Consider the following 111219-nt stretch of genomic DNA (forward strand, 5'->3'; position numbering starts at 1 on the left):
CTGACGGATGTCGCCGGTCGCGTCGTCTCGGATCTGCCGACCGGCACACAGAAGCGCGTCGAGCTCGCCCGCGCGCTTGCCGGCCGACCCAGACTTCTGCTTCTGGACGAGCCGGCCGGCGGCCTGACGCACAGCGAGGTCGACGAGCTGGGCGAACTGATCCGCCGCATCCGCGACCAGCGCGGCGTCACCGTGCTGCTGGTCGAGCATCACATGGGCCTCGTCATGGCGATTTCCGACACCGTGGTCGCCCTCGACTTCGGCCGCAAGATCGCGGAGGGCTCGCCGGCCGAAGTCCAGAACGATCCGGAAGTGATCCGCGCCTACCTGGGGAGCAGCCACCGATGAGCCAGCCGCTGCTCAAGGTCCGGGGCCTCGAGGCCTGGTACGGACGGCTTCAGGCCCTGTTCGGACTTGATTTCGACGTGCCTGAAAACGGTGTCGTCACGCTGCTCGGCGCCAACGGCGCGGGCAAGACCACGACGCTCAGGGCGCTGTCCGGGATGATCCCGACCGCCGGCGAGATTGTCTTCGCCGGCAATCAGATCGGCGGAACGGTGACGGAAGACATCGTCCGCCTCGGCATCGCCCACGTGCCCGAGGGGCGCGGCACCTTCGCCGCGATGACGGTGGAGGAGAACCTGCAGCTCGGCGCCATGACCCGCCGCGACACCGCCGCCATCGCCCAGGACATCGAACGCACCTACACCTATTTCCCGCGCCTTGCCGAACGCCGCCGACAGCAGGCGGGCACCCTGTCGGGCGGCGAGCAGCAGATGCTGGCGATCAGCCGTGCGCTGATGCTGCGTCCGCGCCTGATGCTGCTCGACGAACCCTCCTTCGGGCTCGCGCCGCTGATCGTCGAGGAGCTCTTCGGGATTCTCTCCGACCTCAAGGAGAAGGAAGGATTGTCGATGTTGCTGGTCGAGCAGAACGCGGCCATGGCCCTCGAGATCGCCGACGAAGCCTATCTGATCGAAACCGGCCGCATGATCATGTCCGGCCCCGCCCGGGAGATCGGCAGCGACGAGAACGTTCGCCGCGCCTATCTCGGCTACTGACGGGAAACGGGTATGGAGCTTTTCCTGCATCAGGTACTGGCCGGTCTCGCCACCGGGGGCATCTACGCCTGCATGGCCCTGGCCATCGTCATGATCTACCAGGCAATCCACCATCTCAACTTCGCCCAGGGCGAGATGGCGATGTTCTCGACCTTCGTCGCCTGGCAGCTCATCGAGTGGGGGGTGCCCTACTGGGGCGCCTTCTTCTTGACGATCGGCCTGTCCTTCGTCGCCGGCGTCGTCATCGAGCGCACCGTGTTCAAGCCGTTACACCGCGCGCCGGTGCTCGCCCACATCGTCGCCTTCATCGCGCTGTTCGCGATCTTCAATTCGCTGGCCGGTTTCATCTGGGACTTCACCATCAAGTCCTTCCCGACACCGTTCGGCCAGCAGTCGCTGTTCGGCGGCGGACTGATCGGCGCGCACGACGCCGGCATGATCGCCGTCACGCTGGTGCTGCTGGTGCTCCTGTTCCTGTTCTTCCGCAACACCCGCGTCGGGCTTGCCATGCGGGCGGCCGCCACCAATCCCGAGTCCGCCCGCCTCGTCGGCGTCCGCGTCGGCTGGATGATCGCGCTCGGCTGGGGCATGGCCGCTGCGATCGGCGCGGTGGCCGGCATGATGATCGCGCCCGTCGTCTTCCTCGAGCCCAACATGATGCTGTCGATCCTGATCTACGGCTTCGCCGGCGCCGTCGTCGGCGGCCTGACGAGCCCGGGCGGTGCGGTGATCGGCGGTTTCGCCGTAGGCATCATCGAGAACCTGGCCGGCACCTTCATTCCCGTGGTCGGGCCGGAACTGAAACTGACGATCGCGCTCACGCTGATCGTCACCGTGCTGATGTTCAAGCCGACAGGGCTGTTCGGCGCCCGTGTCGTGACGAGGGTATGATGGCGATGGAACGCACCATGGCGTCCGACCGACCGGCGAAATCGCAAGGCGCCGGCGCGCCCGCGACCCGCACCGGCATCCCGCTGGGATGGCAGCGCGCCGCCCTTGCCGTGGGCCTGATCGTCGCCGTGGTCCTGCCCTTCGTCGTGAAGAACTTCACGATCTTCCAGTTCACCACGGTGATGATCTACGCGATCGCCATACTGGGCCTCAGCCTCCTGACCGGCTTCAACGGCCAGTTCTCGCTCGGCCACTCCACCTTCGTGGCGATCGGCGCCTATACGACGGCGATCCTGATGGAATTCGCCGGCATGGGCTTCTACTGGACGCTGCCGATCGCCGCGCTCGTCTGCTTCGTTTTCGGATTCCTGTTCGGCCTGCCGGCTCTGAGGCTGGAAAGCATATACCTTGCGCTCGCCACCTTCGCGCTCGCCGTCGCCACGCCGCAGCTGCTCAAGCTCACGCCGCTCGAACCCTGGACCGGCGGGGTCCAGGGCCTGCTCGTCTTCAAGCCGGAGGCGCCCTTCGGTCTGCCGCTCAATTCGGACCAGTGGATGTACTTCGTCACGCTGGCGGTCGGCCTTGGGCTGGCGGTCTGCGCCGTCAACCTGGTCAACAGCCGGTCGGGCCGCGCCATGAAGGCGATCCGCGACAACCCGATCGCGGCCCGCGCCATGGGCATCAACATCGCCCTCTACAAGACGACGACCTTCGGCGTCAGCGCGGCCTATGCCGGCATCGCCGGATCGTTGTCGGCGGTGGTGGTGCAGTTCGTCGCGCCCGACAGCTTCACCTTCACGCTGGCCATCGGCCTGTTCGTCGGTCTCGTCATCGGCGGCGTGGGAACCATCACCGGCGCGCTGTTCGGCGGGCTGTTCCTGGTTTTCGTGCCGAATATCGCCGAGGAGGTCTCCAAGGGCCTCGCCGGCGCGGTCTACGGCGTGATCCTGCTCCTGGTGATCTACCTGATGCCGACCGGTGCGGTCGGCCTCATTCGTACTGCCGTCCTGAAACTCGCAACACGGCGTCGCTGAAGACGCCGGCAATCTGGGAGGAAAGCAATGAGAATTCGCAGCTACGTCACCTTGACGGGACTCGCGGGCGCGCTCGCGCTCGCCGCCGGTCCTGCCGGCGCGCAGCAATACGACCCCGGCGCGACCGACACGACCATCAAGATCGGCAATATCAATCCCTATAGCGGCCCGGCGTCCGCCTACGGCACGATCGGCAAGACCCTGGCCGCCTATTTCGACAAGGTGAACAAGGAAGGCGGCATCAACGGCCGCCAGATCGAGTTCATTTCCTATGACGACGGCTACAGCCCGCCCAAGGCGGTCGAGCAGGCGCGGAAGCTCGTCGAGAGCGACGAGGTGCTGCTCATCTTCCAGAGCCTCGGCACGCCGTCGAATTCGGCGATCCACAAATACATGAACGTCAAGAAGGTGCCCCAGCTCTTCGTCGCCACCGGCGCCACCAAGTGGGGCGATCCGGAGAACTTCCCCTGGACCATGGGCTGGCAGCCCAACTACCAGAGCGAAGGCCGCATCTACGCGACCTACATCAAGGAAAACCATCCCGACGCCAAGATCGCCGTGCTGTTCCAGAACGACGACTACGGCAAGGACCTGCTGAAGGGACTGACGGACGGGCTCGGCGACAAGGCGTCGATGATTGTCGCCGAAGTACCCTACGAGACGTCGGACCCGACCATCGACTCGCAGATGATCAAGCTTAAGGACTCCGGCGCCGACGTGCTGGTGACCATCGCCACACCGAAGTTCGCCGCGCAGTCGATCCGCAAGGTCGCCGAACTCGACTGGCAACCGGTCCACATCGTCAACAACGTCTCGCAGTCGGTCGGCGGCGTGCTGAAGCCGGCCGGCCTGGACAACGCCACCGGTGTCCTGTCGACGGGCTACCTGAAGGACCCGACCGACCCGCAATGGAAGGACGACCCGGCCTATGCCGACTGGTCCGCGTTCATGGACGAGTATTATCCCGACGGCGACAAGACCTCGAGCTTCACCGTCTACGGCTACACCGTCGGGCAGACGCTCAAGCAGGTTCTCGAGCAAGCCGGCGACGACCTGACCCGCGCCAATGTCATGAAGCAGGCTGCCAGCCTGCGCGGGCTGGAACTGCCGATGGCCCTGCCCGGCATCATCGTCAACACCTCCGAGACGGACTTCTTCCCGATCGAGCAGATGCAGATGATGAAGTTCAACGGCGAGCGCTGGGAGATGTTCGGTCCCGTGATCTCCGGCGAGGTTCGGAGTTAATCCGGGCGGAACGACGCACGCGTTTTCGGCGCCGGGCCGCACGGCCCGGCGCTTTTCTTCCGAAAGGGCCGAAGCGGCACCCTGACGCGGACATCGCCATTCGTCCGCCGCGGGCTATGATGCCCCCTCGATAGCAGCGGGTGCGAAAGGAACACCATGACGGCCGGACATTCTCACGCCGGACATCCGCACGCCGGACATCCTCACGAAAGCGTCTTCACGCTGGAGGCCACCCAGCTCAAGTTCGGCGAAGGCGCCGTCGATGAGCTCGGGTGGGAAATCGGCCGCCTGGGCCTGAAGCGCGTCATGCTGGTCGCCGATCCGGTATTGCGGGATTTCGGGGTCACCGGGCGCGTGATCAGTCAGATCGAAGCCGCCGGCGCCAGCGCGGTCGTCTACGAAGACATCGCCGTGGAGCCGACCATCGACAGCTTCGATCGTGCAGCGACGTTCGCGAAGGGCGCGGATGTCGACGGCTTCATCGGCCTCGGCGGCGGCTCGACCATCGATACCGCCAAGGTCGCCAATCTGATCAAGGTCCATGGCGGCGAGATCATGGACTACGTCAATCCGCCGATCGGGGCCGGGCGCAAGCCGGCGTCGCCGCTACTGCCACTGATCGCCATTCCCACCACATCCGGATCGGGCTCGGAGGCGACGACGGTCGCCATCCTCGATATCCCGGATCTCAAGGTGAAGACCGGCATCTCGCACCGCTTCATGCGCCCCACCCTCGCCGTCGTCGATCCGGTGCTCGCCCGCACGACGCCCGGCGCGGTGACGGCATCCGCCGGCCTCGACGTCGTCTGCCACGCGGCGGAAAGCTACATCTCGAAGCCGTTCGACAGCCGCGACAAGCCGGCCGATCCCGGCGAACGGCCGCCCTATCAGGGCTCGAACCCGATCGCCGACATCTGGTCGATGAAGGCGCTGGAGTTCGGAGGCCGGTTCCTGGCCCGCGCCGTCAATGACGGCGACGATCTGGAAGCGCGCGGCACGATGATGCTGGGTGCGACCATGGCCGGCATCGGCTTCGGCACCGCCGGCGTCCACATCCCGCACTCGTGCGCCTACCCGATCGCCGGTCTCAAGCATCAGTACACGCCGCCCGGCTACCGCACCAACCATGCGTTCGTGCCGCACGGCTTCTCGGTGATCGTCACCGCGCCGGCCGCGTTCCGCTTCACCTATGATTCCGCTCCCGAGAAGCACATCAGGGCGGCCGAGCTCCTGACCGGCGCGCCCGTCGCCGATCCGGGGCCCGAAAGCCTGCCGGATGCCCTGATCGCGCTGATGCGGCAGGTCGGCGCGCCGAGCGGCATCGCCGAACTCGGCTACGGCGAGGACGACATTCCCGCCATCATCGACGGCGCCCTGAAGCAGCAGCGGCTGCTCGTGCTCGCGCCGAAGGCGCCGGACCGCAGCGACCTGGAAACGATCCTGCGCCAGTCTCTCAAAAACTGGTGAGGCGCAGTGGCGGCACGGTCGTCCGCCTCACCCTGGGCCGCGATGCCGCGCGCACACGATGATTTGAACCATCGCCGCCGCGACGACGGCTTGCGGCGGTATCGGACCGCCCCCAACGTCACTAGTGTACGGGAAAACCGATGGATCAATTCGCAAGGCCGCGCTGGACAACCGCGAGGACGGGAAACATGGGACATCAGATTGACCGCAGGACAGTGCTTACGGGACTCGGCGCGCTGGCTGTCACGAGCCTTCATCCCTGGCCGGCCGCGGCGGCCCCGACCATTCATGTGGTCAAGACGAGCGGCTGCGGCTGTTGTATCGCCTGGATCGACTATCTGCGCGAGAACGGGTTCGAGGTCACATCCGAGGACATGCCCAACGGAGCGCTCGTGAAGCGCAAGATGGACCTGGGCATCTCGAGCGACATGGCGTCCTGCCATACGGCTGAGGCCGACGGCTACGCCATCGAAGGCCATGTGCCGGCTGCCGACATCAAGCGGCTTCTGGCGGAACGACCGGACGCGGTCGGGCTGGCGGTGCCCGGCATGCCCTATGGCTCTCCGGGGATGGGTCCGGAAACGGAGCGGGAAGCCTACACCGTCTTTCTGATCCGCAAGGACGGGACGACCGAGGCGTTCGCGTCTTACCCCGCCGCGTGAGGAATCCGGCCGCATGAGAAATCCGGACGGGCCGATCCCGCTCGCATCCGGCAGCCTCAGCGTTCAAGGCCAAGTCCGTCGACCTGTGGCGGCGGTCCCATTGATTGCGCTTGAGGCTGCTACCGGGCCGGCGCTGGGGCGCAGCAGCCGAAGCGCGTTCGCGACCACTAGCAGCGAGGCCCCGACATCGGCGGCGATCGCGCCCCACAGCGTGGCGAAGCCGCTGAAGGTAAGCACGACAAAGACCACCTTGATGGCGAGGGAAAAGCCGATGTTCTGACGGATCACCGCAAGCGTGTGCTTCGAGTGGCGAACGAGCCACGGCAGCTTGCTCAGATCATCCGTCATGAGCGCGATGTCGGCGGTCTCGATCGCCGCGTCCGACCCCGCCGCCCCCATCGCGACCCCGAAACTCGCCCGCGCCATGGCCGGCGCGTCGTTGACGCCGTCACCGACCATCGCGACCACGCCATGCCGCTCGACGAGCGCCTCGACGGCGGCGACCTTGTCCTCGGGCAGCAGCTCGGCGCGCACCTCGCCGATACGCACCTCCCTGGCGATGGCTTCCGCCGTGATACGGTTGTCTCCGGTGAGCATCACCAGATGCGCGACGCCGTCAGCCCGCAGCGCGTCCAGCGCGGCGGCCGCGTCCGGCCGCACGGTATCGGCAATCGCCACCAGACCACAGACATGACGGGCGTTGCCGATCGCCACGACGGTCTTGCCATCCCGCTCCAGCGCCTCGATTTCGTTGCGCACCTGCGCGCTTTCGTGGCCGCGTTCGACGAGATAGCGAAACGAACCGAGCCAGTAGGGCTCGCCGTTGAAAACGCCGGTCAGCCCCTTGCCTTTTTCGACCTGCACCTGCGTCGCGGGCGCCGGATCGATGCCCTTTTCCGCGGCCCGGCGCATGATCGCGCGCGCCAGCGGATGTCCGCTATGCGCCTCCAGCGCGGCCGCCCGTTCGAGCAGTTCCGCCTCCGTGTGATCGTTCAGCGGCAGCACGGCGACGACGACCGGATCGCCCCGCGTGATGGTGCCGGTCTTGTCGAAGGCGAGCGCCTTCAATCGCGCCGGAAGCTCGATGAACACCCCACCCTTCACCAGCACGCCGTTGCGGGCCGACGCCGCCAGGGCGGCAACGATGCTGACGGGTGTGGAGATGACGAGCGCGCACGGACAGGCGATGACGAGGAGAACCAGCGCGCGATAGAACCAGTCGGCCCAGACCGCCCCGAAGGCGAGTGGCGGCACGACGGCGACGAGGATCGCTAGGACGATGATCGCCGGGGTGTAGACGCGGGCGAACCGCTCCACCCACTGCTCGGCCCGCGAGCGCTTGCTGTGGGCGTCCTCGACCATCCGGATGATACGCGCCAGCGTCGTGTCCCCGGCCACCTTGGTACTCATGACCTCGAGCACGCCATCGCCATTGATCGTGCCGGCGAATACGTCGGCGTCCACGTCCTTCTCGACGGGAACGCTCTCGCCCGTGATCGGCGCCTGATTGACACTGCTCGATCCCGCCAGTATCCGGCCGTCGAGCGGCAGGCGCTCGCCCGGCTTCACGATGAAGACCGAGCCGACGGCCACCTCGCCGGCCGGGACGTCCCTCTCGGTGCCATCGTCCGCGCGGATGCGTGCCGTCGGCGGCGCGAGGTCGAGCAGCGCCGAGATCGCGCGGCGCGCACGCCCCACGCTCCAGCTTTCCAGGGTGAGCGACAGGGCGAACAGGAAGGCCACCGTCGCCGCCTCGAACCAGTCGTCGAGCGCGATGGCGCCGGCGACCGCGATCACCATCAGCAGGTTGATGTCGGGACGCAGGCTCTTGGCCGCGAACCAGGCCTTGGGCACGACGAAGCGCGCGCCGAAGCCGATGGCAAAGGCAAAGGCCAGGACTTCGGCAAGCGGCATTCCCTGCCCGCCGTGACCGCCGAAGAGACGGAGCGCCTCGGCGAAACCGCCGGCATGCCACAGGTGCAAACCCAGTCCCGCAAAAACGCCCAGCCCGCTCAGGCCCGTGAACACCATCTGCTGGCGACGATGCCGCTCTTCGGTGGCAGACGCCGGCCGCCCCGGCCGCCATTCCTCCGCGGTCATTCCGGTGCGCGCCACGGCACGGCGTATCGCATCGGCATCCGCCGCCGTCGCGTCATCGAGCACGGTCATGCGGCCGTTGAGCACGTCGAATGCCAGCTTGTCGTCGCCGCCGACGAGCGGACCGATTTCCCGCTTGAGGATGGCCACCTCCTCGGCGCAGTCGAGCCCGGACACCTTGAACGCCAATCGGCCCGGGCTTGGCCGGATATCGCCCTCGGACACAATCACCGCAGACGGCGTCCCGCACCCGCCGCAGCAGCCGCCGCCCTGCGCGTCCCGGTTCTGATTGTGATCGATTGTAGAATCCATTGCGGCTGTCCTGGTCGAGTACGGATGGCCCGGCGGCACCGTCCGTTTGCGGTTACTCCTCGGAGGTTCCGACCCAAGATAGGACCTCTAGCCTTTGGAGGTTCAAGGGGTCTCTGACTTTTTCGGATCGGCCCGGTCGACCGGGAACCGCCAGCGGTTTCATCGACGCCCGGCGCTCAGCGACAATCGGCCTCTTGCGCGCGAACGCCGATGCTCCAATCTGACAAGTGCGTTCAGCCGCACGGCTCCCACGTCCTGAACGACGGACAGGGCCGCCGCACGTGAATGGCGATTGCAGGTCTACGGTCGGATGAGGGTTGCATGAAGTTACTTAAGTTGACTTTGGCGGCGGCGGTTCTGGCCGTCGGCGCCGTGCGCGTTTTGGCCGGGCCTTTCGAAGACGGGATCGCCGCGATGGACCGGGCCGATATGAGTGCTGCGCGGGGGTATCTGGAGGAAGCCGCCAAGGGCGGGCACGCGGAAGCACAGTACCAGCTCGCCCTTTTGCTCATGAGGGGACAGGGCGGCAAACGCGATCTGGAAGGCGCCAGGATCTGGCTCGAGAAGGCCGCCCAGGGCGGCCACGCCAACGCACAGTATCAATTGGGCGAGCTCTTGCTCTGGCAGGCGGACGACGAGACCAGCGCTGCCGCCGCCGCGAAGGCATTCGAACGGGCCGCCCGGCTGAACCATGCAAGAGCCGCCTACGAACTGGCGGTTCTCTACGCGAGCGGCAAAGGCGTCGCGACGGACAACGCCAAGGCGTTCGAATTCTACCGGAAGGCGGCGGAAGGCGGCGTCCTGGAGGCCGAGCACATCGTCGGCTCGATGCTTGTTGCCGGACGCGACGTCGATCGGGACGTGGTCGCCGGGGGCGCCTGGCTGAAACTTGCGCAGAACGGCGGCGACCCGGAAGCGGGAGACGAATGGCTGGCACTGCTGCCGACGCTGACGAGGCAGCAGCGCGACGCGCTTCAGTCTATCCTGGACAATCATTCCGACCGGAACTACGTGATCGGCGCGGATCACACGCACGGCCCCGTGAGTTCGGTCAACTAGCGATCGACGGGTCGGCGCCCTATCTCGATGGAGAAAAGCCCGCGGCCGTCGCATGACATTCGCGGGTCGGCTTCACCACCGGACCGCTTGAGGACATTCTGTGAGCACGGCGCGTCGAGACAAATTGACGATCGGCGACTTGGCACGCGAGACCGGCTGCAAGGTCCAGACGATCCGCTATTACGAGCAGATCGGATTGATACCGGAACCGGACCGCTCGGCCGGCAACCACCGGCTTTACGAACCGGCGCATCGCGACCGGCTGGCCTTTGTCCGGCATGCCCGGGAACTGGGTTTCTCCCTCGATGCCATCCGTCAGTTGCTCGGCCTGGTGGATCATCCCACCCAGCCATGCGAAGGCGCGGATGCGATCGCGCGGGCGCAACTCGAACAGATTGAGGAGCGCATTGCGCGCCTCGATTCCCTGAAACGCGAACTTCGCCGCATGATCGAGCAATGCGAGGGTGGGAACATCGCGCACTGCCGGGTGATCGAGGTGCTGGCCGACCACTCCAAATGCCTGGACGACGACCACGCCGATCCGGTCGCTCTCCAACCATGAACGCCGTCCCGCTCCCGCCCGGGACTGTCGCTATTTCTGCTTGGCGTAATTCGCGTTCAGTTCATCGTGCCGCTTCCTGATGGCATCCGGCCATTGCGCCTTGAGATAGGACAGCACCGCGACGATCTGCTCATCGCTCAGGGTGCCATCGTAGACAGGCATTTTAGTTTGGTAGTTGTCCAAACCCGACGCTTTCGCCACGCCGAACTTCGTGATGGCGAACAGCAATTCGTCGGGATGGTGCCAGGTATGGCCGGTCTCGTCGTGGGGTGGGGCGGGCAGGAAGCCGTCGGCGTCGCGGCTGCGCCAGTTCGCATCGCCCTTCAGGTCGGTGCCATGGCACGACGCGCAATACGTGCCATAGATCGCCTCCCCGCTCGCAACGACCTGTGCGTCGTCCGGTCGGAACAAAGCCCCCGGCTTGTCACCATCCTGCCAGCCCAGAAACACCGCTCCGGCCGCGACCGCCGCCGCGACGGCTATCGCCGCCAGCTTGCCGAACATCACGTCACCAGGATCCGCGATCCGATCGGAACGCGGTCGTAGAGGTCGATGATGTCCTGGTTGAGCAACCGGACGCAGCCGCTGGAAACCGCCTTGCCGATGCTCCACTCCTCGCTGGTGCCGTGCAATCGGTAGAGCGTGTCGCGCGTTCCCTGGAAGATGTAGAGGGCCCGGGCGCCAAGCGGGTTCTTGAGGCCCGGCTCCATGCCGCCGTTGGCGGCACTGTAGGGCTCAAGCTCCGGCTGCCGCGCGATCATGTCGTTCGGTGGCGTCCATTTGGGCCATGCCCGTTTCCACGCGATACGGGCACGGCCGGACCATTCGAAGCCCTCGCGACCGATACCGACACCGTATCGCATGGCCTTGCCGTTCTCCTGGACCAGGTAGAGATAGAAGTTCTTCGTATCGACGATGACGGTGCCAACCGTTTCCGTCGTCTCGTAGTCGACCTGTCGCCGCAGATACTTCTCCGGCACCGCGGTTAGGTCGACGGCGGGCAGAGGGAACTGCTCGTCCGGCGCCGGCCCGTACATGCGCGCATAGGGGCTGATCGTGGCTGGCGAGTCGAGTTCGGCCTGCTCCACCGTGTTGGTGCACCCGGCCAGCGCCACCCCCGCGAGGCCTGCCGTACCGACAACGAATGCGCGTCGGGACAGGCCCCGCTTCGAACTGTTCTGCTGCATCACCGGCCCGCCTCGTAGAACACCGCGGGCGCAACGTCGGCGTCGCCGGTATAGGAGTAGACCGTGTAGTCGGCGTCCTCGTCGTCGCCCATTCCCAGCGACCCCATCGGCATACCGGGAACCGCGATTCCGATCACCTTCGGCCGCTCGCTCAACAACTTGTCGATCGCCTCCAAGGGCACATGGCCCTCGAGCACGTAACCGTCGAGCGTGGCTGTGTGGCAGGCCTCCAGCGCTTCGGGAACACGCGCCTGGCTCTTGATCGGATCCAGATCCTCCAGATTGCGAGCGTCTACGCTGTAGCCCTCGGCCGCGAGCGCCTCCGTCCAGACTTCGCAGCAGCTACACCAGGGTGTCTTGAAAACGATGACCTTCTGTCCCTCGGCGGCGCGCGCCTCTGCCTGGACAGTCGCAGTCACTGCGAGCACCAATGCGGTCATGGTGGAAAGTACGAGCTTGTTCATTTCGGATTTCCTTTCGATGGGGGATGCCGCGTCCGGGTGACGGAGGCGGCGAAACGGCATGGGGAACCCGGCCCTGGCGGGCCAGGGGATTGTTCTCGGAGCGGCGAAACGGCGGTCTCGCGCGCGGTGATAGGTCGCCGTCACAGCACGACCACCTGCGTTCCCACCGGCACGCGCTCGTAGAGGTCGATCACGTGATCGTTGAGCATGCGTATGCAGCCGTTCGATACCGATCGGCCGATCGACGAAGGCTCGTTCGTGCCGTGGATGCGATAGAGCGTGTCGCGTCCGCCCCGATAGAGGTACAGGGCGCGTGCGCCGAGCGGATTGTTCCGTCCGCCGGGCACGCCGTTGGCGTAGCGCGCGTATTTCTCCGGGTTGCGCCGCACCATGTTTCTGGTCGGGCGCCAGCTCGGCCATTCGGCCTTCCTGCCGACGACTGCCGCTCCCTTCAGAGACAGCCCCGCCCGACCGACGCCGACGCCGTAGCGCCGTGCGGTGTCGTCCTCCAGCGACAGGTAGAGAAACCGGTTGGAGATATCGACCACGATCGTCCCGGAACCATAGCCCGGGTATCGAACCGTCTGCGGTGCGAACCGCGGGTCGAGTTGAAACGACCCGGCGGTGTGAGCGCTGGCGGCAAACGGACCGGCGAGAATACCGGTGCAGATGCCGCCGGCAACGAAGCAACGACGCGAAAGCACAACGTCCTCCGATACGGATTGGACTGACAGAAACGCCGTTCGCAAACGGCGTCGCTCATGTGTCAATCAACCGATCGGGGGGCGGAAGAAGCTGTCGGTCAGCGAAGGGGTGGCCATTTCGACGTCGGCGCGCATTGCGCCGGATTCCGATCGCAGGAAGACGACGCCGAACCGGGGCAAGGGGCCGGCGCAGTCCGCGTGACAGTGCGAGAGGCCATGACTGATGGTGTCGCCGTCCCGGTCGCAACACGCCCCTGCCAGCAGAGCAAGAACGGATGTGCCGTCGCGGTCGGGAAGGTCCGTGGACGCGGCGGCCGCATCCTGCGTATCCGCAAGCTCAGCCGACGCGTGCGTCTGATGGTCTGATGCCACAGACAACTGCATTGCGGCCCCGTTGAGAACCGAGCCGAACAACAGCGCTCCAGCTATCAGTGCTATCAGAAAACGGCGCATGGAACTCCGGTACTGCTTTGGAACCCGTTTTGCAATACGTACCGCGATACGTGCGGCGATACGTGCCGCACTTTGGGCGATGCCGTATCGCCCGTGCCTGGTCGCGGCGTCATGTGTTGCCGGCTCGAACCCGGTGAGACGATCAGCAATCCAAATATCCGTGTGGGTCTGGCGGCGGCCGCCTGACGTTCCAATCGGACAGGTCCTTTCGGAACGCCAGGCGGTTTCGCCCCCCAACGAACGGGATTAATCCTCGAGCACGCGCCGGCGCTCTTCGTATTCCTCCTTGTCTATCTCGCCGCGTGCGTAACGCTGCTTGAGGATGTCGAGCGGAGCCTTGCCCGATGGCTGAGCCTGCTGCGGGACATGGCCGGAACCGCCCCCGATCCAGCGCACCAGCAGGACGATGACGGCAACGATCGCCGCGATGAGGGCAAGCATGAACAGCGGTCCGAAGATCCAGCCGAATCCGCCGCCAAATCCCATGTGCGATCCAGAGTGGCCGTAATACCCCATGCCGCCCTGCGCCCAGACGGGTCCCATGGCACCGAAAACCGCCGAAAACACGCCCATCAGGCATGCGGTAAGAATGGCTCTGCGGCTCATCTCACTGCCCCGCAGGCTGCATCCAGCCGGTTCGCCGGTCGATCTCTAACGTCTGTACCAGCGAGCCTTCTTTGGTCACGATGGTGGCTTCGACCGTGTCGTCGTCCGTTTCCTCGACGGTGCCGACCTTGAGGTTCGGATTGCGCGACCAGTCCAGCCGTCGCTCCATCATCTGACGGACGTCTTCGGCGGACAATGCCTCGGGCAGCGGCCGCAGCACGCCTGGGCCCCACCCCATCATGCCCTGGCCCATCATGCCCTGGCCCATCATTCCGGGGCCCATCATTCCGGGGCCCATCATTCCGGGGCCCATTCCGCCCCCACCCATCATTCCGCCCCCCATCATGCCGGGGCCCATTCCACCTTGGCCGTTGCCGCCGCCCATCATGCCGGGGCCCATGCCGCCCCCACCCATCATGCCGCCCCCCATCATGCCGGGGCCCATTCCACCTTGGCCGTTGCCGCCGCCCATCATGCCGTGCCCCCTCATGTTGCGGTTCCAGCCGCGCCGCTTCCGATCGCTGTAGGGGCAATCGTCACGGCTATGCCAGCGTTGCTGGCCTGCCTGGCCGCCCCTCATCATGCCGGGCCCCATTCCATGCCCTCCCCAGGATGATCCCTGCTGCGGGCCGTGCGCAAACCCGGCGGTCGGCGCGAACAGCACGGCGCCTCCGACGCCCGTCGTTAGGGCGAGCGCGGCTATCGCGGTCATCAGTCGTTTCATGGCTGAACTCCTTGTTGCTGCGTATTGAAGATGCCGCCGCACCGTTTTCGCACGCCACCCGGCGCGAACCCTCTCGGCGCACATGCGCTTTCCATTTCGACTTCGTCCGCCCGCCCCGATCCACCGTTGGCGGAATCGCGCCAGACCGGTCGGTTCGGGACCGATCTTCCGAAGCGGATCGCGCGTGTCGCGCATTGGCGAATACGCGCGACCGACCCCCTGACCGGGATGGCGTTGAACGGGATGGCGTTGGCGGCACCTGCGTATGAGTCTTTCATCAATCCACTCCCAACCCGTCGGGTAGACGCGCTGGACCGCTGTCAGAAGGCGGAACCGGACGGCGAAGGCAGTTGTTCAGTAGGCGGCAAGCCGAACAAGACAGACGCCGTCGCGCAGACAGTCGGTCAGGATATTCCGGGTGGACGCTCCGACGCGGCAACCGGAACCGGCATCCAGTTCCTGTCAGCCAGGAGCCCGTGCCGGTGACGGGACTGACGCCGCACGACAGGAAGATCCGGCGCAATCATGGCACCGGTCTGGCAAATGGACGAACAGCAGTTCCCGTCGTCGCCGACACGTCCCCCGGCGCGCATGCGATCGCAGCCGCCGGTCTCCTGGAACGCCGCTTTGCGGTTCGCGTCCGGCGTCATGGCTTCGGCATCGACGTCGGCGGCATCGGCAAGTCCGCATGGACCGGCCAGCGGCGAGGCCAATTTTGCGCCCCCCGCCATCGCCGAATTGGCGACGACGCCCGACGCAATCGCGACCGCCAGGATCAGCACATATGCCAGAGCACGTGACATATCGAAACCTTTGCACCAATTGGCAACACCGGCAAGCCAATTGCAATTATACGGCACACATCTTCGCGAGGCCGCCGCTTCTTCGTCGGAACCCCGCGATCAGCGCGCACGCAGAAACATCCTCTCGCCGGCGAAGACCAGCACCATCCCGGCGGCGGCCGCATAGATTACCAGCACGTCCGTCATCGCCTTGACGACGAGAAGCGCCACAAGGACCACGGCATCCAGGGCGATGGCGGCGGCGAGAACGAAACCGTTGGCGCCGATTTCCTTGCGCAGATGACGAAAGACGCCCCAGTGGATGGCGATGTCCATGACGATGTAGAAGATCGCGCCGAGCGTGGCGATGCGCCCGAGATCGAAGAATACCGTCAGCATCATCGCCGCGACGATCGTATAGACCAGCGTGTGCTTCTGGATGCTGCCCGGCATGCCGAAATGGCTGTGCGGCACGAGTTTCATCTCGGTGAGCATCGCCAGCATGCGCGAGACCGCGAAGACGCTGGCGATAACGCCCGAGACCGTCGCAACGATCGCGAACAGCACGGTGAACCAGAGACCGTAGTCGCCGAAGGCAGGGCGCGCGGCCTGCGCCAGCGCATAGTCCCGCGCGGCGACGATCTCGTCGATGGTCAGATTGGCGCCGACCGCCAGAGCCACGAGGACGTAGATCACCACGCAGATACCGATGGAGATCACGATGGCGCGGCCCACGTTCCGGTGCGGCTCCACGATCTCGCCGCCACTGTTGGTGATCGTCGTAAACCCCTTGTAGGCAAGGATCCCGAGAGCCACGGCACCGAGAAAACCGGCGGGCCCGGACTCCGCCGGCGTCACCCCGACGCTCTTGAAGGAGAGCCCGGACACCCAGAGTCCCGCCACCGCGAACGCCGCCACGCCACCGATCTTCAGGAAGGCCATGAAGAACGAAAGCGTCTGGATGACGCGGTTGCTCGAGATATTGACCAGGAAAGCGAAGGCCAGCAGGCCGACACCGAGTGCCGGCACCAGCCAGTCGATGCCGCCCGCATCGAACAGCTGCAGCGTGTAGGTGCCGAAGGTCCGGGCCACCAGGCTCTCGTTGATGACCATGGAGAAATACATGAGCAGCGCGCAGGCGCCGGTGATCATCGACTTGCCGTAGGCCTTTTCCAAAAACATCGCGATCCCGCCGGCGGAGGGATAGGCGTTCGCCAGTTTGACGTAGGAGTAGGCGCTGAAACCGGTGACGATCGCCGCCGCGACGAACGCGAGCGGGAACAATTCGCCCGCCAGCTCGGCGATCTGACCGGTCAGCGCGAAGATCCCGGCGCCGATCATGACGCCGGTTCCCATCGCCACGGCGCCGGTCAGGGTCAGGCTACCGCTTTCGTAGCGCGGCTTTCTGCGATCATCTGGTGTCGAAGGCATGGGTCTAGGTGGCGAACTCTCTGGCCATCGGATCCAATCCCTTTCTCGGTCTTGTCCGGCAGCGGAGTCGCCACCTGCCTATCCGAGCGGCCGTTCCGATTGATCGGCCGCTCGGGAGGAAACGCCGGCGCGGTCACATGGCTCCGCAATCCCTGCCGATGAGCTGGTCCGCGATCGCTTTTTGATCGTCGGTCAGGACCGAATAGAGTTTCTCGGTCGCCGGCTGGACGGCCTTCATCGACTCGAGCATGGCCTCCACGCCGCTGATGCGGGTGGCCATACGTTCGGGCGCTGTTCCTTTCTGCATCGCCTCCGGCATCTTTTCGCGCATGTCACGCATCGCTTCGACGCGGCCCCTGACGGCCTCGGCGTAACCGTTCCAGGCGTCGGCCTGCGCGTCGGTGATGCCGAGTCCAGATTTGAGATAGGCGAGACGACCATCGACCATGGCAGCCATCCCGCGCTGGCCTCCCATCATACCGGGGCCTCCCATCATACCGGGACCGCCCATGCCCATCTGTCCCGAGGCCATCGCGCCCTGGCCCGTCGCGCCCTGGCCCATCTGTCCCGAGCCCATCTGTCCCGAGCCCATCTGTCCCGAGCCCATCTGTCCCGAGCCCATCATACCCTGGCCCATCATGCCCTGGCCCATCATCCCCGATGACATCATATTCTGGCCCATCATGCATCCGCCGCCCATCATGCCCATCATCGGTCCGCCCTGGCCGGGCATTTGGGCGAAGGACGGGGCGAACGCAGTCACGTTCAGCGCGAGCGCGAGCGCGGCAGTCGCGAAAACTTTGGTCATAGTGGACTTCCTTTTCTTGTTGGCGGTACCGGACAACGAGGATGGCCGCCTGTTGCCCCCCAGCGGTAGAGGCGTCGCACGTGTTTAGGGCCGGAGAACCGCAAATTCCTTGATTGAGGTTAGAAGTGCCGCGTGGGATGCATCCTCCCCGGCACCGCGACCTGTCGCAGCCGGCGCGCCGGCCTTCGCCATCAGCCCCACCGATTGGCGAAGACGTTGAACAGCGGACCGAAGACGAACGCCACGAACCAGCCATATGCGAACGTCTCGACAAGGCCGAGGAAGAAGCTCGGCCATGTTAGCCAGGTAAAGCCCGGCAGGAGTCTGAGCCATGTCTGATACATGGCCATGCCAGGGAACAGCAGATCGAAACCGACGCAAAGCACGTAGGTAATCGCCAGGAACAGCCCGAGGCTCATACCAAGCGCCATGACCGGGATGCGCGGGGTGGATGCCAGGCGGAGCGGCGTTCCCGCATCGCCACGGACGGGCGATGGCGACGTTTCACCCATCGGACTGCTCCACGAGGTTCGGCTCTTGCGCGGCGTCGGCGTCGAGATAGCTGTCGGGCGCGGCCTCGAAGCGCTCACGGCATTCGCGCGAGCAGAAATAGTAGACCGTGCCATCATGGATCGACGACTTCGCCGCCGCGGTACGGATCACCCGACCGCAGACGGGATCGACATCCGATTCCGGCGGTATCCAGCGCAGTGCGTCTTTGGCATCCGGAGGTTTCCCCGTGCGCGCGCCACGGCCGCCGTGTCCCATGACATGGACACCGCAGCCGAGCCGCATCATGACGAATATCAGCGCGGCCCAGAACAGGAAGTAGACCAACGCGTCCATTTCGGCGCCTCCGTTTTGGTGCGTGGCGACCGGCCGGACGACGCGGCCATGCCACGATGCCATGCGTACCTGTGCGATTGCCTACAAAGGCACAGGCGGCGACCTCCCGGATATGACGGAAGTTAAACACTCCGCGGGAAGCGACACCGGTCTGGCGTCCCGGTCGGAGAATTGCCGCACGGCTCCGGCGGACGGCCGATCGTCCTGCGTCGTCATGCGGCGGCCCGCGTCGCCCTTACGAGCTGCGGATGCGGGCCGGCGCGCGTGCCGTCGCCGTCCTCTTGAGTCCTGACCCACGGCGCCAGCAGATGCGGGTCTATCTTGGCCACCTGCACCAGTTTGTCGGGATCCAGTATCCGGAGCCTGCGGTATTGGAACTCGACGATGCCATCCCGCTTCAGCTCCCGCAGAACCCGGTTGACGTGGACACCGGTCAGGCCGGTCGCGTCGCCGATCAGCTCCTGGGTCAGCGGCATGCGCAATTCCTCGATGAGATGGCCCGGCCATTGCGACCTGTAGCGGATGAAGAGTTCCAGGAGGAGCTGCGACACGCGTTCGCGCGCCGAATGCCGGCCGATGCTCGTCAAATGGCCGAACGACAGGCTCCGGTCGCGGGACATCAGCGACGCAAGCCGCATCGCGATTTCGGGGCACTCCCGAACGAGCCGGACGAGGTTGTCCCGCGGAATGAAGCAGAAGGTCGCGTCCATCAGCGCCTGAACACCATAGGTGGTCGTCGCCCTGCTGTCCGGCTGGAACCCGATGACGGCTCCGGGAAGCCCGAAATGGAGGATCTGCCGGCGTCCGTCGTCAAGCAATGTGTAGAGGGCCACCCACCCTTCGACCAGATTGTAGATACCGTCGAAAGTCTCACCGGCGCCGAAGACGTCTTCACCGGCCTTCAGGCGCTTGTCTGCCGCCCGGAACCGCGCCGGCAACGGCAATACGTTCGCGCGATACAGCGCGCAAAGCCCATCGACGCGCGCCGCGCAGGCATCACAGTCGACGGGAATGGATATAGATCTCTTGATGGAGCTCGTCATAGACGTGTTCCCCGTATTCGAGGTTGTGCATGGGACCAGATGGTTCTGCAGCTGACGAGACCGCGTCCATGGCGGAGCGCGAGCGAGAGGTCACTCGGAAATGGCCGCTCACGCGGCGACGCCATGACGTACTCTGACTTGAAAGACCTGCGGCCGATCAGCGCTTCAGGCCAGTGGGCGAGGCACCGGAGGGTCTTGATCCAGCACGATGGAACGCGGGTCGCGCTCTTTCGTTTGCGGCGCAAGCGCCGAAGATCTGTCGAATGGAAACTTTGTCTGCGCGGGAGCCGCGGCGAACGTTTGGGAGCATGTCAATTGCGGACAATGCGTCGACGGCGCGGCACGATCCGGCAGCCACGGTCCACCGGCCACCGGCGCCATGCTCGTCGCGGCCATGATTATCGATACGACAGCCGGTCCCGCCCGCTCACGCGGCGCTTCGGGAGCCGAGGCCCCGTAAGCCACGACGGCGGCAACCAACAGTCCGACAAGAAACCGCAGCATCGACACGTTCGCCTTGGATCGAACAACTCATCCCGTGCGGGATACCTCGGAAATTAGGAGCAATCGCGGCAAAGTCAATCGAGGTGGATCAACGGGTTATGTCAAGGACGAAGCAGGTGCGGCTGTGCCATACGGCTCATCGCGGCGGTCGGCCGAACCCGGTGATCCGCGTTCGGCCGAGAAGTCTTCGATCGGATCCCAGATCTGAACCATCAAACCGTGGACCAATTGATCGGCCCCCGACGTGTTCGCCTGCCACGGGGTGACGCGGTCGCGCGTGCGAGGGGAACACCGCGGAGCCGATGAGGAAACCGGGCCGGCCCCTATTGCTTCGCTTTGGCGTACTCTTCCTTGAAGGCGTCCACCAACGCCTGGCCGTCCGGCGTGGCGCTCACCCAGTCGGACACAATCGGCTCGATCGCCTCGTGCCAGCGATCCCGCTCCTCCCGAGGAAGTTCGATGAAAGTGTATTCGCTGTTTTGCGAGCCGAGCGTCGCATAGTTCTCACTCTCGAACTTGGTGTATGCGGCACCGATCTGACGCGACGACTCCTCGCCGACAAACGTGTCCACGATCTCCTTCGCCTTGGGCGAAAGGCTTTCATAGAACGCCTTGTTCATGAAGATCACCGAGGGCAGCATGCCGAAGTAGACGTTGTTTACCTGCTTCGTCATCAGCTCACCGAACTTGTAGTACAGCAGCGTCGTGCCATTGGCCAAAATGGCATCGACGACGCCGGAACTCAGTGCCTGGTAGGTGTCGGAAAACGGGATCGCGATGGACGACCCGCCCAGTGCCTCCACAGCGTCCGCGCTGATCTTGTCGAGCACGCGCACCTTCTTGCCGGCAAGCTGGTCGAGCGAGGTGATCGGCTCCTTCGACACCAGCACCGCGGGCGGCAGCGCGACGATGTTCATGATCTTGACGCTGTCGAACTCGTCCGCCAGCAGGCCCCGCTCGTACAACCGCCAGAACGCGATCGACCCGGCTTCGGTGTCGTTGTCCACCAGTCCCGGCAGCATCGAGACGGTGCTGCGCGGAAACGGCACGCCGGTATTGGGCAGAATGGCGAACCCCATGTCCGCCACCCCGCTGACGACGCGGTCCCAGACATTCGTCGTGACCGCGAAGGGCGGCTCCTGCGGCACCACCACGAACTCGCCCTTTCCCGCCTCGTTCAGCGCGTCGATCCACGGCTGGTAGACCGCCTTCATCATCACGCTGCCATTGGGCATCGTCGTGGCGAATTTGATGACCGTCTCCGCCGGTGCCGCCGAGGCCAGGCCGAGCGTCGTCGCCGCCAGAGCGAGAGCCCCGGCCGAAGTGCGACGCAAAGCGCGCCAGGTGAACGTGCTGGAGCCCAGTAATGACATGCTTTCTCTCCCTTTAGACGGCGGCCCGTGCCGCCGGTTCAGCTCAAAACCGCCAACGCGATGCGCCGGATAGATCCCATCTGGCGGGCGCCTGACCGGTCGGATTGCCCGCGCTAGCCGAAGGCCGACGCGAGGCCCAGTTTCGCCGCCGCCTCCTCGATCTCGGCCTGATCCGCGATCTGGAAAACCTGTTTGCCGCGACGGGCGCCATCGCAATGCCGGTCGATGGCCAGCCTGAAGTCGTCGAGCCCGTGCAGGTGCGCGGGCGGTGGAAGCGAGAACGGTTGTTCGGTAAGGGCAGCAAGCGCCTGGCGATGATGATGGGCGTCCGCCGCCGGCATGGTCGAGAAATACCGGTAGCCATAAGCCTGAAGGCTCAGGAACTTGGACATCATCAAGGGATTGTTGAGGCCGAGATCCCGGCCGGTCAGCGTCCCGTAGGTAATGATCTTTCCATACGGGGCCAGCGCGCGCGCGAGCATCCCGAGCGCCGGCCCTCCCACGCAATCGACGATGACGTCCGGCGCCCGACCGCCCGTCGCACTCATCACCCGATCCAGGACTGCGTCGGCCTGGCCTGGCGCTTCAAGGCCCTCATCCGACAGCTCGAGAACCGCGTCATACCCCGGCGGCCTGCCCTCCGGTGACAGCCTGCGCGCCGTGCCGATGACACGAAGTCCGGACCGGGCGGCGAGTTGCGCGACGCAGCGCGCCACGTTCGCGTAGGCGGCCGTGAGCACGATGGTCCCGCCGGGGCCGAGATTGGCCAGGCGCAGGAGGTCCCATGCCGTCAGCGGATTGCCGATCTGCGCCGCTATGTGCAGCGGCAGCCCCTTTGGAACGGGGATCAGGGCCGCTTCGGGCACGGACGTGAAGTCCGCCCAACTGCCCGGATGGCTGAACGACACGACCGTTCCCGGTGCGATCCGCGTGGCCGCGCCACCTTCGACCACCACGCCGACGCCGGTGATCCCGGCAATCTGCCCCGGCAGGCGCGGCACGCGCGGTTCCGGATATCGCCCTCCGATGAACAGGAAATCGGACCAGTTCACCGGCGCCAGGAGCATCTTGACGACCACCTCGTGACGGCCGGGAGTAACGGCGGGAATATCGCGCAGCGCAACCACGTCGAACTTGTCGGCCTCGGAGCCGATCGCATCAAAGATCAGAGCTTTCATGATCGAAACTCCCCGGGCCGGCGCGTTTCAGTAGGCGTCGGCAGCCGGTGCCTGCCAGGCGGTCAGCGGATGGTACGTCCTGTCGAAGTAGATCAGTGCCTGCGCGGTTCCGGCCAGATGCGCATCCGCGACCTCGCAGAAGAACACGCAATGCGTTCCCACGTTGCGCGCGGCCGTCACCTTGCAGTCCAGCGCCACGGACGCACCGTGAAGAACAGGTGAGCCCGTCACCAGGCTGGTCCACTGCCCCATCGCCGCGAACCGGTCTTCCACCGACAGTTTCGGATCGGAGAACCGCCGGGACAGCGGCTCGTGGTCTGCCGCCAGGACGTTGACGCAGAGAACCCGGTTCGCGCGGATCGTGCGATAGCTGGTCGAGCTTCGATTGATGCAGACGAGTACCGTGGGCGGATCGTCGGTCACGCTGCAGACGGCGGACGCGATCATGCCGTAGCGCCCGGCCGGCCCGTCGGTGGTGATCAGGTTCACCGAGGCGCCGAGGCGCGACATCGCTGTGCGGAAAGCGGTTCGATCGATGCTCATGATGTTCGCCTCCTCACGTGCGGCCAGATGACGGGATGGATGGCGTCAGCCCTTGCGGGGCGGGAAGTAGAGCGGATCGGCGGGCACGGTTCCCAGCATCATCGCGCCGATGATCGAATAGCTCATCGGCGAGGCGACCAGATGCTGGTTGGCCGTGTGCACATCGCGGAAGCACCGGTCGAGGGTGCTGGGCACCTTGACCGCCGTGGTGCCCGCCGCATTGAAGACGAGATCGACGGCCTCGACCGCGGCCCGGTGGCAATGCGTGATCGTCAGACGGAAGCGCGCCGCGTCCTCAAGCGACAGGGACTTCTGTGTTTCCAGGGACGCGTAGAGGTCTCGAAGCGTCTCGAGGGCATAGCTCCTGGCCGCGCCGACGGCGGCCTCTGCCCTTGCCAGCGCGTCAACGGCGAAGGGCTGGCGTTCCAGTTGCCCCCACGGCGTCTTCTTGGTCCGGCACAGTTCCTTGAACGTGTCGATCGCGGACCGGGCGATGCCCAGCACCACCGCAGAGTGATTGAAGAAGAAGATGTTCGGGAAGGCATAGAGTGCGCTCGGGCGGCGCGGCGGCGACGAGTAGAAATTGAACGTCCGCTCGGCGGCGACGTACTTCGAGCGGACCTCGAAATCGTGACTGCCGGTGCCGCGCAGCCCCGTCGCGTTCCAGGTGTCGTGGATCTCGATGTCCGAGGTCGGCAGGAAAGCAGCGATCGCGCGCGGCTGGCCGGCGTCGTCCAGGACGACCTTCCCGTCCTGTCGCACGAGGGCGCCGACCACGAACCACTTCGAGTGCCGAATGCCGCTGCCGAACGACCACCGCCCCGAGATGACGTAGCCGCCGTCGGCGACCTCTGCCGTCCCGATCGGCGTCGGCACGCCGCCGGTTGCAGCATCCATGCTCTCCGGCGTGGGGAACATCGACCGCGCCTCGTCCTGGTCCAGATAGGCGGTGAAGTATCCCCCGTTGGCGCCGATATAGGCGCACCAACCGGTGGATCCGTCGGCTTGCGAGATCGCCTCGATTACCTCGAACTGATGGGCCGGCGTCATCTCGGGCCCTCCCCAGCTACGGGGAAACGACATCCGGAACACGCCGGCCTGCGAAAGCGCCTCGACGATATGCGCAGGCACGCCCCGACTGGCGTCGATCTCGTCTGCCGCCGCCCGGATGGCACCGCCGAGCGCGCGCGCCGACTCCAGGATCTGCAGGCGGTCTTCGGTCCAGATTTCCGCCTCGGACCCCGGTTTCGGAGCGGCAGCATGCATCGTCATTGACAACCTCCTGCGATCTCGACGCGACGGCTACGCTAGAAACCGGCGGGTCGCCGGTCAAGAATTATTTTAGAGATATAATAATTGGTCGGAGACCGTACCGCACAATCCGCAGCGCCACCACTCCGCGCCCCGGACCGGCGTTTGGGCAACGACGATGGAAGCGAAACCCGATAGGGGGCGACAGCTGCGCACCGCCCCCTCGTCAAGCGCGGTGACGAGCCCGTGGCACCTGCCCGCACGGTGAAGCAGCAGGCACCTCAAGGCGATCAGCACACTGTTTTTTGTACTATTTTCCGCCGATATGCCACGACCCGTTCAAACCCAGCTCCGGGAACGACGACGATCATGGCACCCGACATAACCGCCTGGGGCGACACATGGTCGATCGCCGGGGCCCGGTCGCCCGCCAGCGGCCCCTTTACTCAGTTGGCCGTCGTTTGACGCCAGCGCGCCGATATGATTTAGCTCTGAAGCAATATAATTCAGACCTAAAGCATATTGCTTTCAACCGGCGATGTCGCGGCTGATGCGGAGCGGACATAGGGCCGAGGAAACGGAGTGGCCGCTGCAATGGACGGACTGAGCCTCGATGCGTTGAAGCAAATGGTGCAGGACCGCCTCGCCTCGGTTTCCGACGGACAGGCCCTGTCGGATCTGGATGCGGCCCTGGTCAGGTTCGCGCTGGCCAGTTCGCCGTTTGCCTTGCACCCCCAGCTTTCGCGCAGCACCGCGCGGACCGCTCTGCAAGCCGGCGCGACTCCCGCACAATTGCACACTGCCGTCGTGCTCGTCTCCGGTGTCGGCGTCCACGCGCTGATGGAAGGCTCGCGCCTTGTCGACGCGGTTTGCCACGGACCGGAGGCCGACGCGCCCCTGTCCCGGGCACAACAGGAGATCTGGGACAGGCATGTCGGTGATCGCCGCATCTGGAAACAGCTCGACGCGCAGGTTCCCGGGTTCCTGAAATCCCTGCTCCGGCAGTCGCCGCGCGCCTTCGAAAGCTTCTTCCCGTCCATGGCCGTGGCATGGCAGGAAGAGGCGCTCACTCCGGTGCAGATCGAGATGATCTGCATCGCGCTCGATGCGATGCCGGCGCAGCGATACGGCCCCGGCTTACGCCTACATCTGGACGCTGCGGTGGGCCTTGGCGCCGGTCGCCGCCAGTTGCTGCAGGTTCTGGACATTGCCGCCGCCGCCCTCCCCCATCCCGGAATCCCGTGACGGTACGGATCGCCGCCTGACCACTGCAAAGCCGTAAGCGCGCCAGACCAAGACCGCGTCGATCATCTGCGTCGGGTAAAACCGCGTCGGCATGACGCCGTTGTATCATGGCACGCGGCCTAAGCCCGTTCCGCGAACAGGGACCGAAGATGGAGCAACGCAGCCGGAAGCGCTTGGTCTTGGCGCCCCGGTGTCGGCGCTAATGTCCGGCCGCCAGTTCCTTCAAGAGTTCACTTCCGGCCGGAATGTCCCCGTCCGCCGGACTGACACGTGCCGTATCTTTTTATCTCGGCGACAGGGATGCTCCATCAAAACATCGGGCAAAACAGTTCCAGCCTCACACCCGGCGAACCGCGTGGAAGCCCGCCGTCTGCGCATAGCCGCGCACCAGTGCCTGCCGATCGGCCTCCGACAACACGTCATCGATATTCTCGAAGCCGGCAGGTGCGCGTTTCTCGACCTCATCGATGACGCGCTCCGGCCCACCACCCCGGTTCAGCGCCACGACTTCGGCCGTCGCCGGCAGGCGCTGCTGCTCGTACTGCCAGAGTGCGGCACGGGGATGTTCCGCGGACTTAAGACAATCGGCGAGGCACCGAGCGTCGAGAATCGCCTGGCTCGCTCCGTTCGAACCGACCGGATACATCGGATGTGCAGCATCCCCCAGCAGCGTGACGTATCCGAAACTCCAGCGAGGCAACGGGTCGCGGTCGGCCATCGGATATTCGAAAATCTGGGGCGTGGCTCGAACCAGGCTCTCGATGTCGAAGTTGGGAACGGTGAAACGCCGTGCATACGGCAACACCCGGGCATGCGCTGCCGGACGCGACCAACTATCGGGCGGCGGCGGCGAGGTTTGGGGGTCCTTCAGTCGAATGTTCACCACCCAGTTCATCAACTGACGGCCATCGTGCGACGGTGCAATCGGATAGAGCACGAACTTGCCGCTAAAGCCCCCGGCAATGGCCATGGTGCGGCCATCCTGCCAAACCGGCCATTCCGTCGCGCCGCGCCACATCACCACGCCATTCCAGGACGGAAGCCCTTCGCTGGGGTAGAAGCTTCGTCGCCCGACCGAGTGGATCCCGTCGGCGCAGATGAGAACGCTCGCACGCGCCGTCTCTCCCTCGCCCCCGCCCGCGCTGTCCGTGAAATGCGCGGTGACGCCAGCCTCATCCTGGATAAAACCGCTGAGCCGCCGGCCTGTGTGAACGGAATCCGGTCCAAGTCGCTCCAGAACAGCCTTGTAGAGCAACGCCTGCAAGCGGCCACGATGGATCGAAAATTGTGGGACGTCGTGGCCGGCATCGGTTCCGCGAACCTCGCGCCAGACCTCCTGCCCGGCGCGCGTCAGATAGCGCAATTCACGGGTTCGCACGCCGACTTCGTCGAGCGCCGCGAGAAGCCCCAAGCCGTCCAATTCACGGATCGCGTGCGGCAGTATATTGATGCCGACGCCGATCTCGCGCACGGTTTCCGCAGCTTCGTAAAGGCATGCTTTGATGCCGCGCTGATGCAGCATCAAGGCGGTGGTGAGACCACCGATGCCAGCGCCCGCGATGAGAACTGTCATACTCACGCCTCCTCGGACGGCGGCAGGAAATCGACCTCGTGTTCGGCCGACACAGCCATCACATCCGCCGGATTGGCGTTCGGGCCGAGATTGTGTAGCGCCCAAAACAGATCGTAGAGACGCCGTTCGGGCGACACCCAGAACAGGCACTTGTTGGTGACTGTTTCGCTCTTGTTGTAGATCCCGTGCGCCTGTCCCATCGGCAGCCGTACGACATCGCCCGGCAAGGCAGCCACATCCTCGCCATCGAGCCAGAGATCGAAACGCCCTTCCAGGACATAGAGGAATTCGTCCTGCGTCGGATGAATATGCGGCGGTACGAAGGTGCCCGGCGGCAGGGTCGCGTGCCACGAAAACGACGTGCCGGAGCGATGTTTCGGCACGTAGATCTGCCCAAGCACGCTCCAGATCACATCGTCGATCCCCGTCCCCGAGGACGTAATACCCGCTGCCATCGTCATCATCTCTGTCTCCTCACCACTGCCGCAGATACGCGGCGCTTGCACCGCGCCTTCAAACCTGCAGATACCGCTCTCGAATTTCAGGCTTTGCCAGAAGCTCGACCGTTCGACCGGTCCATTTCACCTCCCCCTTCTCGATCACCACATGGCGATCGGCGAGCCGGGCGAGCGCGTCGACATTCTTGTCGATCACCAGGATCGCCTCGCCCTCGGCTTTGAGCCTGGCAAGACAAGCCCAGATCTCCTCACGGATCAGGGGCGCAAGTCCCTCGGTTGCTTCGTCGAGCACAACAAGACGCGGATTGGTCATCAGCGCCCGGCCGATCGCGAGCATCTGCTGCTCTCCGCCCGACAACTGGTTGCCCATGTTGCTGCGCCGTTCTTGCAGACGCGGGAACAGTCCATAGACGCGATCGAGCGACCAACGCCCTGTACGCCCCCCACGCGAGGTCGCTACGAGGTTTTCCTCGACCGTAAGATTGGGAAATATCTGGCGCCCTTCGGGCACCAGCCCGAGCCCGGCCGCGGCGATATGATGCGGAGCGGCGCCCGTCATATCGCGCCCCGCAACAATGACGCGTCCGCCGCGTGGCGGCAGAAGGCCGAAGATCGACTTGATGGTCGTGGTCTTACCCATGCCGTTACGGCCCAGAAGCGTAACCACCTCTCCAGTCTGCACTTCGAAGGAGATATCGAAGAGCACCCGACTGGTTCCGTACGCGTTTTGTAGCTTCTCGAGGATCAGCATCCGACGGCCCCTCCCGTTTCCTCCGCGCCGAGATAAGCGGAGCGGACCTGGGGATCGGCCCGGATCTCATCTGGCCTGCCGGTCGCAATCAGTGCGCCGTAAACGAGGACCGAAACACGGTCGGCCAGCGAGAACACCGCCTGCATGTCATGCTCGATCAAAAGGATCGTTTGCTGCCCCTTGAGCCTCCGCATCAAGCTCAGCAGGATATCCGCCTCCTCGCGCCCCGACCCGGCAAACGGCTCGTCGAGCAAGAGCAGGCGAGGCTGCGAAGCCAACGCAATGGCGAATTCAAGCTGGCGATGCTCGCCATGCGAAAGGTGGCTGGCCCGCTCCTGCGCGCGGTGATCGAGGCCGACCCGGACCAGACATTCCAACGCGACGGCGTTCAGTTCCCTCTCGCAGGCCGCATCGGCGAAGAAACGCAGACTCGATCCGGACCGCGCTTGCACGGCAAGCGCCACATTCTCCAGCACCGAAAAGCCCTCGAGCACGCGCGTAATCTGGAAGGAGCGGGAAATGCCGAGCCGTGCGCGTCCGGCCATGTCGAGCCGGGTGATATCGCGCCCGTCGAATATCACCTTGCCGGCATCGGGCATCAGCTGGCCGGAAAGTTGGGATACGACGGTCGTCTTTCCGGCCCCATTCGGTCCGATGATGGCGTGGACCTCGCCCATTTCGATATCGAGGTCGATCCCATCGGTGACTTGCAGGGCACCGAAGGATTTGCGCAGCCCCTGAATGGAAAGAAGCGCGCTCATGGCCGCCCCTCCCTCTCGCCGCGCCCCACAAGACGTTGGGCGAGCCCGGCAAGACCGGAAGGCGAGAACAGCACGACGGCCAGCAGCACGACGCCGAGGCCGAGCAGCCAATGGCTGGAGAACGTCGACAGCCCCTCTTCAAGAAGCAACACGACGATGGCGCCGGCGACACCCCCGAGCAAGGTCCCCATGCCGCCGAGAACCACCATCACGAGCAATTCGCCGGAGCGATGCCAGGACATATAGGCCGGCGACACGAATTCCGTCTGGTTGGCCAGCAGAACGCCCGCGATCGCCGCAATGCAGCTTGCGATCACGAAGCCGAGAAGCTGGTAGCCGAACGGCCGAAAACCGATCGCTTGCATCCGCAGCCGGTCTTCTCGCGTACCGGTCAGCACACGACCGAAACGCGAAGAAACAAGGCGCAAACTGAACAGATAGACGAGCCCGAGCAACGCCAACGCGACGTAGTAGAAGGCAACGTCGTTTTCCAACAGTGAGCTGCCGAAGATCGTCGAACGGCCGGACAACGCCACGCCGTCGTCGCCGCCATAGGCCGACAAAGACACGAAGAAGAAATAGGCCATCTGGCCGAAGGCCAGCGTTATCATGATGAAGTAGACCGCCCGCGTGCGCAGAGCGATGGCGCCGGTAACGGCAGCGAAGCTTCCTGCGAGAACGATGGCGCCCAGCATCTGAAGGCCGAGATCGGTGATGCCGTGGCGCGACAGGACCGCGACCGCGTAGGCCCCGAACCCGATATTCGCTGCATGTCCAAGGGTGACGAGCCCGCCGTAGCCCATGACGAGATCGAGCGAAATCGCGGCAATGGCGAAGATGAGAATGCGCGAAAAGGTCAGGGTGAGGTACGGGTCGCCGGCCAGCGTTACGACAGCCGGCGTGACCGCCAGCAGCGCGAAGATTATCCATGCCGCGCCCGTGCGCGATGCGAGACGCCCCCTCGACACCGACAGGGGAGTGGCGACGCTCATGCACTCCTCCCGAAAAGACCGGTCGGGCGCACGGTGAGCACAAGCGCCATCAGAAGATAGACGAGCATGGGGGCCAGCATCCGACCGGTTGTCGAGGCCGCCGACGGGGTCAGCACCCATTGCAGGAGAACCGGACCGAAAGACCGGCCGAGCGTATCGACGACGCCAACCAGCAACGCGGCGAGAAACGCCCCGCGAATCGAGCCGATCCCCCCGATCACGATGACCACGAAGGCCAAGATGAGCATGCTTTCGCCCATACCCGGGTGAACTGACAGGACCGGTGCCACGATTGCTCCGGCGAAGCCGGCAAGCATCGCACCGAGCGCAAAGACCACCGTGAACAGCCGCTTGATGTTGAATCCGAGCGCCGACACCATCGCGCTGTTGGAAGCGCCAGCACGCAGCAACATCCCGGCTCGCGTCCGGTTGATCAGGGTGGCAAGTCCGATCGCGATGGCGAAGCCGACAAGGATGATCGCGATGCGATAGACCGGATATTGGATCATTCCGAAGAGCGGAACCGAGCCGGACAAGGCGTCCGGCATCGGCACCGATAGGGGCGAAGCGCCCCAAATCAGCCGCACGCTTTCATTGACGATCATGACCAGCCCGAAGGTTGCGAGCACCTGGTCAAGATGCGAGCGATGATAAAGGCGGCTGAAGAGCGTCACCTCCAGGACAAGACCGAACAGCAGCGCCGCCGGCATCGCCAGCATCAGGCCAATCCAGAAATTTCCGGTGACAGCTACCAGGGTCGCCGCCAAATAGGCGCCGACCATGTAGAGGGCTCCATGGGCGATATTGATGAAATCCATGATGCCGAAGATCAGCGTCAGGCCGGCCGCCACCAGGAAGAGGAGCACGCCCAATTGGATGCCATTCAGCAACTGCAGGAAAAACAGGCTGGTCATGAGGTCGCCTTGCTCTGCGGAGGTGATCCGAGCCCGCGTTACTGCATGGAGCACTCGCTCACGTAGCGATCTTGATAGTCATCGAAGATCCGCTCGACGATGGATGTATGGAAGCGTCCGTCCTCGCGCTGAACCACGCCGGTCAGGTAGAAATCCTGAATCGGGTAGTGGTTCTCGCCGAAGCTGAAACTCCCACGCAGGCTTTCGAAGTCCGCCTTGCGCAAAGCCTCGCGCAAGCCGTCCCGATCGGACAAGTCGCCCCCGACAGAGCGGATCGCGGAATCGATCAGCAACGCCGCGTCGTAGGCCTGCATCGCGTAGGTTCCGGGGATCGCGCCGAAACGCTCCTCATAGGCCCGCACAAATTGCCGAGACGCGTCATTGTCCATATCCGGCGCCCAATTCGCCCCGGCCAGCATGCCCTTCGCCGAACTCTTCTGCGCGTCCAGCGTGCTTTCGTCCACGGTGAAGGCCGAAAGGAACGGAATCTCCTTGAGGCCGGCCTGCTCGTACTGGCGAACGAGATTGACCCCCATGCCGCCCGGCATGAAGGCGAAGACCGCCTCCGGTCGCAAGGCCGCGACCTGGGCCAATTCGGCCGAGAAGTCGAAATGCCCCATCGGCGTGAACAGCTCGTTCATCACCGTGCCACGGTAGCTGTTCTTGAACCCTGCCAGCGCATCACGACCAGCCTGGTAATTTGGCGCCATCAGGATGACGGACTTATAGCCCTCTCGCTCGGCATAGGCGCCCATGACCTCATGCACCTGATCGTTCTGGTAGGAGGTTACGAAGAAGTCGGGATGGCATTCGCTGCCGGCATAGTTGGAGGTTCCTGCATTCGGGCTGACGAGAAACGCCCCGCCCTCCGTCACCGGCCGAAAGATCGCCTGAAGAATGTTGGAGAAGATGGGGCCGACGACGAAGTCAACGCCCTCGCGCTCCACCAGTTCGCGCGCCCGACCGGCCGCGATATCGGGCTTCTGCTCGTCATCGACCACGGTGAGCGCGACATCCAGGCCGCCAAGCCCCCCCAATTCGTCGACGGCGAGTTGAAACCCGTTGCGCCCCTGCTCCCCGAGCGCCGCGGCCGGCCCCGAGAGGGTAAATATAAGGCCAACTTTCACCTCCTCCGCGGAGGCCAACGCCGGTACGGAAAAGGCGGTCCCGGCCACAAGCAGTGCCGGTGCGATACGTTTTGCGAAAGTCATGCTTTCCTCCTCTTGATGTCGTTTTGTCTTCGCCCCTTAGCAGCGCTCAGCTGGCCCTCCGGACTCAGCGCTGATGGTGGGCATGCGGCGGCCCATCCGGAGTCCGAAAACCCCGTTCAGGCGTGGTCCTGCGTCTTATCGGCGAATGCCATCGGGCACGCCCCGTAGTTGCCGGGCCGTTCGTATCGACGGAAACGGAACTGGCGTCTCTTCTCTTACGCCCCCGCTCGCCGGGGGCTCCCGGTCGTGTCGCGAGATTTCGTCCCTCTCACCTTCCGCGACCAAGAACGTGCCCGATCGCGCCGGGCCTGGCGTCAGTGGCGAAAGGGGAAAGTCTTCGGGCGCGCTGCGCGCATTACGCCGGCGGCAGGAAGTCGACCTCATGCAACGCTGAGATGCGCGCAAGCTCCTCTGGATCGGTCAGACCGTCCAATTCGCCGAACAGGGCATAGAGCTTTCGCGACGGTGCGACACCGAACACGACGTTCGCGACCGCGCCGGACCGGTTGTAGATGGCATGAACGATCCCCATCGGCATGCGGACCGTGTCGCCTGGTCCGGCCTTGTGGACGTCATCCCCACACTCGACCTCGAGCTGGCCGTCCATGACGCAGATCCACTCATCCTGGGTGGGGTGAATATGCGGCGGCACAAAGGTACCGCTGGGAATATGCGCGTGCCAGATCATGGCATTCTCGGTGTGCAGCTTTGGTGTGTAGGTCTGCCCTACGACCGTCCAAGAGACCCCGTCGATACCCTCGTCAGCGCGCGTGATTCCAACCGTTTCCGACATCCTCTTGCTCCCATTGGGCTTCTGTTATTCTGAGCTTTGTTTTCTTTGCCCTAGGGTAACGTCGCGCTTCGTGGGCGACTGTCCAGAATGCGCAAAATTCAGCGCGACCGGTCGAGAACGGCGCAACGTCGCGCTTGGGGCCTGACCGAAGGCCCGGCGGTAATCGATGGAAAAACGCCCAAGATGCGAAAAGCCCACGTCAAACGCGATGTCGCCGACGAGCGTTCCTTCTGGCGCCGTCTGCAAATGATAATGCGCAAGCCGCAACCGCTCGTCGCGCAGATACTGGGTAGGAGTGCAGCCAAGATGATTGCGAAAAGCGAGCTGCAGCGCGCGAATGCTGCATCCTGCCGCCTTGCTGATCCGCGACAGAGTGAGAGGTTCCACCAGGTTCGCGTGTATGAAGGCCCGCGCCCGACGAACATGTCGGGAGGGTGCCTCTTGCATGGCGCCCTCCTCGAAGAAATGCTGGATGACGCTGGGCTGGCATATCAGGAACCGGGCGATCAGCTGTTCTTCGAGAACCGCCTGGTGGCGGTTCCCCTCGCCCCACCGGTCAGCGCCCCGCTCCGCCGCCATCATGCAGGAGCGCAGCGCGCGCGCCCAGCCCGCGACCTCCGGACGGGTTCCGTCGATGGCGGGTGAAAAGACGATCGGCCGTTCGAGACGGTGGCCGATCAGATCCTCGGCAACCATCTGCAACGCCTTTCGGCCGACCTGAACGATCAGTTTCTCGCACCCCGCCTGCCATTCAAGCCGACTACGCAGCGAGGGATTCAGGATAACCGCCTGGCTTTCGTGAGAAAGTACCTCGTGTCCGCCATTGACCACCAGCGCCTTGCCGCGCAACGGAAACTGGATGAGGTAGAAATCGTCGAGATCGCCCGGATCGATCCGCACCTCCGCGCCATAGCGCAGATAGTTCAAGGACAGGGCGCGGCCACTCGCCTTGTTGTGCACGGTATCGAAGCCCCGCATCGCTCCGATGCCTTCCAGCCTGTGCGGGCAGAAACTGCGGGAGACATTGGCCCGTGCCTCGTCAAGATCGCGCGTTCGAAACAGCCGGTGGGCGCGTAGCGGCTCCCCACGCCCGTCAGGCTCGCCCAAGTTTGTCATGCCCCCGACCACGCTCCGATACTAGTCACGGTCAAAACAAGCGGAGAAGACGCAGCGCATAAGCTGCCGGACAAAGATGTTGCCCGATAGGCGCGCGGTTCCGGTCTCGAGCCGAGATGGTGCGCAAAAATGCCCCTAGGATACAAGTGGTGCAAACAAGAGCCGGAAGCACTTGGTCTTGGCGCCCCGGTGTCGACGCTAATTTCCGGCCGCCAGTTCCTTCAAGCGATCCTTTCCGGCATGAATGTCCTCTTCCGCCGGACTGATCCCTGCCGCAAGCAGGCGTCTGGCGATCATGTGATCCGCCGCACGATTGAGTGAATCGACCGCCACAAGACGCGGCCCTGTGAAGTGCCAGACCGAAAACTCAGCGACCTCCGGCTCGCCGGATAGCACCCATCGATCCGCTCCGATGGACAGACCAGCTATCTGCAGCTTGGTATCGCCCAGGTCCGACCAGAACCAGGGCACCTCCGAATAGGGAGCGGGCCGCCCCACGATGGTGCGCGCTGCATGACGCGCCTGGTCATTCGCGTTCTGCACCGACTCCAGTCGGACTGAGCGCTGGGCGTGCGCATGGTGATACCGGGCCACGTCGCCTATCGCCAGGATGTGGGGATCCGAACTGCGCAAGGCCTCGTCCACGACGATGCCGTCGTCGGTGCGAAGGCCTGCCACCGCTCCCAGTTCGCTGTTCGGCACGACGCCCGTCCCGAGGATGACGAGATCGACATGCAAGCGCGTTCCGTCCGACAGGCGTATGTTGCGGACATGACCGCTGTCGCCCTCCATCGCCGACACGTGACAACGCGTGCGCACATCGAGACTTGAAGCGTTCGCCCGAGCCATAAGGCAAGAAGACACGGACGGCGCGACGGAACGCCCGAGCACACGGTCGCTCATCTCGAACACCGTCACGGCCCGACCCAGCGCTGAAAGCGTGTGAGCGATCTCCATGCCGATGAAGCCTCCACCGATCACGGCAACCGCGTTGGCGTCCACCAGGGCCTCGCGAATGACGCCGGCGTCCGCGAAACACCGCAGCGGCAGAACCCCTTGGAGATCCACGCCCGGAAGCGGCGGCACGCGCGGCCGCGCGCCGGTGGCAAGAACAAGATGGCCAAAGGGAATTGTCCTGCCATCGCTCAACCGGACGCGGCTTTCCGGGCGTTCGATCGCATCGACGCGCACGCCGAGTTCAAGGTCGATGGTCTTGTCGCGATAGAAGGCCGCTGGCCGCAGCATCTGGGCGGCAGGCTCCGCGGCCTTCAAAAACGTCTTCGACAGCGGGGGCTTGTGGTAGGGCAGCTCATTCTCGTCGCTTACGAGCACGACCCGCCCGTCATAGCCCTCCTGTCGAAGGCTCGCCGCGAGCTGCGAGGCTCCGTGCCCGCCTCCCACGATGACAACGCCGGCACTCATTTGCGTCTAGGCTTGCGACTGCGCTTCCAGGATAACGACCGAGCAAGCGGCCTCATCGAAGCCGATAACACCCCCGCCGTTTTCCGCAAGCGCGACGCGGGCTTCGGGGGCCTGCCTGGGGCCGGCCTCCCGCCTGAGCTGCAGCGCAAGTTCGTAAATCATCGACAGGCCTGTCGCCCCGACAGGATGCCCTTTCGAAACGAGCCCGCCCGACAGGTTGATTGGCAGGCGGCCGCCCAGCGCGGAGTGCCCTTCCTCCACGAAGGCACCGCCCTTCCCTTCCTCGGCAAATCCCAGCATCTCCGACTGGTAGATTTCGCAGAACGAAGTGGCGTCGTGCACCTCGGCGACGTCGATGTCCGATGGCTTGAGGCCTGACATCGCATAGGCCTTTTCGGCTGCGATCCTTGATAGTCCCGGCTCCGACGGACTGCGATATTTGCCGCCGGTCAAAACACTCGCCGCGATGCGGATCGCCCTTTTCTGCACGTCAGGCGGCAGCTGACGCAGATACTCCTCCGAGCACACCAGGGCCGCCGCAGCGCCATCTCCAACAGGCGAGCACATCGCCCGCGTGATCGGAAACGAGATCGGGCGATCGTTGAGCGCGTCCTCGACGGACACCTCGAATTGATATTGCGCCTTCGGATTCAGCGAGCCCTGCTGATGGTTCTTGGAGGCCGCGACCGCGATTTGCCGCTGCGTCGTCCCGTAGCGCTTCATATGCCACGCCGCCTGCATGGCATAGGTGTCCATGAAGACCGTGCCAGAGCCGGCTGAAAACGGTTTTCCGGCCTCATCACCACGTCGGGTGTAGTAGCTTTGCCACTCCTCGGTGTCGAACTGGTCGATACCGCCCTCGAAGATCTCTTTGGTCTTCTCGGGGTCATCTGGAAAAAAGGTCTTTTCGACGCCAATGGCCAAGGACAGGTCCGCCTGGCCGGAGGCGATATCCTTGAACGCGCCGTTGAGCGCCATCGATCCGGTGGCGCAGCCGCCCTCCACGTTGATCATCCCCACGCGCTCGGGGAACCGACCATCGCGCACGAGCGGTGTGAAGCACACTTGGCCGCGAATGTTGCGCTGGCCGAATGTTCCCATCCCGCAATTGCCGAACCACGCGAAATCGATGTCTCGTCCGCTTTCCATGCCCGCGTCGGCCAACACGTCCTCATAGGCTTCCCGCGTCAGGTCCTTGAATGAGTCCTGCGGCCGCTTGCCGAATGTCGTGCATGCGGTTCCGATTATGAAGACATTGCGCAATTCACACATCCCTCAGCGACGAAGCCGAGCCACGCTACCACCCTTCCCCGGCCCACTCAACAAAAAACAAACGACTGTTTGGCATATGCCGTACGAAGGCTTGACGTTTCAGCAAACAGTTGTTTGTTTAGCGGCTTCGCAGCGTCTACGCTGATCGCGTTCGGGGAGGAAACCATGAAGCTACACATAATGGCACTCACTGCTTGTCTGGCGTACACGGCGGCAACAGCGAACGCGCAGGAGTATCCGGATCTTGACCTTCGCCTCGCGCATCCGCTGCCGGAAACGTGGCCCGGTGTGGAATGGGACAAGTGGTGGGCCGAGCAGGTCACCGAGCGCAGCGGCGGCAAAATCAAGATCGAGATCTTCTGGGCGGGCCAGATCGGCGGCATAACGGAAATCAAATCTCTGGTATCGAGCGGCGCGATCGACCTCGGCGTCTTTGCGCAGGCCGTTCATGCCGAGGAGATTCCGCTGACGGCCTCGTCGGCTGGGCTGCTCAATCGCGTTTCGGCAAATCCCGCGACCGCGAACACACTGGCTGGCAAGATGTATTCCTCGGAGCCTGTCCAGGAAGAGTTGGCGGCGAATGGGCTTCAGATCCTCAAATGGACGGTTCCCTCGCCCTACACCCTCCAGTGCAACAAGGCGATAAACACCACGGCCGATCTTCGCGGGCTGAAGGTACGCGCGGTCGGCGGCGCCTATGTGCCGATCTGGATGGAGAGCTACGGCATGGTCCCCACGATGGTCCAGGCACCGGAAGTGCGCGAAGGTCTCCTGCGGGGCACGCTGGACTGCAACTTTGGCCCGATCGAGATGGCGACGTTCGCCAATCTGGAAGACTCCGCACCGTACTGGTCCGACATCAACACCGGCAGCTTCACGACCTTCCAGCTCTATGCGAACCGCAACAGTTGGGAAGCTTGGCCGGAATCGGTCCGCACCCTCATGACCGACGTCGCGCAAGAGGCGATGGAACGCGATCAGGACGCACTGGAGCAGGTTTCGCAGAAGGCCGTGGACGACTACACGGCCGCTGGCGGCAAGTTGATCGAGCTTTCCGACATGGACGCCTTTGAAGCGGCATCGCCGGACATGATCGCTGTTTGGGAAGAGCGGATGACAGCCACCGGTCACGGCGATGCGGTCGGCCAGCTCATCGGCTTCCAGCGCGAGGCGGCCCAATCGTTCGATCGGGACTGATCCGCCAGTGCGAACCCGTATGGCCGCCGCCCGACAGCCAACATCCACCGGCAACGTGCAGAATCGCAAATGTTGGAAAAGCTGACTGTCGGTCTCAGCGCACTCGCGCTTGCCCTTGTCATGATTGTCGGGGTCGCGGACATCGTCCTCGGCGAACTCTTCGGCTATCACCTGGCGTTCAAGGTCGATATGTCCGGAACGATGACGGCGGCGGCCATCTTTCTCACATGGCCACTGGTGCAGCGGAACAACGAGCACATCGCCGTCGATCTGTTCCAGGCTTGGCGTCCGCGCGGGTTTAAGAAGGTCGAGCGCATCCTCGTGGCCGTCACCGGAGCGATCTTCTTCGGCCTGCTGTTCTACGGCGCGGCAAGCCTCGCTCGTGACAGCATTGCCATCATGGAGCGCTCGGCGGCAACCCTCGGCTACCCGATCTGGCCGGCCAAGCTTGCCTGCGCCTTCGGCGCGCTGCTCGCCTTGCTCGTCACCATACGCCAGTCCTTCACTGCACTGTTCGGCAAGGCACCAACGGCCGCCGGGAAAAGCGACGCATGAGCGGCCTCGAAAGCGGTCTCCTCGCATTCGGCGTCCTGCTGATGCTTCTCTTTGCCGGCGTGCCCGTGGCCTTCGCCATGGCAGTCGTAGCGGCTGCCGGTATCTGGCTTACCATCGGCACAACCTTCCTGCTGACGACCTTCACGACCACGCCCTATGCCGTGACGGCCGACTACACCTTTGTCGTCGTGCCGATGTTCGTGCTGATGGGCGGCATTGCGGGACGTGCCGGCTTCATCAGCGATCTCTACACGGCCGCGCACATGATGCTGAATCGGCTCAAGGGCAGCCTGCTGATGGCGACGATTGTGGCACAGGCGGGCTTCGCGGCGGCCTCTGGCTCCACCGTCGTGGCGTCGAGCGTTTTCACGCGCATGGCTTTGCCGGAGATGCTGCGCTTTGGCTACAAAGGTGGGGTGGCAGGAGGTTGCATCGCAGCGGCCGGCACGCTCGCGGGCCTGATCCCGCCGTCGATCGCGATGGTGCTGTTCGCGATGCTGACGACCCAGCCTGTCGGCGAACTGCTGATCGCGGGTCTCATTCCCGGTGTCATCACCGCGCTTGCCTACATGATCGGCCTTTGGGTTTGCCTGTCCATATGGCCCGACTGGGCGCCGGCCGCGACGCTGAAGGTGACCTGGCGCGAGCGTGGGCGGGCGCTATCCCGCGTCTGGAGCATCGTTCTTCTGATGGCCGCCGTGATGGGCGGAATCTATGCTGGCTATTATCCGCCGTCGGCCGCCGGCGCGGTCGGAGCTGCCGGCGCGCTCACGATCGCGGTCGTCATGCGGCGCATCCGGCCCGGACAATTCTGGGAGGCGCTCGTCGAGGCGGCGCGCATATCCGCCGTCATCTTCGCAATCGTAATTGCCGGCCTCATTTTCAGTCGGTTCCTGGTGATCAGCGGCTTCATAGGGGAGCTGCGCACCGTCGTCATCGCCATGGACGTGAGCCCGCTGGGCTTCATGCTGGTGACGATCCTGCTGTTCCTCGTCCTCGGCATGTTCATCGATTCCGTATCGCTGCTGGTGATCGCCGTGCCGTTCCTCTATCCGATCTCGCAGGCACTCGACATAAACCCGTTCTGGTATGCGGTGCTCGTGGTGAAGCTGATCGAAATCGCAGCAATCACGCCGCCGGTGGGTCTCAACCTGTTTGCCGTTCTCGCGGCAGCGGACGGCCGCCTCAAGGCGATCGAGCTTTTCCGCGGCGTCGTCCCGTTCGTCATAATTGAAAGTCTCGTGCTGGCTCTCCTGATCACGGTTCCCGCACTGTCGACCTGGTTGCCCTCGAAGATGTGAGGAGATTTCGATGACCACGCTGTTGGACCAGCCATTCGTGAACATCAGCGACATGATCGCCCAGCATGGGCGTTTCAAGCGGTCGCGACCGGCGGTCGTCTGCGGAGGGGAAACCCGCACATGGGGCGCGTTCGACGCCAATGTCAGCCGTGTGGCAAACCGGCTTATCGCCGATGGCATCGGCAAGGCCGATCGCGTCGCTGTGCTGATGGAAAACTCCATCGAGATGCTCGAGGTCATGTTCGGGGCTGTGCGCGCCGGCGCCTGCGTGGTCCCGCTATCCGGCCTTCTCACCGCAGACCAGCTTGCCGGCCTGGTCATCGACAGCCGCGCCTCCATGGTGTTCGCATCAGCCGGCTTTGCCGAACGCGTAGACGCCGTTCGCGGGCGTCTATCCAACGTTGCCCCTTCACGCTTCGTCTCGATAGGGTTCGAAGGCGACAGCTGGACCGCGCTTACCAGTTACACCGCCGATGCATCGACGGCGTTTCCAGGCATCCGTCACGAGCCGGGCGACGACTTCAACGTGATCTATTCGTCCGGCACGACAGGCATTCCCAAGGGGATCGTGCAGACCCATTCGGCACGGCTCCATTTCGCGTTTTCCAATGCAATAGACCTTGGCATCGGCTCGACCAGCCGGACGCTTACGACCACGTCGCTCTATTCCAACGGCACCTGGATCGTGATGCTGCCGACGCTCTTTGCCGGCGGCACGTTGCACGTGATGTCCGGTTTCAGCCCCTCGGAATTCCTTCGGATCGTGGAGCGAGAACGCATCACGCACAGCTTCATGGTTCCATCGCAGTTCATCTCGATACTGGATGAGCCGAGCCTTGACGCAACCGATACATCCAGCCTGCAGACGGTCCTGTGTGCGGGGTCGCCCTTGCGCCGGGATATCAAGCGAAAGGTCTTGGCGCGTCTCACGCCGGGCCTTTACGAGTTGTACGGTTTTTCGGAGGGCTTCGCGGCAATCCTCAAGCCCCACGAGCACGCCCACAAATTCGAGACCGTCGGCACGCCGGTCATCGGCTTCGACGTGAGGATCATCGACGACAACGGCGTGGAATGCCCGCCCGGCACGCCTGGCGAGATCGTCGGCTACGGGGCGGGAATGCTATGCGAGTACAACGCCCAGCCCCAGCTCACAGCGGACCTGATTTGGCGCGACGGGCACGACCGCACCTATATCCGGTCGGGAGACGTCGGCGTGCTCGATGAGGACGGCTATCTTACCATTCTCGACCGCAAGAAGGACATGATCATATCCGGCGGCTTCAACGTCTTTCCAACCGACGTCGAGGCGATCGTGGGCGAGCATCCTGACGTCTCGGACGTTACGGTGATCGGAATTCCGCACGAGAAATGGGGTGAAACATGCCTCGCCCTGGTGGTTCCGAAGACCGGCGCAAGCGCCAACGAAGAGGCAATCCGCGAATGGGCCAACGAACGCCTGGCTCGCTACCAGCGGCTGGCCTCGGTCGAGTTCCGCGATGACTTCCCGCGCAACGCGCTGGGAAAGGTGCTGAAGCGGCAACTTCGCGCCCCCTACTGGCAAGACGCCGAAGCGGAGCAGCATCATGCGCCTTGAGGGCCAGGCGGCCTTCGTCACCGGAGGTGGATCCGGGCTCGGCGCCGCCGTATGCCGCCGGTTTGCACGAGAGGGCGCACGCGTAGCCGTAGTCGATCGGGATCCAGCCCTGGCGGCCGCCATCGCCGACGAGATTGGCGGGCTTGCGATCGAAGCGGACGTCGCCGATGCCGCGCAGATGGAGCAGGCTTTCGCCGCAGCCACGTCGCTCGGACCTCTACGCGCCTGCGTGGCTTGCGCCGGCGTCGGTCCGTCGAGGAAAATCCTCTCGCGCGAGCGCAAGCCGATGCCGCTCTCGGATTTTCAGCGCGTCATAGACATCAACCTCAACGGAACCTTCAACACCCTGCGGCTGGGCGCGGCCGCCATGGCGGACCTGGAAGCGATGGAGGATGGCGAACGCGGCGTTGTCGTGATGACGGCTTCGATCGCGGGCCATGAAGGCCAGGTCGGCCAAGCGGCCTATGCCGCATCCAAGGCCGGCGTTATGGGACTTGCGCTTCCGGCCGCCCGCGAACTCGCGCGCCATGGCATCCGCGTTGCCGCCGTGGCACCGGGCGTTTTTTCAACCCCCATGTTCGAGACGGTGGAGCCGGCAATGCGCCAATCGATCGTCAACGGGATACCGTGGCCCAAGCGCGGTGGAGATCCCGAAGAGTTCGCGGACATGGTGGCCTTCATCGTGGCCAATCGGATCGTCAACGGCACGACGTTCCGGCTGGACGGTGCCGTTCGTCTCGCTTGATCCGATCGTTATTCTGCATGGTATGGCATGGTCGCGACGAGGGATCCGTGTCCCCGGCAATCCTCCCGCCATTGCCGCAAAGCCGGCCGGCTGTCCAGAAAATCACGCTCGCGAAACCGGAACACCGCGTAATCGACGGCGACCGCCGTCGCGATCGAGGCTATGTTGAGCTGGTCATCGAGCCTCGGCGGCAATGTGGCATTCAGTTGATCGAACGCCGAACCGACCGTGCGAAACCGCTTCCGGCCCAACGGATTGGCATCGAAATCCGGCGCCGACTTTCTGGTGATGATGATGGCGGCCATGACATCGACGGCACCAAGGGCGATGCCGGCGAGAGACATCATCCGCCTGTAATCCGATGCCGGATAGAGCGTCGGATCCGGTCGGATCGTCTCCAGGTAGTGCAGGATGATGGATGTTTCCGCCAGGCCCGTCCCGTCATCAAGCAGCAGGGCTGGTACCCTCTCATGCAAGTTGGCGCCGACGAAGTTGGGCCTGTTGCCCCATGGATCGATGATGTCTTCGCGGATCCGGTCGTCCAGGCCCTTTTCGAGAATGGCGATGCGCACGATCCGGGCGTAGGGCGATGTCGTGTTGATGAAGAGTTTCACGGCGCCCGCCCTATCGGGCCATCAGCGATGGAAGCCAGGTGGCAAGCGACGGAACGAAGGCCAGCGCGACCAGCGCCAACACCTGAAGCCCGATATAGGGCATCGCGCCGCGCCAGATCTGCATCGTCGATACGGAGGCCGGAGCCGCACTGCGCAGATAAAAGAGCGCGAAACCGAAGGGAGGCGTCAAGAACGAGGTCTGCAGGTTCATCGCGATCATCACGCTGAGCCAGACCGGATCGGCCCCCATGACGATCAGGATGGGGCAGAGGATCGGGACCAGGATGAAGATGATCTCGAGGAAATCGAGAAAGAACCCGAGGACGAATATCAGCGCCATCGTGAACAGCATCGCGCCGAGCAATCCGCCCGGCAACTGCTCCAGGAAGTGCTTGATCGTTTCCTCGCCGCCAAGCCCGCGGAAAACCAGGGTGAAGAGCGTCGCGCCCACCAGGACCGTGAATATCATCGCGGTGATGCGTCCGGACGAGAATGTGACCTCCATGAGCGCGCCCGAACGCCAGGTGACGATCAGGCTCGCGACGATGGCGGCTGCCGTTATCAGCAGCAGGACAGCGGCGACGATAATCGCGCCCTTTTCGTAGGCGCTCATCTCAAGACGGCCGATACGCATATCGAACGCCGAAAGCATCAGAACGACGGCGAAAGCGGAAACCAGGCCGGCAGCGAGCAGATGGCGCAAGCCGGGTGCCTGCTTCCACGCGGCAAGCAGCAGCGCACCGACCGCACCGATACCCGAAGCCTCGGTGGGTGTGGCGACGCCGCCGAGAATGGAACCGAGAACGGCGACGATCAGAAACAGCGGCGCGACAACGGCACGCAGAAGAAGCTGGAGGTCCGATTCACGGGCCGCGCCCGAGCCTTCCGCCGCAGCTTCTCGCCTGGGAATGGGCGGTGCCTTTTCCGGATGACGGTAAGTGATCCACAACTGGTACACCAGATAGAGCCCGACCAGCCCGAGCCCCGGCAGCAGCGCCCCGGCAAACAGATCCGAAACGCCCACCGTGCGGCCCGTGGTGTTGCCGCTGGCCAGATTGGCCTGCTGATTGGCCAGCGTCATGAAGTCCCCGAGAAAGATCAATACGATCGACGGGGGGATGATCTGGCCCAGCGTTCCGGTCGCGCAGATCGCACCGCATGCGACGGGCGCGCTGTAGCCGTGCTTGAGCATGACAGGCAGCGCAAGCAGGCCCATCGTGACGACCGTGGCGCCAATAATGCCCGTCGAAGCTGCCATCAGGGCCCCCACTACGGTCGTCGCAACGAGCAGACCGCCTGGTCGCTGTCCAAACAGCCGCGCCATTACCGTCAACATGTCCTCGGCCAGACGGAACCGTTCCAGCACCAGCCCCATGAAAATGAAGAGCGGCGCCGCGACCAGCACGCTGTTTGTCAGGATGGCCCAGACACGTTGCGGGACGAAGTTTAGCTGCGCCCAGCGGAACACCTCGAGTTCGCTGCCCAACCAGGCAAAGGCGAGCGCGGATCCCGCAAGCGTGAAAGCCACGGGGAAACCGAACATCATCAGGGCGATCGTGCTGACGAAAAGGATGAGATCGAGATGCGCTGCGACGAAGTTCATTCTGATGGGTGCCGCCCGGATAGCCGCACGACGGCACGAAGAAAGAAAGCCAGGCCGGCGATGGCCAGCAGTGCGATGAAGACCAGCATCATTGTCTTGAGAAGCCACAGAAACGGCAGGCCCGAAATCTCCATCGAGCGCTCCCCGATCGCCCAGGCGCGCCCGACATAGGGCAAAGTCCGGTCCCACATGACCCACAGGAACGGCACCAGGAGCAGGAGGCACCCGAGCACGTCAATGAGGCCCTGGCGCCTGGGACGCGCGGCCGCATAGAGGATGTCGACCCTCACGTGCTCGTCACGCACCATCGTCCAACCGGCAACGCCTGCCATGACGATCACGAAGCAGTAGAGCACCGCCTCGTAAAGCCAAACCGATCCATAACCGAAGACATAGCGCAGCACGGCGTTGGCGAAGACGAGCAGAAGCAACGGTATGATTGCCAATGCCGCCAGCTTTCCGGACCAGATCGCGATACGCGATGCAATCGATATGACGAAACTCATTGCATGGTCCCATGGAACATGCGCCAACCTCCGCGATGGCCCGTGACGGGGTGGGTTGCGCCATGCAACACACCTCGTCACATGCGTCTGGGTCACATGGGTCTGGCCTGCGTCGCCGTCTGTTCAGCTTTCGCCGGTCCAGTCCCCCATCATTGGGTCAGTGGCATCAGGGGCTGCGAAGGCTAGAGCGCCGCCAACTGCCTGGCACGCGCCTGATAGAATGGGACCTCGGTCTTGACCGAATATTCCAGAGCCTTTGGGAAATAGGCCATGTAGCTGTCGTAGACTTCCTTGCCGCGCTCGTCGACGGTCGCCAGCTCCGCGACGACCTCGGCCGAGGTGGTCGCCAGAGCGTCGATGACGTCTTCCGGGAACGAACGAACATCCACGTTGTGGTCCTCGATCAATGTCCGGAAGAACTCTGCATTGTAGTAGGCCCACTCACCGGTATTGATTGCGTTGGTCGCTTCGATGGCGCGGTGCACCGCTGCCTGATGCTGTGGTGACAGGCTATCCCAAACGTCGGCGTTCAGCCCGATTTCGCCAGCCGAGTTCACTTCCTGCCATCCTGGCGCATAGTAGAACTTTGTGTACTGATGTAACCCGTTGACGCTGTCCAACCAGGGCCCCTGCAACTCCGTCGCATCGATCGTCCCCGCTTGGAGGGCGGGGAAAATTTCCTGCACCGGGATCAGCACGGCGTTGGCCCCCAGGCGCCGCATCACCTCGCCGCCAAGGCCCGGCAATCGAATCGTGAGGCCACGGAAGTCGTCGAGGTTGTTCACTTCCTTGTTGAACCAGCCCGCCATCTGCAGGCCGGTCTGACCAGCCGTGAAGGGCAGGATATTGAATAGGTCGCGGAAGTGCTTCTGCTGCAGCGCCTGCCCCCCGCCATGATACATCCAGCCAAGGTGCTCGACCGCGGTAAGGCCGAATGGCACCTGAGCGAAGAACACGGAAGGCTGCCACTGGCCCGTCAGGTAAACGGGCGTCGAGTGATAGCAGTCCGCAGCGCCTGACCCGACCGCATCGAACACTTCGAAGGCCGCAACAAGCTCGCCCGCCGCGGCAACGTTCACCGTCAGCTGCCCGTCGGTCAGTTCGTTGACGATGTCTCGGAAATTGTAGGCGATCGACGCAAGCCCCGGAAAATCGTGCGGCCAGCTCATGACCATCTGCAGGGTACGCTTGCCCTGTGCGATCGCGGGCGCGGTCAGCGCAACAGGCGCTGCCGCCGCGGCGGCCGTGAGAAATTTCCTACGGTTCCAGATCATGTTGCCTCCTCCCGGTTTCTTGCCGCCCGCCCCCTGCCCTCCCGCAACAACAAGATCGAAGAAGCCGTTGGCTGCTGGACATTGACAAGAGCCAATGAGATAGTCAAGCAAACGATTGCTTGGTAATTCGCAATCGTCGACTCGTGCGTCAGGGTGCCTGCCCTGCGACGTCTGGAGGACCATCAATGGCATTGACGGCATCGACAGAGCCGATCGACTTCAACCCGGCTTCGAGCGACTTTGTCCGCGACCCGTATTCGACCTTGCTAGCCTTGCAGCGCGATGACCCTGCGCACTGGAGCCCGCGCCTGAAGGCGTGGATCCTCACGCGCTATGAGGATGTCCGCAACTGCCTCTCGTCGTCGGACATGTCGGTGGATCGGATTCGTCCCTTCTATGAATCCTTGCCGGACAACGAGCGCTCCGTGCTGGCGGAGCTGATGCGGTATCTGACCCTGTGGCTGGTCTTTCGTGATCCGCCGGAGCACACACGGCTGCGCCAGCTCATGTCGCGCGCGTTCACCGTTCGCGCTGTTCAGGCACTGAAGCCTGGCATTACGGAGTTGTGTGAGGAACTGAGCGATGCCCTGCCGCGCGGAGAGGAGTTCGATTTCGTCGACCGGTTCGCCATGCAGCTTCCAGGTCTCGTGATCATGAACCTGCTCGGCGTGCCCCGCGAGAACATGCAAAGGCTCAAGTCCTGCTCCGATCGAATGCAGCTCTTCATCGGATCCGCGCGCAACGCGCCGGACAAGTATGAGCGCGCCGCGGAAGGCGCGCATGAGATGGCCGAATTCTTCCGCGCGCTGATCGCCGAGCGCCGCAGGGAGCCGCGCGATGACCTGATCTCGGCATTCATCGCCGCGCGCGAAGCGGACGAAGAGATGACCGAGGACGAACTCGTCGCGGCATGCATGCTGGTGATGTTCGGGGGACACGAAACCACGACCAACCTGCTGGCCGGCGGACTGTCCAAGTTCATCGCGAATCCCGCGGCCTGGAGGACCTTGGCCGAGGATCCGTCCCTATCGCGGCAGGCGGTCGAAGAGTGCCTCCGGCTCGACGGGCCTTCAGGGTCCATGGCGCGTGTCGTCGCGCGCGAGCACATCCTGCACGGCAAATCGTTGCGGCCGGACGACCGCGTCTTCGCGATGATCAACGCGGCCAACCAGGATCCGGACGTCTTCGACGAGCCGCAGCGCTTCGACATACAGCGCAAGCCGAACCGTCACCTCACCTTCGGGTTCGGTCCGCATTTTTGCATGGGGGCCGCCCTCGCGCGGCTGGAGGCGGAAATCGCCTTCGCCCATCTGGCGCAGAAATTTCCGGATATCGGGATTACGCCACAGGGCGTGGAGTGGCACGCGACGATCATCATGCGCGGGCCGCGCGTCCTGCCGATCATCATCCGATGAGCGACGAGTGGACGAAAGGGCGACACATGCGGCGTGAGGCTCCGGATATCGTCATCGCAGGCGGACAGCGCACCCCGTTCGGCGCGTTCAGCGGCGCCCTGAGCGGCATCGAAATGACCGATCTTGCCGCCCACGCCGCGAAGGGCTGCATGGTGGACGCCGGTGTGGACGCGGCGGCCGTGGATCACATCGTCTTCGCCACGACCGTGCCTTCCGGGCGCGACAGCCTGTTTGCGGCGCGTGTGGTGGGGCAGAAGTCCGGTCTTCCCGAATCGGCCGGAGCGCTGGGGGTGGTACGTGCCTGCGCATCGGGCCTTCAGGCTCTGATCTCCGCCGAGCAGCAGATACGTTCCGGCCATTCGGCGATCACGCTGGCCGGAGGCGCGGAAAGCTATTCGCGCGTGCCTTACGCGTCATCGGTTGTGCGCCAAGGCGCCAAACGCGGGCCCATCGAGCTGGAGGATATGCTCGACTGGGCATATCGCTGTCCGTTCAGCCAGGAATACATGGGGGAGACCGCCGAGAACCTGGCCGACGACTATGGTTACGACCGCGCGGCCATGGATGAATGGGGCGCGATGAGCCAGCAACGTGCGATCGCGGCCCGCGACAACGGCTTTCTGGCCCGCCAGATTTTGCCGGTCGAGGTCCGCGAGCGCAGCCAGACGCGCGTCGTCGCGCATGACGAGTGCCTGCGCGCCGACGCGACGCCGCAAAAGCTCGCCAGCCTGCGCCCCGCCTTTCGCGAAGGCGGCCGTGTCACCGCCGGCAACGCATCCACGGTCAACGATGCCGCTGGTTTCGTTCTCGTGGGAGAGCGCGCCACCATCGAGGAAGCGGGCGCGAAGCCCCGCGGCCGCATCGTGGACTGGACGGTCGTCGGCGTGCCGGCGCGCATCATGGGGCACGGACCGGTGCCGGCAATCGCCAATCTCCTCGAGAAGACGGGGCGTGACGTCGGCGACATCGACTATTTCGAGATCAACGAGGCCTTCGCTGCGGTGAACATACACGCGGAACGCCAACTCGGAATTCCTCGAGACCGCCACAACCTCTATGGCGGCGGCATCAGCATCGGCCACCCGCCCGCCGTCACCGGCATCCGCATGTGCATGACCGCACTCCAGCACCTGGAGAATACGGGCGGCAAAATCGCCATCCTGTCCATGTGTCTCGGCGCCGGCCAAGGCCTGGCGATGATGGTCGAACGCGCCTGATGAAAACGCTTTACGAAGCGTTGCGCATCGCCGCCGGGAGCCGGGGCGATCGGCCGTTCCTCTGCGTGCCACCGCGTCGAGGACGCGCCTATCTGCCCCACGGCGCGGAACTGAGCTTCTCGCAGATGAAGGGCTTGGTCGACCAACTCATCGCGATCTGGTCCCGGGCGGGTTGGGGACGTGGCCACCGCGTGGCTCTTGCCTTCGACAACCATCCGCTACACGTCGCTCAGTTCCTCGCACTCAACGCCCTGGGCATCGCGCAAGTGCCGGTGAACCCGTTTTACCTCACGCATGAGATGAGTTACCTGCTTAGCCATTCTCGCAGCGACATGGTTGCCGGCCTGTCTTCAAACCGGGACCGCGTTGCCGAGGCCGGCGCGCTCGCCTTTGCCGCTCTCGACGATGCCGGAGATATCGAGGCCTTCACCGTACCGCCCGCGCCGCCGCCAGCTCTGGAGGGTAAAGCCGATTGCGACACCGACATCGCAATCATCTACACCTCCGGTACGACGTCCAGGCCGAAGGGCGTCATCATCGACAATGCGTACGCGTTTGCGGCAGGCAACTGCTACGCCGATCACGGTGGGCGGCTGACCGTCCGGGCCGGCGAGGAACGCATTTTCGTACCCCTGCCTTTCTTCCATGTCAACGCCGGCATCAATACGATCGCCATGGCGCTTATCAAGGGCGTGTGCCTTATCGTTCCGGATCGGTTTCATGCCGAAAGCTGGTGGGACGACCTCGCGGCCACGCGGGCGACGGCTTTCCACTATCTCGGCATCATCCCGCCAATCCTGATGAAGGCCGCGCCCTCGCCGCGCGACACGTCCCATGGCCTTCGGTTCGGGCTCGGCGCCGGCCTTGATCCGACATTGCACCGGGCATTCGAGCAGCGGTTCGGGGTTCCCATGGTGGAGGTCTGGGGCATGTCTGAAACCGGGCGCTTCCTGGCAGACTGCCATGAACCACGCCAGATCGGCACGCGTGCATTCGGCCGTCCGATCCCGGGGCATTTGGAGGCGATGGTCGTGGATGGGCACGGCCGCGAGGTCCCGCGCGGCACGCCTGGCGAACTCATCGTCCGCGCCTGTGCCACAGCTCCCCGACGAGGCTTCTTCCGAGGCTACCTGGACGACGACGCGGCCACTGAATCGGCCTGGCGCGACGGCTGGTTCTACACCGGAGACGTCGTAACCCAGGGCGAAGACGACATGCTCTGCTTCGTCGAGCGCAACAAGAACATAATACGCCGGTCCGGCGAGAACATTTCGGCGGCGGAAGTCGAGAACGCGCTGATCGATTGCGCCGAAGTCAAACAGGTCGCCGTCATTGCCGTGGCCGACGAGATGCGGGACGAGGAGGTTTTCGCCTGCGTCGTCGCCGCGGACGGCTTTTCCGCGAACGCGGAAACCGCACGCGCCATCCTGAACGGTGTCCGCGAGAGCCTCGCCTACTATAAGGTTCCAGGATGGATAGCATTCCGCGAAGAATTGCCGGTCACTGGCACGCAGAAGGTGCAGAAACACAGGCTCTACCCTGCCGGCGAAGACCCCCGGCGCGACCGGAGCGCGATCGATCTTCGTGACGTGAAGGCCGGTTTCAGAAAGAAGGCATCGTGACCCTCATGGCCAGCGAAACCTCCCGCGGACGCGCCGAGCTCTTCATTGAAAACCAAATCGCCATCGTGCGGTTCTCCAGTCCCCCCGAAGGATTTATGGACGAGGGGACGGTGAGCGATCTCGCCGCCGCCATGGACCGCATCGATAGCGATGAAAGCGTACGCGCCTGTGTCCTGACCGGCGGACAGGACGATGTCTTCATCCGGCATTTCGATGTGCGTGTGCTCGAGGCGAGATCGCGCGCTCTGAAGGCGCGCGGCAAGCAGTTCTCTCTCGACCGGCCCGTCCCTGAACCACAACTACACGCCCTGATGCGGAGGATGGAGGAAAGCAGGCTTCCCTTCATCGCCGCCATAAACGGAACAGCCATGGGCGGCGGGTTCGAACTGTGCCTTGCCTGCGATATCCGCCTCGCGCAGTCGGGCAGCTACCCGATCGGCCTGCCGGAGGTGAACCTGGGCATCCTGCCGGGCGCCGGCGGAACGCAACGGCTATCCCGGCTGATCGGCCCGGCGCGCGCCCTGGAGCTCATGCTCTGCGGAGCGACGGTAACGCCGCAACAGGCCGCGGCACTCGGCATCGTCAACCGCTGCGTCGACGCGCCCGTGCTTACGGAAGCGATGGCCTTGGCTCGAACGATCGCGGACAAGCCCGCGAGGGCGGTCGGTCACATCAAGCAGCTCGTACGCATGTCCGGCCTCGATGAAGCGGCGATGGCGGCCGAACGAACGCTGTTTTGCGATCTGATGGTCACCGACGAGGCAATCGAGCTGATGGCCCGGATGAACGCCGGTTCGAACGACATTCGCAATCCGTAGCGAAAATCAGAGGTCCTGATAGCGTCGGCTCGTCAACAGGATCTTGCCGTCGCGCGAGGAAGCCGCGTGCGCGAGCGCCTTTTCGAATTCCTGCAGCGGGTAGCGGGCCTCGACCCGCGCGCCGACCTCTCCCTTCCCCAAGAGGCCGACCAGCCTGGAATAGACGGAGTTCACGTGCGTCGGCGTGCTTTCCGTGAACCACCGCGCCAGCCAGAACCCCCGCAGCGAGACGTTTCGAAAGACGAGGTCATGCGCATCGATCTGCGGGGCTTCACTCGAGAGCAGACCATACGTGACGATAGTGCCCCCATCGGCCACCGCCGCGCCAAGACGGGCCGTATGGCGTCCGCCGATCGCATCGAGCGCCAGGCGGACATTCCCGCCCTGCGGCAATTGAAAAGACGTCGTCCCGTCGTTGACGATCGCAAGGTCACAACCGAGTGCTCTGACGGTTTCGGCCGCTTGCTGCCGCCTCACGACGGCTGCGGTGCGCAGGCCGCGCGCTTTCGCTAGCTTGATCACATTCTGGCCGACGGCGGAATTCGCGGCATTGAGCAACACCCAGTCCCCGTCTGAAAGCGCGACCATCTCCTCCAGCATGACCAGGGCTGTCGCCGGATTTGCCTTCAGCATGGCCGCCTGATCGATGTCGGTTCCCTCGGGAAGCACGATCAGCGAGCGCGCATCGCATACGATCCGCTCGCGCCAGGCGCCGAGCCCCATAGGAATGACGAGATCGCCCACCGCGCAGCTCGCCACATCGTCCGCGACCGCCGACACGATGCCGACGCATTCCGAACCCGGCACATATCTGCGCTTCGGCTTGACGCCATAGCGCCCTTCCAATGTCAGCAGATCGGCCGGATTGATCGTCGCCGCAAGCACGTCGATCCGCACCTGCCCCGACTTCAGGGCGCCATCGTCGTGGCGGGTCGTGAGTTCGGCCACCATGTCACGAGCCGGGTCAACCTCGATGGCGTGATACGTTTCAGGCATGCGGTTACCCCTGTGCCCCTGCTGGAAATGGAAGCAAACGATAGTTTGCCATTACAGTAAGCTGTGTTACCACGGTCGGCGTTTTATGGTTCCGCCGGAGATGGTGCAGTCATGGCAAAACAGTCAAAGAAAAGCGCCCAGCGCCAAGGCTCCCAGGCCCATGTGAACCGGCGTGAAGATGTTCTGGAGCGTGCCGGAGAGCTGATGGCCGCCAAAGGATACGAGGGCACATCCATGCGCGACATCGCGTCTGCCGTGGGGATGCTTCCGGGATCGCTGTATTATCATTTCCCCTCGAAGGAAGCTCTTTTCCTTGCGTTGCATGAGCGCGTCGTATCCGAGATGGCCCACCGCGTCGCCAACGCCCTCGAAGGCGTTGAAGACCCCTGGGACCGGCTCGAAGCGGCATCTCGGGCCCATCTCGAGGGACTGCTTCAAGCTGGAAACCTTGTTGCCATCGTGTCGCCGGAATTCCTCGGCGATGGTCACGAGATCAGCGCAGCCATCCACGCCGAGCGGCGCAGCTACGAGGCGGTCTTCCGCGCTCTCGTGGACGCATTGCCCCTTCCCGATGAGATCGACCGGCGCCTCCTCCGCCTTCATCTTTTCGGCGCATTGAACTGGACGCCCACCTGGTACGAATCCGGCAAGGGTGCGAACCCGTCAGATATCGCCCACCAGATCGTGACCGTGTTCCGCTATGCGTTCGAAGACCGTCATTGACGGTCAGTATTGCGTTTCCGGTATTTCGAAGCCCCACTCCGAAAGGTCCTCTGTGACCGTGATCTGGCAGCAGAGGCGACTGTTGGGGCGTCGTTCGCTGGCCGCACCGTCGAGCATCGCGTCTTCCATTTCGTCCACCAGCTGCTCATTCGTGCCGTCAGGCGCGCGGACGTAGACGTGGCAGGTCGCACAGCTCAGAGACCCTCCGCATTCTCCGACGATACCCTCGATGCCGTTGCGGACGGCAGCCTGCATGACGCTTTCGCCCGGCTGAGCGTCGACAGTAAGTTTCTGTCCGTCGGCTTCGATAAACGATAAGCGCATCTAATAGATCCTATTTATACCAAACAATCGTTTGTTATATATTCGGGCACGCCGAGTCAAGGATGGCTCGCCACCTCTGTCCACAGCCGGATCGCAAGCGCGACGACGCTTCCGCGAACCGAGTTATCAGGAGGTCTTGTCCGATGATCAGGCCCGATGCGGCCCAGAGATCACCTCGGCCGGCGACATCCTTGTCTCGACCTGAAATCCGCCTTCCCGTCCACAAGGGGCTGACGAAGGACGTCTGATTTACCCTTTCCCCGCGCCTCGATCTGGCGGGGCACAGCGCAAACGACGACCATCCGCTGGCCGGCGGTACAACACCGGCCCTTCGCGGTCAGCCTTCCGCGTCGGCCGTTCGCGGCCTGCGGACCGCTCTCACTACTGCGCGGTCGCCGCCACCGCAGAAGAAGCGGTCGCCGCCATCGGATTCGAGGCCGGAGACGCCGTCTCCGGAAGGCATCTCGACGCTCAGGAGCACCTCGCCCGTCTGCGGATCGATACGGCGGATATCGCTCTCGTTGTCCTGCCAGGTGCCGTGCCAAAGCTCGCCGTCCACCCAGGTTACGCCGGTGACGAACCGGTCAGATTCGATGGAGCGCAGGACCGCTCCCGTTTCCGGATCGACCTGATGGATCCGGCAGCTGCGGTGCTCGCCGACCCAAAGCGTCCCCTCCGCCCAGGCAAGCCCGGAATCCCCGCCGTTTCCGGGGGCCGGAATCGTATGGAGGATGTCGCCCGTCTCCGGGTCGATCTTCCGGATGACGGCTTCCGCGATCTGGTACAGGTACGTACCATCGAATGCCGTCCCGGCATCTGAGGCGACGTCGAGCGTCCTCAGCGTTTCTCCATTGTCCGGATCGAAGGCGCTCAGCGTGTCCCCGCTGGCGAACCAGACCCGTCGTCCATCGAAACTGACCCCGTTCACCCCGTCGACGCCGGGGAAGGGACCGTATTCACGAAGAATGTCTGCCGCGATCTTTTTCATGTCGCCAGTCTAGCCATTGAAGGTCGATGCCGGGAGCAACAAACTTGTCGGGAAACCGGGGATCTGCGGTGCCGTCCAGCGACGCGCCCGCCCGCGGCCGAACGATTCGACCTGGCCGGCACCCGCCAACGCGTCGAGCGCGCGCTGCACGGTGCGCGGGCTCACCCCGAGCGCCAGGGCAAGCGCGGAACTCGACCACGCCTCCCCGTCGGCAAGCAAGGCCAGCACCTGCGCATGGTCGCTCTCGACGGGAGGCGCCAGCACCGCGACGGTTTCCGCGACGGGTTGCAGCGCGAAGCCCCGCTTCGTCGCGTTCAGACCGGCCAGCGGCCGGATCGCCACACGGAGCCGGGCGATTTCGACGCGGAGCCGCGCGCGATGCGAGTCGTCGGCGTGCCGGGCGCCGAAGGCCCGCCGCAGCAGCGTTTCGCGCGGAGCATCGCCGGGCCAGGCCTCCGCCAGGGCGCGAAGAAGCGCGAACAGGACGGGGCGGCTGGCGAGCGATACGCGGTCCGATCCCCGCCGGACCACATTGCGGCACGCATCGACGATGAGCGCGTCCGACGCGAGCAGAGCCTCGACCGCGCCCAGCCCGAGCAGGCGCTCGCTGTCCTGCGAGACGAGACGAGCGGCCGGCGCCTCGAAGGCGCGTACGGTCTGCTCCACCTCGGCGATCAGCGCGGGGATCCCCGCGTCGCGCGCGGCCTGTGCGGCCCGGTCCAGCGCGGCGCGCGCGGGTTTCGTCCGCACGCGGCGCATCGCGATGCCGGCGGCAACGAGCCAGTAGCCGGCCCTGGACGATGGCCGCAGCGCCCCGGCGTCGAGACCATCGAGCCGCCGCTCGGCCTCGTCGAGCTGGCCGATCAGCAAGAGCCGCCGGGCGCCGAGATAACGGGCATGCTCGGCGTTCACGCGATCGCCCGATGCGTCCAGCACCGCCCGCGCCGCGTCGAGAGCATCCATAGGCCAACCGAGGTCGCGCGAGACCAGCGCGATCTCGGCCTCCGCGACGGCGCACCGCGCGCGGGCCATCGGCTCCCTCGAACCAAAGGCGCGCGCGGCGCTGCGCAACAGCGCCCTGGCGCGCCCGGGGTCGCCGAGCTGCGCCATCGCGATCCCGCGCAGGGCAAGCGCCGGGGCGTCGTCGCGCAGGCCGACCCGCTTCAGCGCGGCCAGCGGATCGCCCAGCGAAAGCGCGCGCGCCGCAGCCACGATCAGGGAGTCCATTCAAATCCCGTCACACTTGTAACTCCCGCGCGGTTCCCCGCCTGCCCTACACCCTGACTATACGGCACCGGCTAGAGGATCGGAGGAACGGAAATGACCGCATCGTCGATTGCGAAAACACGCGTTGCCGGCGTCCGGCGCGCTGGCGACGCCGCAGGCCTGCTCGGCCTGGCCGCCTTCCCGACCTTCGCGTTGATGGCCTGGGTTTCGGCAAGCAAGGCATCCCAGGCCTCGATCTGTTTTTCCGCGCCAACCCCACCATCGATCGGCGGCATGGCCGTCATGTACCTGCTGATGAGCCTTTTCCACCTGGCGCCCTGGCTGAGGCTTGCTTCAGGCCACCGGCACCAATGTTCCCAAGACCACGTTAGAGGAGACTGATCCCATGAAACATTCGGTTGTTTCGCGCGAGGAATGGCTCGCGGCCCGCAGGGCGCTCCTGGAGAAGGAGCGCGACATGACCCACGCGCTCGACGCGCTGCGCGTCGAGCGCCGGCAGCTGCCCTGGGTCAAGATCGAGAAAGAGTATGTCTTCGAGGGCCCCGACGGCCCGGTTCCGTTGGCAGACCTGTTCGACGGCCGCAGCCAGCTCGCCATCTACCATTTCATGCTGACGCCAGGCTCGCCCGACGTCTGCTCGGGCTGCTCCTTTATCATGGACCATGTCGATACGGCGCGGCAGCACTTCGAGCACGCGGACCTCGCCTTCGCCGCGGTCGCCCGCGCGCCGATCGGCCACATCGCAGAGGTGAAACGCCGGATGGGCTGGGCCGCCACCTGGGTGTCCTCGCAACACTGCGACTTCAACTACGATTTCGGCGTGTCGTTCACACCGGAAGACCGCGCCGCCGGCCGCGCGCTCTACAACTACGGCAGGACGACCATCGCGAATTCGCCGGACATGTTCGGGGTCAGCGTCTTCGCGACGGGCGAGACCGGCGACATCTTCCACACCTATTCGACCTACCACCGCGGCGCCGAGCTGCTCATAGGCGCCTTCAACTGGCTCGACCTCGCGCCCAAGGGCCGCAACGAGACCGGCACCATGAGCTGGGTCAGGCTCCACGACGAATATGCAAGCTGACGTCCGTGCCGGCCCCGCTCGACACCGTCGGGCGGGGCCCTGTGCGGGAAACGGCCAACCGCATCAGCACCGATCGGCGTCGAATTCCGCAAAGATGTCGACATGCTCGCGACAGAACGCGATACGACGCCCGGCATTGCCCCCGAGTTTCAGCGCCACCTCTTATGCGAGAAGCCTTTGATCCCGCTTTGGTGGATGCTCAGGAAGGCTGCCCTGTCATTTCGCTGACGGCGCGCAGCAGGAACTCGTCCTGATAGTGAGCCGCCGCAAAGGACAGGCCGACGGGGCACCCGTCGACCGTCAGCAACGGCACGGAGACTTCCGGCAGGCGGCCGACGCCGGAAAACGCGGTGATCGTCATCGTGCGATCGTAGTAGTCCACCACCGCGTCCATCGTGTTGAGCGAGCCTTTCAACGGCGCGATGACCGGCGTTGTCGGAAAACAGATCACGGTCCCGGGCGAAAGGCAGGCGTTGATGCTCTCGAAGAACCGCTCGCAGCGCGCCAACCCGTCCAGCGCGGCGATCCGGTCGAACGCCAGGACATTGCCGTAGGCCATGGAAAAGGGGAAGCCGAGTTCCGGCGTGCAGGCTTCGATCCAGTTGCCCACCGTGCTCTGGAACTCGGCCGTCTGCATGATGCGCAGCGCCTGAGTGTTGCAATCGCTGAGCGGGACGTCCTCGCCGACGATCTGCGAGAAACGGATCGGCTCCAGCGGGAGGCCCGTTCGGCGCGCGATCTCCTCCAGTGCCGCATCCGCGTGGCGCCGCACCGTGTCATCGGCGATCTCGAGCGCATCGCTCAGCACCAGAATCCGCTGCAAGGAAGCCTGCGGCGTCGGACCGCTGCGCAGGGCGACGCGGATCGCCGCATCGAGATGGGCGAAGCACGCGGCCACGACGCCTACAGTGCTCACGCTCGGCATGAAGGGCAGCACCCCGGCCTCGGAGATGCGATGCAGCGAGGGCCGCATGCCCCAGAGCCCGCACAGGCTCGCGGGCACGCGGACGGATCCGCCCGAATCCGTCCCGATCGAAAAATCCGCGATGCCGTTGGCGACGGAGGCCGCCGACCCGCTCGACGATCCGCCGGGGATGCGGTCCGGGGCTTTCGCATTGCGCGGTGTTCCGAAGAACGGGCTCTCCCCGTCGAGGCTGTAGGTGAACTCGTCCGCCACGACCTTGCCGACGCAGCGCGCGCCCGCGGCGAGCATCTGGTCGACGCACAGCGCGTTGTACGTCGGAGCCGGATGCGCGTCGCGCCAGGCCGGGCTGCCATAGGAGGTCCTGTGCCCCGCAATGTCGATGTTGTCCTTGACGGTGAACGTTGTCCCGTCGAGCGGCCCGGTTCCCAGCGGCGGGAGGTCCAGCCGCGCGACGAGAGAGCCGGACGGATCGACGGGGAATGACTGGGGCATGATGTCTCCGGGGCGTGCGAAATTCGATGCCGATGCGCCTGATGCGACTATCACCAGGAACGATCAGACGGAATGCGTAAGGGGCCATTCGCCCATGAAGACCACCGACGTCCTTCACGTCGAGGACTATACTCCGCTCCGCAACTAGCTGGACGTGCTTCAGGGTAAAGCAAGAGCTCCGCGACCTGCCGCACATTTCATTAACGTCCTGTGTGTAATCGCTTTTTTTGCGCCGTCGGCATGGGGCGAACGATACCTACGGCGGCACGCAGGCCCGAGAAGCCGCGTCGCAATCGCTTCGCCGGAGCGCACTGGACACAAGACAGGAGCCTTCATGATTCGATCCCTTACAGCTTTAGTTCTCGCAGGTTCGCTTGCTTTTGCCCCCGTTGCCAACGCCTGCACCGGGATCAAGCTGACCGCGAAGGATGGTACGGAAGTTGCCGGCCGGACATTGGAGTTCGGTACACCGGTCGATTGGTACGTCACCGCCGTTCCGAGCGGGACGCAGATCAAGCCCGAGCTGCCGGCGGAGTCCGGCGGCCTGACCTACAAGACGAAATACGGCATCACCGGCATGACCGCCTACGACACGACCAACTTCGTTGACGCGATCAACGAGGAAGGCCTTTATGTCGGGCTGTTCTACTTCCCCGGATATGCAAGCTACCCTGACCTGGGCGATGACAACCGCGCCAAGGCGCTCGCGCCACAGCAGTACGCCACGTGGTTGCTCGCCAATTTCGCCACGATCGACGAGGTGAAGGCGCACTTTGACGACATCGTGCTGGTGGCCGCCGAGTTCGAGCAGATGGGAGAGGTCATCCCGATGCACGTCCGCGTTGTCGACAAGACCGGCAATGCCATCGTCATCGAGCCGACCGACAAGACCCTCAAGATCTTCGATGCGCCGCTCGGCGTCATCACCAACTCGCCCACCTACGACTGGCACATGACGAACCTCTCCAACTTCGTCAACCTGTCGACCCTCAACGTTCCGCCGGTGAAGCTGGACGGCGTCGAACTGCAGGCGGCCGGCCAGGGCGCCGGCATGCACGGACTGCCGGGCGACTTCACCCCGCCGTCGCGTTTCGTGCGGGCTGCGGTGTTTTCTCAGTCGGCGATCCCGGTCGAGACGGGCGCCGAGGTGCTGGAGCAGGCCTTTCACATCCTCAACAACTTCGACATTCCTTACGGCGCGGTACGCGGTGAGGAAAACGGCAAGGTTGCTCCCGACTACACGCAATGGACGGCCGTCGCCGACCTGACCAACGGAACCTGGACCGTCAAGACCTACGACGCCCAGAACCTTCGCGTGGTGGATGTCAAGGCGGCGCTGGCGGCCGCGGACGGCAAGGTTGTTCATATCGACTCGAAGAAGTGGTCGCAGTCGTTCGAGGACATTTCGTCCGAGTTCAAGTAGGACGGCAGCCCCAAGTCTGGCCGCCCCGGGATGCTCACGCGGTCCGGGGCGGTACGCTCCCGGCGTTCACCGGACAGTCTCGGTCCGACGCCATCCACTGACCCGAAACGTTCGGCGGCAGCCGCCGTTTGACGGACGCGCGCTCGAAGCCTAAGGACGCTGACGCCTTGCGTCTGGCCACCGTCGAGACTGTCCAGCGCGGGCAACGCAACCCTATCGGCGACATGCCCCTTGTTTGGCCTCGCAGGCGCTGAGTGAAAGCATGGAGGATCTGGTCCCCCTGGCCGGGCTGTTCGCCGTGGCCTTCGTCGCCGCCACGATCCTGCCGGCGCAGTCGGAGGCCGCGCTGGTCGGGCTTCAGCTTGCCGGATATCCCGTCGTCCTCCTGATCGTCGTGGCCACCCTCGGCAACACGCTGGGAGCGGTCGTCAACTGGGCGCTCGGGCGCGGGGTGGAGCGGTTCAGGGACCGCCGCTGGTTTCCCGTCTCGGCCGCGGCGCTGGCCCGGGCCTCCGGCTGGTACAGCAGATGGGGCCGCTGGAGCCTGCTTCTGAGCTGGGCGCCCGTCGGCGGCGATGCCCTCACCGTGGCCGCCGGCGTGTTGCGCGAGCCGTTATGGAGCTTCCTGCTGCTGGTGACGATCGCCAAGGCCGGACGCTATTGCGCCCTGGCGGCGATAACGCTGGGGCTGCTCTGAGGGGGGTCGCACCATCGGGAACGCGCAACAGGATGTGCCGGGTCTGTCGGCACATACCCAAGGGCCGTCTGAATCGGAAATTCTAAGGCGGAAAGTCCGACCTGAGAGTACCCCGTATATTTCAAAAGATTATGGAAGATTTGGTAGCGGAGGAGGGACTTGAACCCCCGACACGCGGATTATGATTCCGCTGCTCTAACCAACTGAGCTACTCCGCCGCCGGCTGCCCGGCGGGCGCGTGACTGGTCCCGCGCCCCGGCTTGCGTGGGGGCGATATAAGGAGCCGCCCCGAGGGGTGTCAAGCTGGCTGTCGGGCCAAGTGTCAGGCTTCCGCCGCCATCGCCTGCGGGCTCTCGGCGTTTTTCCCGCCGATCCGGCGAAACCTGAGCATCGTGAACAGGCCCGCCGGCGGCAGCCCGCGGCGTTCGATCGGCTCCAGGCCCGGACGGTCGAGCACCGTCTCGACCGGAAATTCCGGCCGCCAGCCGAGTCGGTCGGCGAAGGGCGCCAGCGCCTGCTCGATCGCCGCGCGCGGGCCGGCCTGGGCGCTGAAATGGTTGACCAGGATGACCTCGCCTCCCGGCCGGCAGACGCGCTCCAGTTCCGCCATCACCCGCTTCGGCTCCGGCGCCACCGTCACGACGTGCATCGCCACCACGGCATCGAAGCTGGCGTCGGCGAAACCGAGCTGCCCGGCATCCATCTCCAGGAGGGCCGACACGTTGGACAGGTCCTGCCTGGTCACGCGCCGGCGCGCCTGCTCGAGCATTTCGAGCGACAGATCGATGCCGACCACCTCGAGGTGCCCGGCGTAGAGCGGCAGGGCGATGCCGGTGCCGACGCCGACCTCGAGCACCCGCCCGTGGGACGTGTTGATATGGCGGATCGCCGCTCGTCGCGCCGCGCGGGTGACCGAGCCGAACAGCTCGTCATAGACCGGCGCCCAGCGCTTGTAGGCCTTGCGGACAGCGTTGCTGTCCAGCTTTCCGTCGCGCCGGCGGATCGGTGGTGTCTGATTCAAGTTGTTCGGGTCCCCAGTCCCATTTGCCGGCCTCTAGCGGGCCGCCATCGCCGCGGCCGCGCTTTTCCGGCTGTCGTCGATCGTCCCGGGCTGCATCCGCGCGGCGGCGATCCAGCCGCCGCCGAGCACGCGGCTCTGCGCCGCCTCGGATTCGTAGAAAACACAGGCCTGGCCGGGCGAAACGCCGTACTCGCCGGTCAGGAGCTCAACTTCAACAGTCCCCTCGCACACCAGCAGCCGGGCCGGCTGCGGCGGGCGGGTGGAGCGCACCTTCGCGCAGATCTCGTGGACGCCGGCGGCAAGTGGCCGGTCGCCCAGCCAGTTGACGTCGCGCAGCGTCATCCGCCGCGTTTCCAGCGCCTCGCGCGGGCCGACGATCACCCGGCGCCCCGGCGCATCGAGGTCGACCACGTAGAGCGGCTCGCCCACGGCAACGCCGATGCCGCGCCGCTGGCCGATCGTGTAGTGGATGATTCCCTCGTGGCGGCCAAGCACCCGCCCGTCGAGATGAACGATGTCGCCCGGCTCCACGGCGTCCGGACGCAGCCGCTCGATGATCTGGCTGTAGCGGCCGGTCGGCACGAAGCAGATGTCCTGGCTGTCGCTCTTCTCGGCGATGGCCAGCCCGAACGCGCGGGCCAGCTCGCGCGTCTCCGGCTTGGTCATGTCGCCGAGCGGAAAGCGCAGGAAATCGATCTGTTCCTGTGTCGTGGCGAACAGGAAATAGCTCTGGTCGCGTTCGGGATCCTTCGCCCTGAACAGCGCGCGGTGTCCGTCCGGGCGCAGCCGGCTGGCGATGTAGTGCCCGGTCGCCAGCGCGTCGGCGCCGAGATCGCGCGCGGTCTCCAGGAGATCGTGGAACTTGATGTCCTGATTGCAGGCCACGCACGGAATCGGCGTTTCGCCGGACAGGTAGCTGTCGGCGAAGGCGTCGATGACCGTTTCCTTGAATCGCCTTTCGTAGTCGAGCACGTAGTGCGGAATGCCGAGATCCTCGGCCACGCGGCGTGCGTCGTAGATGTCCTGTCCCGCACAGCACGCTCCGGCGCGGTGCGTCGCCTCGCCGTGGTCGTAGAGCTGCAGGGTGACACCGACCACGTCGTAGCCCTGCCGCTTGAGCAGGCCCGCCACGACGGAGGAATCGACGCCGCCCGACATCGCGACGACGACACGCGTGTCCGCCGGGTCCTTGGGCAGGTCGAGACTGTTGAGCCGCTGCTCGGGCATTTTGTCCAGGTGGTTTTGGCAAACTGCGCGCGCGACTCCGACCGCCCGCGACGTCCCTAGATGATAAGCGCAACCGCACCGCATTCAAGATCGTCCGCACCCGCGGCGCGGGGCAACTCCTGCTTGGCGCGCGGCAGAATTTGCCGGACGGCGTAGGCCGACCCGCCCTGGTCTTCTAGCAACCCACTGAAAAATAACAATGATTTTTCTGGCTCGCTTCTTGCTGCCGAACTGACGAAGGCGCGAGGAGCGCCCGCACGGTACGAAAACGAATATGACGGCAGCACCCGCCAACACTGCAACAGCCTTGCACACCTCGCCTCTTGCGGGCGGGAAAGCCGGTGCCGGTCGTGCCGGCGGCGGCGCCAATGGCGCCGCCTTCCTGGCCGTTCTCGACCAGATGCTGGGCCTCGCCGCCACCGGCAAGGGGCTGCCCGGCGCGCCGGCCGGCAATGCCGACCGGCTGCAAGCTGCCAGATCCGGGACCCTACCGCCGTGGTTGCAGGCGTTCAGCGAAATAGCCGCCGACGCCGTGGCGCCGATGTCGGCGGATCCGGCGCAGGCGGCTACCAAGGGCGCGGCGACAGAGACCCCCGCGGCCGAAGGCATGGCGAACGACGCCAACGCCCTTCTTGCCGGCGTCGTCGACCCGGCGCTGGCCGCCGCGGCCGAGGGCGAACAGCCGCAACCGGCAAACGGCGCCCCCGACGAGGACGCGTCGCTACCGGCCGGTCGCGGCCAGGGCCTCGCCACGGCGATCGCGGACGCGAAGGCGCAGCTCGCCGAGAGCGGCGAGGCCGCGAACAAGGGAGCGACCGGCGAGGCCGTCAGCCGCGTCGCCACCAGTCACGCCCCCGGACAGGACGCCGAAACCCGCCCCGCGCATGCCGGACGTTCCGATGTGCCGGCCACCCCCGTTGCACAGTCCCCCGCAGACCTGGCCGCAGACCTGGCTGCCGATCCCGACGTCGACGGCGTTCTCGCCGCTTTCGCCCGCCGTTCTGGACAGTCGGGCCCGGCCAGCGGCCAGCAGCCCGTCGTAATCGGGGCCGGCGCCGAGACCGCGGCCCTCGCACGCCAGGCCGCGCCGGCCTCGCAGGCAGCCGACGGCCAGTCGCGCCGGCGCGATGCCGAGATCGCCCGCGCCGACGCAGCGGCCGAGAAGCCGAACGGCGCCTCCGGCTCCGGCAGGACCGAACCCGACGCCCTCAACCGCCTGCTCGCCGCCGGTCAGGCCGCGACGAAGACGCCGCTTGCGACCGCGATGGCCGATGGCGGGACCGGTGCGGACGCGCAGCCGGGCAAGCCGGCGGCCACCGCGCCCGTGCTCCTGACCATCAACGAGGTCGCCTCCGGCGCGCCGCTGCAAACCGGTACGGCGACGCAGGCCCTGGCAACGACCGCCGCGGCGCAGGCCGGCCATGCCGGCCGCCCGGATTTCAGCGCCATGGCCTTGCGCATCGCCCATGAGGCGCGCGACGGGAAACAGCGCTTCGAGATCGCTCTCGACCCGCCCGAGCTCGGCCGGGTCGAAGTTCGCCTGGAGTTTTCGCGCGACGGACGCATGACCACCCATCTCCTGGTCGACCGCAGCGATACCCTCGACGCCCTCGCGCGCGATGCCCGGGGCCTTGAAAGGGCCCTGCAGGCGCAGGGGCTGAAACTGGAGGATGGCGGCGTGCAGTATCAGCTGCGCGATCAGTCCGCCTTCGCCCAGCAGCACAACCACAACGACGCCCACGACCGGCGAGACGGCGCGGGTGGCGACAAATCAGATCCGACATCGATTGCCGAACCCGAGGAGCCAGGCACCCGCCGTCGCCTTGCGCTCGGCGGCCTCGATGTGACGATATAGGGGACGGATATGGCTATCGACGCGATTTCGGGCCTGCAGTCGGTCGGCCAGTCGGCCTACGACAGCGGCGGCATTGCCGATAACTTCGATGCGTTTCTGCAGATTCTGACAACCCAGTTGCAGAACCAGAACCCGCTGGACCCGCTGGACACTAACCAGTTCACCCAGCAGCTGGTGCAGTTCGCCGACGTCGAGCAGTCGATCAAGTCGAACAAGAACCTGGAGGCCCTGATCCAGATGTCGGCGGCGAGCACCGCCACCGCGGCCACCAGCTTCATCGGGAAGAAAGTGATGATCCAGTCGGTCACCCAGACGCTGGAAAACAGCCGCGCCGAATGGAGCTACTACGCCGGCGGCGCCGCGGACGGCGCCAGCTTCACCGTCCGCGACGAGGCAGGGAATATCGTCTGGACGGAAACGAAGGACATCGCGGCCGGACGCAACAGCTACGTCTGGAACGGTCGCGACGACAGCGGCAACATCGTCCCGGACGGCAAGTACACCCTGGCCGTCGAGGGTACAGACACCGACGGCAACCCGGTCGAAGTGCATGTCGAGGTGGCCGTGACGATCGACGGGATCGACTTCAGCGGCCCGGAACCCGTCCTGCTCGTCGGCGACGAGGGGGTCCCGCTCAGCCAGGTCCGCGCCGTGCTTGGCATCTAAATTGTCGACCCGCCACGGCCGACCTGTTTCAAATTGAGGCTAAAGCGCGGAAACTGTTAAGAAATTACCCACCTTTGCTTTAGCCAATTTTTAAGTCGACCCGCATAGTCTTCTGATCGTGTTTGGTCAGTAGAGTATGTGAGTGTATCCATGACCGATCAGTACCGCCCGCGGGCGAAGTACGTGATTGGGCCAGACGGCAGCCCTCTCACCATTGCCGATCTGCCGCCAAAGAATACCAAAAGGTGGGTGATCCGGCGTAAGGCCGAGGTGGTGGCTGCCGTGCGAGGCGGACTGTTGAGTCTCGAGGAAGCCTGCGACCGCTATACCCTTACGGTCGAGGAGTTCCTCAGCTGGCAGCATTCGATCGACAGGCACGGATTGCCCGGCCTGCGAGCGACGCGCGTCCAACAGTATCGGCAATAGCGCCGCCCGATTCCATCGACAGATTTGTGCCAGACGCCGGCCCAGTGCCGGCGTTTCGCATTTTGCGACACGCGTGCCGCCACGGCACCCGTGTGCCCTGCCGATGCGTCAAGCGTTAGCCGGACGCTAACGTTTTACACCCAGTTTCCCGCGCACCTGTCCCGATCCGGGCCATGCCTGCAGCGCGTCAGCCGACGCGTTAAGAACTTGTTTAGCATTCAGGTGGGAAATTCTTGCCGGGTCGCGATCGGCACGGACCGGTCCATGATTCTCATGCGACGGCCGACGACTGGGCGTAAACGGGGCATCAGAGGGGCAAGGTGCAGGGAGGTCTCGACTTTCTGAAGACGATGGGCGCGGCGCGCCTGGCGGCGATGGGCGCCGTCGGCGTCGGCCTTATCGGCTTCTTCGCCTTCCTGATTCTCTATCTGTCGTCCGAAACGATGGTCCCGATCTACACGGATCTCGACTACGACGATTCCGGCGCGGTGGTGCGCGAGCTCGAGTCCCGCGGCGTTCCCTACGAGATGCGCCGAGACGGCTCCACGATCCTCGTGCCCGAGAGCCAGATGCTGCGGCTGCGCATGGACCTCGCCTCCGACGGCCTGCCGACGGGCGGCGGCGTCGGCTACGAGATCTTCGATCGCGGCGACACCCTTGGCGCCACCAGTTTCGTCCAGAATATTAACCATCTCCGCGCGTTGGAGGGTGAACTCGCCCGCACGATCCGGGAGCTGGACCGCGTTGCCGCGGCGCGCGTGCATCTGGTGATCCCGGAGCGGCGCCTGTTCTCCCAGGACGCGACCAGCCCGTCCGCCTCGATCGTGGTCAAGACCCGTGGCGCGCTCGATCCCGCCCAGATCCGCGCCGTCCGTCATCTCGTCGCCTCGGCGGTGGAGAGCCTGACCCCCGCCCGCGTCGCCATCGTCGACGACAGCGGACGGCTTCTCGCCGACGGCTCCGGCGCCGAGGACCCCGGCTCCGCCACCGTGCTCGACGAGCGCCGCCGCGGCATCGAGCAGCAGCTGCGCCTGCAGATCGAGAACATCGTCTCCAGCGTCGTCGGCGCCGAGCGGGTCCGCGTCCAGGTCGCCGCCGAGCTCGAGTTCAACCGCGTCACCCAGACCACCGACCAGTTCGACCCGGACGGCCGCGTTGTCCGGTCCTCGCAGCTGCGCGAGGAAAGCTCGTCCGCCAACGAGGCCAACCCGGATGGCGCGACGACCCTGGGCAACGAGCTGCCCGGCGCCAACGCCGCCGCCAACCCGACCGGCACGAGCGAGACCGCCACGACGACCGAGGAAGTCACCAACTACGAGATTTCCCGCACCACCAAGACCGAGGTGATCGAGCCTGGGCGCGTCAAGCGGCTGTCGGTGGCCGTCGTCGTCGACGGGATCTACTCCCAGAACGCCAACGGCGAAATCGTCTACGAGCCGCGCACGCAGGAGCAGCTCGACCGGATCGCCGCCCTCGTCCGCTCCGCCGTCGGCTTCGACGCCGACCGGGGCGACACGGTCGAAGTCGCCAATCTGCGCTTCGCCGCCGCGCCGCAGGGCATGCCGCTCGACTCCGCCGATTCCTTCCTGCCGACCTTCACCAGGGCCGACATCATGCGGTTCGCCGAGCTCGGCGTCCTGTTCCTGCTCGGCATGCTGGTGCTCCTGTTCGTGGCCCGGCCGCTGGTCGGACGCATCCTCACGCCCGAAAGGGCCACCGGCACCGCGGTCGTGCCGGCGCCCTCCGGTCAGGAGCCCGCCGACGGCGAACCGCGCCAGCTCGCCGCTCCGGAAGACGCCAAGCCGGGGGCCTCGCTGCCGGTGCCGCAGACCTTCGAGGCGATCAACTTCGCCGAGCAGGTCGGTGAGGTTCAGGCCGCCTCGCTGCGCCGCGTCGGCGAGATCATCGAGCAGAACCCGACCGAGGCGGTGTCCATCATCCGCAGCTGGATCCACGAGGCCGCGGCATGATCATGAGACCGCCGGCGCCCGTCGAAGCGCGCATCCCGGAAACGGTCGCCGACCTGAACGGCCCCGAGCGCGCCGCGGTCCTGCTGCTGGCGCTGGGCCAGGAGCACGGCGACACCGTCTGGCAGCAGCTCGACGACGAGGAGGTCCGGCTGATCTCCATCGCCATGTCGAAGCTCGGCAAGATCAGCAGCGACATCATCGAGAAGCTCATGGTCGAGTTCGTCCTCGACATGGGCCACGCCGGCGCGCTGGTCGGCAACTACGACTCCACCGAGCGCCTGTTGCAGCAGTTCCTGCCCAACGATCGCGTCAACGTGATCATGGAGGAAATCCGCGGGCCGGCCGGCCGCAACATGTGGGAAAAGCTGTCCAACGTCCAGGAGCAGGTCCTCGCCAACTACCTGAAGAACGAATACCCGCAGACCATCGCGGTGGTGATGTCCAAGATCAAGTCGGAGCACGCCGCCCGCGTCCTCGCCATCCTGCCCGAGGAGCTGGCGCTGGAGGTCATCAGCCGGATGCTCCGCATGGAGTCGGTCCAGAAGGAGATCCTCGAGGGCCTCGAGCAGACCCTGCGCATGGAGTTCATGTCGAACCTCGCCAAGACGCAGCGTCGCGACGCCCACGAGCAGATGGCCGAGATCTTCAACAATTTCGACCGGCAGACCGAGTCGCGGTTCATGACCTCGCTGGAGGAGCACAACCGCGACGCCGCCGAACGCATCAAGACGCTGATGTTCACGTTCGAGGATCTCGCCAACCTGGACAACGCCTCGGCCCAGACGCTGCTGCGCCATTTCGACAAGGACAAGCTGACGATCGCCATGAAGGGCGCCAACGAGGCGCTGCGCGACTTCTTCCTGTCGAACATGTCGTCGCGCGCCGCCGGGATGCTGAAGGACGACATGGACGTGATGGGGCCGGTCCGCTTGCGCGACGTCGACGAGGCGCAGTCGCAGATGGTCAATCTCGCCAAGGACCTGGCCGCCAAGGGCGAGATCATGATTTCGAAGAACCGCGGCGACGACGAGCTGATCTACTGAGGCGATGACGGTGAACGACGGCATGACCACTCGGACGGCGACGAAACCGGCGCTGTACCTGTTCGACGAGGTGTTCGCCATCGAACCGGCCGGCGCGCCGCCCGCCCCCCCGGCCATCACCACCGCCGCGCTCGACAAGGCGGTTGCCGCCGCGCGCAAGGAAGCCCACGCCGCGGGCCTGGCCGAGGGCCGCCGCGCCGGTGAGCAGGCGCTCGCCGGCCGCCTCGCCGACACCATCGAAAAGCTGGTCGCGGCGACGGCGGCAATCGCCGGGCGCGCCGAGGCCGACCGGGCCGAGATCGAGACCACGGCCGTGGAGCTGGCGATGGCGGCGGTCGGCCGGCTCGCCCCCGCCCTCGTCTCGCGCGAACCCGCCGCCGAGCTCGCCGCCCTGTTGCGCGACTGCCTGAACGGCCTGCGCAAGGTGCCGCACATCGCCATTCGCATTTCCGAGGATCTTGTCGAACCGATGCGTGCGGAATTCGACAAGGTGGCGGTTGAAACCGGATTTGCGGGGCGCATCGTCGTTCTCGGTGACCCCGATATCGCGCCCGGCGACGGCCGTATCGACTGGGCGGACGGCGGAATCGCCCGCGACATGGGCGAAACGCGACGCAGCATCGAGGCAGCGGTGGAAAACTTCATTGCCTCCCGATCCGGCCCTGCGGGCGGTCGTGTCGACGGTCCCGTCGATGCCCCCGGCGCCGGAACAGCGAAGGACGAGACGGATGAGTGACCAGACCGACAGTCCCTTCGACGAGATCGAAAAGGGCACGCCGCCCGGGGCGGCCGCGCCACCGGCCGGCGGCGGCGACGAGGAAGCGACGACCCACTCCGCCGCCGATCTCGAGGCGGTTTTCGACGTCCCGGTAAAGGTTTCGGCCGTGCTGGGGCGCTCGCGCATGGAGGTCTCCGAGCTCCTGAAGCTCTCGACCGGCGCCGTCGTCGAACTCGACCGCAAGGTCGGCGAGGCAATCGATATCTACGTAAACGACCGGCTGGTCGCGCGTGGCGAAGTCGTTCTCGTCGAGGACCGCCTCGGCGTGACCATGACCGAAATCATCAAGGATCGCGGCTGATCGCGGTCGCGACCCTGTCGAGTATGAGAGGAACGGAACCATGAGGCTGATGATCATCGGATCGTTGCGGGGGCAGCTGTCGACAGCGACCCGCATCGCCATGGATCGAGGTGCGAAAGTCCTCCACTCCGAGACCATCGATGAAGCGATGAAGGCGCTTCGCACCGGCAAGGGCGCCGATCTTCTGATGGTGGAGGTCAGCGTCGACATCGCCGATCTGGTCGCCAGGCTCGAACACGAACGCATCTGCGTGCCGATTGTCGCCTGCGGCATACAGAACGATGCCCGCGCCGCCGTCGCCGCGATCCGGGCAGGCGCCAAGGAATACATTCCCCTGCCGCCCGATCCCGATCTGATCGCCGCGGTCCTTGCCGCCGTCGCCCAGGATGGCCACGCGCTCGTCTATCGCGACGCTTCGATGGCCTCCGTCGTCAAGCTCGCCGAGCAGATCGCCCCATCCGAGGCCAGCGTCCTGATCACCGGCGAGTCCGGCACCGGCAAGGAAGTGCTGGCCCGCTACGTGCACCAGCGCTCCAACCGCGCCGACAGGCCCTTCATTTCGATCAACTGCGCCGCCATTCCCGAGGCCCTGCTCGAATCCGAACTGTTCGGCCACGAGAAGGGCGCCTTCACCGGCGCCGTCGCCCGCCGCGTCGGCAAGTTCGAGGAGGCCGACGGCGGCACGCTGCTGCTCGACGAGATCAGCGAGATGGACGTGCGCCTGCAGGCCAAGCTCCTGCGTGCCATCCAGGAGCGCATGATCGATCGCGTCGGCGGCAATCGGCCCGTCCCCGTCAACATCCGCATCATCGCCACCTCGAACCGCAATCTCGCCGACACGGTGCGCGACGGCGGCTTCCGCGAGGACCTCTACTACCGGCTCAACGTGGTGAACCTGAAGCTCCCGGCGCTGCGCGATCGCCCGGGCGATATCCTCGCGCTCGCGGAGCATTTCGCCGCCCGCTACGCCGAGGCCAACGGCCTGCCGCCGCGCGCACTGTCGCAGGACGCACGCAAGCAGCTCACGCTGAGCCGCTGGCCCGGCAACGTGCGCGAACTCGAGAACACCATTCACCGCGCCGTGCTCCTGTCGACCGCCGAGTCGATCGACATCGAGGCGCTGCGCATGCCCGACGGCTCGCGGCTCGACGCCATGATCGGCGGCCACGAAAGCCGCGTCGTCAGCCAGGCCGCCCAGGCGGCCGAGGCGGTCACCCGCACCCTGGTCGGCCGCACCGTCGCCGAGGTCGAGCGAGACCTCATCCTCGACACCCTCGATCATTGCCTCGGCAACCGCACCCACGCCGCCAACATCCTCGGCATCTCGATCCGCACGTTGCGCAACAAGCTGCACCTTTACTCCGACGACGGCTTCGCGATCCCCGCCCCCGGGGAAACGCGGGTCGCCATGCGCTGACCTGCTGACCCGGGACTGAAAGCTTCACGATGTCCGACACGACGACGGCCGCCGACACCAACGCGCGCGCGGGCGCGGGCCTTCCCTCCCTCGGCGACATCGCCGCCCTGCTGAAGCGTGGCGACATCGCCCTCGCCACGGCGGTGATAACGATCCTCGTCGTTCTCATCCTGCCGATGCCGCCGATCATGCTCGACATGCTGCTGGCGCTGTCGATCGTGTTTTCGGTCCTGGTCCTGATGACGGCGCTGTTCATTCACACGCCGCTCGAATTCTCCGCCTTCCCGACCGTGCTGCTGATCGCCACCATGCTGCGGCTGGCGCTCAATCTGGCCTCCACGCGCCTGATCCTGGCGCACGGCCACGAAGGCACCGACGCCGCCGGCCACGTCATCGAGGCGTTCGGCAACTTCGTGATGCGCGGCAACTTCGTCATCGGCATCATCGTCTTCGCCATCCTGGTGATCGTGAACTTCGTGGTCATCACCAAGGGCTCGGGCCGGATCGCCGAGGTCGCCGCCCGCTTCACCCTCGACGCCATGCCAGGCAAGCAGATGGCCATCGACGCCGACCTGTCGTCGGGCCTCATCGACGAGGACGAGGCGCGCCGGCGGCGCAAGACGCTGGAGGACGAATCCTCCTTCTTCGGCGCCATGGACGGCGCGTCGAAATTCGTTCGCGGCGACGCCATCGCCGGCCTGCTGATCACCTTCATCAACGTCATCGGCGGCATGATCGTCGGCGTCGCCCAGAACGGCCTGTCGATGGCCGAGGCGAGCACCACCTACACGCTGCTGACCGTCGGCGACGGCCTGGTATCGCAGATCCCCGCCCTCGTGGTGTCGACGGCCGCCGGCCTGCTGGTCTCCAAGGCCGGCGTCACCGGCTCCGCCGACCAGGCGCTGATCGGCCAGCTGTCGGGGTATCCCAAGGCGCTCGGCATGTCCTCCTTCGTGATGGTCGTGATGTCCCTGCTGCCGGGCATTCCGATGATCCCGTTCCTGGCGCTGGCCGCCGGCGCCGGCGCGCTCGCCTGGTCGGCGACCCGCAAGCAGAATGAAAAGAAGGACGCGGCCGCGCAGGAGGCGCTCACGGCCGAAGCCGGGGACGCCGCGCCGGCCGACGAGCCCATCACCTCGGCGCTGGCGATCGACGAGGTCAAGATCGAGATCGGCTATGCGCTGCTACCGCTGATCAACGCGCAGGGCGGCGAGGACAAGCTGACCGGCCAGATCAAGGCGCTGCGCCGCCAGCTCGCGGCCGACATGGGCTTCGTCATGCCGCCGGTGCGCCTGCTCGACAACATGCAGCTCGAGCCGAACACCTATGTGGTCAAGGTCAAGGAAGTGGAAGCCGGCCGCGGCACCGTCTATCCCGGTCAGGACATGGTGATGGATCCCGAAGGCAAGCAGATCGCCATGCCCGGCATCCACACCACCGAGCCGACCTTCGGCCTGCCGGCCACATGGATCGACACCGCGCTGCGCGACGAGGCCCAGATGAAGGGCCTGACCGTCGTCGACCCCGCGACCGTCGTCTCCACGCACCTGACAGAGCTGATCCGCGCCAACATGGCGGAGCTCCTGTCCTACGCGGAAGTCTCCAAGCTGCTCGCCGAGCTGCCCAAGGAGCAGCAGAAGCTGGTCGACGACATCGTGCCCGGCCAGATCACCATCTCCGGCATCCAGCGCGCGCTCCAGGCCCTGCTCGAAGAACGCGTGTCGATCCGCGACCTGCCGACGATCCTGGAGGGTATCGCCGAGATCGCCGGCCGCGGTCACGGCACCAGGATCATCGTCGAGCACGTGCGCGCCCGCCTGTCCCGGCAGTTGTGCGCCCAGCACCAGTCGCCGAACGGCTACGTGCCGATCGTCGCCCTGTCGCCCGACTGGGAGCGTGCCTTCATCGAGGCCCTGCACGGCGACGGCGAGGAGAAGCAGCTCGCCATGGCGCCCTCGAAGCTGCAGCAGTTCATCAACTCCGTGCGCGAGGGCTTCGAGGAGGCGGCCCGGCAGGGCGAGATCCCGGTCCTGCTGACGAGCCCCGGCTCGCGCTACTACGTGCGCTCGATCATCGAGCGGTTCCGCGCCCAGACCGCCGTCATGTCGCAGAACGAGATCCACCCGCGCGCCAGGCTGAAGACCATCGGGTCGCTCTGACAAAAAGGACACACTGGCCGGAAACCGCCAACCGGCCCGATCCGTTTACGGATTGTGATCGTATGATCGGCAAAGCTGCGCGCACGCCGCAGGATGGACACCACGGGCACGGAGGGCTTCGGCGTTGACCTTGCGACTGGTTTGTATCGCCGCCGCGATCTGCGGCCTCGCCGCGCCGGCGCTGGCCGCCGACGAAGACTGGGACGGCGGCTACGACGCCGCCCCCGCGGCCGAGAGCACCACCACCGACCTGTCCATCCGGATCGGCATCGGCGGCGTTGCCCAGCCCGACTGGGAAGGCTCCGACGACTACGAGATCGTGCCCTGGCCAATCGTGTCGCTGGAATATCTCCGCCTGCCCGGCATCGGCACCGTCGGCGGGCGCACGGTCGGCTTCTCGATCGGCCCCTCCTTCAACTTCGTCGGCGAACGCGATCCGTCCTCCGACGCCGCCCTCACCGGACTCGGCACGGTCGACTCGGCCTTCGAATTCGGCCTCAGGGCCACCTACGAGGTCGACCACTGGGGCGCCTACGCGGCGCTGCGGCAGGGTTTCGGCGGCCACGACGGCCTCGTCGGCGAAGCCGTGCTCTACGCGGTCTGGCGGCCGACGGACGTTTTCGTCGTGCGCGCGGGACCGAACGTGTCCTTCGCCAGCGCCGACTATTTCGACACCTATTTCTCGGTGACCCCGGCCCAGTCCTTCCGATCCGGACTGCCGGTCTACAGCGCCGGGTCGGGCTTCAAGAGCGTCGGCGCCCAGGCGCTGGCGACCTACTCCCTCACCGAGAAGGTCGATCTGCATTTTCGCGCCGGCTACGACCGCCTCGTCAGCGGCGCCGCGGACTCGCCGATCGTCACCACCGCCGGCAGCCGCGACCAGTTCTCCGCCGGCCTCGGCTTGAGCTACAGGATCGACCTCGACCTGTTCGACTAGCCGCTTCGGCCTATGGCCCCGTTGTCGGCGCCGTCGTGGACGCCGCCTGCGCCGGAGGCCTCGTCGCCGTCTCCCGCGCGCGCAGCCGCACCACCGGCACCGGATACGGAACGCCGGCGAGCGTGTGCTCGCCGACCGCCTCGCCGTCGGCGCCGATTCCGGCCTCGCTCGCCGTACGCGCGCTCATCAGCACCGTTACGTCGGCGCCCGCGTCGAGCTTGTGACCGAGCGCCTCGATGCGCTGGGCGACATTCACCGTGTCGCCGACGATCGTGTAGTTGACGCGCCCCGGCGCGCCGATATTGCCGACCACCGCCGGCCCGCTATGCAGGCCGATCCGCATCCGCACCGGCTTCAGGCCTTTGCCGGCGCGGCGCCGGTTGTCAGCCGCGATCACCTCGGCGATGCAGCGCGCCGCCTGGACGGCGCGGGCCGCATGGTCGTCCTGCCGGTCCGGCGCGCCCCAGAACGCCATCACCGCATCGCCGATATACTTGTCGATGCTGCCGTTCTCGCCCCGGATGCAGTCGGCGAGCATGCCGAAATGGCGATTCAGGAACGCCGCCGTCTCTTCCGCACCCATCCGGTCCGAAATCATCGTGAAGCTGGCGATGTCGGTAAACATCACCGTGATCTCGCGGGTTTCCGAGGCGACGCTGGTCTCTCCGCCAAGCGCGATCAGCCGCTGCACCAGCTGCCGGGGAACGTAGGTCTCGAACACCTTCAGGCCGTCGAGCATCAGGTTGAAGGCCCGCGCCTGCTGGTCCAGCTCGGCGATGGCGCTGCCGCGCGGGCGCGACGTCGTGTCGATCTCCAGCCGGGCGACCCCGGACGCGGACTCTGCCAGCCGGCGGATCGGACGCGACACGTACCCGCCGAGCACGAACGCCGCGATGACCGCGATCACGACCACGACGAAGCCCGCGATGGCCGACGTCAACAGCCGCTGCATCGAATCGCTGAGCTGCGTCTGCCGGTAGTAGGCCCCTATGGCGAGTGGCTCTTTGCCGTAGCCCGGGACCCAGCGGGACAGGACGATGTAGCGCGTGTCCTCGATGTCGACCCGCTCGACCTCCACGCCACGGGCGCGCGCCGCCTGCATGAAGACGATGGGAACGCCCTTGTCGAGATTGACGATGACCGGATCCGTCGATTCGGAGGTCGGGATGACGCCGTAGCTGGCATTGTCGGCGGCTTCGGAGAACTGCGGGTGCGCCATCAGCTTGCCTTCGCCATAGAGGATGAAGGCCGTCGCGTCATAGAGCTTGCCCACCGAGGCGACGAAGCGGGAAAACTGGTCGAGGGAAACCGCCGCTCCGACGAAGGCGACATCGGCGTCGGTCGACGCGATGCGCGTGACCACGTTGAGATAGGTGTTGCCGCCCTCCACCGACGGTTCTCCCCAGATGTGATCCGCCCCCAGGGGTATCGACGACAACCGGCTGCGTGTCCTGGGATCGGCCTCGACGCCTTGCGGTAGCCGCTTCAGCGTCCCGTCCTTGTCCCGATAGATGCCGCGTCGAACCATGTTGCGGTCCCAGTAGATGAGAACGCTCACATCAGGCGCCGTCGCCAGCACCACCGTCAGGGCGTCGAGGATCTCGTTTGGCGTCACTGCGTGGAAATACGGCGTCTGGATCTCTCGCGATATTCCGTCGACCAGGCTGCCGGCGGAATCGAGCTTGTCGCGCACCTCGTATTCGATCCCGTCGAGGATCAGCACCATGCGGTCGTTGAGGAGCTCGATCGTGTTCGCGGAGCTTGCCTTCAGGGCGATCCACAGCACGGTGACCGTAGCGATCAGAACCAGGCCGCCGGACGTCAGCGCCAGCAGGCTACGGATGGATATCCGGCGTTTGCGCAGCCAACGGCGCGGCAAGGCGTCAGTCCCCCCGAAGGACGAGAATCAAGATTTCGCGGCGCCGACTTTACCGCATCACGGGCGCCGATGCGCGGCGGCATTGCCTTGGGGGCGGTCTACGGGCTATCGGCAGGGCCATGACACGCATCGTACACGACGGATACACCGACCTTCCCGACGGCCATGCCGCGGCGGTCGCCACCTTCCTCGAGATGACGACGCCGCGTCCGGTGCCGCCCTCCGCGCGTCCCGATCTGCGTCTCGCCGGCATGCGGACGGTCAGCCCGGACGCCTACCGGGCGATGTTCCGCCGCGTCGGCGCCGACTGGCTGTGGAACTCGCGGCTGAGGCTGGACGACAAGGCGCTCGTCGCGATCCTCGGCGATCCGGGGGTCGAGCTGTACTTCCCCGAAAGGGACGGCGCGCCGATCGGCATCCTGGAGCTCGACTTCCGCGAGATGCCGTCCGTCGAGGTCGCCTTCTTCGGCCTCGTGCCGGAGGCGATCGGATCGGGCGCCGGACGCTGGCTGATGGACCGCGCGCTGGAGCTTTCCTGGCGCGAGGGGGTGGAACGCGTCTGGCTGCACACCTGCACCTTCGACCATCCCGGCGCGATGGCCTTCTACCGCCGTGCCGGCTTCGTCCCCTACGCGCGCAAGCTGGAGATGTTCCCCGACCCGCGTCTCGACGGCGTCCTGCCGGTGGACGCCGCCCCGCACGTGCCGCTGGTCGGAGGGACGCGGACCTAGGCCCGTCCCGCCACCACCTCGGTGATCGCGGTGTCCAGCCTGTCGATGCCTTTGTCGATGTCCTCGCGCGTCGCCGTCAGCGGCGGGGCGATGCGCCAGACCGCCGACATAGTGCTGCCCGGCACCGAGACGATGTTCATCGACAGCCCCAGTTCCATGCAGCGCCGCGTGATCGCCTGCCCCGTTTCCGGGTCCGGCTCGCGGCTGTGCCGGTCCTTCACCAGTTCCACGCCGTACAGCATCCCCATGCCCCGCACGTCGCCGATCACCTCGTGCTTCTGCATCAGGCTGTCGAGGCCGGCTTTCAGATAGGCGCCCGTCTCAACGGCCTTCTCGTTGAGGTTCTCCTCATCGAGAACATCGAGGACCGCCAGCCCAACCTCGGCGGGCAGCGGATCGGACACGTGCGAGGTCACGTGCAGGAAACGCTTTTCGTGACAGTCGGCCTCGATCTCGTCGGTCGTACAGGCCGCCGCCAGCGGCAGGCCGCCGCCGAGCGTCTTCGACAGGGTCAGGAAGTCCGGCTCGACACCGAAGATATCGGCCGCGAAATCGGCGCCCAGCCGCCCGAACGCCGTCTGCGCCTCGTCGAGGATCAGTATCATGCCGCGGTCCTCGCACTTCTGCTTGAGCGCCGGCAGGTATCCCTCCGGCGGCACGATGACGCCGCCCGAAGACTGCACCGGCTCGGCCAGCAGCGCCGCCGGCGCGCCGTTGGACTGGGCGTCGATCATGTCGAACCCGACCTCGAGGCAGGTCTTGTCGCAGGTGCCCTTGCAGTGCCGCACCGGGCAGCGGAAGGCGTTGGGCGCGGGGATCGCCATGGTGCCCGGCGCCGCCGGCCCGTAGCCCTTGCGCCCGGCCACATAGGTCGAGGACGCCGCCCCGGCCGTCATGCCGTGCCAGGAGCCGGTCATGCCGACCACTTCCCAGTTGCCGGTATGGAGCTTGGCCATCCTGAGCGCCGCCTCGTTGGCCTCGCCGCCGGTCGACAGGAAGATCGACCGGGATAGCTTGCCGGGCAGCTTGGCGGCGAGCCGCGCCGCCAGCGACACAACCGCCGGGCTCAGCATGCCGGAATACAGGTGCAGCACCCCGTCGCAGGCCTTCTTCACCGCCTCGACGATCTTCGGATGGTTATGGCCGAGCGTCGAGCACATCTGCCCTGAGGTGAAATCGAGGATCTCCCGCCCCTCACCGTCATAGACGTAGGCGCCGCGCGCCTTCTCGATCAGCGCCGGGCTGAACTCGAAGCCGTAGTGGATCAGATGGTCATCGTTGCGCGGCGTGGTCATGGGTTCCTCCCGATGCGGCGATCGAAGGCACTCTAGTGCATCGCCGCGGATCGGTGAATTGGCTGCGTGCCCGTCCCGGACCGAAACCGTATGGGAAGGAAGCCTCCTACAAGCCCCGCCTCCGGACACTGTCCGAAGCGCGAACGGACGCGCCCCGTTGCCCCGGCGATGACGCCCCTGACGGCGCGGCCACGGCGCCGGCGAGATTGTCAATCGGCCACCCGGCGACGTACGCTCCGCCCCGGCAACGCTTGAGGATTCGCATGACCCACGAATACGCGGACGATCCGCGCAACGCGGACATTCTGATTTCCGTCAACGGCGCGCTCGTTCCCCGCGAGAAGGCGGTGGTGTCGGTGTTCGATTCGGGCTTCGTCCTCGGCGACGGCGTCTGGGAGGGCCTGCGGGTGCTGGACGGCGGCATCGCCTTTCTCGATGCCCATCTCGACCGGCTGTACGAGGGCGCCAAGGCGATCGACATGGATATTGGACTGTCGCGCGACGCGCTGGCCGCCCGCGTGTTCGACTGCCTCGACGCCAACGGCATGGTCGACGGCGTCCACGTTCGGTTGATGGTCACCAGGGGCGTGAAGAAAACGCCCTATCAGGACCCGCGCGTGACGATCGGCCCTGCGACAATCGTCATAATCCCGGAATACAAGTCGGCATCCGAGGCGGTGAAGAAACAGGGCCTGAGCCTGTTCACCGTCCATATCCGCCGCACCGCGCCCGACATGCAGGACCAGAAGCTCAACAGCCATTCCAAGCTCAACTGCATTCTCGCGTGCATCCAGGCCGCCAAGGCCGGCGCCGACGAAGCCCTGATGCTCGATCCGGACGGGGCCGTCGCCACCTGCAACTCGACCCATTTCTTCATCGTCCGCGACGGCGAGGTCTGGACCTCCGACGGGCTCTACTGCCTCGGCGGGATCACGCGGGCCAATGTCCTGCGGCTGTGCCGCGACAACGCCATTCCCGCCCGCGAGAAGCGCTTCTCGCTGGTCGACGTCTATTCCGCCGACGAGGCCTTCGTCACCGGCACCTTCGCCGGCCTGACACCGGTGCGCGAGGTCGACGGACGCATGATCGCAACGCCACCGTCTGACAAGAACCGGGCCGGCCCCGTCACCCGCAGGCTCGACGAGCTGTACAAGGAGCTGGCGCGTCGCGAATCCGTTCGGCCCGCCTGAAGGAGAAGACAATGGCACAGACACCGACGATCACGCTGGAGGACGGACCATCCAAGGGCCGCTACGTGGCGCGCATCGAGGGCCTGCCGGAAGCCGAGATGACGTTTTCGCGCGCCAATCCGCACCTTGTCATCGTCGACCATACCGGCGTGCCCGACGAATTGCGGGGCATGGGCGTCGGCAAGGCGCTGGTGGCGCGGATCGTGGAGGACGCGCGGGCGGGGCAATTCAAGATCATTCCGCTGTGCCCCTTCGCCAAGGCGACGATCGAACGCACGGCGGAGTGGCACGACGTGCTGAACTGACCGCGGATGAGCGGCTCCGACTGGCAGGCCCGGCTGCGGGCGATCGGCGGGCGTCAGATCGCCAACGCCGCGGTCACGGTGGTGATCGCGGTGATCGCCGTGTTTGTGCTGCGCCAACAGCTCGCCAACGTGAACCTGCACGAAGTGCGCGGCGCGATCGACACCGTACCCACGGGCAACATCGTCCTGTCGATGCTGCTCGTCGCCCTCGGTTATCTGTGCTTGGCGTCCTACGACTGGCTCGCCTTCCGGGTCGTCGACCGCGCGGTGCCGGCCCGCCAGGTGTTCCTCACCGGCTTCACCTCGTACGCCTTTTCCAACACCCTGGGCTTCGCGCTTCTGACCGGCGGCTCGATCCGCTACCGCGCCTATTCCACACTCGGCGTGCCGCTGTCCGAGATCGCGCTGGTCACGGTCTATTCGCACCTCGCCTTCGTGTTCGGCGCCGCCACCATCCTCGTGCTCGCCGGGGTTCTGGAATACGACCAGATCGCCTATGCCGTTTCGGTTCCGCCGACGATTCCGTGGGCTCTGGCGCTCATCGGCGCCCTCGCGATCATCGGCTATTTCGGCCTCTGCGCCCTGCGCGGCGGCCGCACGTTCGAATACCGGCGGTTCTCCGTGCCCATCCCCACGATGCCGGTCGCGCTCACGCAATGGGCGGTGGCGTCCATCGACGTGCTGGCGGTGTCGGCGGCGCTCTACCTGCTTGTCCCGGTTCCCCTGCCGTATGATTTCCTCGCCTTCGCCGGCATCACCGTCGCGGCCTTCGCCATCGGCATCGCCAGCCACGTGCCCGGCGGGCTCGGCGTCATCGAGGCGGTGCTGATCCTGTCCGTGCCCGACGAGGCCAAGGCCGGCCTGTTCGCCGCCATGCTGCTGTTCCGCGTGCTCTACTACGTGCTGCCGCTGGCGATCGCCGGAGCGCTCGTCACCGCCGAGGCCGCCTTCAGCGGCATCGCCCACATCACCCTCTTCGGCGGCCGCGCCGGCGCCGTGCTCAGGACGCTGGCGCCGCAGCTGATCGGTGCCGGCGTGTTCGTCGCCGGCGCGCTGTTGCTGTTCTCCGCCGTCACCCCGGCGCGGGTCGAGCACCTCGACATCCTGCGCGCCGTCCTGCCGTTGCCGGTCCTCGAGGCCTCGCACCTGATTTCCTCGGTCGCGGGCCTGGGGCTGCTGATCCTCTCGCGCGGCCTGATGCGGCGGCTGCGGGTCGCCTGGCGCATGACCGCCGCCATGCTGGTGCTGGCCATCGCCGTATCGCTGCTGAAGGGGCTCGACTATGTCGAGGCGATCCTGCTCACCATGGTGCTGGTCCTCGTCGTCACCGCCCGCGACAGCTTCCACCGCCGGTCCGGCTTCGCCGCGGGCACCTTCTCGCTCGCCTGGCTCGCCGCGATCGGCGCGATCCTGGTGATCGCCGCCTGGTTCGGCTTCTTCGCCTACCGCCATGTCGAGTATCGCAACGAGCTGTGGTGGCAGTTCGCCTGGGACGGCGACGCGCCGCGCTTCCTGCGCGCGGTGATCGTCGTGGGCGCCGCGGGGCTGCTGTTCCTGATCTGGCGCATCCAGGCGCCGTCCCGGCCGCCCGGCCCCGCCTGCCAGCCCGTAACCGACTCGGTGCGACGTTTACTCGACGATTCCACCGATCCGGAGTCGACCGTCGTCTTGCTCGGCGACAAGCGCCTCCTGGTCACGCCGGACGAGACGGCCTTCCTCATGTACCAGATCCAGGGATCGAGCTGGATCGCGCTGGGAGAGCCGGTCGGCACGCCCGAGGGCAGGCTGGAAGCCGCCTGGGCCTTCCGCGAACTCGTCGACAGTTACGGCGGTACGCCGGTGTTCTACTCGCTCCGCGCCGACGCCCTGCCGCTGATGCTCGATCTCGGCCTGACCGTCACCAAATTCGGCGAGGAGGCCAGGGTGCCGCTTGCCGAATTTTCCCTGGACGGCCCGAAATACAAGGATTTCCGCTACGCCATCCGCCGCGCCGAGCGCGACGGCGCCCGCTTCGAGATCGTGCCCAAGGCAAATATCGAATCGATCCTAACGGAGCTGAAGGACGTTTCCGACGAATGGCTCGCCGACAAGGCCGGCGGCGAGAAGGGCTTTTCGCTCGGCTACTTTTCCGAGGATTATCTTCGGAATTTCGATATCGCCGTGGTGCGCGTCGACGAGCGCATCGTTGCCTTCGCGAATATCCTGCGGTCCGGCGCCGGCAAGGCCGAGTTCTCCGTCGACCTGATGCGCCACCGCACCGTTTCGCCTTACGGCACAATGGATTATCTGTTCGCCGAACTGATGCTCGCGGCCAAGGCGCAGGGCTACACCTGGTTCGACCTGGGCATGGCGCCGCTGTCGGGTTTCGAGCACCACCGGCTGGCGCCGACCTGGCACAAGGTCGGCAATTTCCTCTTCGCCCACGGCTCGGCGCTCTACAATTTCACCGGCCTGCGCGCCTACAAGGACAAGTTCCACCCCGTCTGGTCGCCGCGCTACATCGCCCTTCCCGGCGGCTTCGCCCTGCCCCGCGTACTGATGGACTGCGCCACGCTGATCTCCGGCGGACCCGGCGATTTCGTCAAGAAGGCGATCCGCAAATAAAAAGCCCCCGGCGAAGCGGGGGCTTTTGTCCGGTTCAGGACGACGAACGCGCGGCTTACGCGGCCGCCTCGCCCGCCTCCAGCTTCTTGGCCGCCTCGGTGACGGCCTTCTGCACCTTCTCGAAGGCGCGCACCTCGATCTGGCGGACGCGTTCGCGGGAGACGCCGAATTCCTCCGACAAGGCCTCCAGCGTCAGCGGGTCCTCGTCGAGACGCCGCGCGGTGAAGATGCGCTTCTCGCGGTCGTTGAGGACCTCGAGCGCATTGACGAGCATCTTCTTGCGGTTGTCGAGTTCCTCGTTCTCGGCAAGCAGGGTCTCCTGGCTTTCCTGGTCGTCGACCAGCCAGTCCTGCCATTCCGAGCCCGTGTCCCCGTCGGCGCGCAGCGGCGAGTTCAGCGAGGCGTCACCCGACAGGCGCCGGTTCATCGAGACGACATCGTCCTCGGGCACGCCGAGGCGCGTCGCGATCTCGCTGACCTGCTCGGGATTGAGATCGCCGTCCTCGAGCGCGGCGATCTGCCCCTTCACCTTGCGTAGGTTGAAGAACAGCTTCTTCTGGTTCGCCGTGGTGCCCATCTTCACCAGGCTCCACGAGCGCAGGATGTATTCCTGGATGGAGGCGCGGATCCACCACATGGCGTAGGTGGCGAGCCGGAATCCCTTATCGGGCTCGAACCGCTTGACGGCCTGCATCAGGCCGACATTACCTTCCGAGATGATCTCGCCGATCGGCAGCCCGTAGCCACGATAGCCCATGGCGATCTTGGCCACGAGGCGCAGGTGGCTGGTGACGAGCCTGTGCGCGGCCTCGCGATCGCCCTGCTCGCGCCAGTTCTTGGCGAGCATGAACTCCTCGTTCGGCTCCAGCATCGGGAAGCGGCGGATCTCCGAGAGATAACGCGAGAGTCCGCCTTCCGCCGTGACGGCGGGAAGTGCGATATTGGCCATTTTTCCTCCTCTTGCGGCCCCTGTGAACGGCCCCCGTCCTGGGCGACCCGGGTCACAGGTCCTGGAACAAGCCAAGACTGAATTAGAGAGGTCTATTATGTCAGAAAGTTGTTCCCCTCTTGTTCACGTTCCGGTGAGTGTGTCGACAAGAGCCCGGAGGTCGGCCGGAAAATCGCTCTCGAACCGCCTGGTCTCGCCGCTCACCGGATGAGCGAACACCAAGAGATAGGCATGCAGGGCCTGCCTTCCAAGGGTTTCCAGCGATTTTCGTTGCGCATCGGTCAAAAGACGCGATTTCGAACGGAAACCGGCCGCATAAACCGGATCGCCCAGAATTGGGTGGCCGATATGGGCCATATGAACGCGGATCTGATGGGTGCGCCCCGTCTCCAGCCGGCATTCGACGAGACTGGCGACCGGACTGCCGTTGGCGCCCGGGAACGTATCCACCACCTCGTAGTGGGTTACTGCGTTCCGCCCGTTTGCGCGAACCGCCATTTTCTCCGGATTCTGCGGCGATCGCGCGATCGGCGCATCGATCGTGCCGTATTTTCGCGGCGGGACGCCCCAGACCAGCGTCCGGTAGCCGCGCTCCAGGACTCCGGTGCGGCCGTGGTCGGCGAATTGCTCGGCGAGCGAGCGATGCGCCGTGTCCGTCTTGGCAACGACCATCAGGCCGGACGTATCCTTGTCGAGCCGGTGCACGATTCCCGGCCGCTCCACCCCGCCGATGCCGGACAGGCTGCCGGCGCAGTGATGGAGCAACGCATTCACCAGCGTGCCGTTCGGGGTTCCAGCGCCCGGATGCACCACCAGACCGGCCGGCTTCTCGATGACGATCAGCGCGTCGTCCTCGTAGACGACTTCCAGCGGAATGTCCTGCGGCTCGGGCGTCGCCGGCGCGGGCGGCGGCACCGATACGGCGACCTCGGTGTCCGCCGCCTCGGTCACGTTGACCCGGTATTTCGGCTCGACTATCGTCCGCCCGCCGATCGTTACCCGGCCGTCGCGGATCAAGGCCTGTAGCCGCGAGCGGCTGAAATGGGGAAGCAGATCGGCGAGAACGCGATCGAGCCGACCGCCCGCGGCGTCGGCAGGCACCCTTACCGAGATATTTTCGTCGTCCCGCTCCATGACCGCTCCACAAATCCCTGACGCAAATACCGCACCTGACGCAAATCCAGCTGCCGGCAGCTGGGCCGAGCGCAACTATCGCTCGCTCAAGATCGCCGTGATCCTGATGGGCGTCATGATCGTGCTGGGATTGATCGTCATCTTCGCCACGATCGTCAACCGGATGTCCGGCGACGGCTCCGCGCCGGAGGTCGCCCCCCTGGTCGTTGCGGTGCCCGATGACGTGGCGAAATTGCTCGGTGCCGACGGCGAAATCATCTCCACCGTCGTCGACGGCAGCCGCATGGCGATCGTCGTCAAGCGACCGGAGGGTCATGCCGTCATCGTCGTGGACCTGCGCTCGGGCAAGGTGCTGAACGTCATCGGCGGCGGCGCCGGGCGCTGACCTCGAACCTTTTCCACCGGATGCGACGGCCCTTGCAGGGCCGCGGCTTCCGGTCTATATCCCACCGATCGCGTGGATCGTGACCGCCGCCCCCTTCGTCTAGCGGTCTAGGACGCCGCCCTCTCACGGCGGAAACAGGGGTTCGAGTCCCCTAGGGGGCGCCAACGATCCGTTTGCCCAGCCGGGAGTAGATCGCTCGGGCTAGCCGCTGCGACGCGCTGGCTTTCACCCTGGCCGACAATCACTTGGACGGACCGGCAATCGCATGAACGACCAGAGCCCTCTCGCAAGCCATCCTGCCGCGCCCGATTCGGCCGACGAGATCCGCGAGACGATCATCCGCTCCTTCCACGGTTCGGCGCGCCATGACCGGCCCTATGCGCATTGGATCCTCGACGAAGTCATACCGCTGGCGTCCGCCCGCGCCATCCCCGAGCTGCCGTTCCCGGCGCCGGTAATCGACGACACCGAGGGAAAACGCGACACCCACAACTCGACCCGCGTCTTCTTCTCGCAGGAGAACCAGGCCAGGTATCCGGTCTGCGCAGCGATTGCCGAAGCCCTGCAGCATCCCGATTGCGTCGCCGCCATCAAGGACGTGACCGGCGCCGATCTCGACGGCTCCTCGCTGAGAATCGAATATGCGCAGGACCGCGACGGCTTCTGGCTTCAGCCGCATACCGATATCGGCCCGAAGCGCATCACCTTCCTGCACTACCTGATCGACCTGCCCGGCGCCGAGACGCTCGGCACCGACATCTACGAGGACGACGCGGCCCATACCCATGCCGGCACGTCGCCCGCGGCGTTCAATCAGGGGTTCGTTTTCCTGCCGGCGACGAACACCTGGCACGGCTTCGAGAAGCGCACGATCCCCGGAATCCGCAAGTCGATCATCATCAACTATGTCGGCCCGGAATGGCGCAACCGCCAGGAACTCGCCTTCCCGAACGACCCCGTATGAAGTCGACTTTTGGAGTTTGCTTCGGTCATTCGTTAACCAGCTCGATTAATCCAATCTAAGGCCGCTGCCGCATAGTATTTCGCCTTGGCGCGACCCGTTCCGGGAGGACTCGGAGCGGCACGCTTAAAGCTGGCGACGGGAATGCTATGCCTGCGAAATCGACAGAGCTAATTCGCGGCATCGCAGGCCGCGGCTACGGGATCATCCGCCGGATGGGTCCCAGTGATGCAATATTCCTGATCGTAACGGTGGTCGGCGTCGCCCTGTACACGTGGCGGACCATTGACGGGACGCCGTATGATCCGGTCCTCGTCCTCGCGATTCGCGGCATCTTCCTGGCGTTTACCGTCTGGTACGTGCTGATCGGGGTGCGCCGCCGCCAGCTTCTCAGCTATTTCAGCGAAGCGATCGAGAAGACGCCCACGGCTTTCGCCATCTACGATGAACGTGACAGGCTGGTTGCGCGCAACCGCGCCTACGAACTGGCTCACGGAACGGCTTTCGACCAACTGCGCGAACCGATCTACTACGAGAACGTCGTCAAGGCCGCCTGCCCGCCGACATTGCCGCCAGCTGTGCAGCGGCGGGAAATGGACCTCAGCCTCTACCATCATCGTCACGCGACCGGTAAGCCCTTCGACCGGCTCTACTCCGACGGACGCTGGCTACGGGTTATCAAGGCACGCACGGCAAGCGGCGCCAATGTCGGGGTAGGCATCGACGTCACGGAACTCTACGAGGCCAAGGCCGCCGCCGACCGCGAACACTCCCGCTTTCGCGGTCTCGCCGAGAACCTACCGATCGGCATCTGGCATTTCGATTCCGAAGGCCGCACCATCTTCGTCAATCGCGACCTGCTCGACCTGTTCGACCTGTCCAGCCAGGACGCCATCGCCAACGTCGCCGCTCCGTATTTCATTGCCGCGCACGTCCAGGGGTTCGATCCCGCGCACCTCAACGACGAGCACAACAAGCTGGGCAACCTCGCCATTCGCACGGTCGACGGCCATACCCGCCACGTCATCATCCGCACGTCCGCCCTGCCCGCCGAAACCACTGGGCTCGGCGAGACGATCATGTCGTTCATCGACGTGACGCCGCTGAAGGAAGCCGAACGCCGCATCGACTATCTCGCCCACCGCGACATGTTGACCGGCGCCCGCAATCGTGCCGCCTTCGTCGAGGCGATCGAGACCGCCGCCGACATCAGCACCGACGACAATCCGTGCTGGATGCTGTCCATGGATCTCGACGACTTCAAGCCGATCAACGATCAGTTCGGCCACGCCGTTGGCGACGCACTGCTCAGGGAGTTCGTGAACCGCATCGAAGCGATCGGCTGTCCGGACTCGTTTCTATACCGCCTCGGCGGCGACGAGTTCTGCATCATGCTGATGGGCCTGTCGCGGCCGCAGGTCGAGGACGTCGCGAAAGCCATCCTCGAAGCGGTCGACCATCCCTTTCAGCTCGGCCACAACCGGATCTGCGTTGCCGCGAGCATCGGCATCGCCGCGATACCGCTCGACGCCACCGACGCCGACTCCGCGCAACGCTACGCCGACCTCGCGCTCTACTCCGTCAAGAAGCGGCCCGGCGGAGGCGGCGGCTACGCGTTCTTCACGAAGGAACTCGCCGAACGCGACCTGCAGGAACGCATCATGACGCTCGACCTGTCGCGGGCGCTGGCAGGCAACGATTTCGAGTTCGCGTTCCAGCCGATATTCCGGCGCACCGATCGCGCCGTCGTCGCCATCGAGGCGTTGTTGCGCTGGACCAATCGGCGAACCGGCGAGCGGGTTCCGCCCGCCCGGTTCATCGCGGCGGCGGAGCGCTCGGGCGTTATCGGCCGTATCGACCACTGGGTGTTCGCCCGGGTCGCCGCATACGTTTCGGATCTTTTGAACCGCGGGATCAAGCCGCCGCTCACGATGATCAACATGTCGCCGCTGACGCTCGAAGCGTCCGGATTCATCACCGGAATCGACCAGATCCTCCAGAAATTCCCGGATGTCTGCGGCCACCTGTGCATCGAGATCACCGAAGGCGTCATGGTCGATGACCGCGCCAGGCTTCGCGAGACCTTCCGGAAACTCGGCGACCGCGGAATAAGGACGGCCATAGACGATTTCGGGACCGGTCAGACCTCGGTTGCGTTGCTGCGCGACCTCCCGGTCGGCTTCATCAAGATCGACCGCAGCTATGTCGCGGGCATCGAGACCGATCCCCAGGCGATGGCGATCGTCGCAACCATCGTGCGGCTCAGCCGGGACCTGGGCATACGGGTCATCGGCGAAGGGGTGGAGACGCAGGAGCAGCTGTCGGCGCTGGAGACGGCGGGTTGCGATCTCATCCAGGGCTACCTGTGGGGCCGGCCGATCGCCGCCGCCGAAATGGAGGTCCTGCTCGAGAAGGCCGACGCGGCGACCTCGCCGACGGCTACTCACCCGGTGTCAGATCGGCTTCCTTGATACGCTCGGCAAGCGGTGTTCGCGCACCGCCGGTACGGCCCGCGCCGGTCTTGGACATGGACGGGCCGCGACCGTCGGGCGATACCGCGTCGATCAGGGCACGCACCTCGCCGTCGCCCTGTTCCGCGGCCTGTCGGGTGATGCGGGCCGCCAGGTCGGCGATGCTCTCACGCAACTGCGCGGCGCCCCCATTTCCCATAGCAGTAGCGGACGTCACGGCGCCATTCGCGCCACGCCGCTGACCCAGCCGCGCGATTTCCCGGTCCTTGATCTCCAGCTTGGCCTCGAAATCGGCGATCACCTTCTTGAGCGCGGCGCGCTCTTCGTCGAGCTTCTTGATGTCTTCTTCCTGATTCAGCTGTTTCAGCGCCGCGGCCGACAGGGCGGCGGTCTTCTCGGCCACGCGTTCGCGCTGGGCCTCCAGAAGCCCCTGCAGTTCCTTGTTGCGCTTGCGTCGTTCGAGCGACACCTCGCGCCGGCGGGCCACGCGCGCGTTCAAAAGCGTGATGCGAGTGTCGCGGCCCTTGATCGCGCCGGAAAGCTCGTCGACCGCCGATCCGCGCTCTTCCGCCTCGATCGCGCGCGTCGCAAGCTCGGCGCGCATCTCCTCGATCCGGCTCTTGTGATTTTCGAGCTGCGTCGTCAGGGCCGCGATCTCAACCTTGCGGCTGTCGGCCAGCGCGCTCTTTTCGGTGAGCTGCGCGCGCACCTCGCGCAACGTGTCATTCGCTTCCGAGATGAGATGCTGCTTTTCCTTCAAGGACGCCGTCTGGGACGATACCTGGCGCTCGAGCCCGAGCACGGTTCCCTGCAATTCCTCGATTCGCTCGTCCTGCTCGGCGATCGCGAGTTCCCGCGCGTCGAGCTCCGCGTCCAGCTCGTTGATCCGCCCCTGCCGGCGGCCGAGCTCGATCTCGCGTTCGGCGGCGAGCCCCTTCTCTTCCTCGTAGCGGACCTCGACCTTGCGCAACTGGACGGCGTAGTCTGCGCGAACGAGATCCTTCTCCGACTGGATCTCCGCCATCGACAGAGGAGTCGTCGCGCGAATGCGCTCCTCAATAAGACGCGCCGCGCGCCTCCAGATGACCGGGATCACCAATAGCGCTAGCAAGGTGGCGACAAGCGCGCCGAGTGCGAAGACGACGATGTTTTCGATCATATGTCGACCAGCGTCCGATGGGACGCATACGAAACACACACCGCCAGCGCTCGCGCCAGTGACGGTAGCCAGTAAAGTAACCGGTCGCGGCGCTACACTCCAGCGCCGAATTCGCCCCTAGAACGGATTCCAGGTCGCCTGACGCGTCATTTTCAGATAGCCGACATTGACTCCGAGCCGCGCGCCCAGGCCCGTCCGTATTGGCGCGATGACGATACCATGGTTGCTGTAGACGGACACGCCGAAACCGGCAACCAGGTAGGCGGAGCCGTTCACACCGGCGAAATACCGGTAGATCGACTCCGTATCCGGCAGGTTGTAGACCAGCATCATCGTGCGCGCGCCATCGCCGCCGAAATCCCAGCCGATCGTCGGTCCCTGCCAGAAAACCTTGTGCTGTCCGACGTTCTTCGTGTTCAGAACGCCCTCGCCGTAGCGCAGACCGGCGACGAAAGCACCGCTCCCCTCCTCGCCGAGGATGTAGCCGTTCGGCCGCCCCCGGCTGGAGAACAGATATTCGATCGATTGCGCCAGGCCCTCGCTGAGCTGTCCGAAGAACGAATGCCCCGCATCGACGATCTCGTCCATGCTGTAGGTGCCCGGCTCCGTTCCGGACTGCGCCAGCAAACGCGTCGGCAGTGCCGTCCCGCCAGCCAGCGCCGCGAGCCCCAGGAGGACTGAACGCCGCGTTTCGGTCATGTCGATACCCTCCGCATCCAATCGCCCCACGCAGTCGGCGCCCGTCTTCGTGCCGGCCCCATGTCTTCGGGCCGGCCACCCGTCTTCGGGCCGGCCACGGTCGTCATGCCGGGCATGACCGCGTTAACCGGGCCGTTAACCGACACGGTGGCAGGATCGCGCCATCCGACTCACGCCACCGCCTATGTTCTGCAAAGAGATGGTTAACAATATGTCTTCAATCGGCCGTTTCGTTGCAGCTTTCGCCCTGATCGCCGCCGCGCTGGCGATACCTGGACACGCGCGCGTGCTCGAGAACGGGCATTTTGTCTTCGATCCGGCAACCGGCTTTGCCGCCAACGGCTACGATCCCGTGGCCTATTTTGTCGACGGCACGATTCGCGAGGGAGATCCCGACTACGAAGCGCGGTGGGGCGAGGTCACCTGGCGCTTCGCCAACGAGGGCAACCGTGACGCCTTCGTCAGGGATCCGCTGGTCTATGCGCCGAGCTTCGGCGGCCGCTGCCCGGTGGCGCTCGCCCGCGGCTATCCCGCCGAAGGCAACCCGCGCCTTTGGTCGGTCTACGAGGAACGCCTCTATTTCTTCTATTCCCAGGAACACATGCAGGCGTTCACCGAGGATCCCGATCAGATCCTCGCCGAGGCCCGGCAGAGCTGGAACAAGCAGTTCCCCTATTGAACCGGGATAAAGTCAGACCGGCTTCCGTCCCCAGGCGATGAAGGCCGGATTGTCATAGCCGCGCTCGCGCTTCGCGTATCGCAGCGGCTCTCCCTCGGCCGTCAGCACGCAGCCGCCTGCGGCTCTCAGAACCGCATGTCCAGCCGCCGTATCCCATTCCATCGTCCGGCCGAAGCGCGGATAGACGTCGGCCTCGCCACGCGCGATCAGACAGAACTTCAACGAGGATCCCGCGCTCCGCGTCTCCTTGACGTCGTGACTTTCCAGAAAGGCGTCCGTTTCCGCGTCCCGGTGCGAACGGCTGGCGACAGCAATGAGCCCGGCTGCGGGAACCTCCCGCGTATGGATCGGCTGCCAGGCTGCCGACGCGATCGGTTCGCCCTTACCGAGCATCACGGTACGCCCTGAAGCCGGTCCGTCGGCGACCGCCATCATGCCGAGCGCCGGCGCATAGACGACGCCGGCCACCGGCTCGCCGTTCTCGACCAGCGCGATGTTGACGGTGAACTCGTCGCGCCGATTGACAAATTCCCTGGTCCCGTCGAGCGGATCGACGAGGAAGAAGCGCGCCCCGGTTTCGGGAATGTCGCCTGCCGACGCCGCCTCCTCGGCAATGACCGGAACCTCCGGGGCGATCTCAGCGAGGCGCTTCAGGATGATCGCTTCGGCGCGCCGGTCGGCTTCGGTGACGGGCGAATCGTTGTCCTTCTGCTCGACCGCGAAATCGGTGCCGTAGACGTCGAGGATTTCGCCCCCCGCTTCCAGCGCGATCATCGCGAGCGTGTCTCCCAGCGCCCTGTCGCCGACAGCCGGCAATCCGGAATTCGTGTCCTGACCCATTTTTCTTGCTCGCTCGCTACGGTTCGCCGCCCCGGCGGCTGTCGCCTCAATCGTTCGGCGCGGCTGATAGCAGATCGCGGCCGGTCAGCCCACCCCACGTGCCGCTGCTCCTTGTCGGAGTCGACTCGGCGATGTAACACTCGCGGCCTTTCAGGATACCGGCCCGGTGATTCCGGCGGCCGGCAAACGGGAGGCGGACCCGTATGACAGACCCGGTAGTGACAGACCCGGTAGCCATGAGCGACCTCGACCTTGCCGCGCTGATGTGCAGCAAGCTTTGCCACGACGTGATCAGCCCTGTCGGGGCGGTCACCAACGGCTTCGAAGTGCTCGAAGACGAAAAAGACGAGTCGATGCGCGAGATGGCGCTCGACATCATCCGCAACAACGCGGCCAAGGCGTCGGCGCGGTTACAGTTCCTGCGTCTGGCATTCGGCGCCATGGGCGGCGCCGGCGACCGCTTCCCCGTCGAGGAGGCGCGAAAGCTCACCGAGAACCTTTATGCCGGCGAAAAGGCCGTCATCGACTGGAAGGCGCCACCCGACAGTCTGCCGAAGGATCAGGTCAAGCTGCTGGTCAATCTCGTGGTCCTCGCCGTCTCGATGATTCCGCGCGGCGGCACCGTGACCGTGAATGTCATCCGGGAAGGCGCCGGCGGCGCCATCATCAGCGACAGCGAGGAAGTGTCATTCCGGATCTCCGCGACCGGCAGCCACGCCGTGCTTTCGGACACGACGCGCACGATCTTCGACGGTGTCCTGCCTGAAGAGGGGCTCGACGCCCGATCCGTCCAATCATATTACGCCCACCGCCTGGCGAAGTCCCTCGACATGCCGGTATCGTTCGAGGTCGACGCGGATACCATCCGTATCGCGGCTGACAAGACCTGACGCCCCGCACGACGGCCGGGCGCGGTCATCGCGCCCGTTGCGGCCGTTTCTGCACTTCAACCAATGTTAACTGTCGCTCCTTCAAAGTGGTCTCACGGCTGAATGGCCGGCATCTATGGTGCAGACCCAGAAAGGGCGCGAAATGGACGATCTCGTCAGTGAGTTCCTGACCGAGACGAACGAGAGTCTCGAGATTATCGACGTCGAGCTCGTCAAGTTCGAACAGGAACCGAACAACGCTCGTATCCTCGACAACATTTTCCGGCTCGTTCATACGATTAAGGGCACCTGCGGCTTCCTAGGGCTGCCGCGGCTCGAGGCGCTGGCACACGCCGCCGAAACGGTCATGGGCCGGTTCCGCGACGGCGTTGCCGTGACGCCGGAGGCCGTGACGCTGATCCTGGAGTCGATCGACCAGATCAAGGAAATCATCACTATCCTGGGCGAGACGGGTCAGGAACCGGAGGGGTCCGATACCGACATGATCGCCAAGCTGGAGGCGATGGCGCTCGAAGCCCCCGCGCCGGCCGCCGGCAACGACATCGCCGCTGAAGCAGCCGCCGAAGCAGCCGCTTATGCCGGCGACCCCGAACCGGTCCCGGCCGCGATGGCCGAGAGTGCCCTGCTGGTACAGACCCTGGAGCGCGAGTTGCGTCCCGGCGAGGTCTCTCTCGACGAGCTGGAACGCGCCTTCCGCGAGACACCTGGTCCGGAGACCGAGACGGCGGAAGCCGAAGCCCCCCAGACCGTCGAGGACATAGCGGAGGAAACGCCTCCCCTCGCGCAGAACGACTCCGATAGCGGAAAAGCCAGTGCAAACCGCGAGGGAACCGAGTCCGCCCGCGGCGACACGCCAGTGAAATCGCAGACCATTCGCGTCGCCGTCGACACGCTCGAGCATCTCATCACAACCGTCAGCGAGTTGGTTCTGACCCGCAACCAGCTCCTCGAGATCGTCCGCCGTCACGAGGATTCGGAATTCAAGGTTCCGCTGCAGCGGCTCTCGAACGTCACTGCCGAGCTGCAGGAAGGCGTCATGAAGACGCGCATGCAGCCGATCGGAAATGCCTGGCAGAAGCTGCCGCGCATCGTCCGCGACCTGGCACTCGAGCTGGACAAGCAGATCGAGCTGGAGATGGTCGGCGCGGAGACCGAACTCGACCGGCAGGTGCTCGAGCTGATCAAGGACCCGCTGACGCATATGGTCCGCAATTCGGCCGACCACGGCCTCGAATTGCCGGAACAGCGCAAGACCGCGGGCAAGCCCAAGGTCGGCAAGGTCCGCCTCGCCGCGTATCACGAAGGCGGCCATATCATCATCGAGATCGCCGACGACGGTCGCGGCCTCGACTCCGCGAGAATCAGCAAGAAGCTGCTCGAAAAGGGCCTCGTGACAGAGGCCGAGCTGGAGAAGATGAGCGAGGCGCAGATCCATCGCTTCATCTTCAATCCAGGCTTCTCCACCGCCGAGAAGGTCACCAGCGTTTCCGGCCGCGGCGTTGGCATGGATGTCGTGAAGACCAACATCGAGCTGATCGGCGGCACCGTCGACGTCAAGTCGGTGCAGGGAGAAGGCTCCGTCTTCACGATCAAGATCCCGCTGACGCTCGCGATCGTGTCGGCGCTTATCGTCGAGTCGTCCGGTCAGCGCTTCGCCATTCCGCAGCTCGCCGTCGTCGAGCTGGTGCATACCGGCTCCGGCTCCGCCACGCGGATCGAGCGCATCAAGGACACGCCCGTTCTGCGGCTGCGCGACGAATTGCTGCCGCTCGTCGGCCTGTCGAGCGTGCTCGGCCTGCCGCCGAAGATGCGCCTTGTCTCCGACAACGAAGCCCGGGCCAATAACGAAGCCAGGGACGCCGGCGGCACGGCCGCGGGCACGGCGACCGGCGGAAGCGGCGATACGAAGGTCAACGATACCGACGGCTTCATCGTCGTGCTGCAGGTCGGCTCGCACCGGTTCGGCATCGTCGTCGACGCGGTCTTTCATACCGAGGAAATCGTCGTCAAGCCGATGTCGAGCATGCTGCGCAGCATCTCGGCCTTTTCCGGCAACACCATTCTGGGCGACGGCTCGGTGATCATGATCATCGATCCCAATGGCATCGCCAAGGAGGTTCGCACCGACGTCGCCGCCGAACTGGAGCGGGAAAACCCGGAGGATACGGCGGCATTGCGGGACGAGACCGTTTCGATGCTCCTGTTCCGGGCCGGCTCGGCGGCGCCGAAGGCGGTGCCGCTGTCGCTCATCACGCGCCTCGAGGAGATCGAGGTCGACCGTATGGAGCACGCCAACGGCCGCAGCCTCGTTCAGTATCGCGGGCGCCTGATGCCGCTTGTCCATATCAACGACGGCGTCGAGCGGCGCACCGAAGGTTCGCAGCCGATGATCGTCTTCACCGACAACGGCCGTTCCATGGGCTTGGTGATCGACGAAGTCGTCGATATCGTCGACGACCGCCTCGATATCCAGATTCCCTCCGAGACCCCGGGAATTCTCGGCTCCGCCGTGATCCGCGGGTCCGCCACGGAGGTCCTCGACGTCGCCCATTACCTGCCGATGGCGTTCGAGGACTGGTTCCATCGCAAGGAAACCGGAGCGGTTCCCGAGGACACCCGGATCATGCTCATCGACGACAGTCCGTTCTTCCGCAACATGATCGCCCCGGTCCTGAAGTCGGCCGGCTACCGGACCATCGTCTGCGCGAGCGCGATGGAGGCGTTGCAGCGCCTCGAGGCCGGCGAGCCTGTCGACGTCGTGGTCAGCGACATCGAGATGCCGGAGATGAGCGGCTACGAGTTGGCCGAGCGGCTTTCCGCCACCGGCAAGTTCAAGAACCTGCCGATCGTGGCGCTGTCGTCGCTCGCCAGCCCTGAGGCGATCGAGCGCGGCCGCAAGGCCGGTTTCCATGACTATGTGGCGAAGTTTGACCGGACCGGCCTTCTGGAAAGCCTGAAGGAAATGGCACGTCCGATGGGAGAGGCAGCATGAGCGAGACCGATCGCGAAGAGAACCACGACCAGGGTGCGTCCTGCGATTACATCACGGTTACGATCGGATCGCAGTTGTTCGGCATGCCGATCGAGGGCGTCCACGACGTATTCCGCCTCACCGGCATGACGCCGGTGCCGATGTCGCGCAAGGAGATCGCCGGCGTCCTGAACATGCGCGGCCGCATCGTTACCGCCATCGACATGCGCCGCCGCCTCGACCTGGGGAACCGCGAAGTGAGCGAGGCCCCCATGGCCGTGGGGATCGAGCACGGCGGCGAGTCCTACGGCCTGGTGATCGACGAGGTCGGCGATGTCCTCAGGCTGCCGCTCGCCAATATCGAGCCTAATCCGGTGAATCTCGATCCGCGTTGGGCGCGGGTTTCGTCTGGCGTCCAGCGGCTCGAGAACGGCCTTCTCGTCATCCTCGACGTCGATCGGATCCTCGACATGGATCACGAAGCGGTCGCTGCCTGAGCGTAACCAATTTGTAGGGATGCGCGGGTAAGCTGAGCCAGGTAATCCAAATCCGGAGCATTTGGAGATGAAAAACTGCCTCGTCGTGGATGACTCCAGCGTCATCCGAAAGGTCGCACGCCGGATCCTAGAGGAACTCGGTTTCTCGGTCACGGAAGCGGAAGACGGTGCTCAGGCGCTGCAGGCCTGCGAATACGCCATGCCTTACGCCATCCTGCTCGACTGGAACATGCCCGTCATGGACGGCTTCGAGTTCCTCAAGCAGTTGCGGCAGATGGAAGACGGCGGTGAGCCGAAGGTCGTGTTCTGCACGACGGAGAACGACATCGCGCAGATCGCCCGCGCCCTGAAGGCCGGCGCCAACGAGTACATCATGAAGCCGTTCGACCGGGATATCGTCGAGGCGAAGTTCGCCGAAGCCGGAATCCTCTGAAGACCCTCCGATCGCGGAAGCGGCTCATTCCTGGTTTGCGTATCCGAGTACCAACGTGTCGATACAGAATACCGCCCGCATAGGGTCCGCGCCCCCGCCTTCCGCGCCCCCACCTTCCGCGAACGCACCGATCCGCGTCATGGTCGTCGACGATTCGGCCGTCGTCCGCGGCCTGGTGGCACGGTGGCTCGGCGAGGCACCGGACATCGAGGTCGTGTCGACGCAGCGGAACGGCCGGACGGCGCTCGATGCGCTCGACGCGGCCAGTCCCGACATCATCGTCCTCGACATCGAGATGCCGGAGATGGACGGTCTCACCGCCCTGCCGCAGATCCTGATGAAGAAGCCCGACACGGCCGTCATCATGGCCTCGACCCTCACCCGCCGGAACGCCGAGATCAGCCTGAAGGCGCTGTCGCTTGGGGCACGGGACTACATCCCCAAGCCCGAAGCGCAGCACGGCATGGTGACCGCCGACGATTTCAGGCGTGATCTCCTCGACAAGATACGGGCTCTCGCCCCGCGCAGGCGCAGGACGCCCGCGACGGTGCCGCCCGCGGGCACGAAGCCCGACCCCGCCGGACCGGCGACCAGGCCGAGAAACCTGACGGCACCAGAGCCCGGCCCGATCATCCTGCGACGCCCGTCGGCGGTGCGTCCGCGCGTCGTCGTCATCGGCAGTTCGACGGGCGGCCCCCCGGCGCTGACCGCCGTCCTGCAGACGCTCGGCAGCGATGGCGCCGACGTGCCGATCCTGATTACCCAGCACATGCCGCCAACGTTCACGGGGATCCTCGCCGAGCATCTGGCCCGCGCGACCGGGCGGCCTGCCGCCGAGGGCCAGGACGGCGAGCCGATTTCCGCCGGCCGCATCTTTGTGGCGCCCGGCGGCCGCCACATGATTGTCCAGCCGGGCGCCGTACCGACGATCCGTCTGACCGACGATCCCCCCGTCAACTATTGCAGGCCGGCCGTCGATCCGCTGTTCGAGTCGGCGGTCAAGGCATATGGCGCGGCGACACTCGCCCTCGTGCTGACCGGAATGGGGCATGACGGGGCCGAAGGCGCCCGCGCCGTCTCTAACGCCGGCGGAACCGTTGTCGCGCAGGACGAAGCGTCCAGCGTGGTCTGGGGGATGCCCGGCGCCACGGCCCGCGCCGGCGTCTGTTCCGCCATTCTCCCGCTCGACCGCATTCCCGGCCAACTCTCCAGGTATCTGAAGGGTATCAAGGCATGACGCCCCAAGAGTATGATTATCTTCGCGATTTCCTTCGCGGTCAGTCCGGCCTCGATCTCTCCGACGACAAGCGCTACCTCGTCGAGGCGCGCCTCGGCCCAGTCGCCCGGCGGGCCGGTATCGCCGACCTTTCGGCGCTGATCGCGGCCCTCAAGCTCGGCGGCGACATGAAGCTTCGCACGAACGTCGTGGAGGCAATGACGACCAACGAGTCGTCCTTTTTCCGCGATCGTACGCCCTTCGATCACTTCAAGGACGTCATCGTCCCCCACATGCTCCGGGAACGGGCGACAAAGCGCGGACTGAAGGTATGGTGCGCCGCCGCCTCGACGGGCCAGGAACCCTATTCGCTGGCGATCGCCAACCGCGAGGATTCCCGCCTACATGCCTGGAACCTCGATATCCTGGCGACCGATATCGCCGAGACGGTGATGGATCGCGGCAAGGCCGGCATCTACAGTCAGTTCGAGGTGCAGCGCGGCCTGCCGATACAGCTTCTGGTGAAGTACTTCACCCAGAAGGGCGACATGTGGGAACTGGATCCGTCGATCCGCCGCATGGTGCGCTGGCAGAAGCAAAACCTGCTCTCGAACTTCATGGCCCTCGGTCGTTTCGACGTCGTCTTCTGCCGCAACGTCCTGATCTATTTCGACCGGCCGACGAAAACCGAGGTGCTGTCGCGCCTTGCCGACGTCCTGGAGCCCGACGGCTACCTGATCCTGGGGGCCGCCGAGACCGTCGTGGGCCTCAGCGACCGGTTCGAGGCGCTGCCGAATTGCCGCGGCCTGTACCGCCCGCGGCCGAAATCCGCCGCGGTGCCCACAATGCCCGGCCTTCGCGCCGTCGGCCAGGTCGCCTGAACGCCCGGGCCACTACGCCGGGCCCCTGAACGCCCGGGCCACTACGCCGGGCCGCTGCGCCGGGTCACCACCTCGGGCAGCCCGACCCGGGCAGTCGGCGGACCCACGTCCTACGCCGCGTTGTCGTAGACGCCCGCTTCGAACCGCTCGTACAGACGTATGAACGCCGGGTCGGCGAAAGGCAGCATCTGCGTCATGATGAGCCCGGCCACGTCCGTCTTCGGATCGAACCAGAAGTGGCTGTTGAGCACGCCCGCCCAGGACTGGGACCCTGCCCTGCGCATGCCGGGCACGTCCTCTTCCATCCGCATGAAGCCGAAGGAATGCGTCTTTTCGCGCCCGGGAAAGAACTCGGTATCGGCGGTGACGGGCGGGGCGACCGTCTTCATCAGCCCGACTCGCAGATCGCCGATCTGATTGGCGAGCATGTGATCGAGCGCGCCCTCGCTGAGGATCCGCTGGCCGTCGAGTTCGCCGCGGTTCAGGAACATGCGCAGGAAGCGCATGTAGTCCGGCGCCGTCGAATAGAGCGCGTGCCCCATGCCGTAGAACTCGGGGTTGGCCGGCGGCGACAGCTCGAAGTCGACGAAGCTGCCGTCCTCGCCACGTGCGCGCACGCTCGCGAGCCGGTCCTTCATCGACGCCGTCACCTCGAAGCCGGTGTCGGGCATCGCCAACGGCCCGAAGATCTCGTCGTGGCAGAACCGGTCGATCGACCGCCCGTCGACCGCTTCGACGACCTTTCCGAGCCAGTCGATGCCGATGCCGTAGTCCCAGCGCTCTCCCGGATCGAACGCCAGCGGATAGTGGAGCGAGGCGTTGAGCCCCGAGATGATGGTCGGGTGCCCCGCGATCTCCATGTAGGACGGGATCATCGAGTTCCAGAACTCGTAGACGAAGCCGGACGTGTGCGTGGCCAGACGCCGGACCGTGGCCTTCGTCCTGGGCGCGCGCAGGATCGGCTTCCCGCCCTCGATGCCCTCGAGCACCTGGATCTTCGAGAAGTCCGGCAGGACCGCCTCGACCTCGGTGTCCATACTCAGCTTGCCGCGGTCGATCAGGATCATCGCCGCCGTCGACCCGATCGCTTTGGTCATCGAGAAGATGCGGAAGACCGTGTCGGTCGTCGCGTCGGCGCCGGGTGCGCGCTGCCCCGCCGCGCCGGACCAGGTCATCCCGTCCGAATTGCCGGCCATCGCGACCAGGAACGGCGCTTCGCGGTCGGCGACCGCCTTTTCCAACAATGCATCGAGATCGGTCATCGCAGGTCCCCCCTTTTTTGATCTTTAGGGGGACAGCCTGACACACGGGCGCGGATCCGGAAAGTGGCGGCGCGCGGTCAAAAAAAAGCCCCGTCGGACCGACGAGGCTCTTTTCTGTTGCCTTGAGATAGTTCGGTCAGGCGGAAACGGCGGCGTCCGTATCCGGATCGCGAAGAACGTAACCGCGGCCCCACACGGTTTCGATGTAGTTCTTGCCGCCCGTGGCCGCCGACAGCTTCTTGCGAAGCTTGCAGATGAACACGTCGATGATCTTCAGCTCCGGCTCGTCCATGCCGCCGTAGAGATGATTGAGGAACATCTCCTTGGTCAGCGTCGTGCCCTTGCGCAGCGAGAGCAGCTCGAGCATCTGGTATTCCTTGCCGGTCAGGTGCACCCGCTGGCCGTTGACCTCCACCGTCTTGGTGTCGAGGTTGACCTTCAGGTCGCCGGTCTCGATGACCGATTCCGCATGGCCCTTGGAACGGCGGACGATCGCGTGGATGCGCGCCACCAATTCGTCCTTGTGGAACGGCTTGGTGAGGTAGTCATCGGCGCCGAAGCCGAGGCCGCGCACCTTATCCTCGATGCCGGCAAGACCCGACAGGATCAGGATCGGCGTCTTGACCTTCGACAGCCGCAGCGTCTTGAGCACCTCGTAACCGCTCATGTCGGGCAGATTCAGATCAAGCAGAATGATGTCGTAGTCGTAAAGCTTGCCGAGATCGATCCCTTCCTCGCCGAGATCGGTCGTATAGACGTTAAAGCTCTCCGACTTCAGCATCAGCTCGATGCTTTGCGCCGTCGCGCTATCGTCCTCGATCAGCAGAACTCGCATGCCAGTTCCTTTCCGCATGCCTTTCTAGGCTGGTGCCCGCTCGCAATGCGCGGCCGTTAGTTGGGGAGCCCTTCTGGATCCCGCGAATCGCTACGTTAGGCCCCAATGGTTAACAAAACCTCTTTTCCGTCAACCGGACTTTTAACGATTCGGGGTTCTGATTTGCTCCAGTGCGTTGAGAATCCGATGAAAATCGCCATCATCATTCTTAACATTTTAGATTAAGAGAACTCATTAACCGATTCTTGTGACTCACCCGCAGGCCCTTCTGCGGGGTACGCCCTGTTGGTTTACGAGCCCTTAAGAGGTTGTCGGAAATTATTGACGAGAGGCGTAAACGAATCGTTACACCGCGCGGTGGGGAAAAGAAGCTGGGGAAACTGAATTGAAGGCGCTGATCGAACAGATCGCTTCCCTGCCGACCGCTGAAACCTTCGGGCGCGTGGCGGCGGTGCAGGGGTTGCTGCTTGAGGTCGCCGGGCCGGTGCAGGCCATGCGGATAGGCTCGCGCGTCGACATAGCTGACGCAGCGGCAGGCGATATTAGTTGCGAGGTCGTCGGCTTCAAGAACGACCACGCGATATGTATGCCATTTCGGCACATCGACGGTGTGCGCATGGGCTGCAAGGCCGTCGTCGCCAGCCAGGACCAGAGCGTGCGCCCGACGCCAGCCTGGCTCGGCAGGGTGCTGAATGCCTTTGGCGAGCCGATCGACGGCAAGGGCCCGCTGCCGCAGGGCGCCGATGCGCGGCCGCTTCGCGCCCCACCGCCTCCCGCGCAACTGAGATCGCGTGTCGGCGAGCCGATCGACCTGGGCATTCGCGCCCTCAACACCTTCCTGACCTGCTGCCGCGGCCAACGCATGGGCATTTTCGCCGGGTCCGGCGTCGGCAAGTCGGTTCTGTTCTCGATGCTTGCGCGCAATACCGGTGCCGACGTCACCATTATCGGCCTGATCGGCGAACGCGGCCGCGAGGTGCAGGAATTCATCGAGGACGACCTGGGTCCCGAGGGCCTGAAGAACGCCATCGTCGTGGTCGCCACCTCCGACGAGACCGCGCTCATGCGCCGTCAGGCAGCCTGGCTGACCATGACGCTCGCCGAATACTTCCGCGACCGGGGCGCCGACGCCCTGTGTCTCATAGATTCACTCACCCGTTTCGCAATGGCACAACGCGAGGTCGGCCTGGCCGGCGGCGAGCCGCCGACGGCGAAAGGATACACGCCGACGGTATTTTCCGAGCTGCCCCGCCTGCTGGAGCGCGCCGGACCGGGCATCGGCAAGGGGTCCATCACGGGCCTTTTCACCGTTCTCGTCGAAGGTGACGACCACAATGAACCGGTTTCGGACGCCGTTCGCGCCATCGTCGACGGCCACGTCGTCATGGAGCGTTCCATCGCCGAACGCGGCCGTTTTCCGGCGATAAGCATTTTGAAATCCGTTTCGCGGACAATGCCCGGATCGGCCGATCCCGAGTATCGGCCGGTTATCCGAAAGGCCCGGGAATTGATGGCGACCTATACGGATATGGAAGAGTTGATCCGGCTCGGCGCCTATCGACGAGGTTCTAGCAGGGACGTCGACGAGGCGATCGACCGACACGCGGACTTGGAAGCCTTTCTCGCCCAGGAGAAGGACGAAACGAGTTCGATCCGGGACGGTTATGACCAACTGGCACGGATCGTGATTGGTAGCGGCGAGGAAGCCCCTCAGGAACGTGGAGCACTGACCGATGAAGTCTCGCGATAGCCTTATCCGCCTAAAGCGGTTCCAGGTTGACGACAAGCGTCGCCAGGTGACCCAGATTGAAACAATGATTGCCGATTTCGAACGGATGGCGGACGAACTCGACCGCCAGATCGTCGAAGAGGAACAGCGGGTCGGCGTCACCGATATCACGCATTTCGCCTATCCGACCTTCGCCAAGGCCGCCATGCAGCGCCGCGACAATCTCAAGGGGTCCGTCGACGGCCTGAAGGAGCAGCTCGCCAGCGCCCAGGGCCAGCTTGCCGAGGCGTTCGAGGAGCTGAAGAAGGTGGAAATGCTCGAGGAGCGCAACGTGGAGCGGGAGCGCCACAGCGAAAACCAGCGCTCACAGGCCGAGATGGATGCCATCGGCCTGGCAATGCACCTGCGCGCCGGCTGACATCGCGCGACCCGCGCGACTACCGCCCGTCGGAGACGACCGGGCCAACCTTGAACGCCGACAGCCGCTCGTAGATCGGACGCGCGGCGTCGGCGATCCTTCTCAGAGGATCGGGCAGGTCGGTCACGTCCTTGCCCGGCTGCCCGAAGCCGGTGGAGGCATTGACGGCCTCGTACCAGTGGGCGCCCCACACGCCGTCGCTGTCGCGCGGACCGGCCGGCCAGCCCAGCATCGCGTGGCTGAACGGAATGCCGATCGCCGCGCACAACGCCGCCAGCGTCCCCGCCGGGTTCTCCAGGACGTCGCGCGCCTCGATGACCGGCGGCGCCGCGCCCAGCGCATCCGCCACGCGGTCGAACAGCGCGCCCTGCTGCATGAAGCCTATGTCTTCGAGCGTCACCGCCTCGCGCTTTCGCACGTAGGATCCGAGAACGTTGTCGGGCCGGCGGATCAAAAAGGCGTTCGTCACCCGATCCATCCAGTCGCGGCCGATCTCCGGGATCATGTGGTGGGTCATGTGCTTCTGATAGAACACCGAAACACCGTCCGGCAACGGTCCGACCAGGCCGTCGGCCACCTTGCGCCAGTCCGTTTCGCCGGCGGCGATCACCGCGTCGCGCATCGGATGGTCGATGCCGGTAAGTGCGAGATAGGCCGCGTAGAACGGCTCGTCGACGACGACGGTATCCGGCCTGTTCTCGAAGGCGCGCATCATTGCCGTCGAGATATTCCGCGGCCCCGACCACATGGCGATCCTGACCGGCTCCGCGTTCGTCATGCCCCCTCCTCCGGAAAATTCTCGTAGTGAATTGATGTCACCTTGGCTTCCCGCGCTGTCGCCTGCAACTATATCGACGCGCTATGCCGTCACGCGATGCCGTCCCAGGGCGGTGGAAAAGGTCAGGTGCCGATGTCCGAAATCAATTCCCTGATGCCGCGCCAGCCGGTGCCCGAGCTTGCGGTGGATCTCGCCGAGGGCGGCACATGGCGTCTCGCCGACCAGACGCCGAAGACCTTCACGATGATCGTGTTCTACCGCGGCCTGCATTGCCCGATCTGCAGCCGCCAGCTGCGCGAGATCGAGGAGCTGCTGGAGGAGTTCCAGGAGCGCGGCATCGAACCGATCGCCATTTCCTCGGATACGCGCGAGGCCGCCGAGAAGACTAAGGACGACTGGATGCTCGACGACCTGACCGTCGGCTATGGCCTGGATTTCGCCACCGCCCGCAGGTGGGGGCTCTATATATCCGAAGGCGTGCCCAAGCCGCCGCCGAGCCTGCCGGAGCCGGCGCTGTTCACCGAGCCCGGGCTGTTCCTGGTGCGCCCCGACGGCACCCTCTACTTCGCGTCGGTGCAGACCATGCCCTTCGCCCGGCCTTCGATGCAGGCGGTGCTGGCCGGCATCGATTTCGTGCTGGCCAAGGACTACCCCGCCCGCGGCGAGGTGGTGAGCTGGGAAAAAGCGCTGGCGGCGGAATAGGCCCCGCCGCCGGCATTTCCGTCTCTACCGGACGATCACGTTCCTGAACTGCCAGGGATCCTCCGCGTCGATATCCTCGGGGAACAGTTCGCCGCGGTCGACCAGCGGGTTCCAGTCCGTGTAGTAGCCCTTGACCGGACCGAGATAGGGACGCTGGATCTCGAGGCAGCGCCGGTAATCCATCTCGTCGGCCTCGACCACCGCCTCGCGCGGGTTCTCCAGCGCCCAAATCATGCCAGCGAGCACCGCCGACGTAACCTGAAGGCCGGTCGCGTTCTGGTACGGCGCGAGCGTGCGCGTCTCCTCGATGGAGAGCTGCGACCCGTACCAGTAGGCGTTCTTGGAATGGCCGTAGAGAAGTACGCCAAGCTCGTCGATGCCGTCGACGATGTCCTTTTCGTCGAGGATCACCCAGTCCGTCTGGGCCTGCCACTGGCGGCCGGCCATCTCGTTCAGCGACAGCACCGCGTCGTTGCAGGGATGGTAGGCGTAGTGGCAGGTCGGCCGGTAGACCGCCTCGCCGTCCTCGCGGACCGTGAAGTAATCGGCGATCGTGATCGACTCGTTGTGGGTGATCAGGAAGCCGTGCTGGGCCTTCGCCGTCGGCGTCCAGCTGCGCACCTTGGTGCCAGCCCCGGGCCTCATCAGATAGATCGCCGAGCCGCATCCATAGTCATGCGTGCGCCCGTCCGGCGGCAGTGCCTTCTCGTGCGTGCCCCAGCCGAGTTCGGCCGGCTGCACGCCCTCGGCGATGAAGCCCTCGACCGACCAGGTGTTGACGAACACCTCGAACGGCCGCGGATCACGGGCACGCTGGGTGTCGCGCTCGGCGATGTGGATGCCCTTGACGCCGAGCCGGCGGGCGAGCTTGCCCCACTCCTCCCGGCTCTCCGGATGCTCGTAGGCGACACCGAGATCGTCGGCGAGGTTGACCATCGCCTGTTTGACCAGCCACGACACCATGCCCGGATTGGCGCCCGAGCAGGAGATCGCCGTGGAGCCGGACGGCTTGCGCCGCTTCAGCTCGAGGACGGATTCGCGCAGGGCGTAGTTCGAGCGCTGCGAAACGCTGAGGCTCGAATCCGTGTAGTAGCCGAGCCACGGCTCGGCAACCGTATCGACATAGAGGCAGTCGAGCTCGATGCAGAGCTCCATGATCGCCACGCTCGACACGTCGACGGACAGGTTGACGCAGAATCCCTTGCGGCCGCCGGCGGTCAGCAGCGGTGTCAGCACCTCGCGGTAGGTCTCCCGCGTGATCGCCTCCTGCAGGAAACGCACGCCGTTCTCCTCGGCGATGTGCCGGTGCGCGTCGCTCGGATCGACGATCACCATGTCCGCCCTGTCGAACGCGATGTGCCTCAGGATCAGCGGCAATGTGCCGGTGCCGATCGAGCCGAAGCCGATCATCACGATCGGCCCGTCGAATGTCGCGTGGGTCTTCCAGTCTGCCATTCTCTGTCAAATCCTTCCGTCTCGTGGGGCGGTCCGGGCCTTCGTCCCCCGGATGTCAGTACGAATAGGCCGCGACCGCCCGGTCCATGTCCGCAAGCGGCGCCGCCCGCGCGGACGGCACGGGCGTGCCCGTGCCGCGTACGAGCCCCATCGCCCCGGCGAGCGCGCCCGGCACCAGTTCGAGGCCGAGGAACCGGTCGGGATCGACCGGGCCCGGCAGCGACAGGTCGAGCGTCAGGTCGCGACGGAAGTCGAAGCGGCCGTAGTAGGGAGCATCGCCCACAAGGATGACGGCACCGTGGCCGTCGGCATGGGCGCGCTTTAGGCTCGTTTCCACGAGCGCTGCGCCGATGCCCCGGCTGCGCAGGTCCGGATGCACCGCCACCGGCCCAAGCAGAAGCGCGGGAACATTGCCGGCCTCCACGTGCCACAGCCGGATCGTGCCGACCAGCCGCTGTCGCTCCATCGCGACGAGCGACAGCCCCTCGGCCGCGCCGCGTCCCTCGCGCAGGCGCTCGGCGGTCTTCATGTGCCGCCGCGCGCCGAATGCGTCGTCCAGCAGGGTCTCGATGGCCGGCGCGTCTTCCGGCCTTTCGGAAACGACCGTGATCATCGTTCCCTCCTCAGATCACGTAGGATTGCAGCGGCGCGAAGCCGTTGAAGGCGACGGACGCATAGGTCGTCGTATAGGCGCCGGTGGCTTCGATCAGGATCTCGTCGCCGATCTCCAGCCCCGTCGGCAGGGGATAGGGCTCGCGCTCGTAGAGCACATCGGCGGAGTCGCAGGTCGGACCGGCAAGGATGCAGGGCGCCACCTCGCCGCCGTCGCGCTGCGTGCGGATCGGATACCGGATCGCCTCGTCCATCGTCTCGGCGAGACCGCCGAACTTGCCGATGTCGAGGAACACCCAGCGCACCGGATCCTCGGCGCTCTTGCGCGAGATCAGCACGACCTCGGCCTTGATGACACCGGCGCCGCCGACCATGCCGCGGCCCGGCTCGATGATCGTCTCGGGCAGGCGATTGCCGAAATGGCGGCTGAGCGCGTCGAAGATCGACTCGCCGTAGGTGGCGACCGTCGGCACGTCCCTGAGGTAGCGGGTCGGGAAGCCGCCGCCGAGATTGACCAGCGTCAGCGTGATGCCGCGCTCGGCAAGCGTCCTGAACACGTTCGCCGCCGTGGCGAGAGCCCGTTCCCAGGCCCCGGCATCGCGCTGCTGCGAGCCGACATGGAACGAGACGCCGGCGGCGACGACGCCCGAGCGGTGGGCGTGCTCGAGCACCTGGATCGCCATCTCCGGCGCGCAGCCGAACTTGCGGCTGAGCGGCCATTCGGCACCCTCGCCGTCGGTCAGCACGCGGCAGAACACTCTCGATCCTGGCGCGGCGCGGGCGATCTTGTCGACCTCCTCGAAGCTGTCGACGGCGAAAAGGCGCACACCGAGTTCGTAGGCGCGCGCGATGTCGCGCTCCTTCTTGATCGTGTTGCCGAAGGAGATGCGGTCGGCCCCCGCGCCGGCGGCGAGCGCCATCTCGATCTCGGTGAGCGAGGCGGTGTCGAACGACGAGCCGAGCTCGGCGAGCAGGCTCAGGATCTCAGGCGCCGGATTGGCCTTGACCGCGTAGAAGATGCGGCTGTCCGGCAGCGCCCGGGTGAAGGCGTCGTAGTTGTCGCGCACGACATCGAGGTCGACGACGAGGCAGGGGCCTTCGGGTCGTCGCTCGGCAAGGAAAGAGCGGATACGGTCGGTGGTCATCGGGGTTGTCTCCCAATCCCAAAGGTTGAACCCACCGGTGCCCATGCCTTCGGCACCCGCGCTTTGGAGACGCGGAAGCCGTCAGCGTGGACGCCGACTACTGTGCTCCGGATGCGCGAACGCGATCGTCAAACCGATTCCACGTCCGGAACCTGGTTGCCTTTGATTGGATCGGGGATGCCGAACCGCACGTCGGGCAAGGATGGTGTGCCTCTTCAGTAACCCCGGCCTTTGGAGGAGCCGGCAGAGACCAAAAAAGCCCGCACCGTCGTTGCTTTAAGTCGCCACCCGCAGGAAGTTCCGGGGGTAGCCCGGCGACCACAGGCACGTGCGAATATTGGGCGAGCGCGTATGTAGGTGCTTCGCCCTTACTGCGCAATTAAAATTTCTATGACGCTCGACTTTTTCTGCCGCGGGGAGCGGCCGTCGCGAGCGCGACGCCGACCAGGATCGTCGCCATGCCGACCGCGTGGAAAATCCTGAACTGCTCGCCGAGGAAGGCCACGGCCATCAGCGCGCCGAAAAGCGGCATTAGGTGAAAGAACGGTCCGGCCCGGTTGGCGCCGATCAGTTCCACCCCCCGGTTGAAGAACGCGTAGGCGATGATCGAGGGAAAAATCACGACATAGAGGCAGGCCGCAACCGTCAGCGCGTCGAATTTCAGCACATAGCCGGTCGAGATTTCCCAGAAGAGCATCGGGCTGAGCAGGATGTCGCCGAACAGGAACGTCACCGTCAGGAAGCTGATCCAGTGAATCGGCGGTCGTTTGCGCAGAAGCGCCGAATAAAGGCCGTAGAGCACGACGGCCGCCAGGATCAGGATATCGCCGAAATTGAACCGGATCGACAGCAGCCGGGACAGATCGCCCTGGCTGATGATGACGACGACGCCACACAGCGAGACGAAGATGCCGATCGCCTGCCGAAACGTGAGACGCTCGGCGAACAGAATGAAGGTCGCCAGCGCGATGATCAGCGGCTGCGAGGACTGCAACAGCACGCCCGTCAGCGCGCCGGTATACTGCAGCCCGAAATAAACCATGGTGTTATAGGAGGTGATGCCGGTGAAGGAGAGGACCAGAATCATCGGCATGTGACGGCGGATCACCGGCCAGTCGCGTTTCAGGTGCGACCAGGCAAAGGGCAGCAGGATGAGGAAAGCGCCGCCCCATCGCACCGAAGCGAAGGCGACGGGCGGCACATGACCGGCCACGTAGCGCCCGAGGATCACGTTTCCCGCCCAGAAAAGGGTGGTCAGCGTCAGAAGCAGATAGGCCTGGCCATAAAGCCACTGGCCAATTCGGGCGATACAGGAGGGCATATTTACGCTAGGGACGGTTGGAAACCAGCTTCGCTACCGGCTATAGGCTTGTCTGTAAAGGTATAGGCAACAGTCGCGTCCGCGCGCGGTTACCGGTATAGTCTCGCGCCCTCGGCCGAGCCGACAGGGCGATCGGAAGGGAAATCGGAATTCAATGGCGAATGTTGTGGTCGTCGGCTCGCAATGGGGCGACGAGGGAAAAGGCAAGGTTGTCGACTGGTTGTCCGAGCGCGCCGACGTCGTCGTGCGCTTTCAGGGCGGCCATAACGCAGGTCATACGCTGGTCGTCGACGGCATTACGTACAAGCTGAGCCTGCTGCCGTCCGGCATCGTCCGGCCGGGTAAGCTCTCGGTGATCGGCAATGGCGTCGTGATCGATCCCTGGGCGCTCGCCGACGAGATCGGCCGGCTGGACGAGCAAGGCGTCTCGATAACCGCGGACAACCTGCGGATCGCCGACAACGCCACGCTGATCCTGCCGCTGCACCGCGAGCTCGACGCGATTCGCGAGGAGGCGGCCGGCACGGCCCAGATCGGGACCACCAAGCGCGGCATCGGCCCGGCCTACGAGGACAAGGTGGGTCGCCGCGCGATCCGCGTCTGCGACCTGGCCGAATCGGACAGCCTCGGCGACAAGATCGAGCGGCTCCTGGTTCATCACAACGCCCTGCGCCGCGGCCTCGGCCACCCGGAAGTCGACGCGGCCGCGCTCGAGGCGGAGCTGCGCGAGGTGGCGCCGAAGATCCTGCCCTATTCCTGCTCGGTGTGGTCCCTGCTCGACGGCGAACGCCGTCGCGGCCGGCGCATCCTCTACGAGGGAGCTCAGGGCACGCTGCTGGATGTCGACCACGGCACCTATCCTTACGTGACCTCCTCCAACACCGTCGCCGCGCAGGCGGCGACCGGCTCCGGCACGGGGCCCGGCGGGCTCGGATATGTGCTCGGCATCACCAAGGCCTACACGACGCGCGTCGGCGGCGGGCCGTTCCCGACGGAGGATTTGGGCGATGACGGCAACCGTCTGGGCGAGCGCGGCCGCGAATTCGGCACCGTGACCGGACGCAAGCGCCGGTGCGGCTGGTTCGATGCGGTGTTGGTGCGCCAGGCGATTCGCACCGGTGGCATCGACGGTATCGCCCTGACCAAGCTCGACGTTCTCGACGGTTTCGACGAACTCAAGATTTGCACCGAGTACCGCCTCGACGGGGCGCGGACGGACCATCTTCCCGCCTCCCGCGACGCCCAGGCCTCGGTCGAGCCGGTCTACGAAACATTCGAAGGATGGGCCGAAAGCACCGAAGGTGCGCGGTCCTGGGCCGATCTGCCCGCTCAGGCAGTCAAGTACGTGCGGCGCATCGAGGAATTGATCGGAGCGCCCGTCGCCCTGTTATCGACGAGCCCGCGCCGCGAAGACACCATTCTTGTCCACGATCCGTTTCAGGATTAAGCGTAGATACCCCTAGAGTAACGCAGCTCAGATCATGGCAGATTTCGTTTCCGTACTCAGGCGCGCCGTCGCGAACCTCGAGAATAACACCGAAGCCGCGCGGCACGCGATATACGACAAGGCGCGCGCGGCTCTGCGTGCGCAGCTCGAAGCGATCGACCCGCCGCTCGGGCCGGACGACATCGCCCGCCAGATCCAGAGCCTGGACGGGGCCGTCGGCGAACTGGAGGCCGAGTTTGCGCCCCAGCCAACGCCGCTGGAAGCCCACGAGGCGTTCCAGTCCGCGGTTTCGGAGTCCGAATCCCTCGGCGGTGCCGCGTCGACGGCGGCACGCGAGGCGCGCAAGACCCTCGACCGCATCGACGGGGACGGCCGGGACGAGGAAGCCCGCCGCGGCGCCGGACCGGCCGGCAACGCGCCGCCCGAGAGGCGCGAACCGTCCCTGGGCGCCCCCCAGGGCGCACCACGCCCCCCGGCGCCAGTCTCGACGCCCGCCTCGGGCGCCCCGGCGCCGGCTGCCGCCCCTCGCCCTCCCGCGCGGAAGCCGGAGGCGCCGAAACCCGCCTCTCCGGCTGCCGCGGCACCGCCCCGCGCACCAGTGCCTCCCCCGCCCCCGGCCGGAGGCCCCGCCCGACAGCCCGCCGCGCCCCGTCAAGCACCGCCGCCGGCTTCGGGACGGCAGGCCCCGCCCGCCGCCGACCTTTATGACGAGGACGATGATATCGAGCGCGGCGGCTCCGGACGGTTCGTCGCCTGGGGCATCCTGTTGCTGGTCGTCGTCGGGATCGTCGGTGTCGGCTTCTGGCAGCGCGATGCGCTGATGAACATGATGGCCTCGGTGAGCGGCTCGCAGGATACGACCGAGACGGCCGGCAACGGCAAGATCGCCGACCGAGTGCCGGGCAACGGGCAGCCGGCTGCCGAACCCGGAACCGGCCAGCCGGCCGCGGCGCCGGAAGCGCCCGTTCAGCAGCCGCCGTCGGCCGACGCCGAAGGCGCGCGCGTCGCCCAGGCGCTGCTGATAGAGGAGAGCGCCGGCGGCGTGACGCCCGCAAACACGCTCGGCGGCTCGGTCGACTGGACGCTCGTCGACGACACCGAGGCGATCGGCGGCGCGGAGAAGGTCATCCGTGGCGATGTCAATGTCCCCGAGCGGGACCTCAAGGTCACCGTCACGGTCCGGCGCAACAAGGACCAGGCACTGCCGGCAAGCCATCTCATCGAGCTCGTCTTCCAGACCGGCCCGGCCTTCACGCATGAAGGCATCGCCTCGATCCCGGGGCTGATCATGAAGGCTACGCCGCGTTCCACCGGCCAGCCCCTCGTCGGTGCGGTGGTGCCGGTGATGGACAACTACTTCCTCATCGGCCTGTCGCAGACCGAGATCGACCAGGAACGAAACGTGCAGGAA

Annotated in this window: 107 protein-coding genes and 2 tRNA genes (2 of these 109 only partly in view); 54 read left to right on the forward strand and 55 right to left on the reverse strand. The window is 65.4% G+C overall.

The annotated features are described in order from the left end of the window. The 7 genes from ACSF9G_RS04075 to ACSF9G_RS04105 all read left to right on the forward strand — a co-directional run. On the forward strand, window positions 1-348 hold the final stretch of the coding sequence (locus ACSF9G_RS04075) for an ABC transporter ATP-binding protein (RefSeq protein ID WP_436638651.1). The gene continues 399 nt to the left of window position 1, outside the view; the window shows 348 of its 747 coding nt (coding positions 400-747); the start codon falls outside the window, past its left edge; it ends in the stop codon at window positions 346-348. Continuing rightward, a complete protein-coding gene (locus ACSF9G_RS04080) occupies window positions 345-1061 on the forward strand; it encodes an ABC transporter ATP-binding protein (protein WP_436638653.1) in 717 nt (238 codons plus the stop codon). Before ACSF9G_RS04075 ends, ACSF9G_RS04080 begins: the two co-directional genes overlap by 4 nt. 12 nt (window positions 1062-1073) lie before the next feature. Further along, window positions 1074-1952, forward strand: coding sequence for a branched-chain amino acid ABC transporter permease (locus ACSF9G_RS04085; protein ID WP_436638656.1), 879 nt, complete (start codon window positions 1074-1076; stop codon window positions 1950-1952). Beyond that, window positions 1949-2986, forward strand: coding sequence for a branched-chain amino acid ABC transporter permease (locus ACSF9G_RS04090; protein WP_436638658.1), 1038 nt, complete (start codon window positions 1949-1951; stop codon window positions 2984-2986). Before ACSF9G_RS04085 ends, ACSF9G_RS04090 begins: the two co-directional genes overlap by 4 nt. Before the next feature lie 27 nt (window positions 2987-3013). Then, a complete protein-coding gene (locus tag ACSF9G_RS04095; protein WP_436638660.1) occupies window positions 3014-4231 on the forward strand; it encodes an ABC transporter substrate-binding protein in 1218 nt (405 codons plus the stop codon). Between the two features lie 156 nt (window positions 4232-4387). Continuing rightward, window positions 4388-5698 carry a hydroxyacid-oxoacid transhydrogenase gene (locus ACSF9G_RS04100; protein WP_436638662.1) on the forward strand — a complete coding sequence of 437 codons (1311 nt, stop codon included), beginning with the start codon at window positions 4388-4390 and terminating at the stop codon, window positions 5696-5698. A gap of 188 nt (window positions 5699-5886) precedes the next feature. Continuing rightward, on the forward strand, window positions 5887-6360 hold the full coding sequence (locus ACSF9G_RS04105) for a DUF411 domain-containing protein (RefSeq protein ID WP_436638665.1): 474 nt from the start codon (window positions 5887-5889) through the stop codon (window positions 6358-6360). A 63-nt stretch (window positions 6361-6423) separates the two neighbouring features. Here ACSF9G_RS04105 and ACSF9G_RS04110 read toward each other — a convergent pair whose 3' ends face one another. After that, window positions 6424-8769, reverse strand: a complete 2346-nt coding sequence (locus ACSF9G_RS04110; RefSeq protein WP_436638667.1) for a heavy metal translocating P-type ATPase — start codon at window positions 8767-8769, stop codon at window positions 6424-6426. A gap of 321 nt (window positions 8770-9090) precedes the next feature. Here ACSF9G_RS04110 and ACSF9G_RS04115 point away from each other — a divergent pair, with 321 nt between their 5' ends. Both ACSF9G_RS04115 and ACSF9G_RS04120 read left to right on the forward strand, forming a co-directional pair. Then, window positions 9091-9828, forward strand: a complete 738-nt coding sequence (locus ACSF9G_RS04115) for a tetratricopeptide repeat protein (RefSeq protein WP_436638669.1) — start codon at window positions 9091-9093, stop codon at window positions 9826-9828. 124 nt (window positions 9829-9952) lie between these two features. Next, a complete protein-coding gene (locus ACSF9G_RS04120; RefSeq protein WP_436638671.1) occupies window positions 9953-10390 on the forward strand; it encodes a MerR family transcriptional regulator in 438 nt (145 codons plus the stop codon). 30 nt (window positions 10391-10420) lie between these two features. Here the strand turns inward: ACSF9G_RS04120 and ACSF9G_RS04125 are convergent, their stop codons facing one another. The 17 genes from ACSF9G_RS04125 to ACSF9G_RS04205 all read right to left on the reverse strand — a co-directional run bounded on the left by ACSF9G_RS04125 (window position 10421) and on the right by ACSF9G_RS04205 (window position 24308). Continuing rightward, complete coding sequence (locus ACSF9G_RS04125; RefSeq protein WP_436638673.1) at window positions 10421-10894, reverse strand: c-type cytochrome; 474 nt, start codon at window positions 10892-10894, stop codon at window positions 10421-10423. Then, a complete protein-coding gene (locus tag ACSF9G_RS04130) occupies window positions 10894-11577 on the reverse strand; it encodes a L,D-transpeptidase (RefSeq protein WP_436638675.1) in 684 nt (227 codons plus the stop codon). The genes ACSF9G_RS04125 and ACSF9G_RS04130 overlap by 1 nt, the downstream gene beginning before the upstream one ends. Beyond that, window positions 11577-12041: a DUF411 domain-containing protein gene (locus tag ACSF9G_RS04135; RefSeq protein ID WP_436638677.1), complete on the reverse strand. Its 465-nt coding sequence runs from the start codon at window positions 12039-12041 to the stop codon at window positions 11577-11579. Before ACSF9G_RS04135 ends, ACSF9G_RS04130 begins: the two co-directional genes overlap by 1 nt. 140 nt (window positions 12042-12181) lie before the next feature. Beyond that, on the reverse strand, window positions 12182-12745 hold the full coding sequence (locus ACSF9G_RS04140; protein ID WP_436638679.1) for a L,D-transpeptidase: 564 nt from the start codon (window positions 12743-12745) through the stop codon (window positions 12182-12184). A 66-nt stretch (window positions 12746-12811) separates the two neighbouring features. Continuing rightward, window positions 12812-13198 (reverse strand): hypothetical protein, encoded by a 387-nt coding sequence (locus tag ACSF9G_RS04145; protein WP_436638681.1) that lies wholly within the window; start codon window positions 13196-13198, stop codon window positions 12812-12814. A 246-nt stretch (window positions 13199-13444) separates the two neighbouring features. Further along, window positions 13445-13804, reverse strand: coding sequence for an SHOCT domain-containing protein (locus ACSF9G_RS04150; protein WP_436638683.1), 360 nt, complete (start codon window positions 13802-13804; stop codon window positions 13445-13447). A gap of 1 nt (window position 13805) precedes the next feature. Continuing rightward, window positions 13806-14528 carry a hypothetical protein gene (locus ACSF9G_RS04155; RefSeq protein ID WP_436638686.1) on the reverse strand — a complete coding sequence of 241 codons (723 nt, stop codon included), beginning with the start codon at window positions 14526-14528 and terminating at the stop codon, window positions 13806-13808. A 404-nt stretch (window positions 14529-14932) separates the two neighbouring features. Continuing rightward, on the reverse strand, window positions 14933-15310 hold the full coding sequence (locus tag ACSF9G_RS04160) for a hypothetical protein (protein ID WP_436638688.1): 378 nt from the start codon (window positions 15308-15310) through the stop codon (window positions 14933-14935). A 120-nt stretch (window positions 15311-15430) separates the two neighbouring features. Continuing rightward, entirely contained in the window at window positions 15431-16741 is a 1311-nt protein-coding gene (locus ACSF9G_RS04165) for an APC family permease (RefSeq protein ID WP_436638690.1), read from the reverse strand. Window positions 16742-16874: 133 nt separating this feature from the next. Then, on the reverse strand, window positions 16875-17585 hold the full coding sequence (locus tag ACSF9G_RS04170; RefSeq protein WP_436638692.1) for a Spy/CpxP family protein refolding chaperone: 711 nt from the start codon (window positions 17583-17585) through the stop codon (window positions 16875-16877). Between the two features lie 155 nt (window positions 17586-17740). After that, window positions 17741-18061 carry a DUF5676 family membrane protein gene (locus ACSF9G_RS04175; protein ID WP_436638694.1) on the reverse strand — a complete coding sequence of 107 codons (321 nt, stop codon included), beginning with the start codon at window positions 18059-18061 and terminating at the stop codon, window positions 17741-17743. Next, entirely contained in the window at window positions 18054-18395 is a 342-nt protein-coding gene (locus ACSF9G_RS04180; protein WP_436638696.1) for a YHS domain-containing protein, read from the reverse strand. The genes ACSF9G_RS04175 and ACSF9G_RS04180 overlap by 8 nt, the downstream gene beginning before the upstream one ends. A 212-nt stretch (window positions 18396-18607) precedes the next feature. After that, window positions 18608-19438, reverse strand: coding sequence for a Crp/Fnr family transcriptional regulator (locus ACSF9G_RS04185; protein ID WP_436638698.1), 831 nt, complete (start codon window positions 19436-19438; stop codon window positions 18608-18610). Between the two features lie 827 nt (window positions 19439-20265). After that, window positions 20266-21315 (reverse strand): TRAP transporter substrate-binding protein DctP, encoded by a 1050-nt coding sequence (dctP, locus tag ACSF9G_RS04190; protein ID WP_436638700.1) that lies wholly within the window; start codon window positions 21313-21315, stop codon window positions 20266-20268. A 113-nt stretch (window positions 21316-21428) separates the two neighbouring features. Beyond that, window positions 21429-22493 carry a quinone oxidoreductase family protein gene (locus ACSF9G_RS04195; RefSeq protein WP_436638702.1) on the reverse strand — a complete coding sequence of 355 codons (1065 nt, stop codon included), beginning with the start codon at window positions 22491-22493 and terminating at the stop codon, window positions 21429-21431. A 27-nt stretch (window positions 22494-22520) separates the two neighbouring features. Further along, on the reverse strand, window positions 22521-23036 hold the full coding sequence (locus ACSF9G_RS04200; RefSeq protein ID WP_436638704.1) for a flavin reductase: 516 nt from the start codon (window positions 23034-23036) through the stop codon (window positions 22521-22523). Between the two features lie 45 nt (window positions 23037-23081). Further along, window positions 23082-24308, reverse strand: a complete 1227-nt coding sequence (locus ACSF9G_RS04205) for an acyl-CoA dehydrogenase family protein (protein ID WP_436638706.1) — start codon at window positions 24306-24308, stop codon at window positions 23082-23084. Window positions 24309-24881: 573 nt separating this feature from the next. Here ACSF9G_RS04205 and ACSF9G_RS04210 point away from each other — a divergent pair. Continuing rightward, window positions 24882-25532: a carboxymuconolactone decarboxylase family protein gene (locus tag ACSF9G_RS04210; RefSeq protein ID WP_436638708.1), complete on the forward strand. Its 651-nt coding sequence runs from the start codon at window positions 24882-24884 to the stop codon at window positions 25530-25532. Window positions 25533-25869: 337 nt separating this feature from the next. Here ACSF9G_RS04210 and ACSF9G_RS04215 read toward each other — a convergent pair whose 3' ends face one another. From ACSF9G_RS04215 to ACSF9G_RS04265, 11 genes are all read right to left on the reverse strand, one after another. Beyond that, window positions 25870-27105, reverse strand: coding sequence for a flavin-dependent oxidoreductase (locus tag ACSF9G_RS04215; RefSeq protein WP_436638710.1), 1236 nt, complete (start codon window positions 27103-27105; stop codon window positions 25870-25872). 2 nt (window positions 27106-27107) lie between these two features. Beyond that, window positions 27108-27569 carry a cupin domain-containing protein gene (locus ACSF9G_RS04220; RefSeq protein WP_436638712.1) on the reverse strand — a complete coding sequence of 154 codons (462 nt, stop codon included), beginning with the start codon at window positions 27567-27569 and terminating at the stop codon, window positions 27108-27110. 49 nt (window positions 27570-27618) lie between these two features. Then, window positions 27619-28314: an ABC transporter ATP-binding protein gene (locus ACSF9G_RS04225; RefSeq protein ID WP_436638714.1), complete on the reverse strand. Its 696-nt coding sequence runs from the start codon at window positions 28312-28314 to the stop codon at window positions 27619-27621. Beyond that, the gene (locus ACSF9G_RS04230; RefSeq protein ID WP_436638716.1) at window positions 28308-29075 is read right to left on the reverse strand and encodes an ABC transporter ATP-binding protein; all 768 of its coding nucleotides are present in this window, start codon (window positions 29073-29075) and stop codon (window positions 28308-28310) included. Before ACSF9G_RS04230 ends, ACSF9G_RS04225 begins: the two co-directional genes overlap by 7 nt. Then, window positions 29072-30067 (reverse strand): branched-chain amino acid ABC transporter permease, encoded by a 996-nt coding sequence (locus ACSF9G_RS04235; protein ID WP_436638718.1) that lies wholly within the window; start codon window positions 30065-30067, stop codon window positions 29072-29074. Before ACSF9G_RS04235 ends, ACSF9G_RS04230 begins: the two co-directional genes overlap by 4 nt. Then, the gene (locus ACSF9G_RS04240; protein ID WP_436638720.1) at window positions 30064-30981 is read right to left on the reverse strand and encodes a branched-chain amino acid ABC transporter permease; all 918 of its coding nucleotides are present in this window, start codon (window positions 30979-30981) and stop codon (window positions 30064-30066) included. The genes ACSF9G_RS04235 and ACSF9G_RS04240 overlap by 4 nt, the downstream gene beginning before the upstream one ends. A gap of 38 nt (window positions 30982-31019) precedes the next feature. Continuing rightward, window positions 31020-32192: an ABC transporter substrate-binding protein gene (locus ACSF9G_RS04245; protein ID WP_436638722.1), complete on the reverse strand. Its 1173-nt coding sequence runs from the start codon at window positions 32190-32192 to the stop codon at window positions 31020-31022. A gap of 355 nt (window positions 32193-32547) precedes the next feature. Beyond that, a complete protein-coding gene (locus ACSF9G_RS04250; RefSeq protein ID WP_436638724.1) occupies window positions 32548-32985 on the reverse strand; it encodes a cupin domain-containing protein in 438 nt (145 codons plus the stop codon). 24 nt (window positions 32986-33009) lie between these two features. Beyond that, the gene (locus ACSF9G_RS04255; RefSeq protein WP_436638728.1) at window positions 33010-34101 is read right to left on the reverse strand and encodes an AraC family transcriptional regulator; all 1092 of its coding nucleotides are present in this window, start codon (window positions 34099-34101) and stop codon (window positions 33010-33012) included. Window positions 34102-34299: 198 nt separating this feature from the next. Then, the gene (locus tag ACSF9G_RS04260; protein WP_436638731.1) at window positions 34300-35523 is read right to left on the reverse strand and encodes an NAD(P)/FAD-dependent oxidoreductase; all 1224 of its coding nucleotides are present in this window, start codon (window positions 35521-35523) and stop codon (window positions 34300-34302) included. Between the two features lie 6 nt (window positions 35524-35529). Then, complete coding sequence (locus ACSF9G_RS04265) at window positions 35530-36786, reverse strand: thiolase family protein (RefSeq protein ID WP_436638733.1); 1257 nt, start codon at window positions 36784-36786, stop codon at window positions 35530-35532. 174 nt (window positions 36787-36960) lie between these two features. On the opposite strand from ACSF9G_RS04265, the gene dctP (ACSF9G_RS04270) reads away from it, so the two are divergent. From dctP (ACSF9G_RS04270) to ACSF9G_RS04290, 5 genes are all read left to right on the forward strand, one after another. Then, window positions 36961-37992, forward strand: coding sequence for a TRAP transporter substrate-binding protein DctP (gene dctP / locus ACSF9G_RS04270; RefSeq protein ID WP_436638735.1), 1032 nt, complete (start codon window positions 36961-36963; stop codon window positions 37990-37992). Between the two features lie 69 nt (window positions 37993-38061). Then, window positions 38062-38547 (forward strand): TRAP transporter small permease, encoded by a 486-nt coding sequence (locus ACSF9G_RS04275; protein ID WP_436638737.1) that lies wholly within the window; start codon window positions 38062-38064, stop codon window positions 38545-38547. After that, window positions 38544-39848 carry a TRAP transporter large permease gene (locus tag ACSF9G_RS04280; protein ID WP_436638739.1) on the forward strand — a complete coding sequence of 435 codons (1305 nt, stop codon included), beginning with the start codon at window positions 38544-38546 and terminating at the stop codon, window positions 39846-39848. Before ACSF9G_RS04275 ends, ACSF9G_RS04280 begins: the two co-directional genes overlap by 4 nt. Before the next feature lie 10 nt (window positions 39849-39858). Beyond that, on the forward strand, window positions 39859-41442 hold the full coding sequence (locus ACSF9G_RS04285) for a class I adenylate-forming enzyme family protein (protein WP_436638741.1): 1584 nt from the start codon (window positions 39859-39861) through the stop codon (window positions 41440-41442). Then, window positions 41432-42187: an SDR family NAD(P)-dependent oxidoreductase gene (locus tag ACSF9G_RS04290; RefSeq protein WP_436638743.1), complete on the forward strand. Its 756-nt coding sequence runs from the start codon at window positions 41432-41434 to the stop codon at window positions 42185-42187. Before ACSF9G_RS04285 ends, ACSF9G_RS04290 begins: the two co-directional genes overlap by 11 nt. Before the next feature lie 8 nt (window positions 42188-42195). Here the strand turns inward: ACSF9G_RS04290 and ACSF9G_RS04295 are convergent, their stop codons facing one another. The 4 genes from ACSF9G_RS04295 to ACSF9G_RS04310 all read right to left on the reverse strand — a co-directional run bounded on the left by ACSF9G_RS04295 (window position 42196) and on the right by ACSF9G_RS04310 (window position 46184). Next, entirely contained in the window at window positions 42196-42801 is a 606-nt protein-coding gene (locus ACSF9G_RS04295; protein ID WP_436638745.1) for a glutathione S-transferase family protein, read from the reverse strand. 10 nt (window positions 42802-42811) lie between these two features. Then, window positions 42812-44404 carry a TRAP transporter large permease gene (locus tag ACSF9G_RS04300; protein WP_436638747.1) on the reverse strand — a complete coding sequence of 531 codons (1593 nt, stop codon included), beginning with the start codon at window positions 44402-44404 and terminating at the stop codon, window positions 42812-42814. Further along, on the reverse strand, window positions 44401-44910 hold the full coding sequence (locus tag ACSF9G_RS04305) for a TRAP transporter small permease subunit (protein WP_436638749.1): 510 nt from the start codon (window positions 44908-44910) through the stop codon (window positions 44401-44403). Before ACSF9G_RS04305 ends, ACSF9G_RS04300 begins: the two co-directional genes overlap by 4 nt. A gap of 182 nt (window positions 44911-45092) precedes the next feature. Continuing rightward, window positions 45093-46184: a TRAP transporter substrate-binding protein gene (locus tag ACSF9G_RS04310; protein WP_436638751.1), complete on the reverse strand. Its 1092-nt coding sequence runs from the start codon at window positions 46182-46184 to the stop codon at window positions 45093-45095. 185 nt (window positions 46185-46369) lie between these two features. Here ACSF9G_RS04310 and ACSF9G_RS04315 point away from each other — a divergent pair, with 185 nt between their 5' ends. Genes ACSF9G_RS04315 through ACSF9G_RS04330 form a run of 4 tightly spaced genes read left to right on the forward strand, consistent with a single transcriptional unit; the run spans window position 46370 to window position 51256 of the window. Further along, complete coding sequence (locus ACSF9G_RS04315; protein WP_436638753.1) at window positions 46370-47599, forward strand: cytochrome P450; 1230 nt, start codon at window positions 46370-46372, stop codon at window positions 47597-47599. Further along, window positions 47596-48816, forward strand: coding sequence for a thiolase family protein (locus ACSF9G_RS04320; protein WP_436638755.1), 1221 nt, complete (start codon window positions 47596-47598; stop codon window positions 48814-48816). Before ACSF9G_RS04315 ends, ACSF9G_RS04320 begins: the two co-directional genes overlap by 4 nt. Beyond that, entirely contained in the window at window positions 48816-50438 is a 1623-nt protein-coding gene (locus tag ACSF9G_RS04325; RefSeq protein ID WP_436638757.1) for an AMP-binding protein, read from the forward strand. The genes ACSF9G_RS04320 and ACSF9G_RS04325 overlap by 1 nt, the downstream gene beginning before the upstream one ends. A gap of 5 nt (window positions 50439-50443) precedes the next feature. Further along, on the forward strand, window positions 50444-51256 hold the full coding sequence (locus tag ACSF9G_RS04330) for an enoyl-CoA hydratase/isomerase family protein (RefSeq protein WP_436639664.1): 813 nt from the start codon (window positions 50444-50446) through the stop codon (window positions 51254-51256). 6 nt (window positions 51257-51262) lie between these two features. Here the strand turns inward: ACSF9G_RS04330 and ACSF9G_RS04335 are convergent, their stop codons facing one another. Next, complete coding sequence (locus ACSF9G_RS04335) at window positions 51263-52207, reverse strand: zinc-dependent alcohol dehydrogenase family protein (protein WP_436638759.1); 945 nt, start codon at window positions 52205-52207, stop codon at window positions 51263-51265. Between the two features lie 156 nt (window positions 52208-52363). Here ACSF9G_RS04335 and ACSF9G_RS04340 point away from each other — a divergent pair, with 156 nt between their 5' ends. Further along, complete coding sequence (locus tag ACSF9G_RS04340) at window positions 52364-52975, forward strand: TetR/AcrR family transcriptional regulator (RefSeq protein ID WP_436638761.1); 612 nt, start codon at window positions 52364-52366, stop codon at window positions 52973-52975. Window positions 52976-52978: 3 nt separating this feature from the next. Here ACSF9G_RS04340 and ACSF9G_RS04345 read toward each other — a convergent pair whose 3' ends face one another. The 3 genes from ACSF9G_RS04345 to ACSF9G_RS04355 all read right to left on the reverse strand — a co-directional run bounded on the left by ACSF9G_RS04345 (window position 52979) and on the right by ACSF9G_RS04355 (window position 55514). Further along, window positions 52979-53299, reverse strand: coding sequence for a 2Fe-2S iron-sulfur cluster-binding protein (locus ACSF9G_RS04345; RefSeq protein ID WP_436638763.1), 321 nt, complete (start codon window positions 53297-53299; stop codon window positions 52979-52981). A gap of 337 nt (window positions 53300-53636) precedes the next feature. Further along, the gene (locus ACSF9G_RS04350; protein ID WP_436638765.1) at window positions 53637-54287 is read right to left on the reverse strand and encodes an NHL repeat-containing protein; all 651 of its coding nucleotides are present in this window, start codon (window positions 54285-54287) and stop codon (window positions 53637-53639) included. Between the two features lie 9 nt (window positions 54288-54296). After that, a complete protein-coding gene (locus ACSF9G_RS04355) occupies window positions 54297-55514 on the reverse strand; it encodes a Fic family protein (protein ID WP_436638767.1) in 1218 nt (405 codons plus the stop codon). 93 nt (window positions 55515-55607) lie between these two features. Between ACSF9G_RS04355 and ACSF9G_RS04360 the strand changes: the two genes are divergently transcribed. Together ACSF9G_RS04360 and ACSF9G_RS04365 are read left to right on the forward strand one after the other, a co-directional pair. Next, window positions 55608-55895: a hypothetical protein gene (locus ACSF9G_RS04360; protein WP_436638769.1), complete on the forward strand. Its 288-nt coding sequence runs from the start codon at window positions 55608-55610 to the stop codon at window positions 55893-55895. A gap of 4 nt (window positions 55896-55899) precedes the next feature. After that, the gene (locus tag ACSF9G_RS04365; RefSeq protein ID WP_436638771.1) at window positions 55900-56598 is read left to right on the forward strand and encodes a DUF899 domain-containing protein; all 699 of its coding nucleotides are present in this window, start codon (window positions 55900-55902) and stop codon (window positions 56596-56598) included. Window positions 56599-56797: 199 nt separating this feature from the next. On the opposite strand, the gene ACSF9G_RS04370 is transcribed toward ACSF9G_RS04365, so the two are convergent. After that, on the reverse strand, window positions 56798-58015 hold the full coding sequence (locus ACSF9G_RS04370; protein WP_436638773.1) for an amidase family protein: 1218 nt from the start codon (window positions 58013-58015) through the stop codon (window positions 56798-56800). 334 nt (window positions 58016-58349) lie between these two features. On the opposite strand from ACSF9G_RS04370, the gene ACSF9G_RS04375 reads away from it, so the two are divergent. Both ACSF9G_RS04375 and ACSF9G_RS04380 read left to right on the forward strand, forming a co-directional pair. Next, window positions 58350-59438 (forward strand): linear amide C-N hydrolase, encoded by a 1089-nt coding sequence (locus tag ACSF9G_RS04375; protein WP_436638775.1) that lies wholly within the window; start codon window positions 58350-58352, stop codon window positions 59436-59438. A 262-nt stretch (window positions 59439-59700) separates the two neighbouring features. Further along, window positions 59701-60135: a YqaA family protein gene (locus tag ACSF9G_RS04380; protein WP_436638777.1), complete on the forward strand. Its 435-nt coding sequence runs from the start codon at window positions 59701-59703 to the stop codon at window positions 60133-60135. Window positions 60136-60276: 141 nt separating this feature from the next. Here ACSF9G_RS04380 and ACSF9G_RS04385 read toward each other — a convergent pair. The 3 genes from ACSF9G_RS04385 to mnmA all read right to left on the reverse strand — a co-directional run bounded on the left by ACSF9G_RS04385 (window position 60277) and on the right by mnmA (window position 62383). After that, window positions 60277-60353, reverse strand: a tRNA-Met gene (locus ACSF9G_RS04385). Window positions 60354-60457: 104 nt separating this feature from the next. Next, window positions 60458-61156, reverse strand: coding sequence for a class I SAM-dependent methyltransferase (locus ACSF9G_RS04390; RefSeq protein ID WP_436638779.1), 699 nt, complete (start codon window positions 61154-61156; stop codon window positions 60458-60460). Between the two features lie 33 nt (window positions 61157-61189). Continuing rightward, window positions 61190-62383 (reverse strand): tRNA 2-thiouridine(34) synthase MnmA, encoded by a 1194-nt coding sequence (mnmA, locus tag ACSF9G_RS04395; RefSeq protein ID WP_436638781.1) that lies wholly within the window; start codon window positions 62381-62383, stop codon window positions 61190-61192. A 274-nt stretch (window positions 62384-62657) separates the two neighbouring features. On the opposite strand from mnmA, the gene ACSF9G_RS04400 reads away from it, so the two are divergent. The 10 genes from ACSF9G_RS04400 (at window position 62658) to ACSF9G_RS04445 (ending at window position 73935) form a co-directional block, all read left to right on the forward strand. Continuing rightward, entirely contained in the window at window positions 62658-64238 is a 1581-nt protein-coding gene (locus ACSF9G_RS04400) for a flagellar hook-length control protein FliK (protein ID WP_436638783.1), read from the forward strand. Between the two features lie 9 nt (window positions 64239-64247). Further along, window positions 64248-64904: a flagellar hook assembly protein FlgD gene (locus ACSF9G_RS04405; RefSeq protein WP_436638785.1), complete on the forward strand. Its 657-nt coding sequence runs from the start codon at window positions 64248-64250 to the stop codon at window positions 64902-64904. Window positions 64905-65054: 150 nt separating this feature from the next. Beyond that, entirely contained in the window at window positions 65055-65330 is a 276-nt protein-coding gene (gene sciP / locus ACSF9G_RS04410) for a CtrA inhibitor SciP (RefSeq protein ID WP_261615367.1), read from the forward strand. Between the two features lie 320 nt (window positions 65331-65650). Further along, window positions 65651-67300, forward strand: coding sequence for a flagellar basal-body MS-ring/collar protein FliF (gene fliF, locus ACSF9G_RS04415; RefSeq protein WP_436638787.1), 1650 nt, complete (start codon window positions 65651-65653; stop codon window positions 67298-67300). Continuing rightward, window positions 67297-68343 (forward strand): flagellar motor switch protein FliG, encoded by a 1047-nt coding sequence (fliG, locus tag ACSF9G_RS04420; protein ID WP_436638789.1) that lies wholly within the window; start codon window positions 67297-67299, stop codon window positions 68341-68343. The genes fliF and fliG overlap by 4 nt, the downstream gene beginning before the upstream one ends. 22 nt (window positions 68344-68365) lie before the next feature. Beyond that, window positions 68366-69079 carry a FliH/SctL family protein gene (locus ACSF9G_RS04425; protein ID WP_436638791.1) on the forward strand — a complete coding sequence of 238 codons (714 nt, stop codon included), beginning with the start codon at window positions 68366-68368 and terminating at the stop codon, window positions 69077-69079. Further along, entirely contained in the window at window positions 69072-69422 is a 351-nt protein-coding gene (gene fliN / locus ACSF9G_RS04430; protein ID WP_436638793.1) for a flagellar motor switch protein FliN, read from the forward strand. Before ACSF9G_RS04425 ends, fliN begins: the two co-directional genes overlap by 8 nt. Before the next feature lie 40 nt (window positions 69423-69462). Continuing rightward, entirely contained in the window at window positions 69463-70839 is a 1377-nt protein-coding gene (gene flbD / locus ACSF9G_RS04435; protein WP_436638795.1) for a sigma-54-dependent transcriptional regulator FlbD, read from the forward strand. 29 nt (window positions 70840-70868) lie between these two features. Continuing rightward, entirely contained in the window at window positions 70869-72998 is a 2130-nt protein-coding gene (gene flhA / locus ACSF9G_RS04440; RefSeq protein ID WP_436638797.1) for a flagellar biosynthesis protein FlhA, read from the forward strand. A gap of 124 nt (window positions 72999-73122) precedes the next feature. Further along, window positions 73123-73935: a MipA/OmpV family protein gene (locus tag ACSF9G_RS04445; protein WP_436638799.1), complete on the forward strand. Its 813-nt coding sequence runs from the start codon at window positions 73123-73125 to the stop codon at window positions 73933-73935. Between the two features lie 10 nt (window positions 73936-73945). On the opposite strand, the gene ACSF9G_RS04450 is transcribed toward ACSF9G_RS04445, so the two are convergent. Beyond that, the gene (locus ACSF9G_RS04450; RefSeq protein ID WP_436638801.1) at window positions 73946-75814 is read right to left on the reverse strand and encodes an adenylate/guanylate cyclase domain-containing protein; all 1869 of its coding nucleotides are present in this window, start codon (window positions 75812-75814) and stop codon (window positions 73946-73948) included. Window positions 75815-75933: 119 nt separating this feature from the next. Here ACSF9G_RS04450 and ACSF9G_RS04455 point away from each other — a divergent pair, with 119 nt between their 5' ends. Next, window positions 75934-76545: a GNAT family N-acetyltransferase gene (locus tag ACSF9G_RS04455; protein ID WP_436638803.1), complete on the forward strand. Its 612-nt coding sequence runs from the start codon at window positions 75934-75936 to the stop codon at window positions 76543-76545. On the opposite strand, the gene ACSF9G_RS04460 is transcribed toward ACSF9G_RS04455, so the two are convergent. Beyond that, the gene (locus tag ACSF9G_RS04460; protein WP_436638808.1) at window positions 76542-77840 is read right to left on the reverse strand and encodes an aspartate aminotransferase family protein; all 1299 of its coding nucleotides are present in this window, start codon (window positions 77838-77840) and stop codon (window positions 76542-76544) included. The two genes, ACSF9G_RS04455 and ACSF9G_RS04460, sit on opposite strands and share 4 nt — an antisense overlap. Before the next feature lie 263 nt (window positions 77841-78103). On the opposite strand from ACSF9G_RS04460, the gene ACSF9G_RS04465 reads away from it, so the two are divergent. Genes ACSF9G_RS04465 through mprF form a run of 3 tightly spaced genes read left to right on the forward strand, consistent with a single transcriptional unit; the run spans window position 78104 to window position 81939 of the window. Then, the gene (locus ACSF9G_RS04465) at window positions 78104-79030 is read left to right on the forward strand and encodes an aminotransferase class IV (protein ID WP_436638810.1); all 927 of its coding nucleotides are present in this window, start codon (window positions 78104-78106) and stop codon (window positions 79028-79030) included. A gap of 11 nt (window positions 79031-79041) precedes the next feature. Further along, window positions 79042-79335 (forward strand): GNAT family N-acetyltransferase, encoded by a 294-nt coding sequence (locus ACSF9G_RS04470; protein ID WP_436638812.1) that lies wholly within the window; start codon window positions 79042-79044, stop codon window positions 79333-79335. Window positions 79336-79341: 6 nt separating this feature from the next. After that, window positions 79342-81939 carry a bifunctional lysylphosphatidylglycerol flippase/synthetase MprF gene (gene mprF, locus ACSF9G_RS04475; protein ID WP_436638814.1) on the forward strand — a complete coding sequence of 866 codons (2598 nt, stop codon included), beginning with the start codon at window positions 79342-79344 and terminating at the stop codon, window positions 81937-81939. Between the two features lie 55 nt (window positions 81940-81994). On the opposite strand, the gene rpoH is transcribed toward mprF, so the two are convergent. Then, a complete protein-coding gene (gene rpoH, locus ACSF9G_RS04480; protein WP_436638816.1) occupies window positions 81995-82888 on the reverse strand; it encodes an RNA polymerase sigma factor RpoH in 894 nt (297 codons plus the stop codon). 123 nt (window positions 82889-83011) lie between these two features. Continuing rightward, window positions 83012-84022: an RluA family pseudouridine synthase gene (locus tag ACSF9G_RS04485; protein WP_436638818.1), complete on the reverse strand. Its 1011-nt coding sequence runs from the start codon at window positions 84020-84022 to the stop codon at window positions 83012-83014. Between ACSF9G_RS04485 and ACSF9G_RS04490 the strand changes: the two genes are divergently transcribed. The 4 genes from ACSF9G_RS04490 (at window position 84021) to ACSF9G_RS04505 (ending at window position 87839) form a co-directional block, all read left to right on the forward strand. Further along, window positions 84021-84407, forward strand: a complete 387-nt coding sequence (locus tag ACSF9G_RS04490) for a DUF6476 family protein (protein WP_436638833.1) — start codon at window positions 84021-84023, stop codon at window positions 84405-84407. The two genes, ACSF9G_RS04485 and ACSF9G_RS04490, sit on opposite strands and share 2 nt — an antisense overlap. An 88-nt stretch (window positions 84408-84495) precedes the next feature. Next, window positions 84496-84571: transfer RNA gene (locus tag ACSF9G_RS04495), tRNA-Glu, on the forward strand. Window positions 84572-84672: 101 nt separating this feature from the next. Continuing rightward, on the forward strand, window positions 84673-85371 hold the full coding sequence (locus ACSF9G_RS04500) for a 2OG-Fe(II) oxygenase (protein WP_436638840.1): 699 nt from the start codon (window positions 84673-84675) through the stop codon (window positions 85369-85371). A gap of 212 nt (window positions 85372-85583) precedes the next feature. Continuing rightward, window positions 85584-87839, forward strand: a complete 2256-nt coding sequence (locus ACSF9G_RS04505) for a putative bifunctional diguanylate cyclase/phosphodiesterase (RefSeq protein WP_436638842.1) — start codon at window positions 85584-85586, stop codon at window positions 87837-87839. Here the strand turns inward: ACSF9G_RS04505 and ACSF9G_RS04510 are convergent. Both ACSF9G_RS04510 and ACSF9G_RS04515 read right to left on the reverse strand, forming a co-directional pair. Then, a complete protein-coding gene (locus tag ACSF9G_RS04510; protein WP_436638844.1) occupies window positions 87808-88998 on the reverse strand; it encodes a coiled-coil domain-containing protein in 1191 nt (396 codons plus the stop codon). The two genes, ACSF9G_RS04505 and ACSF9G_RS04510, sit on opposite strands and share 32 nt — an antisense overlap. 117 nt (window positions 88999-89115) lie before the next feature. Continuing rightward, entirely contained in the window at window positions 89116-89697 is a 582-nt protein-coding gene (locus ACSF9G_RS04515; RefSeq protein WP_436638846.1) for a DUF1134 domain-containing protein, read from the reverse strand. Window positions 89698-89908: 211 nt separating this feature from the next. Here ACSF9G_RS04515 and ACSF9G_RS04520 point away from each other — a divergent pair, with 211 nt between their 5' ends. After that, entirely contained in the window at window positions 89909-90376 is a 468-nt protein-coding gene (locus ACSF9G_RS04520) for a YHS domain-containing (seleno)protein (protein ID WP_436638848.1), read from the forward strand. A 12-nt stretch (window positions 90377-90388) separates the two neighbouring features. Here the strand turns inward: ACSF9G_RS04520 and cysQ are convergent, their stop codons facing one another. Further along, window positions 90389-91216 carry a 3'(2'),5'-bisphosphate nucleotidase CysQ gene (gene cysQ, locus ACSF9G_RS04525; RefSeq protein WP_436638850.1) on the reverse strand — a complete coding sequence of 276 codons (828 nt, stop codon included), beginning with the start codon at window positions 91214-91216 and terminating at the stop codon, window positions 90389-90391. 203 nt (window positions 91217-91419) lie between these two features. Between cysQ and ACSF9G_RS04530 the strand changes: the two genes are divergently transcribed. The 6 genes from ACSF9G_RS04530 (at window position 91420) to ACSF9G_RS04555 (ending at window position 98104) form a co-directional block, all read left to right on the forward strand. After that, a complete protein-coding gene (locus ACSF9G_RS04530) occupies window positions 91420-92106 on the forward strand; it encodes a histidine phosphotransferase family protein (protein WP_436638852.1) in 687 nt (228 codons plus the stop codon). Between the two features lie 142 nt (window positions 92107-92248). Further along, a complete protein-coding gene (locus ACSF9G_RS04535; protein ID WP_436638854.1) occupies window positions 92249-95098 on the forward strand; it encodes a hybrid sensor histidine kinase/response regulator in 2850 nt (949 codons plus the stop codon). Continuing rightward, window positions 95095-95574 (forward strand): chemotaxis protein CheW, encoded by a 480-nt coding sequence (locus ACSF9G_RS04540; protein WP_436638856.1) that lies wholly within the window; start codon window positions 95095-95097, stop codon window positions 95572-95574. Before ACSF9G_RS04535 ends, ACSF9G_RS04540 begins: the two co-directional genes overlap by 4 nt. A gap of 67 nt (window positions 95575-95641) precedes the next feature. Further along, on the forward strand, window positions 95642-96007 hold the full coding sequence (locus tag ACSF9G_RS04545) for a response regulator (RefSeq protein WP_436638858.1): 366 nt from the start codon (window positions 95642-95644) through the stop codon (window positions 96005-96007). A gap of 139 nt (window positions 96008-96146) precedes the next feature. Beyond that, the gene (locus tag ACSF9G_RS04550) at window positions 96147-97244 is read left to right on the forward strand and encodes a protein-glutamate methylesterase/protein-glutamine glutaminase (protein ID WP_436638860.1); all 1098 of its coding nucleotides are present in this window, start codon (window positions 96147-96149) and stop codon (window positions 97242-97244) included. Beyond that, window positions 97241-98104, forward strand: a complete 864-nt coding sequence (locus ACSF9G_RS04555; protein ID WP_436638862.1) for a CheR family methyltransferase — start codon at window positions 97241-97243, stop codon at window positions 98102-98104. Before ACSF9G_RS04550 ends, ACSF9G_RS04555 begins: the two co-directional genes overlap by 4 nt. Window positions 98105-98214: 110 nt before the next feature. Here ACSF9G_RS04555 and ACSF9G_RS04560 read toward each other — a convergent pair whose 3' ends face one another. Beyond that, a complete protein-coding gene (locus ACSF9G_RS04560) occupies window positions 98215-99366 on the reverse strand; it encodes a serine hydrolase domain-containing protein (protein ID WP_436638864.1) in 1152 nt (383 codons plus the stop codon). Window positions 99367-99502: 136 nt separating this feature from the next. After that, window positions 99503-100201 carry a response regulator transcription factor CtrA gene (ctrA, locus tag ACSF9G_RS04565; protein WP_436638865.1) on the reverse strand — a complete coding sequence of 233 codons (699 nt, stop codon included), beginning with the start codon at window positions 100199-100201 and terminating at the stop codon, window positions 99503-99505. Between the two features lie 385 nt (window positions 100202-100586). On the opposite strand from ctrA, the gene fliI reads away from it, so the two are divergent. Together fliI and fliJ are read left to right on the forward strand one after the other, a co-directional pair. Continuing rightward, entirely contained in the window at window positions 100587-101951 is a 1365-nt protein-coding gene (gene fliI / locus ACSF9G_RS04570) for a flagellar protein export ATPase FliI (protein ID WP_436638867.1), read from the forward strand. Further along, window positions 101935-102348, forward strand: a complete 414-nt coding sequence (gene fliJ, locus ACSF9G_RS04575; RefSeq protein WP_436638868.1) for a flagellar export protein FliJ — start codon at window positions 101935-101937, stop codon at window positions 102346-102348. Before fliI ends, fliJ begins: the two co-directional genes overlap by 17 nt. Before the next feature lie 19 nt (window positions 102349-102367). On the opposite strand, the gene ACSF9G_RS04580 is transcribed toward fliJ, so the two are convergent. Further along, the gene (locus ACSF9G_RS04580; RefSeq protein WP_436638870.1) at window positions 102368-103126 is read right to left on the reverse strand and encodes a sulfotransferase-like domain-containing protein; all 759 of its coding nucleotides are present in this window, start codon (window positions 103124-103126) and stop codon (window positions 102368-102370) included. A 132-nt stretch (window positions 103127-103258) separates the two neighbouring features. Between ACSF9G_RS04580 and ACSF9G_RS04585 the strand changes: the two genes are divergently transcribed. Continuing rightward, window positions 103259-103828: a redoxin domain-containing protein gene (locus ACSF9G_RS04585; RefSeq protein WP_436639666.1), complete on the forward strand. Its 570-nt coding sequence runs from the start codon at window positions 103259-103261 to the stop codon at window positions 103826-103828. 24 nt (window positions 103829-103852) lie between these two features. On the opposite strand, the gene ACSF9G_RS04590 is transcribed toward ACSF9G_RS04585, so the two are convergent. The 4 genes from ACSF9G_RS04590 to ACSF9G_RS04605 all read right to left on the reverse strand — a co-directional run bounded on the left by ACSF9G_RS04590 (window position 103853) and on the right by ACSF9G_RS04605 (window position 108361). Next, window positions 103853-105283 carry a homospermidine synthase gene (locus ACSF9G_RS04590; RefSeq protein WP_436638872.1) on the reverse strand — a complete coding sequence of 477 codons (1431 nt, stop codon included), beginning with the start codon at window positions 105281-105283 and terminating at the stop codon, window positions 103853-103855. 55 nt (window positions 105284-105338) lie between these two features. After that, window positions 105339-105896 (reverse strand): GNAT family N-acetyltransferase, encoded by a 558-nt coding sequence (locus ACSF9G_RS04595; RefSeq protein ID WP_436638874.1) that lies wholly within the window; start codon window positions 105894-105896, stop codon window positions 105339-105341. 10 nt (window positions 105897-105906) lie between these two features. Next, a complete protein-coding gene (locus tag ACSF9G_RS04600) occupies window positions 105907-107040 on the reverse strand; it encodes a type III PLP-dependent enzyme (RefSeq protein WP_436638876.1) in 1134 nt (377 codons plus the stop codon). 388 nt (window positions 107041-107428) lie between these two features. Continuing rightward, window positions 107429-108361: a DMT family transporter gene (locus ACSF9G_RS04605; protein ID WP_436638878.1), complete on the reverse strand. Its 933-nt coding sequence runs from the start codon at window positions 108359-108361 to the stop codon at window positions 107429-107431. 154 nt (window positions 108362-108515) lie between these two features. On the opposite strand from ACSF9G_RS04605, the gene ACSF9G_RS04610 reads away from it, so the two are divergent. Continuing rightward, window positions 108516-109808 (forward strand): adenylosuccinate synthase, encoded by a 1293-nt coding sequence (locus ACSF9G_RS04610; protein ID WP_436638879.1) that lies wholly within the window; start codon window positions 108516-108518, stop codon window positions 109806-109808. 34 nt (window positions 109809-109842) lie between these two features. Beyond that, a protein-coding gene (locus ACSF9G_RS04615; RefSeq protein ID WP_436638881.1) for a hypothetical protein crosses the window boundary here: on the forward strand, window positions 109843-111219 show its 5' portion. Its footprint extends 132 nt past the window's final position; only the first 1377 of its 1509 coding nucleotides appear in the window; it begins with the start codon at window positions 109843-109845; its stop codon lies beyond the right edge, outside the window.

Source organism: Microbaculum mangrovi (assembly GCF_051390635.1).
Classification (GTDB): domain Bacteria; phylum Pseudomonadota; class Alphaproteobacteria; order Rhizobiales; family Tepidamorphaceae; genus Microbaculum.

Excerpts from the sequence above, each read along its gene's own strand:
- dctP (WP_436638735.1), top strand. The coding sequence starts at position 36,961 with ATGAAGCTACACATAATGGCACTCACTGCTTGTCTGGCGTACACGGCG.
- ACSF9G_RS04545 (WP_436638858.1), top strand. The coding sequence starts at position 95,642 with ATGAAAAACTGCCTCGTCGTGGATGACTCCAGCGTCATCCGAAAGGTC.
- sciP (WP_261615367.1), top strand. The coding sequence starts at position 65,055 with ATGACCGATCAGTACCGCCCGCGGGCGAAGTACGTGATTGGGCCAGAC.
- ACSF9G_RS04180 (WP_436638696.1), bottom strand. The coding sequence starts at position 18,395 with ATGGACGCGTTGGTCTACTTCCTGTTCTGGGCCGCGCTGATATTCGTC.
- ACSF9G_RS04560 (WP_436638864.1), bottom strand. The coding sequence starts at position 99,366 with ATGACCGATCTCGATGCATTGTTGGAAAAGGCGGTCGCCGACCGCGAA.
- ACSF9G_RS04105 (WP_436638665.1), top strand. The coding sequence starts at position 5,887 with ATGGGACATCAGATTGACCGCAGGACAGTGCTTACGGGACTCGGCGCG.
- ACSF9G_RS04530 (WP_436638852.1), top strand. The coding sequence starts at position 91,420 with ATGACAGACCCGGTAGTGACAGACCCGGTAGCCATGAGCGACCTCGAC.
- ACSF9G_RS04360 (WP_436638769.1), top strand. The coding sequence starts at position 55,608 with ATGACCGCATCGTCGATTGCGAAAACACGCGTTGCCGGCGTCCGGCGC.
- ACSF9G_RS04155 (WP_436638686.1), bottom strand. The coding sequence starts at position 14,528 with ATGAAACGACTGATGACCGCGATAGCCGCGCTCGCCCTAACGACGGGC.
- ACSF9G_RS04600 (WP_436638876.1), bottom strand. The coding sequence starts at position 107,040 with ATGACCACCGACCGTATCCGCTCTTTCCTTGCCGAGCGACGACCCGAA.
- ACSF9G_RS04515 (WP_436638846.1), bottom strand. The coding sequence starts at position 89,697 with ATGACCGAAACGCGGCGTTCAGTCCTCCTGGGGCTCGCGGCGCTGGCT.
- ACSF9G_RS04365 (WP_436638771.1), top strand. The coding sequence starts at position 55,900 with ATGAAACATTCGGTTGTTTCGCGCGAGGAATGGCTCGCGGCCCGCAGG.
- ACSF9G_RS04305 (WP_436638749.1), bottom strand. The coding sequence starts at position 44,910 with ATGAGTTTCGTCATATCGATTGCATCGCGTATCGCGATCTGGTCCGGA.
- cysQ (WP_436638850.1), bottom strand. The coding sequence starts at position 91,216 with ATGGGTCAGGACACGAATTCCGGATTGCCGGCTGTCGGCGACAGGGCG.
- ACSF9G_RS04215 (WP_436638710.1), bottom strand. The coding sequence starts at position 27,105 with ATGACAGTTCTCATCGCGGGCGCTGGCATCGGTGGTCTCACCACCGCC.
- ACSF9G_RS04460 (WP_436638808.1), bottom strand. The coding sequence starts at position 77,840 with ATGACCACGCCGCGCAACGATGACCATCTGATCCACTACGGCTTCGAG.
- ACSF9G_RS04380 (WP_436638777.1), top strand. The coding sequence starts at position 59,701 with ATGGAGGATCTGGTCCCCCTGGCCGGGCTGTTCGCCGTGGCCTTCGTC.
- ACSF9G_RS04225 (WP_436638714.1), bottom strand. The coding sequence starts at position 28,314 with ATGCTGATCCTCGAGAAGCTACAAAACGCGTACGGAACCAGTCGGGTG.
- ACSF9G_RS04230 (WP_436638716.1), bottom strand. The coding sequence starts at position 29,075 with ATGAGCGCGCTTCTTTCCATTCAGGGGCTGCGCAAATCCTTCGGTGCC.
- ACSF9G_RS04130 (WP_436638675.1), bottom strand. The coding sequence starts at position 11,577 with ATGCAGCAGAACAGTTCGAAGCGGGGCCTGTCCCGACGCGCATTCGTT.
- ACSF9G_RS04555 (WP_436638862.1), top strand. The coding sequence starts at position 97,241 with ATGACGCCCCAAGAGTATGATTATCTTCGCGATTTCCTTCGCGGTCAG.
- ACSF9G_RS04350 (WP_436638765.1), bottom strand. The coding sequence starts at position 54,287 with ATGAAAAAGATCGCGGCAGACATTCTTCGTGAATACGGTCCCTTCCCC.
- ACSF9G_RS04405 (WP_436638785.1), top strand. The coding sequence starts at position 64,248 with ATGGCTATCGACGCGATTTCGGGCCTGCAGTCGGTCGGCCAGTCGGCC.
- ACSF9G_RS04465 (WP_436638810.1), top strand. The coding sequence starts at position 78,104 with ATGACCCACGAATACGCGGACGATCCGCGCAACGCGGACATTCTGATT.
- flhA (WP_436638797.1), top strand. The coding sequence starts at position 70,869 with ATGTCCGACACGACGACGGCCGCCGACACCAACGCGCGCGCGGGCGCG.
- dctP (WP_436638700.1), bottom strand. The coding sequence starts at position 21,315 with ATGTCATTACTGGGCTCCAGCACGTTCACCTGGCGCGCTTTGCGTCGC.
- ACSF9G_RS04085 (WP_436638656.1), top strand. The coding sequence starts at position 1,074 with ATGGAGCTTTTCCTGCATCAGGTACTGGCCGGTCTCGCCACCGGGGGC.
- ACSF9G_RS04290 (WP_436638743.1), top strand. The coding sequence starts at position 41,432 with ATGCGCCTTGAGGGCCAGGCGGCCTTCGTCACCGGAGGTGGATCCGGG.
- flbD (WP_436638795.1), top strand. The coding sequence starts at position 69,463 with ATGAGGCTGATGATCATCGGATCGTTGCGGGGGCAGCTGTCGACAGCG.
- fliJ (WP_436638868.1), top strand. The coding sequence starts at position 101,935 with ATGAAGTCTCGCGATAGCCTTATCCGCCTAAAGCGGTTCCAGGTTGAC.
- ACSF9G_RS04610 (WP_436638879.1), top strand. The coding sequence starts at position 108,516 with ATGGCGAATGTTGTGGTCGTCGGCTCGCAATGGGGCGACGAGGGAAAA.
- ACSF9G_RS04200 (WP_436638704.1), bottom strand. The coding sequence starts at position 23,036 with ATGAGCATCGATCGAACCGCTTTCCGCACAGCGATGTCGCGCCTCGGC.
- ACSF9G_RS04595 (WP_436638874.1), bottom strand. The coding sequence starts at position 105,896 with ATGATCACGGTCGTTTCCGAAAGGCCGGAAGACGCGCCGGCCATCGAG.
- ACSF9G_RS04175 (WP_436638694.1), bottom strand. The coding sequence starts at position 18,061 with ATGGGTGAAACGTCGCCATCGCCCGTCCGTGGCGATGCGGGAACGCCG.
- fliN (WP_436638793.1), top strand. The coding sequence starts at position 69,072 with ATGAGTGACCAGACCGACAGTCCCTTCGACGAGATCGAAAAGGGCACG.
- ACSF9G_RS04150 (WP_436638683.1), bottom strand. The coding sequence starts at position 13,804 with ATGAGCCGCAGAGCCATTCTTACCGCATGCCTGATGGGCGTGTTTTCG.
- ACSF9G_RS04370 (WP_436638773.1), bottom strand. The coding sequence starts at position 58,015 with ATGCCCCAGTCATTCCCCGTCGATCCGTCCGGCTCTCTCGTCGCGCGG.
- ACSF9G_RS04125 (WP_436638673.1), bottom strand. The coding sequence starts at position 10,894 with ATGTTCGGCAAGCTGGCGGCGATAGCCGTCGCGGCGGCGGTCGCGGCC.
- ACSF9G_RS04520 (WP_436638848.1), top strand. The coding sequence starts at position 89,909 with ATGTCTTCAATCGGCCGTTTCGTTGCAGCTTTCGCCCTGATCGCCGCC.
- ACSF9G_RS04500 (WP_436638840.1), top strand. The coding sequence starts at position 84,673 with ATGAACGACCAGAGCCCTCTCGCAAGCCATCCTGCCGCGCCCGATTCG.
- ACSF9G_RS04255 (WP_436638728.1), bottom strand. The coding sequence starts at position 34,101 with ATGACAAACTTGGGCGAGCCTGACGGGCGTGGGGAGCCGCTACGCGCC.
- ACSF9G_RS04335 (WP_436638759.1), bottom strand. The coding sequence starts at position 52,207 with ATGGTGGCCGAACTCACGACCCGCCACGACGATGGCGCCCTGAAGTCG.
- ACSF9G_RS04355 (WP_436638767.1), bottom strand. The coding sequence starts at position 55,514 with ATGGACTCCCTGATCGTGGCTGCGGCGCGCGCGCTTTCGCTGGGCGAT.
- ACSF9G_RS04470 (WP_436638812.1), top strand. The coding sequence starts at position 79,042 with ATGGCACAGACACCGACGATCACGCTGGAGGACGGACCATCCAAGGGC.
- ACSF9G_RS04550 (WP_436638860.1), top strand. The coding sequence starts at position 96,147 with ATGGTCGTCGACGATTCGGCCGTCGTCCGCGGCCTGGTGGCACGGTGG.
- fliG (WP_436638789.1), top strand. The coding sequence starts at position 67,297 with ATGATCATGAGACCGCCGGCGCCCGTCGAAGCGCGCATCCCGGAAACG.
- ACSF9G_RS04145 (WP_436638681.1), bottom strand. The coding sequence starts at position 13,198 with ATGCGCCGTTTTCTGATAGCACTGATAGCTGGAGCGCTGTTGTTCGGC.
- ACSF9G_RS04245 (WP_436638722.1), bottom strand. The coding sequence starts at position 32,192 with ATGACTTTCGCAAAACGTATCGCACCGGCACTGCTTGTGGCCGGGACC.
- ACSF9G_RS04205 (WP_436638706.1), bottom strand. The coding sequence starts at position 24,308 with ATGACGATGCATGCTGCCGCTCCGAAACCGGGGTCCGAGGCGGAAATC.
- ACSF9G_RS04340 (WP_436638761.1), top strand. The coding sequence starts at position 52,364 with ATGGCAAAACAGTCAAAGAAAAGCGCCCAGCGCCAAGGCTCCCAGGCC.
- ACSF9G_RS04115 (WP_436638669.1), top strand. The coding sequence starts at position 9,091 with ATGAAGTTACTTAAGTTGACTTTGGCGGCGGCGGTTCTGGCCGTCGGC.
- ACSF9G_RS04315 (WP_436638753.1), top strand. The coding sequence starts at position 46,370 with ATGGCATTGACGGCATCGACAGAGCCGATCGACTTCAACCCGGCTTCG.
- ACSF9G_RS04210 (WP_436638708.1), top strand. The coding sequence starts at position 24,882 with ATGGACGGACTGAGCCTCGATGCGTTGAAGCAAATGGTGCAGGACCGC.
- ACSF9G_RS04540 (WP_436638856.1), top strand. The coding sequence starts at position 95,095 with ATGAGCGAGACCGATCGCGAAGAGAACCACGACCAGGGTGCGTCCTGC.
- ACSF9G_RS04100 (WP_436638662.1), top strand. The coding sequence starts at position 4,388 with ATGACGGCCGGACATTCTCACGCCGGACATCCGCACGCCGGACATCCT.
- ACSF9G_RS04240 (WP_436638720.1), bottom strand. The coding sequence starts at position 30,981 with ATGACCAGCCTGTTTTTCCTGCAGTTGCTGAATGGCATCCAATTGGGC.
- ACSF9G_RS04135 (WP_436638677.1), bottom strand. The coding sequence starts at position 12,041 with ATGAACAAGCTCGTACTTTCCACCATGACCGCATTGGTGCTCGCAGTG.
- ctrA (WP_436638865.1), bottom strand. The coding sequence starts at position 100,201 with ATGCGAGTTCTGCTGATCGAGGACGATAGCGCGACGGCGCAAAGCATC.
- ACSF9G_RS04260 (WP_436638731.1), bottom strand. The coding sequence starts at position 35,523 with ATGAGTGCCGGCGTTGTCATCGTGGGAGGCGGGCACGGAGCCTCGCAG.
- ACSF9G_RS04535 (WP_436638854.1), top strand. The coding sequence starts at position 92,249 with ATGGACGATCTCGTCAGTGAGTTCCTGACCGAGACGAACGAGAGTCTC.
- ACSF9G_RS04605 (WP_436638878.1), bottom strand. The coding sequence starts at position 108,361 with ATGCCCTCCTGTATCGCCCGAATTGGCCAGTGGCTTTATGGCCAGGCC.
- ACSF9G_RS04485 (WP_436638818.1), bottom strand. The coding sequence starts at position 84,022 with ATGGAGCGGGACGACGAAAATATCTCGGTAAGGGTGCCTGCCGACGCC.
- ACSF9G_RS04585 (WP_436639666.1), top strand. The coding sequence starts at position 103,259 with ATGTCCGAAATCAATTCCCTGATGCCGCGCCAGCCGGTGCCCGAGCTT.
- ACSF9G_RS04325 (WP_436638757.1), top strand. The coding sequence starts at position 48,816 with ATGAAAACGCTTTACGAAGCGTTGCGCATCGCCGCCGGGAGCCGGGGC.
- ACSF9G_RS04320 (WP_436638755.1), top strand. The coding sequence starts at position 47,596 with ATGAGCGACGAGTGGACGAAAGGGCGACACATGCGGCGTGAGGCTCCG.
- mprF (WP_436638814.1), top strand. The coding sequence starts at position 79,342 with ATGAGCGGCTCCGACTGGCAGGCCCGGCTGCGGGCGATCGGCGGGCGT.
- ACSF9G_RS04505 (WP_436638842.1), top strand. The coding sequence starts at position 85,584 with ATGGGTCCCAGTGATGCAATATTCCTGATCGTAACGGTGGTCGGCGTC.
- ACSF9G_RS04250 (WP_436638724.1), bottom strand. The coding sequence starts at position 32,985 with ATGTCGGAAACGGTTGGAATCACGCGCGCTGACGAGGGTATCGACGGG.
- rpoH (WP_436638816.1), bottom strand. The coding sequence starts at position 82,888 with ATGGCCAATATCGCACTTCCCGCCGTCACGGCGGAAGGCGGACTCTCG.
- ACSF9G_RS04490 (WP_436638833.1), top strand. The coding sequence starts at position 84,021 with ATGACCGCTCCACAAATCCCTGACGCAAATACCGCACCTGACGCAAAT.
- ACSF9G_RS04080 (WP_436638653.1), top strand. The coding sequence starts at position 345 with ATGAGCCAGCCGCTGCTCAAGGTCCGGGGCCTCGAGGCCTGGTACGGA.
- ACSF9G_RS04185 (WP_436638698.1), bottom strand. The coding sequence starts at position 19,438 with ATGACGAGCTCCATCAAGAGATCTATATCCATTCCCGTCGACTGTGAT.
- ACSF9G_RS04220 (WP_436638712.1), bottom strand. The coding sequence starts at position 27,569 with ATGATGACGATGGCAGCGGGTATTACGTCCTCGGGGACGGGGATCGAC.
- ACSF9G_RS04375 (WP_436638775.1), top strand. The coding sequence starts at position 58,350 with ATGATTCGATCCCTTACAGCTTTAGTTCTCGCAGGTTCGCTTGCTTTT.
- ACSF9G_RS04090 (WP_436638658.1), top strand. The coding sequence starts at position 1,949 with ATGATGGCGATGGAACGCACCATGGCGTCCGACCGACCGGCGAAATCG.
- ACSF9G_RS04165 (WP_436638690.1), bottom strand. The coding sequence starts at position 16,741 with ATGCCTTCGACACCAGATGATCGCAGAAAGCCGCGCTACGAAAGCGGT.
- ACSF9G_RS04095 (WP_436638660.1), top strand. The coding sequence starts at position 3,014 with ATGAGAATTCGCAGCTACGTCACCTTGACGGGACTCGCGGGCGCGCTC.
- ACSF9G_RS04285 (WP_436638741.1), top strand. The coding sequence starts at position 39,859 with ATGACCACGCTGTTGGACCAGCCATTCGTGAACATCAGCGACATGATC.
- ACSF9G_RS04590 (WP_436638872.1), bottom strand. The coding sequence starts at position 105,283 with ATGGCAGACTGGAAGACCCACGCGACATTCGACGGGCCGATCGTGATG.
- ACSF9G_RS04110 (WP_436638667.1), bottom strand. The coding sequence starts at position 8,769 with ATGGATTCTACAATCGATCACAATCAGAACCGGGACGCGCAGGGCGGC.
- ACSF9G_RS04330 (WP_436639664.1), top strand. The coding sequence starts at position 50,444 with ATGGCCAGCGAAACCTCCCGCGGACGCGCCGAGCTCTTCATTGAAAAC.
- ACSF9G_RS04510 (WP_436638844.1), bottom strand. The coding sequence starts at position 88,998 with ATGATCGAAAACATCGTCGTCTTCGCACTCGGCGCGCTTGTCGCCACC.
- ACSF9G_RS04425 (WP_436638791.1), top strand. The coding sequence starts at position 68,366 with ATGACCACTCGGACGGCGACGAAACCGGCGCTGTACCTGTTCGACGAG.
- ACSF9G_RS04195 (WP_436638702.1), bottom strand. The coding sequence starts at position 22,493 with ATGAAAGCTCTGATCTTTGATGCGATCGGCTCCGAGGCCGACAAGTTC.
- ACSF9G_RS04300 (WP_436638747.1), bottom strand. The coding sequence starts at position 44,404 with ATGAACTTCGTCGCAGCGCATCTCGATCTCATCCTTTTCGTCAGCACG.
- ACSF9G_RS04580 (WP_436638870.1), bottom strand. The coding sequence starts at position 103,126 with ATGACGAACGCGGAGCCGGTCAGGATCGCCATGTGGTCGGGGCCGCGG.
- ACSF9G_RS04275 (WP_436638737.1), top strand. The coding sequence starts at position 38,062 with ATGTTGGAAAAGCTGACTGTCGGTCTCAGCGCACTCGCGCTTGCCCTT.
- ACSF9G_RS04280 (WP_436638739.1), top strand. The coding sequence starts at position 38,544 with ATGAGCGGCCTCGAAAGCGGTCTCCTCGCATTCGGCGTCCTGCTGATG.
- mnmA (WP_436638781.1), bottom strand. The coding sequence starts at position 62,383 with ATGCCCGAGCAGCGGCTCAACAGTCTCGACCTGCCCAAGGACCCGGCG.
- ACSF9G_RS04235 (WP_436638718.1), bottom strand. The coding sequence starts at position 30,067 with ATGAGCGTCGCCACTCCCCTGTCGGTGTCGAGGGGGCGTCTCGCATCG.
- ACSF9G_RS04455 (WP_436638803.1), top strand. The coding sequence starts at position 75,934 with ATGACACGCATCGTACACGACGGATACACCGACCTTCCCGACGGCCAT.
- ACSF9G_RS04310 (WP_436638751.1), bottom strand. The coding sequence starts at position 46,184 with ATGATCTGGAACCGTAGGAAATTTCTCACGGCCGCCGCGGCGGCAGCG.
- ACSF9G_RS04345 (WP_436638763.1), bottom strand. The coding sequence starts at position 53,299 with ATGCGCTTATCGTTTATCGAAGCCGACGGACAGAAACTTACTGTCGAC.
- ACSF9G_RS04400 (WP_436638783.1), top strand. The coding sequence starts at position 62,658 with ATGACGGCAGCACCCGCCAACACTGCAACAGCCTTGCACACCTCGCCT.